The organism is Vibrio sp. CDRSL-10 TSBA (assembly GCA_039696685.1).
Taxonomy (GTDB): Bacteria; Pseudomonadota; Gammaproteobacteria; order Enterobacterales; family Vibrionaceae; genus Vibrio.
Map to the genome: position 1 here is coordinate 288,358 of CP155566.1, position 115,343 is coordinate 403,700.

Genomic DNA, 115,343 nt, shown 5'->3' on the forward strand with positions numbered 1-115,343 from the left:
CCTCAGTCTGAAACTGTATGGCGTCAAGCAGATAAATATCATGTTCCACGTATGGTGTTTGTCAACAAGATGGACCGTGCGGGTGCAGATTTCTTACGCGTTGTAGACCAAATTAAAAACCGTCTTGGTGCGAACCCGGTTCCTATCCAACTGAACATTGGTGCGGAAGACGAGTTCAAAGGTGTCATCGACCTTATCAAGATGAAAGCCATCAACTGGAATGAAGCCGATCAAGGCATGACCTTCACTTACGAAGACATTCCAGCCGACATGTTAGAGCTTGCTGAAGAGTGGCGTACTCACCTGGTTGAGGCTGCGGCAGAAGCGAACGATGAGTTGATGGATAAATACCTTGAAGAAGGTGAGCTGAGCGAAGCTGAAATCAAGCAAGGCCTGCGCCTGCGTACACTAAATAACGAAATTGTACTGGCCACTTGTGGTAGTGCATTTAAGAACAAAGGTGTACAAGCCGTACTGGATGCTGTGGTTGAGTATTTGCCATCACCGACTGAAGTTCCTTCAATCAAAGGTATTGATGATGACGAGAAAGAAGTTGAGCGTCACGCTGACGACAGCGAACCTTTCTCGGCTCTGGCGTTTAAGATCGCAACTGACCCATTTGTGGGCACGCTGACCTTTATTCGTGTTTACTCTGGTGTTGTTAACTCAGGTGATGCTGTTTACAACTCAGTGAAACAGAAGAAAGAGCGTTTCGGTCGTATCGTTCAGATGCACTCCAACAAACGTGAAGAAATCAAAGAAGTTCGCGCTGGTGATATTGCTGCGGCAATCGGTCTGAAAGACGTAACGACAGGTGATACCCTGTGTGATCCTAATCATAAAGTGATTCTGGAGCGCATGGAATTCCCTCAACCTGTTATTCAGATCGCGGTAGAACCTCGTTCTAAAGCCGATCAGGAAAAAATGGGTGTTGCGCTGGGTAAACTGGCTGCAGAAGACCCGTCATTCCGCGTGGAAACCGATGATGAAACCGGTCAGACTCTGATCTCGGGTATGGGTGAACTTCACCTCGACATCATCGTTGACCGCATGAAGCGTGAATTCAACGTAGACTGTAACGTGGGTAAACCTCAGGTTGCATACCGCGAAACCATTCTTGGTAAAGCGGAAGTGGAAGGTAAGTTTGTTCGTCAGTCAGGTGGTCGTGGTCAATATGGTCATGTCTGGCTGAAAATCGAACCTTCCGAACCTGGCGAAGGCTTTGTCTTCGTCGACGAAATCGTGGGTGGTGCGATTCCTAAGGAATTCATCGGCCCGGTAGCGAAAGGTATCGAGGAACAAATGAACAACGGTGTGTTGGCCGGTTATCCTGTACTGGATGTTAAGGCAACACTTTTCGATGGTTCATTCCACGATGTCGACTCTAGCGAGATGGCGTTTAAGATCGCCGGCTCCATGGCATTCAAGAAAGGTGCGCTTGCAGCAAATCCGGTTATTCTTGAGCCGATGATGAAAGTCGAAGTAACCACTCCGGAAGACTGGATGGGTGATGTAGTTGGTGACCTTAACCGTCGCCGCGGCATCATCGAAGGTATGGATGATGGCCCAGCGGGTCTGAAAATTATCCGTGCCCGTGTCCCACTGTCTGCGATGTTTGGTTACGCGACTGATTTGCGTTCTGCAACCCAAGGTCGTGCTTCTTACTCTATGGAGTTTAAAGAGTACGCCGAGGTGCCAAAAAACATTGCTGATGCAATTGTGGCAGAACGCGGTTAGTTGTTATTTGATTAATGACGTATCTATTGCGCTGACGGACGTTGGCGCATAAAATAGCAATTTCTGGCGCGCCCTGAGTGTACGTTACTCAAGGTGAATCATAACTAGGAAGGAACACGATCGTGTCTAAAGAAAAATTTGAACGTACGAAACCGCACGTAAACGTTGGTACTATCGGCCACGTTGACCACGGTAAAACAACTCTAACAGCAGCTATCTGTACTACACTGGCTAAAGTGTACGGTGGTGCAGCTCGTGACTTCGCGTCAATCGACAACGCTCCAGAAGAGCGTGAGCGTGGTATCACAATCTCTACTTCACACGTAGAGTACGACACTCCAACTCGTCACTACGCACACGTAGACTGCCCAGGACACGCTGACTATGTTAAAAACATGATCACCGGTGCTGCACAGATGGACGGTGGTATCCTAGTTGTTGCTGCGACAGATGGTCCAATGCCACAAACTCGTGAGCACATCCTGCTAGGCCGTCAGGTTGGTATCCCTTACATCATCGTATTCATGAACAAATGTGACATGGTTGATGATGAAGAGCTGCTAGAACTAGTAGAAATGGAAGTTCGTGAACTTCTTTCTGAATACGATTTCCCAGGTGATGACCTACCAGTTATCCAAGGTTCTGCACTAGGCGCACTAAACGGCGAAGAGCAGTGGGAAGCGAAAATCGTTGAACTGGCAGAAGCACTGGACAGCTACATCCCAGAGCCAGAGCGTGCAGTAGACATGCCGTTCCTGATGCCAATCGAAGACGTATTCTCAATCCAAGGTCGTGGTACAGTAGTAACTGGCCGTATCGAGCGCGGTATCCTGAAAGTAGGTGATGAAGTTGCAATCGTTGGTATCCACGACACAACAACTACTACTTGTACAGGTGTTGAAATGTTCCGTAAACTGCTAGACGAAGGTCGTGCAGGTGAGAACGTTGGTGCACTTCTACGTGGTACTAAGCGTGATGAAGTAGAACGTGGTCAAGTACTAGCTAAACCAGGTTCAATCACTCCACACACTAAGTTCGAATCAGAAGTATACGTACTGTCTAAAGATGAAGGTGGTCGTCACACTCCATTCTTCAAAGGCTACCGTCCACAGTTCTACTTCCGTACAACTGACGTAACTGGTAACATCGAGCTGCCAGAAGGCGTAGAAATGGTAATGCCAGGCGACAACATCCAGATGACTGTTGATCTGATCGCTCCAATCGCGATGGACGAAGGTCTGCGTTTCGCGATTCGTGAAGGCGGCCGTACAGTAGGTGCTGGTGTTGTAGCTAAGATCTTCGCTTAATCGCGAAACTTAGTGCGCATATCGCATTAGAAAAGGGAAGCTTCGGCTTCCCTTTTTGCATTTTAGCGATCCTGTTTGAGCTTTATAGCCATTCGGTTATAAAAAAATTCCTGCCTTAGTTTTCAATTTCAGATAACTTCTTTTCTAAAACAGAGTGTTACTAAGCTAACTGTCATTATTGCGGTAGCTAACTATTTTTGCCCTCAAATTTCACCGGTTTTTTATAACTAATCGATCTTAACCCGCGCCTGAAAATGACTAGTAATAAGAATGATTCTCTTTTATATTGCGATTAATGATGAATGAGAGGTGAAGTATGTACGTTTGTTTGTGCCATGGTGTCTCTGACAAAAAGATTAAGAAGTTAGCCCTTGAACAGGGCGTCACGGATATTCGTGGAATCAAACGCTGTACTGCTCTTGGCTCTCAATGCGGAAAATGTGTGAGGCAGGCAAAAGAGATTCTCGGCGAAATTATTCCGGTTCAATACCAACAGGCCAGTTAGTTAGCACTTAACCCTCTGACCTTTTTGACACTCTCTCATTTGGTTCTACATTTAAAGGAGCCAAAGAGGAGGGCTTTGTCATGAAAGGTGATCCAATCATCATCCAACATCTGAATAAAATTCTCGGCAATGAACTGGTTGCCATTAATCAATATTTTCTCCACGCCCGCATGTATAAAGACTGGGGCCTGAAACACCTCGCTGATAAGGAGTATCACGAGTCGATCGACGAGATGAAACACGCGGATCATCTGATTGAACGTATCTTATTTCTGGAGGGCATCCCGAACTTGCAGGATCTGGGTAAACTCATGATCGGCGAGGATACAAAAGAGATGCTCGAGTGCGACCTGAAACTGGAAATGGCCGCTATTCCAGACTTACGTGATGCGATTGCTTATGCAGAAGATATTCGTGATTACGTCTCCCGTGACCTGTTCCAGGATATCCTGGAAGATGAAGAAGAACATGTCGACTGGCTGGAAACCCAGCTCGGTCTGATTGAAATGACCGGTGTTGAAAACTATCTGCAAGCCCAGTTTGTGGATGAAGACTAACGGTTTATCTTTACAGGGTTTGGGCGCTGTCCCGGACCCTGATTCCCACACTGTGAGCCCCACACATTTCCCTTGCTAAAGCTGCTGTCTTTCTGTACTATCTCCGCTCCTAAATTCTCGGTCAATTTTCATTAGTTCCTTGCTTCCTCTGGACGACCGGGCCAACTCTGGAAGCTGAATAATCCGTAAGGAGCAAATCGATGCGTCATTACGAAATCGTATTCATGGTGCACCCTGATCAAAGCGAGCAAGTTGCTGGCATGATCGAGCGTTACACTGGTCTTATCACTGAAGCTAACGGTACTGTACACCGTCTAGAAGACTGGGGCCGCCGTCAACTGGCTTACCCAATCAACAAGCTTCACAAAGCTCACTACGTTCTGATGAACGTTGAAGCTGACCAAGCTGTTATCGATGAACTGGAAACTGCTTTCCGTTTCAACGACGCAGTTCTGCGTAACATGATCATGCGTACTAAAGCGCCTGTAACTGAAGCGTCAATCATGCTGAAAGCGAAAGAAGAGCGTGCTCCTCGTCGCGAAGAGCGTGAAGAAGCTAAATCAGAAGCAGCTGAGTAATTCACCTTATGACCAATCGAATGGAGTTGAGTGGCTCAGTCGCGAAACCTCCGATTCGAAGCAAAAGCCCGTCGGGTGTTGAACATTGCCGTTTCTGGCTTGAACATCGCTCAACAGTGCTGGAAGCTGACCTGCCGAGACAAGTTTATTGTCGCATGCCGGTGGTCGTCAGCGGGCAAAGGTCAAAGGCATTAACTCAACATTTAGTACAAGGCAGCACCATTCAGGTGAGCGGATTTGTCGCTTACCAGACCGGCCGGAATGGCGTCGGTAAAGTGGTGCTTCATGCCGACAACATTATCCAAATTTAGATCAGGAGATAGCCCATGGCTCGTTTCTTCCGTCGTCGTAAATTCTGCCGTTTTACTGCAGAAGGCGTACAAGAGATTGATTACAAAGACGTAGCAACTCTTAAGAACTACATCACTGAAGCTGGTAAAATCGTACCTAGCCGTATCACTGGTACAAGTGCTAAGTACCAGCGTCAGCTAGCTCGTGCAATCAAACGTGCTCGCTACCTAGCTCTACTGCCATACACTGACAAACATCAGTAATTGGCACCGTTTATTAAGAAAGAGGATTAAGCAATGCAAGTTATTCTACTTGATAAAATCGGTAACCTAGGTGGTCTTGGCGATACAGTTAGCGTTAAATCTGGTTACGCTCGTAACTTCCTTATCCCACAAGGTAAGGCAGTAATGGCAACTAAAGCTAACGTTGAAATGTTTGAAGGCCGTCGTGCTGAACTTGAAGCGAAAGTTGCTGAGCAACTGGCTGCTGCACAAGCTCGTGCTGACCAAGTTGAAGCTCTGGAAGCGGTAGTAATCGCATCTAAAGCTGGTGACGAAGGTAAACTGTTCGGTTCTATCGGTACTCGTGACATCGCTGATGCAATCACTGCAGCAGGCGTTGCAGTTTCTAAGAGCGAAGTTCGCCTACCTGAAGGCGCTCTGCGCAACACTGGTGAATTCGAAGTTAGCGTTCAACTTCACTCTGAAGTTTTCGCAACTGTGAATCTGCAGGTTGTTGCTGAGTAATTTCAGCTGACAGACGAATTTAAAACACCAGCCTCGGCTGGTGTTTTTTTATGTCTGTAATCTGGTGTCCTGGCTCAGAAACAGGAAGATCAGGTTGACCGATAACACGCTGTCGGCTTTGCTCAGGCCTTCCGGCACCTTGGTGTGATACTGGCGCGACTGGTTGATCTTCAGCGCGATGTCTTCGGTGATGTTATTAATCACACTCAGCTCGGAATCAAGTCGGGTATTGCTTTCACCGTTGATAAGGTTGAGGTCTGCCGCCAGCTTAAGTGACTTGAATACCTGCCATTCTGCTTTGACATTGGTACGGAAAATTGGCTCTTTGACCTTGTTAGGGAACACCACATCGTCGCTGTCGATCTCATCCAGGTTCGGCTTCTGATAGCGATAACCAGGGCCGGCTTCGAGCTCAATCAGTAACTCTTCGGTATTGGTCAACTGGTAACCCATACCGGCCGACCAGGTGTAATCGGTAAAATAAGCACTGTAGCGTGAATCAATCCCTTTGAAGCTGCCGTACAGGTAGGATTTAGGGCCTAACTTGTAGTCGGTCTGCAGAGCATAGTTAGACTGGCGCTTGTCCTCTTTACCATTTTTATTCAGCCGGTAAAAACGCCACTCACCATTGGTCCGGTGTCGCCCCTCGATATATTCACCTTTGATACGGGTATTGAGAGACTCCGAATCGGTATTGCCGGTGTGGGACTGGTAGCCAAATTCTACCTGGCTGGTCCAGTGAGAAGGCACCTGAATCTCGCTGTCACTCTCAGGTTCTTCCTGTGCGCACGCACAGTAACTGGTCATCAGGCCAAGACTAAGAAGCCAAATTCTGGACACGCAGTACCTCAAAAAACGGGTGGATAAATTGCATAATAAGTTTGTCTCGCCGGGCGTGGGTCATGTGACCGTTAATTCTGTTTTCGCAGCCCATAAACTTTCTCTTGGGTGATTATAAATTGTGTATAATGGTCGGTCATTAAAGAGTTACCGAGTGAAGTCATGGCTGATCCCCGAACAGATAACCGAAACCGCAAATCTTCCGATGCCCAGGTGGAAGCGATCAAAGCACCGCCGCATTCCTTAGAAGCCGAGCAGTCCGTGATCGGCGGCTTGTTGCTGGACAACGAACGCTGGGACACCGTCTCAGAGCGGGTTGTTACTCACGACTTTTACAGCCGGCCCCATCGCCTGATTTTCGATGGCGTGAAATCTATTCTGGAAGCGAGCAAACCTCTCGATCTGATCACTCTGTCCGAATTCCTTGAACAGCGTGAACAGCTGGAAGATGTCGGTGGCTTTGCCTATTTGGCTGACTTGGCCAAGAATACGCCGAGTGCGGCCAACATTAACGCTTACGCCGAAATTGTCGCTGAACGCGCGCTGGTTCGCAACCTTATTGGTGTGGCGAATGAAATTGCCGATGCCGGTTATGATCCGCAGGGGCGCAGCTCGGAAGATCTGCTCGACCTGGCTGAGAGTAAAGTGTTTGCTATCGCTGAAGCGCGTACCAGTGAGAATGAAGGGCCACAGAATGTCGACAACATTCTGGAAAAGACGTTGGAGCGGATTGAGCTGCTGTACAAAACGCCGCAGGATGGTGTGACCGGGGTCGATACCGGTTTTACCGATCTCAACAAGAAAACCGCTGGTCTGCAGGGCTCGGATCTCATCATTGTGGCGGCTCGTCCGTCGATGGGTAAAACGACGTTCGCGATGAACCTGTGTGAAAACGCGGCCATGGAGCAGGAAAAACCAGTCCTGATCTTCTCGCTGGAGATGCCCGCTGAACAGATCATGATGCGTATGCTGGCCTCATTGTCACGGGTTGACCAAACCAAGATTCGTACCGGTCAGCTTGATGATGAGGATTGGGCACGCATTTCTTCTACCATGGGTATCCTGATGGAGAAGAAAAACATGTACATCGATGACAGCTCGGGTCTGACCCCAACTGAAGTCCGTTCCCGTGCGCGTCGTATTGCGCGTGAACACGGCGGCCTGTCGCTTATCATGGTCGACTACCTGCAGCTGATGCGTGTACCTGCGCTGTCTGATAACCGGACACTGGAAATTGCCGAGATTTCACGCTCGCTCAAAGCGCTGGCCAAAGAGCTCAATGTGCCTGTGGTCGCGCTGTCGCAGCTCAACCGCTCGCTTGAGCAACGGGCCGATAAACGTCCGGTCAACTCGGACTTGCGTGAATCCGGCTCTATCGAGCAGGATGCCGACTTGATCATGTTCATCTACCGCGATGAAGTGTATCACCCGGACAGCGCGCTTAAAGGCACCGCTGAAATCATCATAGGTAAGCAGCGTAACGGTCCTATCGGTTCGGTCCGTCTGACCTTCCAGGGCCAGTACTCGCGCTTTGATAACTATGCGGGCCCGGCCTTTGACGACGATGAGTAATACCATGAGCTATACGCAGGCGGCAACTGCCCATATTAATCTGGCTGCGCTGCGCCATAACCTGCAGCGTATCCGCCAGCAGGCGCCGCACAGTCGCCTGATGGCCGTGGTGAAAGCCAACGGTTATGGTCACGGTTTGGGGCAGGTGGCGCAACATGCGCAAGGTGCCGACGCATTCGGCGTTGCGCGCATGGAAGAGGCGCTGCAATTGCGTGCCAGTGGTGTCAGCAAACCTATTTTGCTGCTGGAAGGGTTTTATCTGCCCGCCGACCTGCCATTACTGGTCGAACATAATATTCAGACAGCGCTGCACTGCGAAGAGCAGTTGCAGGCGCTGGAAAATGTCCGCCTGGAGCGACCGGTTGTGGTATGGCTCAAAGTGGACACCGGGATGCATCGCCTCGGCGTTCGTCCTGAACAGTGCGCCGGATTTATTGAGCGTCTGCAACGCTGTGCCAATGTAGCGCAGCCGGTGCGTTTTATGAGTCACTTTGGCTGCGCTGATGAAGCAGACAGTCCGGTCACGTCACAGCAAATTGAACAGTTTCAGGCGCTGACGCTGGGTTTAGCGGGAGAGCGTTCCATGGCAGCCTCGGCGGGCTTACTGGCCTGGCCACACAGCCAGATGGACTGGGTTCGCCCGGGTATCATTATGTATGGTGTCTCGCCGTTTGCCGAGCAGACCGGCGCAGAGCTGGGTTACCAGCCGGTGATGACGATGAAATCACGTCTGATCGCCGTGCGTGAAGTCAAAGAGGGCGAAAGTGTCGGCTATGGCGGACACTGGACCGCGCTGCGTGATACCCGGATTGGCGTGATTGCGATGGGGTATGGCGACGGTTATCCGCGTATGGCGCCAAACGGCACGCCGGTGCTGGTTAATGGCCGTATCGTGCCGCTGGCGGGGCGGGTGTCTATGGATATGTTGTGTGTGGACCTTGGTCCGCATGGCAGCGAGCATGTCGGCGATGAAGCCATCTTATGGGGCGACGGTTTGCCGGTTGAGCATGTCGCTCGCCACGTCGGTACTCTGGGCTATGAGCTGGTCACTAAGCTGACCGCCCGGGTCGTGATGTCTTATAGCGAAGCAGGTCTCTAGGCCTGCTTTTTTATTGGCTCCGACGGGGCTTATTCGCAGATACCCTTTTTTCGCAGATCTCCTTCTCTGCAGATATCATTTGGGACTCTGATCCGCTTTTCTCTGCACAGCGAGGCGATGCCTGCCAAGCCTTTATTCTCCCTGCAGTGTCGCAATCAGACGGCGTGGCCCACCATGATCCCTATGCTCCCCGAGGTAAATACCCTGCCATGTTCCTAAAGCTAACCGGCCATTGCTGACCGGCAGTGTGATACTGGATCCGAGCAGGGACGCTTTGATGTGGGCGGGCATGTCGTCATCCCCTTCATAGGTATGGACATAATAGGGCGCCCGCTCCGGAACAAAGTGGTTAAAATGCTGCTCCATATCGGAACGTACGGTCGGGTCCGCATTTTCATTGATGGTCAGGCTGGCTGAGGTATGCTGGATAAACAGATGTAGTAAACCGACAGACAGCGAGCGTAATTGCGGTAATTGTTGTTCAATTTCATCAGTGATCAGATGAAAGCCACGCGGGTATGCGCGCAGTTGTATTTTCTGTTGTGCCCACATTCTGCTCTCTCCATAATCTATTTGGCAAACGGTGCTAGAAACGCTATGGTGGCGCCACTTGATTGCAATACAATATTTAAACACCAGGCAATAGTTAAACACTAGGTAATAGTTAAACACTAGGTGTTTACGTGACTTAACTCAATGCGGGTAGCGTACAGCTGAGTCATAATTGTGCATTGAAAATTTATTACATTTTTAAGCGGCAATCCGCACCCAATTTTATCATTTTCTTTTTGCTCAATCGGGGATTCTGCATTCTTAGCGCCAGTGGCTAAGATTAGTGGAATAAAACCAAAGTAACATCGGGATAGATACCATGTTGAAAAATATCAATCCAACGCAAACACAAGCTTGGAAAGCACTGACTGCACATTTTGAATCTGCACAGGATATGGACCTCAAAACACTGTTCGCACAGGACAGTGAGCGTTTCGCTAACTACTCTACACGTTTTGGCGCTGACATTCTGGTTGACTACTCTAAGAACCTGGTCAACGCAGAAACCATGAAGCACCTGCTGGCTCTGGCCGAAGAGACTGACGTGAAAGGCGCGATTGAAGCCATGTTCAGCGGCGAAGCCATCAACCAGACTGAAGGTCGTTCAGTGCTGCATACGGCGCTGCGTAATCGCAGCAACAACCCTGTGATGTCTGGCGGTCAGGATGTCATGCCGGCAGTTAACGCTGTACTGGAGAAAATGAAAGGTTTCTCTGAGCGCATCATCGGTGGTGAGTGGAAAGGCTTCACTGGCAAAGCCATCACTGACGTTGTAAACATCGGTATCGGTGGTTCGGATCTGGGTCCTTACATGGTGACAGAAGCTCTGACGCCATACAAAAACCATCTGACCATGCACTTTGTGTCGAACGTTGATGGTACTCACATCGCGGAAACACTGAAGAAAGTGGACCCGGAAACCACGCTGTTCCTGGTTGCATCGAAAACCTTCACCACTCAGGAAACCATGACGAACGCGCATTCAGCACGTGACTGGTTCCTGGCGACTGCCGGTGATGAAGCGCATGTTGCAAAACACTTTGCGGCGCTGTCAACCAACGCTCAGGCTGTGGCTGAGTTCGGTATCGATACGGACAACATGTTTGAATTCTGGGACTGGGTTGGCGGCCGTTACTCACTATGGTCAGCGATTGGTCTGTCGATCATCTTGTCTGTCGGTTACGACAACTTTGTTGAGCTGCTGAGCGGTGCGCATGAAATGGACCAACACTTTGTTGAGACTCCGTTTGAAAGCAACATTCCGGTTATCCTGGCGCTGATTGGTCTGTGGTACAACAACTTCCACGGCGCGGAGTCAGAAGCGATTCTGCCATACGATCAGTACATGCACCGTTTCGCGGCTTATTTCCAGCAAGGTAACATGGAATCGAACGGTAAGTACGTTGACCGTAACGGCAACCCGGTGACTTACCAGACGGGTCCTATCATCTGGGGTGAACCTGGTACCAACGGCCAGCACGCGTTCTATCAGCTGATTCACCAGGGCACCAAACTGATCCCTTGTGACTTTATCGCGCCAGCGCAGACTCACAATGCCGTCAGCGATCACCATCAGAAACTGATGTCGAACTTCTTCGCTCAGACTGAAGCACTGGCATTTGGTAAATCAGCTGAGACAGTGAAAGCTGAACTGCTGAAAGCGGGCAAATCAGAGCAGGAAGCGGCGGAGCTGGTCCCATTCAAAGTGTTTGAAGGTAACCGTCCGACCAACTCGATTCTGGTAAAACAGATCAACCCGCGCACGCTGGGTAACCTGATTGCGATGTACGAGCACAAGATCTTCGTACAAGGCGTGATCTGGAATATCTTCACTTTCGACCAATGGGGTGTAGAACTGGGTAAACAGCTGGCTAACCAAATCCTGCCTGAACTGGCCGACGATGCGGCAATCAGCTCACACGACAGCTCAACCAATGGTCTGATTAACGCGTTTAAAGCGTTTCGCGCTTAAAGGTTAATGCTTCGGGCCAGGTGCCCGAAGCTACGCACATCCCGAAGTGATGGTGAGACTGATGCGATGCAGATTCTGCAATGACTTAGGATCTTAAGCAACAGACACAAAAAAGCGGATGCTGGTGCATCCGCTTTTCTATCAGTTATCTTTACTGCCCGGATTATTCGAAACAGATTTCGATAAAGGCATTCCCCCATTGGGAAGCAAATGGCATGATGATGATGGAGCCTTCGCACTTGTGGCGAATGGTGTGACCACGGCCCGATACCACCACAGGCGTCGCCATATCAAAATCAAAGCCGCTTTCTGCCAGGATGCGTTTTGCACCACCGGTAACCATGTTAGTGATTTCACCCACCATATCGGTCACTTCTTCGTTTAACCCGTTTGGCCTTTCGCCCAGCATATTCTGCATGATCTCCAGTGCCAGACTCTCATCGAAGGTGATCGACATTGAGCCACGAGTCTGCTGCCCGACCATGCCAATCAAACCGGACACATCACCGCGGGCGATCTCATCTTTTTTCAGACGAGGTTTCTGGGGCTTCAGCTCTAGTGAAGCCATCGTTTTTAAAACGTTCAACAAAGACGCTAAAAACGGGTTTACAAATTCAGCGCGCATAACCTTCTTCTATTGTTTCATTCTTATTTTGAGGAACACGATTGACACACGCCATGTGACTCAATCACATGATTATCAATCTTAAAGCCGTGTTTCTCCGCGTTGTCTGCCAGTAAGGCTATCAGACTATCATCTTGCAGTTCAATGACGTTGCCACACTGGTCACAAATCAACAGTTGCGAGAAATGCTTATGGGCATTGCAGGAACAGCAGGAAATAAAACTGTTAGTGGATTCCACCCGATGAATGAAACCTTGCTCCATCAGAAAGTCCAGTGCCCGGTACACCGTTGGTGGTTTGGCTTGTGGTTCACTCTGTTTGAGGTCTTCCAGTAACTCATAGGCACTGGATGCCTTTTTGCTGGCACAAATCAGTTCAAAGACCCGTTTGCGCTGCGTTGTGAGCCTGACACCTCGTGCGGCACATATTTCTTCAATCTGTTTGGTAAGCTTAGTATCCAAATTTATCACCATAATCGCCGGACTGTAGTAATCATATACTATTTCCGAATGAAGATCGTTTCCTCATCAATAAAACCGGCTTTTTCAACCACTAACAAGGATATCTCGTCAGATAAGCGCTAACTTACCTTATTTGTTCACAAAACGATACCTCGAACAACGGTTGGCGAGATAAACAGAAGCGATTACAATGCCAAGCTTTGTTTTGGTCACCCGGTGACCGAATGCTTTAGACCGAAAACGGGGATGTTAGACCAATGACTCACTCATGCCGGCTGTCTGTGGCGCCAATGCTCGATTGGACCGATCGCCACTGCCGTTATTTCCATCGTTTGCTCTCATCGCAAACCTTACTTTATACCGAAATGGTAACCACAGGTGCGATCATCCATGGAAAGGGTGACTTTTTGGCCTACAACCAGGAAGAGCATCCGCTGGCCCTGCAGTTGGGCGGCTCTAACCCGGCGGATCTGGCGCGCTGTGCCAAACTGGCCGAAGAGCGTGGCTACGATGAGGTTAACCTCAATGTCGGTTGTCCGTCTGATCGGGTGCAGAACGGCCGCTTTGGTGCCTGCCTGATGGCAGAACCTGAGCTGGTTGCCGAATGTGTCGCAGCCATGAAAGCTGAGGTCAATATTCCGGTCACGGTGAAAACTCGTATTGGTATCGACGATCTCGACTCTTATGAATTCCTGACCCGCTTTGTGACTCTGGTTTCAGAGCAGGGCGGTTGTGAGCAGTTCACTATTCACGCCCGTAAAGCGTGGCTGAGTGGCCTGAGTCCGAAAGAGAACCGTGAGATCCCGCCGCTCGATTACCCGCGCGCCTACCAGCTCAAGCAGGATTTTCCGCACCTGACTATCGCTATCAATGGTGGTGTTAAGTCACTGCAGGAAGCGCAGCTGCACCTTGAGCACCTGGACGGGGTGATGATTGGCCGCGAAGCGTATCAGAGCCCTTATATTCTGGCGGAAGTTGATCAGCAGATTTTTGGCCTCGATCAGCCAGTCAAGAAGCGTTCTGAGATTGTGCACGAGATGTATCCGTACATTGAGCAGCAGTTGTCGCAGGGCGCGTACCTGGGCCACATCACCCGCCATATGCTGGGTCTGTTTCAGAGTATGCCGGGCGCACGTCAGTGGCGTCGCCACATCAGTGAAAATGCGCATAAGCCGGGAGCGGGAATTGAAGTGGTCGAGCAGGCGCTGGCCAAAATTCCATATCAGGATCTCGGTGTGTAAAATTCACCGCTAACTGGTATTTTTGACCAAATGACCAAGCCATGTGAGGAAACTCATGTGGCTTTTTTATTGCCTGACGTTTGGATATCAGTGGTTTACGGCGCTTGAATTTGTGGCCTGGAATCTGCAACCTGAAATATACAACGTTGTGCTATGGAAACAGGAACCCATAACAGAGCCAGTATGGAATGGATAAAAGCGCAGCCAGGCAATCGAGCTAGGTTTCAGCTTCGCACTGTAACAGGTCTGTTTCCGGCAGTAATGAGTAACGAGAGAGAAGCATTATGATGGAATTGATTGTACTGACCGTGTTTGTGGTCGGCTTACTGGTCAGCGGGCTGACCATGATGGGCGTGCTGGTTGCCGCTGGTGCGGCGGTAGTTACTCTGCTGCTGCTCAGTGTGCTCGGTATCGCGCTCAAGTTATTACCCTGGATCATTGTGATTGGTCTGGCGGTGCTGGCGTACCGTTATTACTGCGGTGACAGCGGCCGTAATTCGCAATACAGGAACTGGCGCCGCTGAGCAGAGCGTGGTGGTCATCAATCTTCTGTATCGGTCGATTCGCATTCTGATGGAAATCGTCCATGCTTAATAACGAAGGATCGGCAATATAGTGAGAATGGCGATGACTATCACGGAACTGAGAAACCTATACCGCGCAAAGATGTTGGTAGAAGCGATCATCGAGCCTTATTCAGATGAAGGAGAATGGATAGTGGAGTTCCGCCATCAGGAAGGCGGATTCTTATTACTGACCGGCCCCAACGGCGAGGAGTGCCACTACGGCGACCTGGATCAAGCCTCCAAATCAGCCATGGCGGTCGGCTTTAAACAGGTAAGGGTGGAAGCCAGATAAGGGCACTTAAGCGCTAAGGGTGAAATTTTACCCGCCTTACTTCCAAAAAGTTATAAAACATGCTCATCTATTCTTTCTTGTTATTAAGAGGAGTGGTTAATCTATCGTCACGCAATGAATAAGGAAGTCGTGACAATGTCTTCAGGAAACACCATACCAAAAGAACTAGCTGGGTTGGCAAGCCCACTAAACGACTCGCAGCTAAACCAGCTGCAACAAACGATTTCACAACTCTCACCTCAGCAGATGGCTTGGGTGAGTGGTTATTTTTGGGGATTAAGCCAGACTCAGGGTGCTGCGGCTCCTCTGACTCAGGCCGCCGCACTGACGGCAGCAAAACCAGCCGGTAAGCTGAGCATCATCTATGCTTCGCAGACCGGTAACGCCAAAGGCGTCGCGGAACTGTTAGAACAGGAAGCGCAGGCAGCCGGTGTTGCGGTACAGCTGTTTGATTCCAGCGACTACAAAGGCAAAGATCTGGCGAAAGAAACGCACGTGATCTTTGTTGCCTCAACCAACGGCGAAGGCGAAGCACCAGACAACGCTCTGGAGCTGCACGAGTTCCTGCAATCGAAGAAAGCGCCAAAACTGCCAAACCTGCAGTACGGTGTGATTGGCCTGGGCGACTCCAGCTACGAATTCTTCTGCCAAACCGGTAAAGACTTTGATGCCTTCCTGGAAAAATTGGGTGCACAACGTTTCATCGACCGTGTTGACTGCGATGTGGATTACGATGCACCGGCAGCGGAATGGCGTGCTAAAGCACTGGAAGTGGTCAAAGAAGCACTCGCAAACAGCCAGGCCGAAGTGGTTCAGCTTCCGGTTGGTCAGGCTGCGGGTCACCATTCTCAGTACAACAAACAGAACCCATACACAGCGACTCTGCTGACCAGCCAGAAAATCACGGGCCGTGATTCAGGCAAAGATGTTCGTCACATCGAAATTGATCTGGCCGAATCTGGCATGTCATATCAGCCGGGTGATGCACTGGGCGTGTGGTATGAAAACTGCCCAGAGCTGGCGAATGCCGTACTGGCAGCTGCTGGTCTGTCTGGTGTCGAAAGTGTTGAAGTCGACGGCGAAAGCTTGTCGGTACACAGTGCTCTGGTCAGCAAATTTGAAATCACCACTTCTAACCCACAGTTTGTCACTAAATTTGCTGAACTGTCTGGCAGTGAAAAACTGCAGCAGCTGGTGGAAGACAAAGACAAGTTACGTGAGTACTCAGCCAACACCCAAATTCTGGATGTGCTGCTGGAGAAGAAAACCAAACTGTCTGCTGAGCAGCTGATCTCTCTGCTGCGTCGTCTGACTCCGCGTCTGTACTCAATCGCATCCAGCCAGACTGAAGTGGATGAAGAAGTCCACCTGACGGTTGGTATCGTTGAGTACGATGTCGATGGTCAGCCTCGTCAGGGTGGCGCTTCAGGCTTCCTTGGTCAGCGTCTGGAAGAAGGCGAAGAAGTGAAAGTGTTCATTGAACACAACAATAACTTCAAACTGCCTCAGGATGACGCAACCCCGGTGATCATGATTGGTCCGGGTACCGGTATCGCGCCGTTCCGCAGTTTCGTGCAGGAACGTGATAACCGTGGCGCATCAGGTAAAAACTGGCTGTTCTTTGGCGATCGCACCTTTACTCAGGACTTCCTGTATCAGGTGGAATGGCAGAAATATCTCAAGTCTGGCGCTCTGCACCGTCTGGATGTGGCATTCAGCCGTGATCAGAATGAAAAAGTGTATGTACAGCATCGTGTCCTGGAACAGGCCGAGCAAGTATGGCAATGGCTGCAAGATGGCGCTTATGTCTACATCTGTGGTGATGCAACCCGTATGGCAAAAGATGTACACGAAGCTTTAGTCACAGTCGCTGAGCAACAAGGCGGTCTGTCACGTGAGAAAGCAGAAGAGTATTTCAACGACCTACGCAAAGCCAAACGTTACCAGAGAGATGTGTACTAATGAGCTACAAAATTGAAAACAACACTCAGGAAGTGCTGGGCGAAGTACTGGGCCAACTTTCTGACAACGAGCGTCTGAAACGCGAAAGTAATTTCCTGCGTGGCACCATTGAAGCGGACCTGCAGGATCGCATCACCGGTGGTTTCACTGCAGATAATTTCCAGCTGATCCGTTTCCACGGTATGTACCAGCAGGATGACCGTGATATTCGTAACGAACGTACCAAACAGAAACTGGAACCGCTGCATAACGTGATGCTGCGTGCCCGTATGCCGGGCGGCATCATCCAGCCGAAGCAATGGCTGGCGATCGACAAGTTTGCCACTGAGCACACTATGTACGGCAGCATCCGTCTGACCACCCGTCAGACATTCCAGTTCCACGGTGTACTGAAGCCAAACATTAAGCTGATGCACCAGACGCTGAACAGCATTGGTATCGATTCAATCGCAACCGCGGGTGACGTAAACCGTAACGTACTGTGTACTTCAAACCCGGTAGAGTCTGAACTGCACCAGGAAGCGTACGAGTGGGCGAAGAAGATCAGTGAACATCTGCTGCCGAAAACCCGCGCTTACGCGGAAATCTGGCTGGATGGCGAGAAAGTTGAAACCACAGATGAAGAACCAATCCTGGGTAGCAACTACTTACCACGTAAATTCAAAACCACAGTGGTTATCCCGCCGCACAACGATATCGACGTGCATGCCAACGATCTGAACTTCGTTGCGATTGCGGACAACGGCAAACTGGTTGGTTTTAACGTGCTGGTGGGCGGTGGCCTGGCCATGACCCATGGCGATACTTCGACTTACCCGCGTCGTGCCGATGACTTTGGCTTTATCCCGCTGGATAAAACGCTGGATGTCGCCGCAGCAGTTGTTACAACTCAGCGTGATTGGGGTAACCGTTCTAACCGTAAGAACGCGAAAACCAAATACACTCTCGACCGCGTTGGTGTGGATGTATTTAAAGCTGAAGTGGAAAAACGTGCTGGCGTAACCTTCGCTGACAGCCGCCCATATGAGTTCACCGACCGTGGTGACCGTATTGGTTGGGTTGAAGGTATTGATGGTAAACATCACCTGGCACTCTTTATCGAGAACGGCCGTCTGCTCGATTACCCGGGTAAGCCGCTTAAAACCGGTGTCGCTGAAATCGCTAAGATTCACCAGGGTGATTTCCGTATGACGGCAAACCAGAACCTGATTATTGCGGGCGTTCCGGCAGAGCAGAAAGCAGAAATCGAAGCCATTGCGGTAGCGCATGGTCTGATGGACAGCACTGTCAGCGAACAACGCAAGAACTCAATGGCGTGTGTGGCATTCCCGACGTGTCCGCTGGCGATGGCAGAAGCAGAACGTTTCCTGCCTGGCTTCGTGACCGACGTGGAAGGCATTCTGGAAAAACACCAACTGCCGAAAGAAGACAACATTATTCTGCGAGTGACGGGTTGTCCGAACGGTTGTGGTCGAGCCATGCTGGCTGAAATTGGTCTGGTAGGTAAAGCTCCAGGTCGTTACAACCTGCACCTTGGTGGCAACCGCGCGGGTACCCGTGTTCCTAAAATGTATAAAGAGAACATCACTGATAAACAAATCCTGGAAGAGATCGATCAACTGGTAGGACGCTGGGCAACTGAGCGTCAGGATGGCGAAGCCTTCGGTGACTTCACTATTCGTACCGGTATTATTCAGGAAGTGGTGGTCTCCAAGAGGGATTTTTATGCCTGAGACCGTAACTACTCCGAATCTGACGGAGTTGTTAACCCTGACTAAGGTGCAGCAAACGCTGCACCTGGCAGAGATTAACGCTTATCTGGAAACATTAACTGCTCAGGAGCGCGTTGCGTGGGCACTGGATAACCTGCAGGGAACCCATGCGGTTTCTTCCAGCTTTGGTATCCAGGCTGCTGTGATGCTGCACCTGGTCACATCAGTGAAGAAAGATGTCCCGGTTGTTCTGACCGATACCGGTTATCTGTTTCCTGAGACGTATCAGTTTATTGACCAGTTGACTGAGCGCCTGGACCTGAATCTGAAAATTTACTCGGCCGAGCTGTCGCCTGCCTGGCAGGAAGCGCGTTTCGGTAAATTGTGGGAACAAGGGGTGACCGGCATTGAGCAGTACAACAAACTGAACAAAGTCGAGCCTATGCGCCGAGCTCTGAATGAGTTGGAAGTGGGGACCTGGTTCTCTGGTCTGCGTCGTGAACAATCTAAGTCACGTGCAACCTTACCTATTCTTGGTATCCAAAATGGTGTGTTTAAATTTTTACCGGTCATCGACTGGACTAACAAAGACGTGCACTACTATTTAGAAGAACACAACCTGCCATACCATCCGTTATGGGAGCAGGGGTACCTTTCAGTTGGTGATACCCATACCACACGTAAGTGGGAACCGGGTATGAGTGAAGAAGAAACCCGTTTCTTTGGTTTGAAACGAGAGTGTGGTCTTCACGAAGATACACCACCTGAACAGGATGGTTCGGGTATTTAATCCGAAACAGATAAAAAAAGCCGCGTCAGCGGCTTTTTTTATCTTAGTTGTTTTGTCTTTTCTGCCTGGCTTACCACCCCTAAAGGTATAACTCTGTGGATAAGTTGTTGCCAAGTTTGGGGTAAAAATGGATAAATAAGGCTTTGAGTGTTAAATCGCCACTTAAGCGTTATTTTTGCATTTTTTTGAAATATCGCTTGCCAACGGGAAGCAACTCTCTATAATGCCGCCTCACTGACACGGCAGACGCCACAAGGCTTCAGCGCTGGTCAGTGAGGTGAAAAGCTTCTGAGAAATAAATTTGAAAAAGTGTTTGACTCTTCAAATTAACTCGCTAGAATGCACCTCCGCTTTGAGAGAAAAGCTTCTCGAAAAGCAAGCTCTTTAACAATATAAACCTATCAATCTGTGTGGGCACTCGTTGATGATAATCAAAGATGATTCTAAAGAATCAACTTAGGTATCAATGAACTGAGTGACCAAATTTGAATGAGCAATCATTCGAGCACAGTCAATTCATTATCGTTCTCCTTTTTTATAAAGGAACAACGATAATAGCTTTGAATTACTAAGGTAATTTGAAGTCAGTATTCATTGAGCCGAACAAAATCTTAAATTGAAGAGTTTGATCATGGCTCAGATTGAACGCTGGCGGCAGGCCTAACACATGCAAGTCGAGCGGCAGCGACTTAACTGAACCTTCGGGGAACGTTAAGGGCGGCGAGCGGCGGACGGGTGAGTAATGCCTGGGAAATTGCCCTGATGTGGGGGATAACCATTGGAAACGATGGCTAATACCGCATAATAGCTTCGGCTCAAAGAGGGGGACCTTCGGGCCTCTCGCGTCAGGATATGCCCAGGTGGGATTAGCTAGTTGGTGAGGTAAGGGCTCACCAAGGCGACGATCCCTAGCTGGTCTGAGAGGATGATCAGCCACACTGGAACTGAGACACGGTCCAGACTCCTACGGGAGGCAGCAGTGGGGAATATTGCACAATGGGCGCAAGCCTGATGCAGCCATGCCGCGTGTATGAAGAAGGCCTTCGGGTTGTAAAGTACTTTCAGCAGTGAGGAAGGCGGGTGTGTTAATAGCACATTCGTTTGACGTTAGCTGCAGAAGAAGCACCGGCTAACTCCGTGCCAGCAGCCGCGGTAATACGGAGGGTGCGAGCGTTAATCGGAATTACTGGGCGTAAAGCGCATGCAGGTGGTTTGTTAAGTCAGATGTGAAAGCCCGGGGCTCAACCTCGGAATTGCATTTGAAACTGGCAGGCTAGAGTACTGTAGAGGGGGGTAGAATTTCAGGTGTAGCGGTGAAATGCGTAGAGATCTGAAGGAATACCGGTGGCGAAGGCGGCCCCCTGGACAGATACTGACACTCAGATGCGAAAGCGTGGGGAGCAAACAGGATTAGATACCCTGGTAGTCCACGCCGTCAACGATGTCTACTTGGAGGTTGTGGCCTTGAGCCGTGGCTTTCGGAGCTAACGCGTTAAGTAGACCGCCTGGGGAGTACGGTCGCAAGATTAAAACTCAAATGAATTGACGGGGGCCCGCACAAGCGGTGGAGCATGTGGTTTAATTCGATGCAACGCGAAGAACCTTACCTACTCTTGACATCCTCAGAAGAGACTGGAGACAGTCTTGTGCCTTCGGGAACTGAGAGACAGGTGCTGCATGGCTGTCGTCAGCTCGTGTTGTGAAATGTTGGGTTAAGTCCCGCAACGAGCGCAACCCTTATCCTTGTTTGCCAGCGAGTAATGTCGGGAACTCCAGGGAGACTGCCGGTGATAAACCGGAGGAAGGTGGGGACGACGTCAAGTCATCATGGCCCTTACGAGTAGGGCTACACACGTGCTACAATGGCGCATACAGAGGGCGGCCAACTTGCGAAAGTGAGCGAATCCCAAAAAGTGCGTCGTAGTCCGGATTGGAGTCTGCAACTCGACTCCATGAAGTCGGAATCGCTAGTAATCGTGGATCAGAATGCCACGGTGAATACGTTCCCGGGCCTTGTACACACCGCCCGTCACACCATGGGAGTGGGCTGCAAAAGAAGCAGGTAGTTTAACCTTCGGGAGGACGCTTGCCACTTTGTGGTTCATGACTGGGGTGAAGTCGTAACAAGGTAGCGCTAGGGGAACCTGGCGCTGGATCACCTCCTTATACGAATGATTATTGCGATGAGTGTTCACACAGATTGATGGTTTTGAAGCGTAATGCTTCGAGCTGTTATTGCTCTTTAACAATTTGGAAAGCTGACAAAACAAACTTTATTCCTTGTGAATAAGATTTGTTTGTAAAGTTCTCAATGTATTCCTAATTGGAATACACCAACAACACATTCAAGTGTGCTTGGTAGAAACTTGTTTTCAAGTTTCAAAATTGAGTCCGGCAAAATCAAGTCTGCATCATGTTTAAATAATTGCAGACAAACTTGGTGACTTGTTCATCAACTCGAAACTCCTTCGGGTTGTATGGTTAAGTGACTAAGCGTACACGGTGGATGCCTTGGCAGTCAGAGGCGATGAAGGACGTACTAACTTGCGATAAGCCCAGATGAGACAGTAAGAGTCATTTGAGTCTGGGATTTCCGAATGGGGAAACCCACATGCATAAGCATGTATCATTAACTGAATACATAGGTTAATGAAGCGAACCGGGGGAACTGAAACATCTAAGTACCCCGAGGAAAAGAAATCAATTGAGATTCCGAAAGTAGCGGCGAGCGAAATTGGATTAGCCCTTAAGCTTTATATGCGTCAGGTGAAGGTTCTGGAAAGGACCGCGAAACAGGGTGATAGCCCCGTAACCGACAGCGTATGTTCAGTGAAATCGAGTAGGGCGGGACACGTGTTATCCTGTCTGAATATGGGGGGACCATCCTCCAAGGCTAAATACTCCTGACTGACCGATAGTGAACCAGTACCGTGAGGGAAAGGCGAAAAGAACCCCTGTGAGGGGAGTGAAATAGAACCTGAAACCGTGTACGTACAAGCAGTAGGAGCACCTTCGTGGTGTGACTGCGTACCTTTTGTATAATGGGTCAGCGACTTATATTCAGTGGCAAGGTTAACCAATTAGGGGAGCCGTAGGGAAACCGAGTCTTAACTGGGCGTTCAGTCTCTGGATATAGACCCGAAACCGGGTGATCTAGCCATGGGCAGGTTGAAGATTGAGTAACATCAATTGGAGGACCGAACCGACTAATGTTGAAAAATTAGCGGATGACTTGTGGCTAGGGGTGAAAGGCCAATCAAACTCGGAGATAGCTGGTTCTCCCCGAAAGCTATTTAGGTAGCGCCTCGGACGAATACTACTGGGGGTAGAGCACTGTTAAGGCTAGGGGGTCATCCCGACTTACCAACCCTTTGCAAACTCCGAATACCAGTAAGTACTATCCGGGAGACACACGGCGGGTGCTAACGTCCGTCGTGGAGAGGGAAACAACCCAGACCGCCAGCTAAGGTCCCAAATTACAGCTAAGTGGGAAACGATGTGGGAAGGCTCAGACAGCTAGGATGTTGGCTTAGAAGCAGCCATCATTTAAAGAAAGCGTAATAGCTCACTAGTCGAGTCGGCCTGCGCGGAAGATGTAACGGGGCTAAGCTGTAAACCGAAGCTGCGGCAATGCGATTTATCGTATTGGGTAGGGGAGCGTTCTGTAAGCCGTTGAAGGTGAACTGTAAGGTTTGCTGGAGGTATCAGAAGTGCGAATGCTGACATGAGTAACGATAAAGGGGGTGAAAAACCTCCTCGCCGGAAGACCAAGGGTTCCTGTCCAACGTTAATCGGGGCAGGGTAAGTCGACCCCTAAGGCGAGGCCGAAAGGCGTAGTCGATGGGAAACGGGTTAATATTCCCGTACTTCTTACAATTGCGATGGGGGGACGGAGAAGGCTAGGTGGGCCTGGCGACGGTTGTCCAGGTTCAAGTGCGTAGGCTTGAGAGTTAGGTAAATCCGGCTCTCTTTAAGGCTGAGACACGATGTCGAGCCGCTACGGCGGTGAAGTCATTGATGCCATGCTTCCAGGAAAAGCCTCTAAGCTTCAGATTGTAAGGAATCGTACCCCAAACCGACACAGGTGGTCGGGTAGAGAATACCAAGGCGCTTGAGAGAACTCGGGTGAAGGAACTAGGCAAAATGGTACCGTAACTTCGGGAGAAGGTACGCTCTTGACGGTGAAGTCCCTCGCGGATGGAGCTATTGAGAGTCGCAGATACCAGGTGGCTGCAACTGTTTATTAAAAACACAGCACTGTGCAAAATCGTAAGATGACGTATACGGTGTGACGCCTGCCCGGTGCCGGAAGGTTAATTGATGGGGTTAGACTTCGGTCGAAGCTCTTGATCGAAGCCCCGGTAAACGGCGGCCGTAACTATAACGGTCCTAAGGTAGCGAAATTCCTTGTCGGGTAAGTTCCGACCTGCACGAATGGCGTAATGATGGCCACGCTGTCTCCACCCGAGACTCAGTGAAATTGAAATCGCTGTGAAGATGCAGTGTACCCGCGGCTAGACGGAAAGACCCCGTGAACCTTTACTACAGCTTGGCACTGAACATTGAACCTACATGTGTAGGATAGGTGGGAGGCTTTGAAGACGTGACGCCAGTTGCGTTGGAGCCGTCCTTGAAATACCACCCTTGTATGTTTGATGTTCTAACTCTGGACCGTTATCCGGTTCGAGGACAGTGCCTGGTGGGTAGTTTGACTGGGGCGGTCTCCTCCCAAAGAGTAACGGAGGAGCACGAAGGTGGGCTAATCACGGTTGGACATCGTGAGGTTAGTGCAATGGCATAAGCCCGCTTGACTGCGAGAATGACAATTCGAGCAGGTGCGAAAGCAGGTCATAGTGATCCGGTGGTTCTGAATGGAAGGGCCATCGCTCAACGGATAAAAGGTACTCCGGGGATAACAGGCTGATACCGCCCAAGAGTTCATATCGACGGCGGTGTTTGGCACCTCGATGTCGGCTCATCACATCCTGGGGCTGAAGTCGGTCCCAAGGGTATGGCTGTTCGCCATTTAAAGTGGTACGCGAGCTGGGTTTAGAACGTCGTGAGACAGTTCGGTCCCTATCTGCCGTGGGCGTTGGAAGATTGAAGGGGGCTGCTCCTAGTACGAGAGGACCGGAGTGGACGAACCTCTGGTGTTCGGGTTGTGTCGCCAGACGCATTGCCCGGTAGCTAAGTTCGGAATCGATAACCGCTGAAAGCATCTAAGCGGGAAGCGAGCCCTGAGATGAGTCTTCCCTGATACTTTAAGTATCCTAAAGGGTTGTTCGAGACTAGAACGTTGATAGGCAGGGTGTGTAAGCGTTGTGAGGCGTTGAGCTAACCTGTACTAATTGCCCGTGAGGCTTAACCATACAACACCCAAGGGGTTTTGATGGACTCAATGCAAGTACATGAATGTGTGAGAACTTAAACAGCTTTCCAATCTTTTGTTTTCACTTTTTAAAAAAGTGAAAATAAAAGGTAATTATCGCTTAAGGCGGTAGTTAAAAAGAATTTGCTTGGCGACCATAGCGTTTTGGACCCACCTGATTCCATTCCGAACTCAGAAGTGAAACGAAACAGCGTCGATGGTAGTGTGGGGCTTCCCCATGTGAGAGTAGAACATCGCCAGGCTCTTATTCTTGTCTTCAGATTTTAGAAAATCTGAAAGCAAAAAGGCGCACTTGTCTACTAAGCAGACAAGTCACCATAAAGCTTTTAAAAAACTTAAAGTTTTATGTTGACTTTCACGGTGCACAGCGTAATATACGCGTCCTGCCCAAGTGCCAAGGCACTGAAAGCAAAGCTCTTTAACAATATAAACCTATCAATCTGTGTGGGCACTCGTTGATGATAATCAAAGATGATTCTAAAGAATCAACTTAGGTATCAATGAACTGAGTGACCAAATTTGAATGAGCAATCATTCGAGCACAGTCAATTCATTATCGTTCTCCTTTTTTATAAAGGAACAACGATAATAGCTTTGAATTACTAAGGTAATTTGAAGTCAGTATTCATTGAGCCGACAAAATCTTAAATTGAAGAGTTTGATCATGGCTCAGATTGAACGCTGGCGGCAGGCCTAACACATGCAAGTCGAGCGGCAGCGACTTAACTGAACCTTCGGGGAACGTTAAGGGCGGCGAGCGGCGGACGGGTGAGTAATGCCTGGGAAATTGCCCTGATGTGGGGGATAACCATTGGAAACGATGGCTAATACCGCATGATAGCTTCGGCTCAAAGAGGGGGACCTTTTAGGCCTCTCGCGTCAGGATATGCCCAGGTGGGATTAGCTAGTTGGTGAGGTAAGGGCTCACCAAGGCGACGATCCCTAGCTGGTCTGAGAGGATGATCAGCCACACTGGAACTGAGACACGGTCCAGACTCCTACGGGAGGCAGCAGTGGGGAATATTGCACAATGGGCGCAAGCCTGATGCAGCCATGCCGCGTGTATGAAGAAGGCCTTCGGGTTGTAAAGTACTTTCAGCAGTGAGGAAGGCGGGTGTGTTAATAGCGCATTCGTTTGACGTTAGCTGCAGAAGAAGCACCGGCTAACTCCGTGCCAGCAGCCGCGGTAATACGGAGGGTGCGAGCGTTAATCGGAATTACTGGGCGTAAAGCGCATGCAGGTGGTTTGTTAAGTCAGATGTGAAAGCCCGGGGCTCAACCTCGGAATTGCATTTGAAACTGGCAGGCTAGAGTACTGTAGAGGGGGGTAGAATTTCAGGTGTAGCGGTGAAATGCGTAGAGATCTGAAGGAATACCGGTGGCGAAGGCGGCCCCCTGGACAGATACTGACACTCAGATGCGAAAGCGTGGGGAGCAAACAGGATTAGATACCCTGGTAGTCCACGCCGTCAACGATGTCTACTTGGAGGTTGTGGCCTTGAGCCGTGGCTTTCGGAGCTAACGCGTTAAGTAGACCGCCTGGGGAGTACGGTCGCAAGATTAAAACTCAAATGAATTGACGGGGGCCCGCACAAGCGGTGGAGCATGTGGTTTAATTCGATGCAACGCGAAGAACCTTACCTACTCTTGACATCCTCAGAAGAGACTGGAGACAGTCTTGTGCCTTCGGGAACTGAGAGACAGGTGCTGCATGGCTGTCGTCAGCTCGTGTTGTGAAATGTTGGGTTAAGTCCCGCAACGAGCGCAACCCTTATCCTTGTTTGCCAGCGAGTAATGTCGGGAACTCCAGGGAGACTGCCGGTGATAAACCGGAGGAAGGTGGGGACGACGTCAAGTCATCATGGCCCTTACGAGTAGGGCTACACACGTGCTACAATGGCGCATACAGAGGGCGGCCAACTTGCGAAAGTGAGCGAATCCCAAAAAGTGCGTCGTAGTCCGGATTGGAGTCTGCAACTCGACTCCATGAAGTCGGAATCGCTAGTAATCGTGGATCAGAATGCCACGGTGAATACGTTCCCGGGCCTTGTACACACCGCCCGTCACACCATGGGAGTGGGCTGCAAAAGAAGCAGGTAGTTTAACCTTCGGGAGGACGCTTGCCACTTTGTGGTTCATGACTGGGGTGAAGTCGTAACAAGGTAGCGCTAGGGGAACCTGGCGCTGGATCACCTCCTTATACGAATGATTATTACGATGAGTGTCCACACAGATTGATACGGTTTAATTAAAGTGAAGAGATTCGTGCCTCTGCTCTTTGAAGCGGAGCACTTTGCTGTGTCCCGTTCGTCTAGAGGCCTAGGACACCGCCCTTTCACGGCGGTAACAGGGGTTCGACTCCCCTACGGGATACCACTTTCGCTTGATACTGGGTTAAATTATTCGTCGTGTATGATTATACACGTCCTCTCAATTTGCCTTGTCTAAAACGAAAGTCATCATCAAAGCGTTTTTATTAAGAACTCTTGAATGATGTTTATTCAACATCTGCTCTTTAACAATTTGGAAAGCTGACAAAACAAACTTTATTCCTTGTGAATAAGATTTGTTTGTAAAGTTCTCAATGTATTCCTAATTGGAATACACCAACAACACATTCAAGTGTGCTTGGTAGAAACTTGTTTAACGAGTTTCAAAATTGAGTCCGGCAAAATCGAAATGTCTCTCGCTCATTCAAATAATGAGAGACAACTAAACCTTGGTTGTTTGCCATACGTAAAGACCCCTTCGGGTTGTATGGTTAAGTGACTAAGCGTACACGGTGGATGCCTTGGCAGTCAGAGGCGATGAAGGACGTACTAACTTGCGATAAGCCCAGATGAGACAGTAAGAGTCATTTGAGTCTGGGATTTCCGAATGGGGAAACCCACATGCACAAGCATGTATCATTAACTGAATACATAGGTTAATGAAGCGAACCGGGGGAACTGAAACATCTAAGTACCCCGAGGAAAAGAAATCAATTGAGATTCCGAAAGTAGCGGCGAGCGAAATTGGATTAGCCCTTAAGCTTTATATGCGTCAGGTGAAGGTTCTGGAAAGGACCGCGAAACAGGGTGATAGCCCCGTAACCGGCAGCGTATGTTCAGTGAAATCGAGTAGGGCGGGACACGTGTTATCCTGTCTGAACATGGGGGGACCATCCTCCAAGGCTAAATACTCCTGACTGACCGATAGTGAACCAGTACCGTGAGGGAAAGGCGAAAAGAACCCCTGTGAGGGGAGTGAAATAGAACCTGAAACCGTGTACGTACAAGCAGTAGGAGCACCTTCGTGGTGTGACTGCGTACCTTTTGTATAATGGGTCAGCGACTTATATTCAGTGGCAAGGTTAACCAATTAGGGGAGCCGTAGGGAAACCGAGTCTTAACTGGGCGTTCAGTCTCTGGATATAGACCCGAAACCGGGTGATCTAGCCATGGGCAGGTTGAAGATTGAGTAACATCAATTGGAGGACCGAACCGACTAATGTTGAAAAATTAGCGGATGACTTGTGGCTAGGGGTGAAAGGCCAATCAAACTCGGAGATAGCTGGTTCTCCCCGAAAGCTATTTAGGTAGCGCCTCGGACGAATACTACTGGGGGTAGAGCACTGTTAAGGCTAGGGGGTCATCCCGACTTACCAACCCTTTGCAAACTCCGAATACCAGTAAGTACTATCCGGGAGACACACGGCGGGTGCTAACGTCCGTCGTGGAGAGGGAAACAACCCAGACCGCCAGCTAAGGTCCCAAATTACAGCTAAGTGGGAAACGATGTGGGAAGGCTCAGACAGCTAGGATGTTGGCTTAGAAGCAGCCATCATTTAAAGAAAGCGTAATAGCTCACTAGTCGAGTCGGCCTGCGCGGAAGATGTAACGGGGCTAAGCTGTAAACCGAAGCTGCGGCAATGCGATTTATCGTATTGGGTAGGGGAGCGTTCTGTAAGCCGTTGAAGGTGAACTGTAAGGTTTGCTGGAGGTATCAGAAGTGCGAATGCTGACATGAGTAACGATAAAGGGGGTGAAAAACCTCCTCGCCGGAAGACCAAGGGTTCCTGTCCAACGTTAATCGGGGCAGGGTAAGTCGACCCCTAAGGCGAGGCCGAAAGGCGTAGTCGATGGGAAACGGGTTAATATTCCCGTACTTCTTACAATTGCGATGGGGGGACGGAGAAGGCTAGGTGGGCCTGGCGACGGTTGTCCAGGTTCAAGTGCGTAGGCTTGAGAGTTAGGTAAATCCGGCTCTCTTTAAGGCTGAGACACGACGTCGAGTCACTACGGTGATGAAGTCATTGATGCCATGCTTCCAGGAAAAGCCTCTAAGCTTCAGATTGTAAGGAATCGTACCCCAAACCGACACAGGTGGTCGGGTAGAGAATACCAAGGCGCTTGAGAGAACTCGGGTGAAGGAACTAGGCAAAATGGTACCGTAACTTCGGGAGAAGGTACGCTCTTGACGGTGAAGTCCCTTGCGGATGGAGCTATTGAGAGTCGCAGATACCAGGTGGCTGCAACTGTTTATTAAAAACACAGCACTGTGCAAAATCGTAAGATGACGTATACGGTGTGACGCCTGCCCGGTGCCGGAAGGTTAATTGATGGGGTTAGACTTCGGTCGAAGCTCTTGATCGAAGCCCCGGTAAACGGCGGCCGTAACTATAACGGTCCTAAGGTAGCGAAATTCCTTGTCGGGTAAGTTCCGACCTGCACGAATGGCGTAATGATGGCCACGCTGTCTCCACCCGAGACTCAGTGAAATTGAAATCGCTGTGAAGATGCAGTGTACCCGCGGCTAGACGGAAAGACCCCGTGAACCTTTACTACAGCTTGGCACTGAACATTGAACCTACATGTGTAGGATAGGTGGGAGGCTTTGAAGACGTGACGCCAGTTGCGTTGGAGCCGTCCTTGAAATACCACCCTTGTATGTTTGATGTTCTAACTCTGGACCGTTATCCGGTTCGAGGACAGTGCCTGGTGGGTAGTTTGACTGGGGCGGTCTCCTCCCAAAGAGTAACGGAGGAGCACGAAGGTGGGCTAATCACGGTTGGACATCGTGAGGTTAGTGCAATGGCATAAGCCCGCTTGACTGCGAGAATGACAATTCGAGCAGGTGCGAAAGCAGGTCATAGTGATCCGGTGGTTCTGAATGGAAGGGCCATCGCTCAACGGATAAAAGGTACTCCGGGGATAACAGGCTGATACCGCCCAAGAGTTCATATCGACGGCGGTGTTTGGCACCTCGATGTCGGCTCATCACATCCTGGGGCTGAAGTCGGTCCCAAGGGTATGGCTGTTCGCCATTTAAAGTGGTACGCGAGCTGGGTTTAGAACGTCGTGAGACAGTTCGGTCCCTATCTGCCGTGGGCGTTGGAAGATTGAAGGGGGCTGCTCCTAGTACGAGAGGACCGGAGTGGACGAACCTCTGGTGTTCGGGTTGTATCGCCAGACGCATTGCCCGGTAGCTAAGTTCGGAATCGATAACCGCTGAAAGCATCTAAGCGGGAAGCGAGCCCTGAGATGAGTCTTCCCTGATACTTTAAGTATCCTAAAGGGTTGTTCGAGACTAGAACGTTGATAGGCAGGGTGTGTAAGCGTTGTGAGGCGTTGAGCTAACCTGTACTAATTGCCCGTGAGGCTTAACCATACAACACCCAAGGGGTTTTGATTGGACTCAATGCAAGTACATTGAATGTGTGTGAGAACTTAAACAGCTTTCCAATCTTTTGTCTTCACTTTTTAAAAAAGTGAAAATAAAAGGTAATTGCCGCTAATGCGGTAGTTAAAAAGAATTTGCTTGGCGACCATAGCGTTTTGGACCCACCTGACTCCATTCCGAACTCAGAAGTGAAACGAAACAGCGTCGATGGTAGTGTGGGGCTTCCCCATGTGAGAGTAGAACATCGCCAGGCTCTTATTCTTGTCTTCAGATTTTAGAAAATCTGAAAGCAAAAAGGCGCACTTGTCTACTAAGCAGACAAGTCACCATAAAGCTTTTAAAAAACTTAAAGTTTTATGTTGACTTTCACGGTGCACAGCGTAATATACGCGTCCTGCCTAAGTGCCAAGGCACTGAAAGCAAAGCTCTTTAACAATATAAACCTATCAATCTGTGTGGGCACTCGTTGATGATAATCGAAGATGATTCTAAAGAATCAACTTAGGTATCAATGAACTGAGTGACCAATCGATACTTCGGTATCGGCACAGTCAATTCATTATCGTTCTGTTGGAACGATAATAGCTTTGAATTACTAAGGTAATTTGAAGTCAGTATTCATTGAGCCGAACAAAATCTTAAATTGAAGAGTTTGATCATGGCTCAGATTGAACGCTGGCGGCAGGCCTAACACATGCAAGTCGAGCGGCAGCGACTTAACTGAACCTTCGGGGAACGTTAAGGGCGGCGAGCGGCGGACGGGTGAGTAATGCCTGGGAAATTGCCCTGATGTGGGGGATAACCATTGGAAACGATGGCTAATACCGCATAATAGCTTCGGCTCAAAGAGGGGGACCTTCGGGCCTCTCGCGTCAGGATATGCCCAGGTGGGATTAGCTAGTTGGTGAGGTAAGGGCTCACCAAGGCGACGATCCCTAGCTGGTCTGAGAGGATGATCAGCCACACTGGAACTGAGACACGGTCCAGACTCCTACGGGAGGCAGCAGTGGGGAATATTGCACAATGGGCGCAAGCCTGATGCAGCCATGCCGCGTGTATGAAGAAGGCCTTCGGGTTGTAAAGTACTTTCAGCAGTGAGGAAGGCGGGTGTGTTAATAGCGCATTCGTTTGACGTTAGCTGCAGAAGAAGCACCGGCTAACTCCGTGCCAGCAGCCGCGGTAATACGGAGGGTGCGAGCGTTAATCGGAATTACTGGGCGTAAAGCGCATGCAGGTGGTTTGTTAAGTCAGATGTGAAAGCCCGGGGCTCAACCTCGGAATTGCATTTGAAACTGGCAGGCTAGAGTACTGTAGAGGGGGGTAGAATTTCAGGTGTAGCGGTGAAATGCGTAGAGATCTGAAGGAATACCGGTGGCGAAGGCGGCCCCCTGGACAGATACTGACACTCAGATGCGAAAGCGTGGGGAGCAAACAGGATTAGATACCCTGGTAGTCCACGCCGTCAACGATGTCTACTTGGAGGTTGTGGCCTTGAGCCGTGGCTTTCGGAGCTAACGCGTTAAGTAGACCGCCTGGGGAGTACGGTCGCAAGATTAAAACTCAAATGAATTGACGGGGGCCCGCACAAGCGGTGGAGCATGTGGTTTAATTCGATGCAACGCGAAGAACCTTACCTACTCTTGACATCCAGAGAATTTAGCAGAGATGCTTTAGTGCCTTCGGGAACTCTGAGACAGGTGCTGCATGGCTGTCGTCAGCTCGTGTTGTGAAATGTTGGGTTAAGTCCCGCAACGAGCGCAACCCTTATCCTTGTTTGCCAGCGAGTAATGTCGGGAACTCCAGGGAGACTGCCGGTGATAAACCGGAGGAAGGTGGGGACGACGTCAAGTCATCATGGCCCTTACGAGTAGGGCTACACACGTGCTACAATGGCGCATACAGAGGGCGGCCAACTTGCGAAAGTGAGCGAATCCCAAAAAGTGCGTCGTAGTCCGGATTGGAGTCTGCAACTCGACTCCATGAAGTCGGAATCGCTAGTAATCGTGGATCAGAATGCCACGGTGAATACGTTCCCGGGCCTTGTACACACCGCCCGTCACACCATGGGAGTGGGCTGCAAAAGAAGCAGGTAGTTTAACCTTCGGGAGGACGCTTGCCACTTTGTGGTTCATGACTGGGGTGAAGTCGTAACAAGGTAGCGCTAGGGGAACCTGGCGCTGGATCACCTCCTTATACGAATGATTATTGCGATGAGTGTTCACACAGATTGATGGTTTATAACGTTTAAGAGACGATACTGGGTCTGTAGCTCAGGTGGTTAGAGCGTTCGCCTGATAAGCGAGAGGTCGGTGGTTCGAGTCCACTCAGACCCACCAATCTTCCTCCCAGGAGATTGGCACACAGTATCAACACCTGATGGGGCTATAGCTCAGCTGGGAGAGCGCCTGCCTTGCACGCAGGAGGTCAGCAGTTCGATCCTGCTTAGCTCCACCATCTTTAAGCGCATTTGCGATTTCTTTGTTATGAAGAAAAGTGTTCTTAAAAATGGTTTTCATTAGAAAATCTTGCTCTTTAACAATTTGGAAAGCTGACAAAATAATCTTTTAGATTATTTGTAAAGTTCTCAATGTATTCCTTAGCGGAATACACCAACAACACATTCAAGTGTGCTTGGTAGAAACTTGTTTTCAAGTTTCAAAATTGAGTCCGGCAAAATCAAGTCTGCATCATGTTTAAATAATTGCAGACAAACTTGGTGACTTGTTCATCAACTCGAAACTCCTTCGGGTTGTATGGTTAAGTGACTAAGCGTACACGGTGGATGCCTTGGCAGTCAGAGGCGATGAAGGACGTACTAACTTGCGATAAGCCCAGATGAGACAGTAAGAGTCATTTGAGTCTGGGATTTCCGAATGGGGAAACCCACATGCATAAGCATGTATCATTAACTGAATACATAGGTTAATGAAGCGAACCGGGGGAACTGAAACATCTAAGTACCCCGAGGAAAAGAAATCAATTGAGATTCCGAAAGTAGCGGCGAGCGAAATTGGATTAGCCCTTAAGCTTTATATGCGTCAGGTGAAGGTTCTGGAAAGGACCGCGAAACAGGGTGATAGCCCCGTAACCGGCAGCGTATGTTCAGTGAAATCGAGTAGGGCGGGACACGTGTTATCCTGTCTGAATATGGGGGGACCATCCTCCAAGGCTAAATACTCCTGACTGACCGATAGTGAACCAGTACCGTGAGGGAAAGGCGAAAAGAACCCCTGTGAGGGGAGTGAAATAGAACCTGAAACCGTGTACGTACAAGCAGTAGGAGCACCTTCGTGGTGTGACTGCGTACCTTTTGTATAATGGGTCAGCGACTTATATTCAGTGGCAAGGTTAACCAATTAGGGGAGCCGTAGGGAAACCGAGTCTTAACTGGGCGTTCAGTCTCTGGATATAGACCCGAAACCGGGTGATCTAGCCATGGGCAGGTTGAAGATTGAGTAACATCAATTGGAGGACCGAACCGACTAATGTTGAAAAATTAGCGGATGACTTGTGGCTAGGGGTGAAAGGCCAATCAAACTCGGAGATAGCTGGTTCTCCCCGAAAGCTATTTAGGTAGCGCCTCGGACGAATACTACTGGGGGTAGAGCACTGTTAAGGCTAGGGGGTCATCCCGACTTACCAACCCTTTGCAAACTCCGAATACCAGTAAGTACTATCCGGGAGACACACGGCGGGTGCTAACGTCCGTCGTGGAGAGGGAAACAACCCAGACCGCCAGCTAAGGTCCCAAATTACAGCTAAGTGGGAAACGATGTGGGAAGGCTCAGACAGCTAGGATGTTGGCTTAGAAGCAGCCATCATTTAAAGAAAGCGTAATAGCTCACTAGTCGAGTCGGCCTGCGCGGAAGATGTAACGGGGCTAAGCTGTAAACCGAAGCTGCGGCAATGCGATTTATCGCATTGGGTAGGGGAGCGTTCTGTAAGCCGTTGAAGGTGAACTGTAAGGTTTGCTGGAGGTATCAGAAGTGCGAATGCTGACATGAGTAACGATAAAGGGGGTGAAAAACCTCCTCGCCGGAAGACCAAGGGTTCCTGTCCAACGTTAATCGGGGCAGGGTAAGTCGACCCCTAAGGCGAGGCCGAAAGGCGTAGTCGATGGGAAACGGGTTAATATTCCCGTACTTCTTACAATTGCGATGGGGGGACGGAGAAGGCTAGGTGGGCCTGGCGACGGTTGTCCAGGTTCAAGTGCGTAGGCTTGAGAGTTAGGTAAATCCGGCTCTCTTTAAGGCTGAGACACGACGTCGAGTCACTACGGTGATGAAGTCATTGATGCCATGCTTCCAGGAAAAGCCTCTAAGCTTCAGATTGTAAGGAATCGTACCCCAAACCGACACAGGTGGTCGGGTAGAGAATACCAAGGCGCTTGAGAGAACTCGGGTGAAGGAACTAGGCAAAATGGTACCGTAACTTCGGGAGAAGGTACGCTCTTGACGGTGAAGTCCCTTGCGGATGGAGCTATTGAGAGTCGCAGATACCAGGTGGCTGCAACTGTTTATTAAAAACACAGCACTGTGCAAAATCGTAAGATGACGTATACGGTGTGACGCCTGCCCGGTGCCGGAAGGTTAATTGATGGGGTTAGACTTCGGTCGAAGCTCTTGATCGAAGCCCCGGTAAACGGCGGCCGTAACTATAACGGTCCTAAGGTAGCGAAATTCCTTGTCGGGTAAGTTCCGACCTGCACGAATGGCGTAATGATGGCCACGCTGTCTCCACCCGAGACTCAGTGAAATTGAAATCGCTGTGAAGATGCAGTGTACCCGCGGCTAGACGGAAAGACCCCGTGAACCTTTACTACAGCTTGGCACTGAACATTGAACCTACATGTGTAGGATAGGTGGGAGGCTTTGAAGACGTGACGCCAGTTGCGTTGGAGCCGTCCTTGAAATACCACCCTTGTATGTTTGATGTTCTAACTCTGGACCGTTATCCGGTTCGAGGACAGTGCCTGGTGGGTAGTTTGACTGGGGCGGTCTCCTCCCAAAGAGTAACGGAGGAGCACGAAGGTGGGCTAATCACGGTTGGACATCGTGAGGTTAGTGCAATGGCATAAGCCCGCTTGACTGCGAGAATGACAATTCGAGCAGGTGCGAAAGCAGGTCATAGTGATCCGGTGGTTCTGAATGGAAGGGCCATCGCTCAACGGATAAAAGGTACTCCGGGGATAACAGGCTGATACCGCCCAAGAGTTCATATCGACGGCGGTGTTTGGCACCTCGATGTCGGCTCATCACATCCTGGGGCTGAAGTCGGTCCCAAGGGTATGGCTGTTCGCCATTTAAAGTGGTACGCGAGCTGGGTTTAGAACGTCGTGAGACAGTTCGGTCCCTATCTGCCGTGGGCGTTGGAAGATTGAAGGGGGCTGCTCCTAGTACGAGAGGACCGGAGTGGACGAACCTCTGGTGTTCGGGTTGTGTCGCCAGACGCATTGCCCGGTAGCTAAGTTCGGAATCGATAACCGCTGAAAGCATCTAAGCGGGAAGCGAGCCCTGAGATGAGTCTTCCCTGATACTTTAAGTATCCTAAAGGGTTGTTCGAGACTAGAACGTTGATAGGCAGGGTGTGTAAGCGTTGTGAGGCGTTGAGCTAACCTGTACTAATTGCCCGTGAGGCTTAACCATACAACACCCAAGGGGTTTTGATGGACTCAATGCAAGTACATGAATGTGTGAGAACTTAAACAGCTTTCCAATCTTTTGTTTTCACTTTTTAAAAAAGTGAAAATAAAAGGTAATTATCGCTTAAGGCGGTAGTTAAAAAGAATTTGCTTGGCGACCATAGCGTTTTGGACCCACCTGATTCCATTCCGAACTCAGAAGTGAAACGAAACAGCGTCGATGGTAGTGTGGGGCTTCCCCATGTGAGAGTAGAACATCGCCAGGCTTTAATTTCTTGCTTCAGATGGCTCCTTTTTAAGGAATAGCCTGAAAGCAAAAACGAGAAAAGACTTGATAGTCTGACCAATGCGGAGCGGTAGTTCAGTTGGTTAGAATACCGGCCTGTCACGCCGGGGGTCGCGGGTTCGAGTCCCGTCCGCTCCGCCACTTATTTACAGAAACCCAGTCTTACGACTGGGTTTTTTGTTTTCTGGGGTAGGCAGTTTTTCGCCCTTCGGCCGAACGAGTCCCGGACGTGCGCGTCTCCGATGGGTCGCCAGCCCGGCCGTCCGCCATTTATACCAATCGCACTAATACCAATCGCACTAATACCAATCGCACTAATTTTATGATCTAATATCAGCTTCAATAGGAGCTGATATGACGACCCCTGACTTCCCAAAACTTATTCGTGAAACATCCGATGCTAGGATGCGTACGAGACTTCTTGCTATATCTCATTTCGTGGATGGAAAAAGCCGCACTCAGATCGCCAAATATTTAAAAGCCAGCCGTACCAGTATCAATAACTGGGTCGCGGCTTATTTAAAGAATGGTGTTGAAGGCTTGGTAGAAAAGCAGCATACAGGCCGTCCTCCACGACTGACTGAAGACCAGCTATCTCAGTTAAAGCTGTACATCACTTCCAATGCGATTAAGCCTGAAGGTGGCAGACTACAGGGGACAGATATTATTGAATTCATCCATGAAGAATTTGGCCTATCGTACAGCTTATCAGGCATCTATAAGATATTGAGAAAGCTTGATTTAGTTTGGATAACAACGCGTTCAAAGCACCCAAAGCAATCTGTAGAAGCACAAGAAGCTTTTAAAAAAATTCCCAATAGAAACGATCCTTAAGATCCCAGGACATGTTGCTTTAAAAGATGTTCAAATCTGGTTTCAAGATGAAGCCAGATTTGGCCAGCGCAACACAACAACCCGAATATGGGCAGAAAAAGGGACTCGTCCCAGAGCGGTACAACAACAGCAATTTGAGTATGCGTACCTATTTGGAGCGGTGTGCGTTAATACCGGAGAAACTGAAGCTATTGTTGTTCCGATGAGCAACATGGAAGCAATGAAAGAGCAACTCAGGCTCATTTCTCAATCCACACCCGCAGACAAACATGCTGTCGTCATCATGGATCAAGCCAGTTGGCATCAAAGTTATCTTGCTGATTCATTCAAGAACCTGACTGTCATTCATATACCGCCCTATTCACCGGAACTCAACCCAATAGAGCAGGTATGGAGTTGGTTGCGTCAGAACGAAATAGCCAATAGGTGTTTTGAATGTTACGACGATATTGTCGACAAGCTGTGTAGTGCTTGGAATCGTTTTTGTGCAGACAAAAGCAGAGTCATTTCGCTCTGCTTTAGAGATTGGACTATATTGACCAGTTAATTAGTGTGATTGGTATAATTTTATGATCTAATATCAGCTTCAATAGGAGCTGATATGACGACCCCTGACTTCCCAAAACTTATTCGTGAAACATCCGATGCTAGGATGCGTACGAGACTTCTTGCGATATCTCATTTCGTGGATGGAAAAAGCCGCACTCAGATCGCCAAATATTTAAAAGCCAGCCGTACCAGTATCAATAACTGGGTCGCGGCTTATTTAAAGAATGGTGTTGAAGGCTTGGTAGAAAAGCAGCATACAGGCCGTCCTCCACGACTGACTGAAGACCAGCTATCTCAGTTAAAGCTGTACATCACTTCCAATGCGATTAAGCCTGAAGGTGGCAGACTACAGGGGACAGATATTATTGAATTCATCCATGAAGAATTTGGCCTATCGTACAGCTTATCAGGCATCTATAAGATATTGAGAAAACTTGATTTAGTTTGGATAACAACGCGTTCAAAGCACCCAAAGCAATCTGCAGAAGCGCAAGAAGCTTTTAAAAAAATTCCCAATAGAAACGATCCTTAAGATCCCAGGACATGTTGCTTTAAAAGATGTTCAAATCTGGTTTCAAGATGAAGCCAGATTTGGCCAGCGCAACACAACAACCCGAATATGGGCAGAAAAAGGGACTCGTCCCAGAGCGGTACAACAACAGCAATTTGAGTATGCGTACCTATTTGGAGCGGTGTGCGTTAATACCGGAGAAACTGAAGCTATTGTTGTTCCGATGAGCAACATGGAAGCAATGAAAGAGCAACTCAGGCTCATTTCTCAATCCACACCCGCAGACAAACATGCTGTCGTCATCATGGATCAAGCCAGTTGGCATCAAAGTTATCTTGCTGATTCATTCAAGAAACCTGACTGTCATTCATATACCGCCCTATTCACCGGAACTCAACCCAATAGAGCAGGTATGGAGTTGGTTGCGTCAGAACGAAATAGCCAATAGGTGTTTTGAATGTTACGACGATATTGTCGACAAGCTGTGTAGTGCTTGGAATCGCTTTTGTGCAGACAAAAGCAGAGTCATTTCGCTCTGCTTTAGAGATTGGACTATATTGACCAGTTAATTAGTGTGATTGGTATTATTCACAGAAACCCAGTCTTACGACTGGTTTTTTGTTTTCTGTGGTAGGCAGTTTTTCGCCCGTCGGTCGAACGAGTCCCGGCCGTACGCGTCTCCGATAGAGATCGAGCCCGGTCATCCGCACTTATTGGAAACCCTAGACTAGGCGTCCCCGCAGTAATGCTGGATTTTTTCGTTTAGGCTGAACCAAATTCATCGCACTATGATGATGAGTCCTGCAGGGAGACATGCCAGTCGTATGCAATGCTGGCCGCTATTCCAACCCCCTCCATCCATCTCCTAAAGGAGAGACTTCACTCCAGGTAATTACGGCATATATTGTTATCTGAGTCGTTACAGCTCCAGAGCATTGGCACTTAGGTTAATTGAACGACGGATAGAGTCCACAGAGCGGATAATGAACTAGGTGTTCACCTGGGAAGAAGATGGTATTTAGGCTCTATGACCTTGGTCCCTGTTTATGAGAGAGCAGAGGCCACAGTTGTGTTTATGTCGGGTAGATAGTCGTGTCGTTGTTGTTACCTACGGAGTTACGATGCAAGAACCTAGACTCTTTAGGGCTTGATAACACCTACAAAAAAGCCCCGCGATAATCTGCGGGGCTCTCATATGCACTTGTTGAACCGCTGGGTTTAAGACTGTTGGTCTTTAACCAGACTTTCTTGTGTAGCGCTTTGCTGCTCCATCGCTTTCTCTTCCTTCTTGGCTTTTTCAATCATTGGGGTAATGGTTGAGCCCTGGATTAGGATTGAGAACACCACGACCGCGTAGGTCATAACCAGAATCAGCTCTTTTACATCAATCAGTTTATCAGGAATGATCATCACGCCAGACGGGATGGACAGAGCCATTGCCAGCGCCAGGCCACCACGCAGGCCACCCCAGGTAAGGATTTTAATCGACCACGGGTTGTAGCTGCGGTAGCGTTTGAAACCAATGTATGAAGTAAACACGCTCAGGTAACGGGCAGCCAGTACCAGAGGTACCGAAAATGCCATCAGAATCCAGTCTTCTTCGTGGAATTCAAACAGCAGCATTGACATACCGATCAGCAGGAACAGTACGCCGTTAAGGAATTCATCGACCAGCTCCCAGAAGTGATCCAGGTGTTCTTCACTCTCTTTGGAGAAACCGATAAAGCGGGTCCAGTTACCGATCATAATGCCGGATACCACCATCGCCAGCGGGCCGGATACATGGATCACATCCGCGAACGCGTAACCTGCGGTTGGTACACCAATGGTCAGCAGCAGCTCCATGGAGTGGTCATCAGTGGCACTAATCAGATAATGGAACAGCAGGCCAAGCAGGAAACCGTAGACGATACCGCCAATCGCTTCCTGAACAAACAGGCCAGTCACGCTCATTACCGTAGGGGTTTCAGTGCCGAAGGCGATGGTAAAGATGGTGACAAAGATAACCAGTCCGAAACCGTCGTTGAACAGGGATTCACCTTCGATTTGAGTAGAGATACGCTTAGGCGCGTTGAGTTTTTTAACAATGGCCAGAACGGCAATAGGGTCGGTCGGAGAAATGAGTGCGCCAAACAGTAAACAATAAACTAAATCAAACTGGATCCCGATAAGTTGGCAGAAGCCGTAAAGAACGAAACCGATAAAAAAGGTGGAGAATAAAGTCGCCCCGAGAGCTAAGACGGTGATTTCCCATTTTTGGTCTTTTAGGTTGGGAAGCTTGATACCCAGGCCACCGGCGAAAAGAAGGAAACCAAGAATACCTTTAAGGAGGAAGTTTTCGAAGTTGATACTAGTGACGGTTTCGGTGGCGATTTGTGTCAGATGGAACCAATTATTCTGACCAGCAATTAAGATAAGTAATGAGAGGAGCATGGAACCTGCTGTTATGGCAATGGTGGTTTGCATCTTCCCTATTTTACTGTTTAAAAAGGCGATCATCATCGCCGCGGCAGATAGAAAGCACAGAGTGTAATAGACCGACATTTTTTTCTCATTGTGTAACAAAATATGAGCGAAATTGTCGTTGGATGTTGAGCAAATAGCAAACGTTTTTTTAGTGCTGCATGAACCATTGATAATAGGAATAATAAGTGCCAATTTGGTATTTTAGACGTCTAGATTTCTAATCAATGTGTGATAGGATGTCAAAAAGCATAAGGAATGAGGCTGTACTGTGGGAAGTAATGTGAGACACCAAATCGAAACGCAACTGAATAAGCGTATCTTACTCATTGACGGTGGTATGGGTACGATGATTCAGGGCTACAAACTTGAAGAGCAGGATTATCGCGGCGAGCGCTTTGCTGACTGGCATTGCGATCTCAAAGGCAACAATGACTTATTGGTACTGACGCAGCCTCAGCTGATTAAAGAAATTCACTCTGCTTATCTGGAAGCCGGCGCGGATATTCTGGAAACCAACACATTTAACGCCACTACGATTGCGATGGCCGATTACGACATGCAATCGCTGAGTGAAGAGATTAACTTCGCGGCGGCAAAGTTAGCCCGTGCCGCCGCCGATGAATGGACCGCTAAGACACCGGATAAGCCACGTTTTGTCGCCGGTGTGCTCGGTCCGACCAACCGGACCTGTTCCATCTCTCCGGATGTGAATGATCCTGGCTATCGCAACGTTACTTTTGATCAGTTGGTTACGGCTTATTCAGAGTCGACCCGCGCACTGATTAACGGTGGTAGTGACCTGATTCTTATCGAAACCATATTTGACACTCTGAATGCCAAAGCATGTGCTTTCGCGGTGGCGTCGGTATTTGAAGAAATGGGGATTGAGCTGCCGGTGATGATCTCCGGTACCATTACCGATGCTTCCGGCCGGACGCTGTCTGGCCAGACAACAGAAGCATTCTATAATGCGCTGCGTCACGTTCGTCCGATTTCATTTGGCTTGAACTGTGCGTTGGGCCCGGATGAGCTGCGTCAGTACGTCGAAGAGCTGTCACGTATTTCTGAGTGTTATGTCTCTGCCCACCCGAATGCCGGTCTGCCAAACGCATTTGGTGAATACGATCTGTCACCGGAAGATATGGCTGAGCACATCTCTGAATGGGCCCAGACCGGTTTCCTTAACCTGGTCGGGGGCTGTTGTGGTACCACACCCGAACATATTGCGGCGATGGCGCAAGCTGTTGAGGGCGTGACGCCCCGCGCGCTGCCAGAGCTGAATGTGGAATGTCGCCTGTCAGGCCTTGAGCCGCTCAACATTGCTAAAGAGACACTGTTTGTGAACGTCGGTGAGCGGACCAACGTTACCGGCTCAGCCCGTTTTAAACGCCTGATCAAAGAAGAGCTGTACGATGAAGCGCTGGATGTTGCGCGTGAGCAGGTGGAAAACGGTGCCCAAATCATCGATATCAACATGGATGAAGGCATGCTGGATGCAGAAGCCTGTATGGTGCGTTTCCTTAACCTGTGTGCCTCCGAGCCGGAAATTTCTAAGGTTCCGGTCATGGTCGACTCGTCGAAATGGGAGGTTATTGAGGCCGGCCTGAAATGTATTCAGGGCAAAGGTATCGTGAACTCGATTTCCCTTAAAGAGGGTAAAGAGAAATTCGTTCAGCAGGCTAAGCTGGTTCGTCGCTACGGCGCGGCGGTGATCGTTATGGCCTTCGACGAAGTCGGTCAGGCTGACACACGAGAGCGCAAGCTGGAAATCTGTACCCGTGCTTACCATATCCTGGTCGATGAAGTCGGTTTCCCGCCGGAAGATGTGATTTTTGACCCGAACATCTTTGCGGTCGCGACCGGTATCGATGAACACAATAACTACGCCCTCGACTTTATCAATGCCGTGGCTGACATCAAACGCGATCTGCCGCACGCGATGATCTCCGGTGGTGTCTCTAACGTGTCGTTTCTCGTTCCGTGGTAACAACTATGTACGTGAAGCGATCCACGCCGTGTTCCTGTATCACTGTTTCAAAAACGGTATGGACATGGGCATAGTGAATGCCGGACAGCTTGAGATTTACGATAACGTGCCGGACAAACTGCGTGAAGCGGTGGAAGACGTGGTGCTCAACCGTCGTGACGATGGTACCGAGCGTTTGCTGGAAATCGCCGAACAGTACCGCGAAAATGCGGTCGGCAAGCAGGAAGATGCGTCTGCACAAGAGTGGCGTACCTGGCCGGTCGCCAAGCGCCTTGAGCACGCGTTGGTGAAAGGTATCACTGAATTTATCGTTGAAGATACTGAAGAAGCTCGCGTCAATGCCAGCAAACCACTGGAAGTGATTGAAGGTCCGCTGATGGACGGCATGAACGTGGTCGGCGATCTGTTTGGTGAAGGTAAGATGTTCCTGCCGCAGGTGGTAAAATCGGCGCGGGTAATGAAACAGGCGGTGGCGCACCTTGAGCCGTTCATCAATGCTGAAAAACAATCCGGTTCTTCCAACGGTAAGATTCTGCTCGCCACGGTAAAAGGCGATGTGCATGACATCGGTAAGAATATCGTTGGCGTGGTGCTGCAGTGTAATAACTACGAAATCATCGACCTTGGCGTGATGGTACCGTGTGAGACCATCCTCAAAGTCGCCAAAGAAGAGAAGGTGGATATTATCGGCCTGTCCGGTCTGATTACTCCGTCACTGGATGAGATGGTGCACGTTGCCAAAGAGATGGAGCGCCAGGGCTTTGATCTGCCGCTGCTGATCGGTGGTGCAACCACCTCGAAAGCGCACACTGCGGTGAAGATTGAGCAGAACTATCATCAGCCGGTGGTGTACGTGAACAACGCGTCCCGCGCGGTAGGTGTGTGTTCGGCGCTGCTGTCGGAAACGCAGAAGCCGGCCTTTATCGAAAAGCTGAACCTGGATTACGAGCGTACTCGTGATCAGCACGCGCGTAAGACGCCGAAAAGCCGTCCGGTCACGCTGGAAGAAGCACGCGCCAATAAAGCGCCGATCGACTGGGACAGCTACACGCCGCCGGTTCCGGCTAAACCGGGTGTGCATGTCTTTGAAGATTTTGATATTGCTACGCTGCGTCAGTACATCGACTGGACTCCGTTCTTTATGACCTGGTCTCTGATGGGCAAATACCCGGCGATTCTCGAGCACGACGAGGTGGGGGAAGAAGCCAAGCGTCTGTTTAAAGATGCCAACGATCTGCTCGATCGGGTTGAACGCGAAGACCTGCTCAAAGCGAGTGGTATGTGTGCCTTGTTTCCCGGCAGCCAGCATTGGTGATGATATTGAAGTCTATACCGATGAGTCGCGCAGCGAGGTGGCTCATGTGCTGTATAACCTGCGTCAGCAGACCCTGAAACCGAAAGGTGCTAACTACTGTCTGGCCGATTACATTGCGCCGAAAGAGAGTGGTAAGCAGGACTGGATTGGTGCGTTTGCGGTGACCGGTGGTATCGGTGAGCGTGAGCTGGCGGATCAGTACAAGGCGCAGGGCGACGATTATAACGCGATCATGATTCAGGCTGTGGCCGATCGTCTGGCGGAAGCCTTTGCGGAATGCCTGCACGAGAAAGTACGTAAGGAGATCTGGGGTTATGCGGCCGATGAAAACCTGTCTAACGACGAGCTGATTCGTGAGAAATACCAGGGCATTCGTCCGGCACCGGGTTATCCGGCCTGTCCTGAGCACACCGAGAAAGGGACGCTGTGGGAAATGCTGAATGTAGAGCAGACGATTGGTATGTCGCTGACCACCAGTTATGCGATGTGGCCGGGCGCTTCAGTATCTGGCTGGTACTTCTCTCATCCGGACTCGCGTTACTTTGCTATCGCGCAGATTCAGGATGATCAGGTTCAGAGTTACGCTGAGCGTAAGGGCTGGGATAGTCTGGAAGCTGAAAAATGGCTCGGCCCGAATATTAACGGCTGATAAACAGCGATTCCCGGACGGGACAAGCAGCTAACAAAAAGGTCACCCTCGGGTGACCTTTTTAATGCCTGAAACTCTTGGGAGAGCATTAACCCTCGAACAGCTCCTGGTGCAGAGTCTGGATGACGTTCTTCGCTACCGGTGAGTCAACCAGGAAGCACAGGTTGTGATCGCTCGCGCCGTAACAGATCATACGCAGGTTGAAGTCACCCAGGGTGCTGAATACTTGCTTAGCGTAACCTTTGGTTTCCATCTGGTTACCGATCAGAGCAACCAGACACAGGTTGTGTTCGACTTCTACCGTACACAGTTGTTCCAGCTCTTCACGAGCGGCCTGATGCAGTTCCGGTGCACCGCCTGAAGTATCGGTTTTATCCAGAGTCAGGGAAACACTGATTTCTGACGTGGTGATCAGGTCAACCGAGATCTTGTATTTCGCCAGCACTTCAAACACTTTCGCCAGGAAGCCGTAAGCATGGAACATCTTGTCGCTGCGCAGGGTCACCATGGTTTGGTTGCAACGCAGTGCCAGAGCACGGAACTGTGGTGATTCTTCCACTTGCTGACGAATCCAGGTCCCGCCTTTTTCCGGCTCTTTCGATGAACCGACGAACACAGGAATACCGTGACGAATCGCCGGCACCAGAGTCGAAGGGTGGAGAATTTTGGCACCGAAGTTGGCCATCTCGGACGCTTCGCTGAAGGTGATTTCCGGAATCGGTGATGCTTTAGGTGCGATACGCGGGTCAGTGGTGTAAATGCCCGGTACGTCGGTCCAGATCTCAAGGCCGGATGCCTGAACCGCTTCGGCGATCAGCGCCGCTGAGTAGTCACTGCCGCCACGGCCAAGGGTGGTGGTATTGCCTTGCTCATCGGAACCGATGAAGCCTTGCGTGACGACAACCTGCTTCTCACACAGAGGAACCAGTTTTTCCTGCGCCAGGCGTTTCACTTCTTCAACTTGTGCTTCCGCTTTACCGTAGTTGTCGTCGGTACGCAGCACTTCACGGATATCAAAACGCACCGCGTCAACTCCGCGTTCACGCATCAGCTGAGCCAGGATATGAGTCGACATCAGTTCACCGCATGCCACCAGATGGTCGGTCAGTTTTTTGCTCGACTGGAACGATGCCGCTTCTGCTGCGCTCGCGACGCTGTCGAGAATAGCGTGTACTTCTTTCTCAACCTTAACCGGCTCCGCCAGTTGGTCGATAATTGCGTTGTGAATGTCCGCCAGCTCTTTGACCACGGCCAGGCGACGCTCCGCGTCCTGAACACCGTTCGCCAGTTCAACCAGCAGGTTTGTCACGCCCGAGCATGCACTGCTCACCACAAGTTTGGTTTGTGGATTCTTCTCGATAATGGCAGAGCAACGGCTCATGGCTTCAAAATTTGCAACGCTTGTTCCGCCAAACTTGGCGACATTGAATGCTCTCACGGCATTTCTCCCAGAATTCCAGAAATAAAAATGGTTGGTATTCCAACATCCGATGTTTGAAGAGAGTGTTCTTTAGAGCAAAAAAGAGGTGAGACTATGAAAAGATGACCTCAGAAGCTCTTCATCAGCTCGGGGCCGATGACAGTTGAAGGGATTCAGCCCAGTCAACCGACAAATCAAAACCACAATTAAGATTTGTCTCGGCACTACTCCCCCTGAATATTTTGTTTTGGAGTTGAGGCTCCACAAAATATCTGCCTGGGCAGTGCTCCTCTTCTGCTAAATAGCTCACACATTGAACGGGTTTATGCCGTTAATGTCAATTGTAAATTCTGCATCCGGGCAAAATAATTATTCACTGCGGATGTGACAGGTTCGACCTCCCGACTTATGGCCAATTGTGATAGGGAATAATTTGCATTAGTCTTGATATTTCATCCCCCAACGCATGGAGCCAACATGACTATTCGCAGTTTTATTCCACCCCATCGTATCCTGATGGGCCCCGGACCTTCTGATATCTCGCCTCAGGTACTGCAGGCGCTGAGTCGTCCGACCGTCGGTCACCTTGACCCGCTGTTTATCACCATGATGGACGAACTCAAACAACTGCTTAAATATGCGTTTCAGACCGAGAACGAATTTACCATTGCCGTCTCTGCGCCGGGTAGTGCCGGTATGGAAGCCTGCTTCGTCAACCTGGTCGAGCCGGGCGATAAAGTGATTGTGTGCCGCAATGGTGTGTTTGGTGAGCGGATGCGTGAAAACGTGCAGCGCTGCGGTGGTGAAGTGGTACTGGTTGATGATGAATGGGGGACGCCAGTCTCGGTGGATAAAGTCGCCGCCGCTATCGAACAGAATCCGGATGCGAAAATTGTCGCGTTTGTGCATGCCGAAACTTCGACCGGTGCCTGCAGTGATGCCAAAGCGATCGGCCAGCTTGCCAAGCAACACGGTATGCTGACTATTGTTGATGCCGTCACCTCATTGGGTGGTGTACCGCTGCTGGTGGATGAATGGCAGCTGGATGCGGTCTATTCCGGCAGTCAGAAATGTCTGTCGTGCGTACCGGGTCTCTCGCCGCTGACCTTTTCTCCGCTGGCGATTGAAAAAATTCAGACCCGCACGGCACCGATTCAGAGCTGGTTCCTGGATCAAAGCCTGGTGTTGGGTTACTGGAGCGGGCAGGGTAAGCGCAGCTACCACCACACGGCTCCGGTCAACAGCCTGTACGCGTTACATGAATCTCTGCTGATACTGAAAAATGAAGGGCTGGAGAATGCCTGGGCGCGACACAGCAAAATGCACCAGAAATTAAAAGCAGGCTTAGAGCAGCTCGGGCTGAGTTTTGTGGTCGATGAAGCGAGTCGTCTGCCGCAGCTGAATGCGGTCTATATTCCTGAGGGCGTTGATGATGCCGCGGTACGCAGCTATCTGCTGCAAGAGTACAATCTGGAAATTGGTGCAGGCCTGGGTGCACTGGCGGGTAAAGCATGGCGTATCGGCGTGATGGGCTATGGCGCCCGCTCTGAGAATATCGCCTTGTGCCTGAAAGCACTCGAAGAAGCTCTGCAACGCTAGTTGGCGTCAGTGTGGCGACAATGAAAAAGGTGGCTTAAGCCACCTTTTTTGATCCAGGTCTTATCCGCTGTGCGCATCCGACGAGGTTGTGCTCCCTGAGGATGCGCCTTGACTGAGCGGAGCGGCCGCGGATGGTATCGCCGGAGTCTGATACTGGATGTGGCTGAAATCATGGCCCGGGAACAGGAAGCTGGCTTCGGCGCGGATCTGTTCAGCACGGCTGTTATCTCCCAGTCCCTGATAGGCCAGGATCAGATTACTGTAAAACGCCGGGCGAGGCTTATGCCTGATAATGTCCAGTGACCAGTCGATGTAAGGCTGGATATACTCCGACTTATGTTGTGCCAGACCTATATTGAGGTAAGTGCTGTACACATCCCAGTCGAAGCGGTCACGCCACACCACAGGGTTGGTGACTTTATCCAGCAGGGCCGGATTACGTGGCTTGGAGTGCTCAAACTGCATCAGAACGTAGTTAGTGTGCAGCGCACTGAGCATGTAAAACCCGGTCAGTAACGGCAGGATCAGGCTCAGTACGCGCAGCACCGAACGGCTGATCTTACTAAAACGCACCACATGGAATTTGGCGACACGCAGATCGATCCAGAACAGCAGAATCACGAAGGTGATCCAGTGAATCGCGGAGTGATAAAACGGATACTCGAGCTGAGTGTGCAGCAGGATCGGCAGTAACAGGGCAAACATCGCCATCCGGGTGCCTTGTTTGGCGGAGCGGATGCGCAGCAGGAAAAAAGCCGCGGCAATAGCCATACCCAGAACCGGCAGCAGGCCACCTTCGACCCCCCAGTACAGGATTTCGTTGTGCGGATGGTCCATTGCCGGAAGACCGGCCGGGTATTGCTCATTGAGCTGGTGCTGGCGTGCGGTGTAGAGAATGTAACTGGACTCAAAATCGCCGTAGCCGTAACCGGTAAACGGCTTTTCGATCAGCATGTCCAGGGTTTGCGGGAAGGTGTAGCGGCGCGGGCTGTCCAGGTCCGCTTTATCCGCAACCTGACTATCGCCGCCCTGAGAGTACATAGCGCCGATACCAATCAGTATGCCGCCCAGCGTTGCCAGCAGCCAGTTGATAAAGCGCTGGCGTGGTGAGAAACGGTACAGGTAGCGCAGAATAAGTGCCACACCCAGAATGGCCGACAGCCAGCCGGTGCGTGAGGCAAGAACGATCAGCAGCGGCACTGTCATCAACGGGGTGAGATAAAGCAGGCTCACTTCACTGAGGTGTTTGTTGTATTTCTTCGGCTGGCGGGCGAGCAGGTACCCCGACAGCACTAAGCCGGTGGCGAGAAAGCTCGCCATGACGTTAGGCTGCTGGAAAATGCCATACGGACGATTATCGACTGCATTGTAGCCAAACGGATTGCCTGGCTGCAGCACAAAGTATTGTACCAGGCCGAAGGCGGCCTCAATCAAACAGCCGAAGATGATGAACCACAGCAGACGCTGTTTGTGTTTATTACTGAAGTAGAACTGCTGCAGCACAATAAACAGCAGCAAACCGGCCCATAATCCGGTCATGCGGCTGATGGCTCCTGACCAGTAGGCATTGGTGTATAACATCGGCAGCGACATAATCACGCTGCAGATCAGCAGGACAATACTCAGCTTGGAGTAACGCAGCTTACGATAGGAGGCCAGCTGATAAAGGCCAATGGCCAGTGCCACGCTCAGGGTCAGCCAGGTCGCCGGATTAAAAGCCAGCGCCAGCCCGGAGCCGCCGGGATTGGGCATGAAAAAATGCATGGCGATCAGATAAACAGCGCCCAGCACCATGAGAAAAGGTTTATTCAACGGAGCACGAGGGGCCTGCGGTTCGAGCTGAGTGCCACTGAGTAACAAGGTTGCCATAACGTCTCACTAGTAAACGAAAAAAGAAACCAGCGGATGGCGCTGGTTTCTTCACTTTAGCGCTTTTTTCTATTTCAACATAGGTTTAAGGAAGCGCGCGGTATGTGAACCTTCGACCTGGGCCACATCTTCCGGGGTACCTTCGGCAATAATTTCGCCGCCGCCCTGACCACCTTCCGGACCGAGATCGACGATCCAGTCGGCAGTCTTAATCACATCAAGGTTGTGTTCGATCACCACCACGGTGTTGCCGTTATCGCGCAGGCGGTGCAGGACATCGAGCAGTTGCTGGATATCGTGGAAGTGCAGACCTGTGGTTGGTTCATCGAGAATATATAAGGTTTTGCCGGTATCGCGTTTCGACAGCTCACGCGCCAGTTTGACCCGTTGCGCTTCACCGCCGGACAAGGTCGTCGCAGCCTGGCCAAGACGAATGTAAGACAAGCCGACATCGATCAGAGTCTGCAGTTTACGCGCAATGACTGGCACAGGTTCGAAGAAAGCTCGCGCGTCTTCAACCGTCATCTCCAGCACTTCATCAATGGTTTTACCTTTGTAGCGCACTTCCAGGGTTTCGCGGTTGTAGCGTTTACCTTTACAGATATCACACGGTACATACACGTCCGGCAGGAAGTGCATTTCAACCTTGATCACGCCATCGCCCTGACACGCTTCACAGCGTCCGCCCCGGACGTTAAAGCTGAAACGGCCCGGTTTATAGCCGCGGGAGCGCGACTCCTGAGTACCGGCAAACAGCTCACGAATCGGGGTGAAGATACCGGTGTAGGTCGCCGGGTTAGAGCGTGGCGTACGGCCAATCGGGCTCTGATCGATATCGATCACCTTATCAAAGTGCTCCAGACCCTGAATCGATTTGTACGGTGCCGGTTTGGAGGTGGTGGCGCCGTTCAGGGCGATGTGGGCGATATTAAAAAAGGTGTCATTGATCAGGGTCGACTTGCCGGATCCGGATACACCCGTAATACAGCTGAACAGACCCACCGGCAGCGACAGGTTAACGTCTTTGAGGTTGTTACCGGAGGCGCCGATCAGCTCAACGGTCTTTTTCGGATCACGTGCAACCCGCTTGGCCGGCACTTGAATCGCTTTGCTGCCACTCAGATACTGACCGGTCAGAGAGTCCGGGTTGGCAATGATTTCATGCACTGTGCCTTCGGCAACCACAGCGCCGCCATGGACACCGGCGCCCGGGCCGATATCAATCACATGGTCGGCAAGACGGATGGCATCTTCATCGTGTTCGACCACCAGGACAGTATTGCCCAGATCGCGCAGATGAGTCAGGGTGCTGAGCAGGCGTTCATTATCACGCTGGTGGAGGCCGATAGACGGTTCATCCAGCACGTACATCACGCCGACTAGTCCGGCACCAATCTGGCTGGCCAGACGGATGCGTTGTGCTTCACCGCCGGACAAGGTTTCGGCGCTGCGCGATAAATTGAGGTAGTTGAGGCCGACGTTGACCAAAAAATGCAGCCGGTCATTGATCTCTTTCATCACTTTCTCGGCGATTTGGGCGCGCTGGCCTTCCAGCTGCAGCGACTGGAAAAACTGCAGCGCGTCAGCAATGCTCAGTTCAACAATCTGCGGCAGGGTGGTGTCGTTGACGAACACATTACGTGCTTCCAGCCGCAGCCGGGTACCGTCACAACTGGCACAGGATTTGGTGGAAATATATTTCACCAGCTCTTCGCGTACTGAGTTGGATTCGGTATCGCGGTAACGACGTTCCAGCGTATTGAGAATGCCCTCAAACGGATGACGTTTGACCCGGATATCTCCGCGGTCATTGATGTAGTTGAATTCGATTTCGGTGCGGCCGGAGCCATTCAGGAGCACGTCCTGGATCTTTTTCGGCAATTGTTTAAACGGTGCCTGCAGGTCGAAATCATAATGCTTGGCCAGTGAGGTCAGCATCTGGAAGTAGTAGAAATTCTTCTGATCCCAGCCGCGAATCGCGCCCTGGGCCAGACTCAGAGTGTCATCCTGGATCACGCGCTGCGGATCGAAATACTGCTGTACGCCAAGACCGTCACAGGTCGGACAGGCACCGGCCGGGTTGTTGAATGAGAACAGGCGCGGCTCCAGTTCACGCATGCTGTAGCCACAGTGCGGACAGGCAAAGTTGGCGGAGAAGACGTGCTCCTCCCCGTCACCGTCCATCGGCGCGACCACCACAATACCGCCGGACAGCTCGAGCGCGGTTTCAAACGATTCTGCCAGACGCTGCTGCAGATCGCTGCGAACTTTGAAACGATCCACCACTACTTCAATGGTGTGCTTTTTATGCAGTTCCAGCGGCGGCGGATCGGACAGATCACAGGTTTCGCCATCGATACGGGCGCGGATAAAGCCCTGAGCAGCCAGATTTTCCAGCGTTTTAACGTGCTCACCTTTCCGCTCTTTGATGATCGGTGCCAGCAGCATCATCTTGGCGCCTTCCGGCATCTCCAGCACTTTATCGACCATCTGACTGATGGTCTGAGCGGCCAGCGGTACATGGTGATCCGGACAACGCGGCTCACCGACGCGGGCATAGAGCAGACGCAGGTAGTCATAGACTTCGGTAATGGTGCCCACGGTTGAACGCGGGTTGTGAGAAGTCGATTTTTGTTCGATAGAAATGGCCGGAGACAGACCTTCAATGTGGTCGACGTCGGGTTTTTCCATCAAAGAGAGAAACTGACGGGCATAGGCCGACAGGGATTCAACGTAACGACGCTGCCCCTCAGCATACAAGGTGTCAAAGGCCAGCGATGATTTACCCGAACCGGACAGGCCGGTGATGACAATCAGTTTGTCACGCGGAATGGTCAGGTTGATATTCTTCAGATTGTGGGTACGGGCACCACGAACTTCGATTTTATCCATCAGTTTTCTCTATGTCATACCAAGTCGGACAAGTATTACATAGAGTGACAAGTGTGCAAATGATTACTGGATAAAAAAACAGTTAAAAAAGCCATCCCGGAGGATGGCTTGCAGAATCAGTACTGGTGCAGAAATTACGATTTCTGGGTTGAGTGCTTGTCGAGCTCAACCTTTTGCTGATCTTTCTGGTACAGGTTTTCGAAACAGTAGTTGGTGGCTTCAATGTAGCCTTCAACGCTGCCGCAGTCGAAACGCTTGCCTTTGAATTTGTAAGCCAGGACACAGCCCGCTTTGGCTTGTTTCAGCAGTGCGTCGGTGATTTGGATTTCACCGCCTTTGCCCGGTTCGGTATTTTCGATCAGTTCAAAAATATCCGGAGTCAGAATGTAGCGGCCGATGATCGCCAGGTTGCTTGGTGCAGTGCCAGGTTCTGGTTTTTCCACCATGTCGTCAACGCGGAACAGATCGTCTTTGATCATCTCGCCTGAGATCACACCGTATTTGTGGGTCTCATCCTGCGGTACTTCCTGTACGGCGACGATAGAGCAGCGGAACTGTTTATACAGTGCGACCATCTGGGCCAGAACACCTTGCTGTTCATTGACACACAGGTCATCAGCCAGCACAACGGCAAACGGTTCATCACCCACCAGTTCACGGCCGGTCAGAATCGCGTGACCCAGACCTTTCATCTCGCGTTGACGGATGTAAGTGAACTGCGCGGTATCGATGATCGAACGGATATCAACCAGCAGTTTTTCCTTGTTGGTGCCGCTGATCTGATGTTCCAGCTCGTAGTTCATATCAAAGTGGTCCATGATCGAGTGCTTGCCTCGTCCGGTCACAATGCACATACCAGTCATACCCGCCTGGATGGCCTCTTCAACACCGTATTCAATCAGAGGTTTGTTAACCACTGGCATCATCTCTTTTGGCATTGATTTTGTTGCCGGTAAGAAGCGGGTGCCGTAGCCAGCTGCCGGGAAAAGGCATTTGTTGATCATAAGTTTAAAGCCCTATTTTTCTTTGATTCTGTATAGTTGGAAGCCAATTTGGCCACGACTTTACCATGTTCTGGGGCGTGACTTCAGCACATTCTCTGTCCCGGACCAGAAAATGTGCTGCTCACCTCAGTTATGAGAACAGATTCTGGTTGGCCCAGGCGACTGCCTGAGTACGGTTTTTGACCGCAATCTTTTTAAAGATCTGATACAGATGCGATTTGACCGTGAATTCACTGATGAACAGGCTTTCCGCCATTCTGAGGTTGGACTCGCCGGTCTGCAGGCAACGCAGTATTTCCAGTTCGCGCGTGGTCAGGTTGAGGCTGGCCTGGGTGTTGTGATGCTGACAGACGTGACGAAAATGGTGCAGCAACTGACTGCTGACATGGCGCGGCAGGCGATTATAGCCATTAATGATTTCCGCCAGATTGTCGGCAATCAGTTCAGGCGTGTCATGCCGATAAAACAACCCCTTAAGATGGCCGAATGAGAGCAAATCTTCAGTGCGCAGCCGGCGGTTGACATTAAACAGTATGGTTTCCAGATTGATATTGGTCAGCCGCAACGGGCTCAGGCGCTGGCGAAGTTCCTGGTGTTGGTCATAATTAAATAACAGAATTTTATGTTTGTCGGTTTTGTATTCGTGCAGGAGCTGTTCAGGTTCGATATTGGGTACGTCTACTGGCAGACGTAATAATGCCTCTTGCAGCGAGGGGGCTGGTGGCTGGTTTTGATCCGGACACAGCAGGTAAATCGTGCGGGTGTAATTGGTGCGTGACATGACAGTTCTCCTTTCCATCTGTGGGGTTGAAAGCTGTAACATGCCGAAATTAACCGACAGAGGCGAATGCAAAATCAGGCTTTGCGTGAGAATTCAATTCTTCAGGTAAATGAGTAGCTTATCAGGGTTAAAAAGCTCGAAGTGCGCCGAAGAAATTGTGCTTGAAGGATGGATTTTTACGACGGGAGAGAGAACTATCCGGTGGATGATTGGTAGTCGATGCAAAGCATGTTATCCTTGCCGACTATTTCAGAAATACACCGAATTTAAATACGGAGCAGAACATGGCAAGCCGTGGCGTGAATAAAGTAATTTTGGTTGGTAACCTGGGTGGCGATCCTGAAGTTCGCTACATGCCTAGTGGTGGTGCAGTAGCAAACATCACAGTTGCTACGTCAGAAACATGGCGTGACAAAGCGACTGGTGAACAGCGCGAGAAAACCGAATGGCACCGTGTTGCTCTGTTCGGCAAACTGGCAGAAGTGGCTGGTGAATACCTGCGTAAAGGTTCACAGGTTTATATTGAAGGCCAGCTGCAGACTCGTAAATGGCAGGATCAGTCAGGTCAGGACCGTTACACCACTGAAATCGTTGTTCAGGGTTATAATGGTATCATGCAGATGCTGGGTGGCCGTCAGCAAGGCGGTATGCAGCAACAAGGTGGTGGCATGAACCCGTCATCACAGCAACAGGGCGGTTGGGGACAGCCTCAGCAACCAGCAATGCAGCAGCGCCAGCCACAACAACAGCAGCAGGCACCGCAGCAGTCGCAGCCACAGTACAATGAGCCACCAATGGATTTTGATGACGACATCCCATTCTAAGAGCTTCGAGATATAAAAAAGCCGCGAATTTCGCGGCTTTTTTATATAGTTAACTCATCGATACTCAAATTGTGGCTTAAGGAACAGCATCCTGCCCAACTGAGTGCTCCGCTGATATCGCGCAACCCGGTATTGAGGCGGGGGCAGAACATCGATTATCAGGCAGTAAACCCGTCCGCGTATTGACGGCGAGCATCGGATTGACAGAGTCCACCGCCAGACGGGACACCAGAATAAGCATGCCTTATCGGCTCACAAAGCTTTATTGATCAGCTCCGCTGGTCGCTTTGAGTCAATAAGGTCACCGGGATCCTGAGTGACAAAATGCTTAAATGCCCGTTGAGTTTGTTGCCTCAACCGATGAATAGGAAGGGAATTCAGTTTCATGCGGTATACACCGACGCTTAAATTGAGTACGCGTTTAGTTGCGTTCGTTACGTTAATTGTTATCAGTGCGATGTTCATTCTGTTCATCGGCGGCACTTTATCGTTTCAACGTATGGGGCAGGAGTACCTTAATCACTACCTGCACGGCATCGTTGAGGTGGTGGACAAAGAATTAGAAGATCCGGACGCGGCATACTCCATGCAGCGCTGGATGCCCAAAATGCTGCAGGCCTCCAACATCGTGGAGATGCAGCTCTCGTCGCCGGTCGGCACTATCTACCGTTTTAAAGACACCTCATCAAAGACCGATCCCGCTCGCCTGTACGATACAGATATCGCTTTAGCGCGTAATCAGGGCTATTCGATTCATTTCAAAATAGTCCCGCCATATCTCGGTTATGGTTATTCCATGGGCGCCATGGGTTCGATCACCCTGGCGGTGATGTTAATCGTGTTCTGCCTGGTGCGCGGAGTGAAGTGGCTCAAAGAGCAGTTGCACGGCTCAGAGCTGCTTGAAGAGCGCGGGCGGATGATTCTGGCCGGCCGGGTTGAGCAATATGCCAAGGGTGATGAGCGTGAGTGGCCGTATACCGCCAGCGAAGCGCTGGATGTCCTGATTGAAGAGCTGCAGGATGCGCGTCAGGAAACGCAGCCGTTTTGATACCTTTATCCGCAGCCAGACGTTTCTGGATCAGCTGACCGGCGCGGCCAACCGGATTCTGTTCGACAGTAAGCTGGAATCCACCATGCTGGAAAGCGGCGCTCATGGCGGCGTGATTATGATTCGTATGGAAGAGCTCGATGCCGCGCGGGAAGAGCAGGATAAACGCACCATTGATGATTTTGTGGTTGAGGTCGGAGAGTGTATCTCCAACGTCATTGCCCGTTATCCGGAAGTGATTCTTTCCCGCTATTACGATGCGGTGTTTGCCATTTTCATGCCGAATCAGAGCTCGAAGGATGTCGCACATGTGGCGACCCAATGTCTCAAATTAATTGAACGCATCACACCGCCAAGACCGATGGATCACGATAACTGGTTCCATATCGGGGTCAGTATGTATCAGGAAGGTGAGCGACGTGGGCGGATTATTGATGAAGCGGAAACGGCACTGCGCAGCGCCCAGTTGCAGGGCAGTAATGCCTGGAGCCGGTTTAAAAAAGTGGCCAAAGCAGATGATGAACGTGGTAGCGTGCGCTGGAGAACTCTGTTTGACCAATGCTTAACTCCCGAAAAAATCAGGCTTTTCCGTCAACCATGTTATTTATCTGCTGCGGCTAATGGACTAACATTAGTTCATAATGAGTTATTTGTACGGATTGATGATCCTGAGCAGGGGCTGCTGAAGGCCTCCCGCTTCAGCGCCGCACTGGAAACGGTTGGCTATGAAATGGTACTGGATCGCGCCGTATTCAGCCGCGTGCTGCAATTACTCAAGCAAGCCGAGTGGGAGGATGAGACCTTCTCACTCAATATGCATGTGGTGCCGTTTGCCGATAAGCGCTATCTGCGCTGGTTCCGCAATGAGCTGATGCAGTTGCCACACAGCCTGCGCTCGCGTCTGTCGTTCGAATTTGCTGAAGGCCATCTGGTGCAGCATCTCGATTACATGCGTCCGGTGATGCGGATGATGGCCGGAATGGGGTGTGAGCTGGTGGTTGGTCAGGCCGGGCGGACTATTGTCGCCACTCATTACATTAAAGATTTAAAAATTAAGTATTTGAAACTACATCGCAGCCTGATTAAGAACATCGATCAGCGCCATGAAAATCAGCTGTTTGTGCGCAGTATGATCGGGGTGTGCAGCGGCACGGAAACCAAAGTGATTGCGGTCGGGGTTGAGAGTGAATCCGAATGGCAGATGTTGTTGTCGCTTGGTGTTGATGGCGGGCAGGGGCGCCTGTTTGCCGAAGAGCAGGATTTGATTCCTGCGCCAGCACCGCCTGTCACCGCACTGAAAAGTTTGGTCAAACCCGGACGCCGTAACCGCTGGCGAACAAAGTGAAATAATCTATGACATTGGATGATGTGATCAAGAAACTGACCTGCAAGACCAGCCAGAAGCGCACCATCAGCGCTGTGGTGCAGCCGGATGCAATTTATTTTGCCTCTGCGGCTGTGTCTGCCTTGCCGGAACGCAGCACACTTGACGGTCATAGCTGGCAACAAGCGCTGTGCGCTGCGGTGCGCAAAGCCGGCCTCAAAGGGGTCACCCTGGATGTGGTGCTGCACTCCCAGCTTTATCAGAGCTATCAGATTGATCAGCCGGCCGTACCGCGTGAAGAGTGGTCTGCGGCTCTGCCTTTCCTGCTCAAAGATTTGATCAGTGAGAAAGTGACCGAGGTGGTTGCTGATGCTCACCCGCTGACCGGCAGTAACAAGGTCCAGACTTATGTCATGGCGAAAGCGCCGATCCTCGAGTTGGCGGACAGCCTGGAAAAGCTCGATTGCCATCTGGGGCGCATGGTTCCCGAGCAGGAAGTCTGGGCGCATTGTCTGCCCGAACAGCCGCATTTTTTGTTGTTGCAGCGCAGTCAGGGCGGTCACTTTAAGCTGGATGCATTCGTTGACAGGCAGTGTAATTTCCAGCGGACGTTGCGCGGTATTGTCGCGCCGATAACCGGTATGGCCAGCTCGATGCTGCAACTGGACGGACTGGCTCTGGAGCTGCAACGTTCGATTGATTATCTCTCTTCCCAGCTAAAAGGCATTCCCCTGCATCAGCTGCATATCTGCTGTGATGGCGAAGATCATGCAGAGTTGATTAGTGGCTTGAACGAGCGTTTGAACGTTAAGGTATTCACTCTCTCCGATAATGAACCCCAGGAGTTATCCGGTCAGTTGCTGGCGCGCTATTGTCGCTATCTGCCTGATTCAGCGGTGAATTTCTATCAGCAGCAGCTCAAGCCGAAAAAAGAACATTTCACTCTGGCTAATGTTTGCCTCGCCTGGAGCGGGGTTGCGGTGATCATGCTGGCTGTGGCCGTTATGTATCACTTCCGTTTGTCTGCTCTGGATCAGCAGGTTGCGCAGGCCAAAACGCTTGCAGCGCAGCGGGACCAACAGATCAGCACCTTGAAACAGCAGGTCGCCCGGCATCAGCCCTCGGCAGAGAAGCTGGCTGCTGTCGCCCGGCTCAAAAAAGAGATTGACGCTAAACAGATGTCACTGGCTGCGATCAATCAGTTTGACCACTCCCAGCAGGTGGGGTATTCCGGGGTGATGAATGCCCTGGCCAAACTGGCCCGCAGAGACATTTCATTGCGTCAGATTGATATGACGCCGCAGCGCTTCGATATTGAAGGACTGGCCCGTGATGCCGAAGTGGTACCGAGCTGGATTGCCGAGTTTCAGAGTGAATTGCATCTGACCGGACGCAGTTTTGACCGCTTGGTGATTGGCCGCAATGACGATGATGTGATTACCTTTGAACTGAAAACGCAGCAGGGAGCTAAGTGATGAAGCAACGCTGGATTGCCTGGAACGATGCTTTTGCTGTCCGCTCGGCGCGCGAAAAATGGCTGATTGCCGTGTGTGGTTTAGTCGCGGTTGCCTTACTGCTGCAGACCTGGCTGCTGGATCCTGTCCTGGCACGCTATCAGCAGCAAAGCAGCCAACTGGCTAGCCTGAATGCTGCAAATGGCAGCAAAGTGATGACGATTAAGCAGTTTGAAGTCGCGCTCAGCAAAAATCCCGATGCGGATGTCGATAAGCAGCTCGCCAGCTTGCAAGCGCAGAGTCAGGAGCTGTCGATGACGTTGGCCGAACTGACGTCGACTCTGGTTTCGCCGACTCAAATGGCACAATTGCTGCAAAGCGTTTTAGATCGCAGCAGCAAGCTCAAATTGATTAGCCTGACGTCACTGCCGGCTGAGCCGATGAAAACCGGTCAAGCGCAGCAGGAGCAGGAAAGTACCACCTATTATGTCCATCCGGTACGCCTTGAGCTGACGGGGAGCTATTTTGCTATCCGTGATTATCTGCTGGCGCTGGAGAGTCTGCCGGTCAAATACTATTGGCGCAGTTTTCACTACGCGGTGGAAGAATATCCGCAGGCACGCCTGATTGTGCAGGTTTATACCCTGGGTTCACGTCAGGAGTTTATTGGTGGCTAATATGGTAATTCGCGGGCTGACAACAATCGTCAGACAAACTTGTATGCTGCTGGGTGGCAGTCTTCTGGCCAGTACGTTGGCATTCGCCAGCACAGATCCGACCGCGCCGCTTGGCTTTAGCCCGGCGGCTAAAGCCAGTGCGCCGGCCAAAACGGTGTTACCTGAACTGCACAGCATTTTGTGCAGCCAGACCTGCAACGCCATCGTGAACGATCAGGTGGTGCAGCGCGGCGATAAAGTTGATGGTTATCTGGTCGCGGCTGTGACTGAATCTATGGTCAGGCTCACGCGTGGCGGACAGCATTGGGAACTCACGCTGTTTTCCCTTGATATCAAACAATAAGGTAGAAGATTACTTATGCGTAAAGTGGTTATCGGTGTCATGATCGCGGCCTTAATGGGGTGTTCGATGGGACATCGGGATCCGGTCGAGGTAAAGAAGTCACTTGACCAGTCGATCCAGGACTCAAACAGCCGTAATCTGGAGCAGTTGCCCGCTTCGGTTGAAGCCGATCTGATGCCTGATTTGCATGAGACGGAAACCGGTGCTGCGCGTAATCTCAAACGCTTTCGCATTCAGGCCAAAGATGTGGATGCCAAGGCCTTTTTTGCCAGCTTGGTACAAAATACCGGCTACAGTGTGGCTATCCACCCTGCGGTTGAAGGCCAAATCACGGTCAATCTGAGCGACGTTACTCTGGATGAAGCCCTGGATGTGGTACGCAACCTGTACGGTTATGACATCGAAACCGAGGGGAAAGTGGTTCAGGTTTATCCGGCGGGTCTGCGCACCGTGACCATTCCGGTCGACTATCTGCAGTTTAAGCGCAGCGGCCGTTCGTTAACCTCCATTACCACCGGTACCATTACTAACACAGATACTGATTCAAACAGCAGTAGCAGCAGTTCGTCGACCAGCAGTACGTCGAACTCATCTAACCGCAACAACAATAGCAGCAACAGTACTTCTGCGCGTGGCGGGACAGAAATCGAAACCACCAGTGAAAGTGATTTCTGGCCGCAGCTGGAAACCGCCGTTGGCCGCCTGATTGGCAGCGGGCGTGGTCAGAGTGTGGTGGTGACGCCACAAGCGGGTGTGATCACTCTGCGCGCCTATCCGGATGAAATCCGTGAAGTGCGCCGTTTTCTTGATGTGTCGCAGCAGCGTATGCAGCGCCAGGTAGTGCTGGAAGCTAAGATCCTGGAAGTGACCCTGACCGACAGTTATCAGCAGGGCATCAACTGGTCAAATATGTCGCTTGGTAACGGCGATGTGGTGATTAACCGGGTGGGTACGGGCAGTTCTACCCTGCCGGGGCTGGATGCGATTGGCACCTTGCTCGGCGGCCAGACCAATATCACCATTTCAGATGGCAGTTTCAGCTCCGTGCTTAACTTTATGGCCACTCAGGGCGATCTGAATGTGCTGTCCAGCCCGCGCGTGACGGCAGCCAATAACCAGAAAGCGGTGATCAAGGTCGGCAGTGATGAATACTATGTGACCGATCTGACCAGCGTGGTCGGCTCGGGCGACGATACGGTCGCGGCACCGAATGTTGAACTGACGCCGTTCTTCTCCGGTATCTCACTCGATGTGACGCCGCAGATTGACGATAAAGGCAATGTACTGTTGCACGTGCACCCGTCCGTGATTGAGGTTGAGCAGCAGGATAAAGAGATCACTTACAACAACAGCTCCTTTACCCTGCCACTGGCGCGCAGTTCGATTCGTGAATCGGATTCGGTGATTCGTGCTCAGGATGGTGATGTGGTGGTGATTGGCGGTCTGATGAAAACCGATACCAGTAACAGCGTGTCGAAAGTGCCGTTTTTGGGCGATATTCCTGCTCTGGGCCACCTGTTCCGCAGCACCACTCAGACCAAGGAAAAGACCGAGCTGGTCATCCTGCTGAAGCCGACTGTCGTCGGGGTGAACACCTGGCATAAAGAGCTGGAACGTTCGCGCGATCTGCTGCAGGAATGGTTCCCGGACGCTGAGTAACGGTTATGTATCTGGCCCATTTCGGATTGGATCAGCTGCCGTTTCACCTCACCCCGGATACGCGATTGTTTCTGGGCTTAGCGCCGCATTATGAAGCGATTCAAAGTGTAGGCGCTGCACTGGAAATGGGTGAAGGCGTGATAAAAATCACCGGCGAAGTCGGTACCGGTAAAACCATGGTGTGCCGGATGCTGCTGACCCATTTGTCCTCTGATGTTGAGTTGCTCTATTTACCCAATCCGGCGCTGAGTGCGATGGAGTTGCGTCGCGCGGTCGCGCATGAACTGCAGCTCGGAGAAACTGAGTGACAGTCAGTTGGTGGAGAGCATCCAGGCCCGTTTGATGACGCTGCATGATGAAGGTAAACGTGTCGTCGCCATGGTGGATGAAGCGCAGGCGTTATCCGATGAAGCGCTGGAAGTGCTGCGTCTGTTCGGCAACCTGGAAACCGAGCAGACCAAATTACTGCAGATGGTATTGATAGGCCAGCCGGAACTGGATGTGCGGCTGAGCGAGCATCATCTGCGTCAATTTCGGCAGCGAATCACTTTCAGTGCCACTCTGCGTCCGCTCAATCTGGCAGAGAGCGTTGCTTATATCGATAACCGTTTACAAAAGTCCGGTGTGGCTCAGGAGCTGTTCAGCCTCGGGCAAAAGAAAGCCTTGTGGCGCGCGTGTCATGGTATCCCGCGTCTTATCAACCAGGTGTGCCATAAAGCGCTGTTACTAGCGTTTTATGACGCTGTGCCTGAGGTGAGCAATCAGCATGTTTATGCGGCAATTCATGACACCTTTGATACCTGTAAACCCAAATTCAAAACCCCGCTGCTGTGGGGATGGAGTCAGTAATGAGTGAGATCAACAAAGCGCTGTCCCAGTTGGCGGCCAAGCGCGGAGCCTCACTGGATCAGATTGAAGCGGCCCGGGTGGCGCCGGTGAAAACCCGTCCCGGCTGGGTCTGGGCGCTGGGCGGTTGTGCGCTCAGCCTGGCTTTAGGTGGCTGGGCGGTGTCCTGGCAGGCGCCGCAAAGTCTGCCAGCGGACGAAGGGCAAGGTAAACCTGTCTTGATCGCAGCGCAGCAAACTGATTTGGCCCCGACGGTTTCGCCGACCCGCAATACCAGCCCGACGGCGATTGAAGTCTACCGGCCGTCACGTACTATTAGTGATGCGCCGCGCGAAAAAAATACAGTTCAAGCCGCTCCATCTCAGCCTCAGGCTCCATCTGTCACAGCACCGCGGTCTGCGCCGCAGCACGAGCTTGCTGCACCTCAGCACCAGCCTGCTGCGCAGGGGGCAGGTCGTCAATCGACTGCCGATACACCGGCACAGAGCGTGGAGAGCGGTAACCGTGACGCGCACATGATGGTTGAGCAGGTGGAACTGACCCCGCAGCAACTGGCGCAAAAAGCGCTCAGCCGCGCCGATAAAGCGCTCGACAGCAATGACTTTCAGGATGCGGTCGATGCCTACAGTGAAGCATTGCGTTATACCCCGCAGGATGAAACTGTGCGTCAGAAACTAGCGGCGCTTTACTACGGTAAAGGGGATGTACGGCGTGCGTTTGACCTGCTGCAAAACGGGATTGAACTTAATCGCCAGGGCGAGCGGCTGCGCATCGCTCTGGCGAAATTACTGATTAAAGAACAGCAGCCCGAAGCGGCTTTGTCGCCACTGGCCTTTCTGCCTGCCGCGCCATCGCAGGAGTATTTATCGCTGCGCGCCGCTCTGGCGCAAAAGAGTAAACACAACGAGCTGGCTCTGGAGAGCTACCAGTTGCTGACACAAAAAGAGCCAGGCAATGGCCGCTGGTGGCTGGGTCTGGCCATTCAGCAGGAGCGGGCGTTCACCCTGCCTGAGGCGAGAGCGTCGTATCAGCAGGCGCTGAGCAAAGTGGGGCTCTCCTCGCAATCACAAACCTTTATCCGCGATCGTCTGGCCGTGATTGCTGCTGTGGAGGAAGACAAACGTGCAAATTAAACTTCGTAAACGCCTCGGTGACCTGCTGGTTGAAGAGGGCATTGTCAGCGAAACTGCAGCTTGATCAGGCCCTGGTAGCCCAGCGAGAGAGCGGGCGTAAGCTGGGTAGCACCCTGATTGAACTCGGCTTTCTGACCGAGCAGCAGATGCTGACCTTCTTGTCTCAGCAGCTCTCCCTGCCACTGATTGATCTCAATCGTGCCCACATCGACATTGATGCGGTACAACTGCTGCCGGAAGTTCACGCACGCCGCTTACGGGCGCTGGTGATTGGCCGTGAAGGCGATATCCTGCGTGTTGCCATGAGTGATCCGGCGGATCTGTTTGCGCAGGAATCCCTGCTGAACCAATTGCCGATGTACGGCTTTGAGTTCGTGATTGCCTCGGAAAAGCAGCTGGTGGAAGGGTTTGACCGTTACTACCGCCGCACTAAAGAGATTGCCTCGTTTGCGGAGCAGTTGCACGCCGAGCACCAGGGCAACGACGCTTTTGACTACACCATAGGTGGTGAAGACAGCGAAGATGTCACCGTGGTGAAGTTGATCAACTCCTTGTTTGAAGATGCGATTCAGGTCGGTGCGTCGGATATTCATATTGAGCCGGAAGCGAACATGCTGCGTCTGCGCCAGCGCATCGACGGGGTATTGCATGAAACCCTGCTGAATGAAGTTAACATCGCACCGGCGCTGGTACTGCGCCTCAAACTGATGGCCAATCTGGATATTTCGGAGAAACGTTTGCCACAGGACGGCCGGTTTAATATCCGTAGTAAAGGTCAGTCGGTGGATATCCGGATGTCGACCATGCCGGTTCAGCATGGTGAGTCGGTGGTGATGCGTCTGCTTAACCAGACTTCCGGGGTTCGTAAGCTAGAAGAATCCGGTATTCCGGAAGATCTGTTGCTGCGGTTACGTCGTCAGCTTAAGCGCCCGCATGGCATGATCCTGGTGACCGGGCCGACCGGTTCCGGTAAAACCACCACCTTGTATGGCGCGTTGTCCGAGCTGAATGTGGCTGGTAAAAAAATCATTACCGCGGAAGATCCGGTTGAATACCGCATTGAGCGGGTCAACCAGGTTCAGGTCAATCCGAAAATTAACCTCGATTTCTCAACTCTGCTGCGGACTTTTCTGCGTCAGGACCCGGACATTATACTGGTCGGGGAGATGCGCGATCAGGAGACGGTGGAAATTGGCCTGCGTGCTGCACTGACCGGTCACCTGGTATTGTCGACGCTGCATACCAACGATGCGGTCGACAGTGCGCTGCGTCTGATTGACATGGGCGCACCCGGTTATCTGGTCGCCAGTGCGGTGCGTGCAGTGATTGCGCAGCGTCTGATCCGTAAAGTGTGTCCTGACTGTAAAAGCGAAGATGTGGTGGATGATGCGCGTCAGCAGTGGCTGGCGCAGCGTTTTCCCAATCAGGTGACGGCGCCGTTTATGCGTGGGCGCGGTTGCCAGAGCTGCAATCTGACCGGATATCGCGGCCGGATCGGGGTATTTGAAATGCTGGAGCTGGAACATCATATGATGGATGCGCTGCGTGCCAATGACGCGGTCGGTTTTGGCCGTGCGGCGCGCGCTGATAAACAGTACAAGCCTCTGCTGGTCTCGGCGATGGAGCTGGCGCTGCAAGGCGTGGTCAGCCTGGATGAAGTGATGGCGCTCGGAGAGGGCGACTCATCCGGTATGGCCCAGGCGTTCGAGTTGTAGGGTCACGTATGCCAACTTATCGTTACTCAGGCCGCAATCTTGACGGCAGTAAAGCCTCCGGTTCGGTTGAAGCTCCGAACGAAGAGATAGCCGCCGATACGCTGATCAGCAAAGGCGTGATCCCGACCTCGATTGCGCGCGGTAAAAACGCGGCTAAGACCAGTTTTGACTGGCGCGCGCTGCTGGTACCGGCGGTGCCGCTTGAAGTGATGGTGATTTTCTGCCGCCAGATGTACAGCCTGACTAAAGCTGGTGTGCCGCTGCTGCGCTCAATTAAAGGCCTGACTCAAAACTGCTCCAATAAACAGTTGCAGCATGCTCTGGAAGAGGTCACGAACGAACTCACCAACGGGCGTGGTTTGTCCTCAGCGATGCAGATGCATGCCGGTGTGTTCAGCCCGTTGTTTGTGTCGATGATCAATGTCGGCGAAAATACCGGTCGTCTTGATCAGGCATTATTACAACTGGCCAACTATTATGAGCAAGAGGTTGAAACCCGCAAACGGATCAAAACCGCGTTGCGCTATCCGACCTTTGTGATCAGTTTTATCTTACTGGCGCTGTTTATTCTTAACATCAAAGTGATTCCGCAATTTGCCAACATGTTCAATCGCTTCGGGGTTGATCTGCCGTTGCCGACCCGGATTCTGATCGGTATGTCGGACTTTTTTGTCCACTACTGGCTGGCGATGGTGGCGGCGATGGTGGCGTTGCTGTTTGCGTTTCGCGCCTGGCTCAATACCGCATCCGGGCGCGAGAAGTGGGATAAGTTCCGTCTACGTATGCCGATTGTCGGCACCATAGTTAACCGGGCGCAGTTATCGCGTTTTTCCCGCACGTTTTCTTTAATGTTGCGCGCCGGTGTGCCGCTTAATCAGTCGTTAGCGCTGGCAGCAGAGGCGCTCGACAACAAGTTTCTTGAAGCGCGCCTGCTGGAGATGAAAGCCGCGATTGAAGCCGGCAGCAGTGTATCATCCACGGCGATCAACAGCGGGGTGTTTACCCCCTTGGTGATCCAGATGATCGCGGTTGGTGAAGAGACCGGCCGGATTGATGAGCTGCTGCTCGAAGTGTCTGATTTTTATGATCGGGAAGTGGATTACGATCTGAAAACCCTGACCGCCAGGATCGAACCGATCCTGCTGGTCATCGTGGCCGCAATGGTGCTGGTGCTGGCGCTGGGTATCTTCCTGCCGATGTGGGGCATGATGGATGCCATCAAAGGGCGTTAGCAGTGCTCACACTGCGTTCCGGCCCGTTTTTGTGGGCTTTGGTGGTATTAAGTCTGATCGCGGTCATGTTTTCGGCCTGGCAGCCGATAAACAGAGAATTACAGCGTACCGCGTTTGAGGTTGCCAGCGGCCGTATGATTGAGCGGGCTAACTTTTACAAGCAGGAGTGGCTGCTGCGCGGTAAACCGCAGCGCAGTCAGATTGACGGTGAGTGGATTGAATTTTCCCCGCACGGCTGGCTCTATCCGCGTTTGGGCGCCAAGACAGAGCATGGCAAGGGGGATAATGGCGCGCTGCATGCAGAGATAAGCGGCGAGGTGGATTGCTCGGCTCTGTTAGCGCTGCTTTATCCGGATGTCAGGATTCTCAATCAGCCGCCGCGGGTGACCGGCACAACGCTGAGTAACGGCTATGATTGTGTGTTTGATTATCACGGCTACAATACGATAGAAATACGGTTACAGAACAACAAGTTTTCAGCGCATATCCAGCCAGAGCCTTAAGCTGGATTCTAACTGATGTATCACGAAGTTGAGCGAAAACGGGTTGCCAGTATATGCAACAATAATGAGTGTGTTAGGATTAGAGATATGAATAAGCAGTCGGGTTTTACCCTGGTTGAATTGGTCATTGTGATCGTGGTGGTCGGTTTGCTGGCGGTCGCGGCATTACCGCGTTTTCTTGACGTCACCGATGAAGCGAAAAAAGCCAGCATAGAAGGTGTGGCCGGTGGTTATGCCACCGGTGTGCTCTCTGCCCGCGCGCAGTGGGAAGCTGGATCGCGTCCGAGCACCACCATTGGCAATGAGCGTTACAACACGGTCAACTATGACGGTATGGATTTCTGGCTGACCCGCGCTCAGGACAGCAGCGGTACCAGCACAGATTTTCGTGACGGTTATCCGTTTGCTATTAATCAGGACAGCACCACGGTTTCCGGGCAGTCTGGATGACCAGAACTGCGTCGACCTGATGGAAAACCTGCTGCAGAACCCGCCGCAAGTCGATACGGTGGCCAATGCCAGCAGTAATGATGATATCCGATACAGCGCACAGGCTGACAGCAGTAACTGGACCTGCACTTATGTGCAGCAGGAAGGGAACAGCGAACATCAGTTTGTGTATGAGATCCGAACCGGCCGGGTAACGGTCACCTTACAATAAGCGATTTATTTTTCTGAAAGAGAGAGAGTTACAATGAAAAGACAAGGCGGTTTTACCCTTATCGAACTGGTGGTGGTGATCGTAATTCTGGGTATCCTGGCGGTTACAGCAGCACCCCGTTTCCTGAATTTGCAATCTGATGCTAGAGCGTCAGCACTTCAAGGTCTGAAAGGCGCCATGCAAGGTGCTGCGGGTATTGTTTATGGTAAGGCTGCGATTAACGGGGTTGAAACTAGCGATGAGTTAGTTGTTGTTTCTTCTGAAGAAAGCAATATAAATACTATTTTTGGGTATCCTACTGCTAGCAGTGCAGGCATTATTGCTGCTATGAAAGGTTTTGATAGTGACGGTGATTGGCAAGTTTCAGGCGGTGCTGACACTGCTGGAGCTGAAATACAAGTCACGACTGCGGGAAGTAACCCAAACTGGACTTGTAGTGTTAGATATAAAGCAGCAACCTCTGGAGCTGAACCTGTCATTACAGCGCCAGATGCAGATAATTGTTAATTAGATATATCCAAAGGCCAGCCTCGCTGGCCTTTATTGCTTTAGCCGGCCCGAAATCACAACCTGATCGTTGACCGGCTTGCTACACTTACCGTTTATCTTTCCTTAACCTGAGAATCGATGCGCACACCTGCTCGCACTAACGCCGGGTTTACCCTGGTGGAATTGATCGTGGTGATCATACTGATCGGCATTGTGTCTGTGTATGCAGCCAGCCGCTTTATTGGTGTGGCGAGCTTTTCTGCCTTTACCGCGCAGGAGCAGGCGATCTCGATTATCCGCCAGATTCAGCTCAGCCGCATGCAATCCAACCTCAGCGCCGAGCAACTGCAAAGTAACGGTTATTACACGCTGGCGGTGACGCCGGACTGTTTAGGCTCGGTAGCGTCCTGCCAGGCCAACCTTGATGATGCACGCAGCGATGTGCTGCGCGGTGACCAACTCTCTTTCGTCTCTTCTGCTGCTCTGGATAACCAGAGCTTGTCGTTTGACCTGCTCGGTAATCCGGTCGGTATTACTCAGCCCGGCCTGACGATACTGATCAGCGCGCCGGACAGCTCAACCCAGATTTGTATTAACTCGCAAGGTTATGTGTCGCGCGGAGGCTGCGTATGATGCGCCAGCGCGGTTTCACCCTGATTGAAAGCATTGTGGTGATGGTGATTATTGGCCTGGCGATGGTGACTCTGGTCAGTTTTCTCTATCCGCAGGTCGAGCGCTCGGCCGCGCCGCATTACCAGACCCGCGCCGCTAACCTTGGCCAGAGCATGATGAGCCAGATCCTGGCGCTTGGTTTTGATGCCAACAGTGATTTTGACGGCGGTTTTTTGCGTTGTGGTGAAGAGGGCGCCGAGCCTTGCACTCCTCCTGAATCACTGGGGCGGGACGATGAAGCAACGCCGGATGAGTTTAACGACGTCGATGACTATATTGGCTGCTGGTACAGCGACAGTGCGAACGATTGCGGTTCGAATCCCGATGTTTATCCGCTGGCCAATGTTCTCGGTCAGGATGTCAGTGCTAACTATCGCCATTTTACCGTGACCGTGGCCGTCAGTTATGCAGGCAGTAGCTATCAGCCGGTGGCTGCGGTCACTGAGCTTAAGCAGATTCGCCTGACGGTGGATACCGGCGGTTATGGCCAGTACCAGTTTGTTGCCTACCGGGGGAATTATTGATGCGCACGCGCGGGTTTACGCTGGTCGAAATGATCCTGACCATGATTGTCGGTTCGATTCTGGTACTCGGGATTGCCGGATTTGTCGAACTGGGCAGTCGCGGCTACGCTGATAGCGTGGCCCGGCAACGCATTCAGACCCAGGCCCAGTTTGTGCTGGAAAAAATGATGCGTGAGATTCGTCATGCCATTCCGAACAGTCTGGCGATATCGTCTGACAGTACGCAGCAGTGCCTGTCGTTTTATCCGATTGTCTATTCTGGTTTCTATGCCTTGGGCGATACGGATAACAGCCGCTTAAGCTTTATTGTCGGTAATGTTGCCCAGGCGAGCAGTTTCGCTCAGCTTTGATGGCCTGACCATGATTATCAATCCGAGTCATCAGGAGGAGTTTAGCTCCGGCAGCGGCATTGCGATGAGCGGCAGTGACACCAGTGTGACTTTATCGCAGCCGCTGAGCAGCCAGTCCGTGGCACAAAGATTTTATATGTATCGCTCGGCGGTGGAGTATTGCCTTAATTTTGCTGCTAATACCATCAGCCGGAATGGTGTCATCGTTGGTGACAGCATCAGCAGCGGCAGTTTTGATTATGAGTCGGCCAGTTTGCAACGCAGCGGTGTGGTGCATTTGTCGCTGCGTTTCAGCCAGAATGGTGAAGCGAGTGATTTTGAACAGGATGTGCAGGTACTCAATGTTCCCTGAAAGCGCGCAATCACGCCCATCTGCCCGTCAGCCATTGGCCGGGCGGCGCAAACAGGGCGGTAATTTATATATGGTCGCCCTGTTTGTCATAGTGGTGATGGGCTTTCTCGCTTCGGCGCTGAGCCGGATGGAATGGTCCAATCAGGACGGCCTGGCGCGCGAACTGCTTGGTACCCAGGCCTGGTTTGCCGCCCATTCACTGAATGAAATGGCGCTGACCCATCTTTATCCGCTCGGCCAGTCGGCCGCGGTCAGCAGCGTGTGTAATGATGACTGGACAGCAATCTCGGCTGAGGCAAACAGCATGATAACGCAGTATCCGGGCTGTTCGGCACAAACTCAGTGTATCTCGTTAGGACCGCTGCAGGATGATCAAATATTTAAGCTGGAGAGCAGTGTGACCTGTGGCAGTGGCCGTTATCAGGTCGAACGGGTCCAGGATGTGTTGGTGAAGGAGTGATATGATGCAAGTGAGGTTGATGTGGCTGCTACTGCTATTGATGAGCCAGTCCGTGTTTGCAGCCAATCAGTGTTATGAGAAAGGTAATGAGGTGTTCTCAGTGCAGTTCGAGGTTGTAGGGCATTCAAACCACCACCCAGAGGTATATATCACTAATAATGGTGGTCGGCGGACCGAAACCTTATGGTACACCGGTACGGAGAAGAGTGACAATAAAGTGCCGTATTTGTTTAATGAGCAGAGCTTACAGGATGGCGTCAAATACCAGATTCGAATTATCAATGATAGTGTGAATGATGTACTGCAATATTACCGGCGCGTAGATTCGGAGGTCAATAGCGACTGGGTTTTGGTGCAAGAGATAGGTCAGAAAATCCATCAGGGTGTGATTCACATTCTATCGAACGATCCTGAGATTACAATGATTTGTGCTCAGGAGATTGTAGAACCGGAAGAACCTGTTTTATTTAACCAGTGTGACTATTTTCCTCAACCGATACAAAGTTGGATCGCGGCTAACAATAGTGATTATAACAACTTTCCCAGCAGCGAACTGGACCTTCAGATAGAGAATGTAAATATCCGTGGGTGGTCAGACGGTTATCTCGATGATCCTGATAATTTTTACCATTTTGAAGACTGGACTGGGGATCGGACGGTGTTGCGGGTTGGGTATGAGCGAGTCAGTAATTCATGGCTGGCGTATGAGAACCCAAATGCAAAAGTGTGTAACGGCAATACCGGCTGTTATCCTGGCAATGAAGATGGCCAGCTGCACCTTCGCCAGACTGAAGCTCCGGTGCCAATTGCAGTGGAATTTACTGCGCAGGAGGAGTTAACCATAAGCAATGATCCGCTTGGTAATGATAGAAATAGTTACACTCGAGTATGTGCAGATAGCAAGTCGTCTTGTCAGTACAGTGAAGAGGGCGATACGGTTACGATTACCATTGTACGTGATTTAAAACTCTTACATGTTGATACTAATTCAAGCAAAAAATTCAAGTTGGAGTTTTTTGGTAACCGTAAGATAGAGAACTTCGAGTATATGTCCAAGCCTGGCTTTCTGGAGGTGATATTTGAGCGTTTTGCCACGCACTATTTCTCCAGAATTATCGGTGATGGAGATCAAGCGAGGTTTCATTTTGCCAGTCATGTGCGGTTAAATATTACTGATAGTTTTACCCCGAATAATACCCTTATCTTCAATTACCCTCCTGATACCGGCGTGTTGAGCGATTTTGTCGCTCCGGTGATTTATGGTCCTCATGCGACGTTTACGTTTATTCAGCTACAAAGTGACACAACTGCCAATGCGGAAGTTTTTCTACTCGCTAGACATATTAAATTTACTAAATTCGTACAGTTGAGTGGCTCGATTACGGCTAACAAGCTCACAGTACAGGAAGGGTTAAACCTAAATGCGCTAGATGGCTCCCCGGATTGCTGGAAAGGGGGGGAGTCTCAAGACAGCTATGATCTAACACTTTCACCGACAGAGTCTTACTCTCTTATCTGCGAACGTGAGCAGGTTGAATTTCAGGTGCTGGATGATACCAATCAGGCTACCGGTACATTTAATGGTACCATTGATGTTGAGGCCGTTGGCGGGACACTGAACCTGATCAAAGGCAGCGGCAGTAACGGAAGTTATCGCGCAGACGAGAATGGGCAGCTCTGGTTTGAGCTTTCCGAAACGGGTAGTGAAATTATTACTGTGTCTGGGACGTTAATGTCGAATGGTAACAGCAGCCAGGCTGCAGGCACTTATCATTTTGTGCCTTACAAACTCGCGGCGGACGATCAGTTTGTGATTGCCAATAAGGAGCAGAGCGTACAGGTCAAAGCATTAGCATGTGACGATAGTGGTAATGTTGTCGATACTAAATACTCGGGCTCGCCTGATGTGAGTTCAGCCTGGGTCGCACCAACCGATGGTGCAGGGCGCCTTGATTTTAAACCTGTATTCCCTGAAGAGAGTAAGGGGGAGAGCATTAGCCCCCTAACTATGCAAGACTCTGGAATTAAAACGGTCACCATGACGGACACTAACTTTGATTGTACGGGTTTTTCTGATTGTCCGATCAAAGGCAAGGGTACGCTGCAGGGCAGTTTTACTGTCTACTCACGCCCTTGGACACTGGCCATCTGTTCGCCCAACGACAGCAGTAGCATGGATGGCAATATCACGGCTCGCAGCAGCACGGCGTTTACCGCGGCCGGCAGCAACTTTGCGCTTAATGTGCGTCCTCTACGCTGGATCAGTAACGGTGCAGAACAAGGTGAGATTGAAACTTCAGGCCTGTGCGCAGAGGCGGTAACACAAAACTTTTTTGCTGATGCCGCCCAGCTGACCGCCATGACTGAACTGAGTTACCAGGTGGCTCAGCCTGAGGAAGGTGACAGCGGCACACTGAACGGGATTTTGGCGCTGTCCAATGATGCCGGAGAGAACAATAGTTATCTGCCATTCAGTGATTTGTCCTGGAGTGAAGTGGGCGTATTGCGGGTTCAGGCTGCGATCAGCGGCCAATACCTGGGCATGACCGTCAATCCGGGCTATCGCGATATCGGCCGCTTTTATCCGGCCTGGCTCAGCCTCAGCGCGAACGACTGGGATTACCCCGATGATCACTCGGGGTTCGCTTATATGAATCAGCCGTTCGGTTATGGGTTTAGCGTTGCAGCGCAGAACCGCCAGGGTCAGATTACTAAAAACTATTCATCATTTGATGCGGCTCTGATCGCCGATATTAAGCTGCTGGCGGTGGACAGCAGTGGCGCTGAACTTGGCGCGCGGATTTCCGATTACGATCTGCAGTTCTGGGATGGATCCGGCTCCTGGTCTGACGGCGTGTTGTCTGGTGATCACTCACTGACATTCAGCAAACTTGTCAGTAATAGCTCGCCATATACCACCAGTGCGGACGGGCCGTTTAACAGCGGGTTTGGCTTGCGGGTAACCGATAAAGTCGATGGCGTGGACTTTGCTGCCCCGCAACTGGCGTTAACGCAGGATGGTGCGTCAGTGGATAACGGACAAGTATTCGCTCTCCAGCCAGATATCCGTTATGGGCGTATGGTACTGGACGATGTCGGTGGCGCGGTGACCAGTGTGATTAATGTGCCGCTGCGGGTTGAGTACTGGCAGGGCAGCCGTTTTGTCACTAACAGGGATGACAACGGCAGCTGGTTCCGATCCAGCTCGAACTCGATTTGCCGCCAGAGTATCTGGACGTCAGATGCCGGTAAGTTCAATTCATCACTCGAACCGCGTCAGGAGTCATTGCAAATCCCGACCGTATCGGCAGGTGAAAGCGATCAGCTGATGGCGGAGCCGCATTCTAAGCATGAGCAGAACAGTGTGCGTGAACAGGTACGTTTCTGGCTGCGGCTCGATGACAGCAGCACCAGCTCGCCGCAGCTGGCTGACAGCAGTGTCACTTGTGGTCCGCAGGGGGCCGATAATCCCTGGTTGCAATACAATTGGCGCGGTGTCGGTGATGAGGATCCGTCTGCGGTGGTGACCTTCGGTGTGCATCGCGGTAACGATCGGGTGATTTTCCGTGGTGAAGCACGCCTGACCGGTCAATGATCCCGTCATTTTCACACCCCAGGTTAGGAATCTGTTAGAAATTGCGTGTTTCAACCCATGTTTAGACCTCAATGCCTTGCTGTGATCGCAAGGCATTGGTACATTTAGTGCAATTTTTCTCTTCATTTCTTGCAGGACGAACGAAGATTATGTTTAAAAAACTTCGTGGCATGTTTTCAAATGACCTATCTATCGATTTAGGTACAGCCAACACACTTATTTATGTTAAAGGACAGGGCATCGTTCTCGACGAGCCTTCAGTCGTTGCCATTCGCCAAGATAAAGGCCGTGGTGGCAAAACCGTTGCTGCTGTGGGTCACGCAGCTAAGCAGATGCTAGGCCGTACGCCGGGAAATATTTCCGCCATTCGTCCGATGAAAGACGGTGTGATTGCTGACTTCTACGTGACTGAGAAAATGCTGCAGCATTTCATCCGCAGCGTGCACGACAACAGCATTCTGAAACCTAGCCCACGCGTATTGGTTTGTGTTCCATGTGGTTCAACTCAGGTTGAGCGTCGTGCTATCCGTGAATCTGCGCTGGGCGCCGGTGCACGTGAGGTGTATCTGATCGATGAGCCGATGGCGGCCGCGATCGGTGCGGGCCTGCGCGTATCTGAACCAACCGGTTTCTATGGTGATTGATATCGGTGGCGGTACCACTGAAGTGGCGGTTATTTCTCTGAACGGCGTGGTGTACTCATCATCAGTGCGTATCGGTGGTGACCGTTTTGATGAAGCGATCATCAATTACGTACGTCGTAACTACGGCAGCCTGATTGGTGAAGCGACGGCTGAGAAGATCAAACACGAGATCGGTTCTGCTTATCCGGGTGATGAAGTTAAAGAAGTGGAAGTACGCGGCCGTAACCTGGCCGAAGGTGTGCCACGCAGCTTTACCCTGAACTCGAATGAAATCCTGGAAGCGCTGCAAGAGCCGCTGACCGGCATCGTCTCGGCGGTTATGGTGGCACTGGAACAGTGTCCGCCAGAGCTGGCGTCTGATATTTCCGAGAACGGTATGGTTCTGACCGGCGGTGGTGCACTGCTGAAAGATCTGGATCGTCTGCTGACTGAAGAAACCGGCATCCCAGTCGTGATCGCGGAAGATCCGCTGACTTGTGTGGCGCGTGGTGGCGGTAAAGCTCTTGAAATGATCGATATGCATGGTGGCGATCTGTTCAGCGATGAGTAATGGCTTATCTGGCACTCTGCGGAGTGCCCGAATTCAACTTTAGGACGGTTTAAGATGAAGCCAATATTTGGTCGTGGACCTTCCCTTCAGTTGCGTCTGTTTTTCGCGGTTATTATATCAGCCAGCCTTATGCTGGCTGATAGTCGTTTAGGTACATTCACTCATGTACGATTTTTGCTCAACAGTTTAGTTGCACCGATTCAGTATGCTGCCGACCTGCCGCGCAGCATGTTTGATGGATTCTACGAGCGTTTTAACACCCGTCAGCAACTGATGGAATCGAACCGCACGCTGAAACAGGACGTGTTGACGCTGAAAAGCGATCTGATCCTGCTTGACCAATACCGCGAAGAAAACCAGCGCCTGCGTAAACTGCTTGGCTCTACTTTTGTGCGTGATGAGAAAAAAGTAGTGACGGAAGTGATGGCGGTCGATACCTCGCCGTACCGTCACCAGGTGGTGATTGATAAAGGCCGTGTGGACGGCGTTTACGAAGGCCAGCCGGTCATCAATGAAAAAGGTATTGTTGGTCAGGTGACCTTTGTTGCCGCGCATAACAGCCGCGTATTGCTGCTGATTGACCCCAACAATGCCATTCCGGTGCAGAATATCCGTAACGATATCCGTGTCATCGCGTCCGGCAACGGCCAGAGCGATGAGATTCAGCTTGAGCATATTGCCACCAGTACCGATATTGAAGTCGGCGATATGCTGGTGACATCGGGTTTGGGCGGGGTTTATCCGGAAGGTTATCCGGTCGCTTACGTTTCACAGGTTGATAAAGATACCCGACGTGAATTTGCGGCGATTAAAGCAACACCGGTGGTTGATTTTGACCGCTTACGCTATCTGCTGTTGATCTGGCCGAATGAAGATCGCCAGCAGCAAGTGATCAACGCTGACACGCAACCGATGGCAGAAGGCAATAACGCAGAGGACAATAATAATGGCCAGTAATGATTGGGCAGGCCGTGTTGTTATCTGGGCCTCATTCTTTTTTGCTCTGGTTTTGCAAACCATTCCCTGGCCGGGTGCGCTTGATTTACTGCGCCCGTCCTGGCTGTTGCTGGTGACCTGTTACTGGGTGCTGGCGCTGCCGCACCGGGTCAACGTCGGTACCGCACTGATACTGGGTTTACTGTGGGATTTGCTGCTCGGCTCGACGCTGGGTATTCGCGGCATGATGATGTCGATCGTGGTTTATCTGGTCGCACTCAACTTCCTGGTGCTGCGCAATATGGCACTGTGGCAGCAGGCAATTGTGATTGCCGGGCTTTCTATGGTGCTGGAAATCCTGATTTTCTTTGGTGAATATTTGATCCAGGACGTGACATTTAATCCATTGTCACTCTGGAGCGGCTTAATTAGCTGTATACTCTGGCCGTGGATGTTCTTATTACTGCGTCGGGTTCGACGTCATTGGCATATTAAGTGATAACGCGATGAGCGAAAAAAAACTGATCTTAGCTTCCGGCTCGCCAAGACGGCGCGAATTGTTAGCCCAGCTGGGTTATCAGTTTGATATTTTGGTCCCCAATGTCGAAGAAGCGCAGCAAGCGGATGAGAGTGCGCTGCAGTATGTAGAACGTTTATCCCGTGACAAAGCGCTGGCTGGCTTAGCCATGACAGCAGCCGACAATGATACGGTAGCGAGTAATGATGCGGTCGTGATTGGCTCTGACACCATAGTGGTGCAGGACGGTCTGGTGCTGGAAAAACCGCACGATTTTGCGGATTCACGCCGCATGCTGCTCCATCTTCAGGCTAATCGTCATCAGGTGATGACCGCGGTGACGGTCGCCACAGCGCAGCACTATCGCTCTGTCGTGGTGACCACAGACGTCTGGTTTAAAGCTCTGACCGAACAAGAAATCGAACAGTACTGGCAAAGCGGTGAACCTTGCGATAAAGCTGGCAGTTATGGCATTCAGGGATTGGGTGGACGATTTGTAACAAGATTAGAAGGTAGCTACTACGCCGTCGTCGGGCTACCACTCTACGAAACTGACCAGCTCTTGCGCGAATTCTTATAATTTAAAATATTGAGGTGCGCTCATGAGTGCAGAGTTGATCTTAAACGTCACACCGAGTGAAACCCGGGTGGCGATGATTGAAGGCGGTGTCCTTCAGGAAATCCACATTGAACGTGAAGCAAAGCGGGGCATTGTCGGCAATATCTACAAAGGCAAAGTGAGCCGGGTTCTGCCGGGCATGCAGGCTGCATTTGTTGATATCGGCCTAGATAAAGCGGCGTTTTTGCATGCTTCTGATATCGTCCCGCACACCGAATGTGTGGCCGAGAACGAGAAACAGCAATTCCAGGTGCGTGATATCTCGGAACTGGTTCGCCAGGGCCAGGATATTGTGGTGCAGGTGGTTAAAGATCCGCTTGGCACTAAGGGCGCACGCCTGACCACAGATATTACCCTTCCTTCCCGTTACCTGGTTTATATGCCGGGTGCCAGCCATGTCGGTGTATCACAGCGGATTGAAAGCGAGTCCGAACGTGAACGCCTCAAAAACGTTGTCTCACAATATTGCGATGAGCACGGCGGTTTTATTATCCGTACCGCTGCCGAAGCGGCTAAAGAGAAAGAGCTGTCCCAGGATGCTGCTTTCCTCAAGCGTTTGTGGGGCAAGGTGATGGAGCGCCGGGTTAAATACAAAAACCGTTCGACTCTGTATGGTGAACTCGGTCTGGCGCAGCGCATTCTGCGTGATTTCGTCGGTACAGACCTGACCAAGATTCTGGTCGACTCGCGACAGGAATATGAAAACCTGGTCGAATTCACTTCGGAGTTTGTGCCAGAGCTGACCGATAAGCTCGAGTTGTACGAAGGTAATCAGCCCATTTTCGATATGTACGACACTGAGAACGAGATTCAGCGTTCCCTGGAGCGCAAAGTCGAACTGAAATCCGGCGGCTACCTGATCATCGACCAGACCGAAGCTATGACCACCATCGATATCAACACCGGTGCGTTTGTCGGGCGTCGTAATCTGGAAGAGACGATTTTCAACACCAATATTGAAGCCACTCAGGCGATTGCGCGCCAACTGCGCCTGCGTAACCTGGGCGGTATTATCATTATTGATTTTATCGACATGTTATCCGAAGAACACCGTAAGCGGGTACTTACTTCACTTGATGCGGCGTTGAGCAAAGACCGGGTGAAAACTAACATTAACGGCTTTACCCACCTTGGTCTGGTGGAAATGACCCGTAAGCGAAACGCGCGAAAGTATTGAACATGTGCTGTGTTCCACTTGTCCAACTTGTGAAGGACGTGGCAGCGTGAAAACCGTTGATACCGTGTGTTTCGAGATCCTGCGTGAAATTACCCGGGTGAACCGGGCCTACGATGCGGATCAGTTTGTGGTGTATGCGTCACCGGCGGTGGCCGAAGCGCTGCACGGCGACGAATCACACTCTCTGGCGGAGCTGGAAGTCTTCATCGGTAAGGAAGTACGTATTCAGGCTGAACCTTTGTATGTGCAAGAGCAATTTGATGTTGTAATGATGTAATAGGACAGCGAGTGATCTCAATGTTAACTCGCCTTGGGCGGATCGTAACCTGGCTGCTGGTCAGTTTGTTGGTGCTGCTGGCAATTGCCATCACGGCACTGCGTGTTCTGTTGCCGGAAATGAACCGCTTTAAGGATGAGATCCAGGGCTGGGTCAGCGAGCAGAGCCACATTCAGTTTGAAATCTCTGATGTGCGTGGCTTCTGGCGCAATACCCACCCGTCGCTGGCTTTGCAGGGCGTTCAGGCCCGTTTTCCTGATGGCAGTGAGATTCAGTTCAACACCGACCGGATTGATGTCGAGTTTGATCTGTTTGACTCGCTGCTACAGCAAGAGCCGGTGGTCGCTAATCTGGTTATCCATCAGCTTAAGCTTGATATCCGCTCGGTTGATCTCAACCAACTCAACCAGCCTTCCGGTGAAGAGACTCTGCCCGGAGCTCAGGGACGGGTATTACGCCGCCTTGATGATCTCTTCCTACGTCAGTTAGATGACTTCTCTTTGCAGAATTCCACCATTCAGTATCAAAGTCTGGCCGGGGATATGCGCCAGCTCGATATTGATAAGCTGCACTGGAAAAACCAAGGCCGGCGCCATCTGGCCGAAGGGGTAGTCAGCCTGGCCGATGCGGAAATCAACTCGCTCAAAGTGAGTGCTGACTTTCGCGATCACGGCTCTCTGAGTGACATTTCCGGTGATTTCTATGTCAGTGCCGATAAGCTGCGTGTTTTGCCTTGGCTGACCCGTTATCTGAAAGATGCGACCGGTATTCAGCGCGGTGTGGTCAGCTTCGACGGCTGGATGACACTGGAAAACAGTCAGCCGGTCGATGGCTATGTGGCATTAAAGCCATCCGAGCTTATCTGGCAGCAGGCCCCTGCCGAGCCAGAAGCTGAGCAGGATGCTGAGTCGTCATCAGACAGTGAACAAGCCACAGATTCGCAGCGTCATGAGCTGCTGCTTGAATCGGGCATTCTGGTCCTTTCTCCGCATAAAGATGGCTGGCAAGTAAGTGCGCACTCACTAAATGCACGTACTGACGATACGCCGTGGCCGGAGATCGACTTCGGCCTTGACTGGCAGCCGCAGCAGTGGCGCCTCAACGTCTCCCAACTGGATATTGCGGCCCTGCTGCCCTTGGCCCGTCTGGTGCCGGAATCCCATCAAACCAATCAGTTACTCGATGAGCTCAGCCCGAGCGGGCTGGTGGAAAATCTGCGAGTACAGCAAGGCGTGACACCTGAATCACTGCGTTATTCGGCCACGTTGAAAGATATCGGTATCAAGCAGTGGGAACTGCTGCCGGAAGTGCATAATCTGCAGGCCAAAGTGAGCGGAACGCCGGATAAGGCAGTCATTCACGCCAGTCTGATTGATGATGTGCTGCCGTATGGTGACGTGTTCCAGGCGCCGCTCAATATTCGCCAGGGTCAGGTCGATATGGTGTGGCAGCGCGATGACAGCGGCTGGTCGCTGTGGGCGGATAAAGTCACTGCGGCGACCCCTGATCTGCAGGTGCTGGGCGCGTTCCGGCTCGATTTTCCTGAGGATAAAAGTCCGTTTCTGTCATTTTATGCTGAAGCTGATCTGCATAATGCCGGTCAGACCTGGCGTTATCTGCCGACACTGGCGCTCGGCCATGAGCTGACCGACTATCTCTCAACCGCGATTCAGGGCGGTAAAGTCAATACTGCCAAGCTGCTGTGGTACGGCGAGCTGGGCGATTTCCCTTATCCGAATCACAACGGTATGTTCCAGGCCTGGGTTGGCCTCAAGCAGGCGACCTTTAGTTTTGATACCGCCTGGCCGGCGATTACTGATATGCAGCTTGATCTGCTGTTTGAAAATGATGCCATGTACCTCGACTCTCATGCGGCGACGCTGAAAGAGGTCAAAGCACAGCGGATTACCGGCCGTATTCCGCATCTTGAATCCGACGGACATATTGAGATTGAAGCCAGTGCGGTGGCGCAGGGTAATACGGTGCGTGATTACATGACCGCGACACCGCTGGTGGACTCGGTGGGGGCGGCACTGACTACGATTCAGGTCAGCGGTGATGTGACCTCTGAATTCCAGCTCAATATCCCGTTTAGCTCAGAGCAGGAGCCGCGTGCCTGGGGCTGGGTTGATCTGGACAAGAACCATGTTGAGATTGATGTGCCGCCGATGACCCTGGAAGCGGTCAGCGGCCGGATTGAGTTTGACAATGATGTGGTGACCGCGGCCGGTTTGTCGGCTTCGCTGCTGGAGCAGTCGATTTCGTTTGATTTCCGTGGCGAAAGTGCCGCGCAGGGCTATGCGGTCAATATCGATCTGGTCGGTGACTGGGAACTGAAACCGCTGACGCCATATGTTGGCGCCCGCTGGCTCAATCCGCTCCAGGGCCATGCGCCGTGGCAGATGGGAGTCGATATTCAGCTTAACGATGTCGGCTTTACCTATCAGATTGACGCGCGGGCCAATCTGAACCAGGTTGCGAGCCGTTATCCGTATCCGCTTAATAAGCCGGTCAACAGCAAGGGGACGGCATTGCTGCAGGCCTCAGGTAACCAGCAGTCCATCAGCGCCCGGGTTCAGGTGCCGAATGCCAAGTACCAGGCTGAAATCGATATTACCAAATCCGTACCGGTACTGACCGCCACCAATCTGGTGGTCGGACAGGGCAGTTTCCGCATCAGCCCGGTGGTCGGGCATGATGCGCAAATTCGTACCGACAAGTTAGATCTCGACCAGTGGATTCCATTGCTGCAGCCTGAGTCGCAGGGCAAGTCAACGTCGGCTTTGGCGACGATGAATACCCCGCAGATCCCGACCCCGCAACGGGTCGATCTGCGGGTCAAAGAGCTGCATGTCGCGGATCTGGACTGGCATGATGTGGTGTTTAATGCGCGTCAGAAAGATAAGCTGTGGCAGATGACCATCGACAGCCAGGAAGCGCAGGGTGTGGCCGACTATCAGCTGCCGGACAAGCTCAGTGTCAACCTACAGCGTCTGCATCTCTACATTCCGCAGCTTGATGAGCAGGATGGTAAAGCGCCATTGATTGACATCGAAAAACAAGATCAGCCGTTGATTTCTGATTTTGATCGTCAGTTCCACGCGCTGATGCCGGATCTCAAGCTGGATATCAGCGACTTCTGGCTGCAGGGCTATAAAGTCGGTAAGCTGGTGATGGACATGGAACGCCAGAACAATACCCTGAACTGGAAACAGATTGATTTGACCAGCGGTACCAATGAAGTGCACATCAACGGTGGCTGGACACTGCACAATGACAGTAGCCATACCACGATGAATCTGGCTATGAAGGGTGACAATAACAGCGATCTGATGGAGCGTTTTGGTATCAGCTCTGGTATTCAGAAAGCGCCGTTTGATATGACCAGTCAGCTGCAGTGGGATGGGGCTCCATGGTCAATGAAGGTCAACACCCTGCAGGGCAAACTGGATACTGAACTCGGCAAAGGTGTGATCTCGAATGTCAGTGGCGCGGCCCGTTTGCTTGGTTTGTTCAGCCTGGATTCGATCATTCGTAAAATGCAGCTTGATTTCAGCGACGTGTTTGATGACGGCATGGCATTTAACTCGATTACAGGTAACGGTGAAATTTCTCAGGGTGTGTTTGTCACCAATAACATCAAAATGGATGCCGTCGCCGGTGAGATGACCATCAAAGGTCTGGCGGACCTCAACACCCGAAACCGTCGATGCGGAAGTGAATTTTGTGCCGGATCTGACCTCTGGTATTCCGGTGCTGAGTGCGTTTGCGGTCACGCCGGCCACAGCTCTGTACGTGCTGGCGGTGAATACGCTGATTTCACCTGTGGTGGAGATTTTTACCCAGGTCAACTATGAAGTGAAAGGGCCATTGGATGCGCCGACGGTAAAAGAACTCTCCCGCACCCGCGGTGAGTTCAAGTTACCGGAAAAGCTGAGAAAGTTAGCAGAATAGGGAGTGAGAACATGCAACGTGTCGGATTAATTCAGATGACCTCAGGTCCGGATGTAGAGCAGAATCTGGCCTACATCGCCAGGCAGGCACAAGTGCTGGCCGGTCAGGGCGCCAAGTGGGTGGTGACACCGGAAAACGCGGTGGTACTGGGCAATCGCGAAGACTACCACAGCAATGCTGAAGCGTTCGGCCAGGGGCCGATTCAGGCCGAGTTATCCCGCATTGCGCGCGACAATCAGCTATGGTTACTGGTAGGCAGTATGCCGATCGCCAGAGCGGAGGGCGTGACAACCACATCGATTTTATTTAATCCGCAGGGCGCAGCAGTGGCACATTATGATAAGCTGCATATGTTTGATGTGGATGTCGCCGATGGCCATCAGCGTTATCGGGAGTCGGAAATCTTTACCCCTGGCAATGAAGTGGTGGTCACACCGACACCGTTCGGACAGCTTGGGCTGTCTGTCTGTTACGACGTTCGTTTTCCTAATTTATACGCAGAGCTGCGCCGCCTCGGGGCTCAGATTCTGCTGGTACCTGCTGCGTTTACCGCGGTAACCGGACGCGCGCACTGGGAAGTGTTGCTGCGTGCCCGCGCGATCGAGACCCAGTGCTGGGTGGTCGCGGTCGGTCAGGGCGGTCACCATCCGTGCGGACGTGAAACCTGGGGCCACTCCATGATCATCAACCCTTGGGGTGAAGTAGTGGCTTCGCTGGGACAAAGCCCGGCCAATCTGGTGGCTGATATTGAACTGGACCAGCTGGACACGGTAAGACGTACCATGCCTGTCATTGAGCACACGCGCTTTGATAATCAATTTAAAGAGATAAAGAGTTAGCTATGAGTATTACCCGTATTGAAGAAGCACTATTAACCCCCGCCGGGCTGACAGAGCAGGATATCGCTGACACTTTGGCGACCATCGCCACTCGTGAAATTGATTATGCTGACATCTATTTTCAGTCCAGCTGGCATGAGTCTCTGGTGCTGGAAGACAGCATCATCAAGGATGGCTCGTTCAACATTGACTGTGGTGTCGGTGTGCGTGCGATCACCGGTGAGAAGACCGGTTTTGCCTATTCTGACCAAATTCAGCTCGACGGGTTAAAGCAGAGCGCCATTGCTGCGCGCGGCATTGCTCAGCAAGGCCAGAATGGCAAAGTTCAGGCGTTCAAACGCAGCAGTAATCAAAGCTACTATGCGGCGGTTAACCCGCTGGAATGCTGGGAGAAGCAGCAGAAAACCGAACTACTGAAACAGCTGGACGCGTACATCCGCACCAAAGAGCCGCTGATTCAGGAAGTCTCTATCAGCCTGAGTGGTGTGCATGAGCAGATCCTGGTCGCCGCGACCGATGGCACTTATGCCGGTGATATCCGTCCGCTGGTACGCCTGTCGATCAGCGTTCTGGCACAAAAAGGCGATCGCCGTGAACGCGGCAGCTCAGGCGGCGGCGGCCGCTTCAATTACGACTTTTTCCTCTCGGAAGAGAATGGTCAGCAGATGGCGTACTCTTTTGCTGATGAAGCGATTCGCCAGGCGCTGGTCAACCTGGAAGCGGTTGCGGCACCAGCCGGTACCATGCCGGTGGTTCTGGGTTTCTGGCTGGCCGGGTGTGCTGCTGCACGAAGCGGTAGGTCACGGTCTGGAAGGCGACTTCAACCGCAAAGAATCGTCAGTTTTCTCCGGCAAGATTGGCCAGAAAGTGACGTCGGATCTGTGTACTATTGTCGATGACGGCACGCTGAAAGATCTGCGTGGCTCACTCAACGTCGATGATGAAGGCGTGAACGGTCAGTACAATGTGCTGATCGAAAAAGGTGTCCTGAAAGGCTACATGCAGGACAAGCACAATGCGCGTCTGATGGGTGTGGCACCAACCGGTAACGGCCGTCGTGAGTCTTATGCTCATCTGCCGATGCCGCGTATGACCAATACTTATATGCTGCCTGGTCAGCACAGCCCGGAAGAGATCATCTCGACGGTGAAGAAAGGTATTTACGCACCAAACTTTGGCGGTGGTCAGGTGGATATCACCTCAGGTAAGTTTGTGTTCTCAGCCTCTGAAGCGTACATGATTGAAAACGGTAAAGTGACTCATCCGATCAAAGGCGCGACCTTAATCGGTTCCGGTATTGAAGCCATGCAGCAGGTCTCTATGGTCGGAAACGATCTGAGTATCGACCGTGGTGTCGGCGTGTGCGGTAAAGCGGGCCAGAGTGTGCCGGTCGGTGTTGGTCAGCCAACACTGAAGCTGGATGCGTTGACCGTGGGTGGTACCGAGTAACGGATCCGTGAGGGCAGATGAGTTAATCGCTTAGTCGGTTTATAAGTCAGTCTGTTGATAAGCCACTCTATTGATAAGTCAGTCCCTTAATAATCGAGCCGCAGTGATGCGGCTTGTGTGTTTACGGCCCGGCTGTCGGGATTGGGCTTTCGGCATATTTCTCGACCAACAGCAGCAGAAAGATCGGATCCGGATCGTTTTGTGGGTGGTAATTACTGGCGATCCATGCCATATTTCGTCGCACTGAAATTTGACCTAATTTAACCATTCTGGAGCACACTTATGTCTAATGAAGATGAATATCTGTCAGTTGAAGAGTTACTCGAGATCCAAAAGGAAGAGACTCGCGATATCATTCAGGCACTCCTTGAGGACGGCAGTGATCCAGAAGCTCTGTATGAGATCGAACACCACTTCTTTGCTGAAGACTTTGCTACGTTAGAAAAAGCGGCGGTTGAAGCATTTAAGATGGGTTTTGAAGTGCTTGAAGCGGAAGAGACCGAAGACGAAGACGGCAACAAACTGCTGTGCTTTGATGCAACTATGCAATCGGCGCTGGACGCAGAAGCCATTGATGCTCAGGTCGAGAAGCTGGTTAACCTGGCTGAGAAATACGACGTGATCTACGACGGCTGGGGCACCTACTACGAAGGTGAAGATGCGTTGTACGGCGACGACGAAGAAGATGAAGACGACGACGCTTAATTAATGCGGCGCACAACGCCTACGACGCATTAATAATACATTGCTACAAATACCAGCCAGCCGGCTGGTATTTTTTTACCCTGCATGTTTGAATGGCGCAAATTGTGCCTGATACCAATCGGATAAGTCACTGACCAGCTCTGCCGGCAAGTGAACATTGCAATAACCGGCCTGGCGCAGATTGGTATTTGCCCTAACTGATTACTCAATAAAGACGGATCTCATGCAGCTTTCTCTTGCCGGACTCTGGCAGCTTTCCCCCCTGACCGATTTATCCATTCCCCAGGATGACATTACCTTTCCGGCCCCGCTCAGCACGGTGTTGCCTGATGAGCTTTCTGAACAGAGTATTGCTGAGCAGGAATGGCATCTGATGCATGACATCGAGGTTGACGACACTCTGCTCAGCTTTGCGGCGATTGATCTGGTGCTGGAAGGCATCGACTATCATGCGGAAGTGCGTCTTAACGGTGTGGCGCTGTTTGACTGTGACGGTTCACAAACCGTATATCGCAAAGATATCCGCCCGTTACTTAATCCCGGCCGTAACCGGTTTGAAATTCTGTTCCTTGAACAGGAGGAAGAGTGGCTGATTGATGAAGAGCCGGCACAGTTGTGTGCATTACCTGCTGAGCAGCCTGAACCTTATGACAGCCGGATAGGTATCTGGCGCGCGCCGTTTTTGCAGTGTATTCGCCATGTGCGCCTTGAGCATGTTGCGACCGAACAGATCTGGCATCATGGCGGCGGTTGTGAAGTGCTGGTTGAGCTGTTTTTTCACACCTACGCACCTGGCCTTATCTCTGCCACAGTGAAATTTGGCAGTATGACTTATCAGCTGCCTATCGATGTGCGCAGCAGCCGTGCCAGCGCTTTGTTCCAGGTGGAAGCACCGCGGTATTTTGACCCGCAGCAGCCGCAAAACCAGGCTCGCTACGATGTCCGGGTCGAACTCGACGGTCAGGTACTGGCCTTCCAGCTTGGTCTCAATCAGGATATGTGTGTCAGTCACTTTCCCCTGTAACCTTTTGCATTAATAAAAAATCCCGCTCAGTCAGGCGGGATTTTTTGTTAGCAACAGGGCACGACAGGTCAGAGTTTAGTGGGCACAGTGCCACTTGGCCGGATGTTTGTGCTGCCAGTTTCTCTCATGCAGGTAGTAAGCACAGGTATTGATACTGGGTTCAATCAGGGCCATGACACCGCCGACTAACCAGCTGCCGGTCAGCAGGTAGGCGACATTAAACGCAACCGTGAAGTGAATTACCGCAAAAGTGGCGGTTTTGATGCGCGCATTGGCGACCTTATTTTGCTTTTGGCTGTAACGGTTCCAGGCCTGTTCGTGAAAGTAGAACGCGACGGTATTAACCATAGGTTCCAGCATGGCGATCAGGCTGCCGATGATCACATCACCGGTCAGCACATAGGCGACGCTGAAGGCAACGCAAAAGTGAATGGCGGCAAAACTTAGTGTCTTTTTCATGCTGTGTCCAACCCTGTTTCTGTTTGATATGAGTATTATTGATAATTATTCTCAAAACGGGAAATGGGTTTGAACGATTTGTTTGATAGGTTTTAACGAATAAAAAAGACGCATTAAGCGTCTTTTTCTATCAGAAAGTGTTATTAACGCTAGCTGTGTTAACCGTAAAGTATATGGTTAACGATAAAGCCTGCTTAACTGTACAGAGCGTTAAGCCTGAGGTTTTACCACCAGGACATGTACCGGCGAAAGCTCTACCACTTTACTGGCCACCGAGCCAAGCATCACCTTATCGAGTTTTGAGCGTTTATGGCTTGGTATGACGATTAAGTCAGCACGCAGCTGTTTGGCGTAGTCGAGGATGGTCGAGTAAGGTTTACCTTCCGCGACATGCAGTTGATATGGCACAGCATCACCGATGTGCTGCTCGGCAAATGCAGTCAGCTGTGCACGCACATCTTGTTTCATTTTCGCGGCGGCATCTTTGGGAAAGTAGGTCGCGACCATCGACATATGAATGCCGGGTAACACGTTGAGCAGATGCAGGGTGGCATTGGCTTGCTTAGCATGCCAGATAGCTTGTTGCAGCGCTTTGTCACCAAAACCTTTCTCGTTTAAATCAACCGGTACAAGGATATGTTTATACATTATGCGTTATCTCTGTGTAGGATAAGATGTGGACAGTATTCAGTATATCCGAGACAGCAGTGGCTGCCGGGGGACTGATCACAGATGCCCTGACCAGCAGGGCATCTGGTTCATCGCATCAGGCCGCGTTTCTGCTCGCGCGCTGCACGGCGTCGCTGGTTCCAGCCCAGTAACAATGTCAGCAGCAGAGCTGGCACGAAGACCCATTCTTTCATCGGACGGTCACTGTCGACTACGATGGAGCGAATCTCCCAGTCAAAGTCGATACCCGCCGCTTCGGCCGGGCTGCCAAATTCCACCATATCAATCAGCATGCGATTGTTTTCGTGTTTCAGCATCAGACCCATTGAAGCAATGCGTTCATCCGCACCCTGGGCACGATCATCAAATGGCAGCAGCACAGTTTTCGAGACATGATCGCCATCGAGAGTGTCACCGGCCACGATCATCGCCACCGACTGGCCGACCGGGGTCTGCTCCACCACCTGCTCCAGCTGAGTACCCGGATAGAGTTTCTGCGCCGGATAAACCATATCCCACCAGAAGCCCGGGCGGAAGAAGGTGAAAGTCAGCACCAGCAAGGCAACGATTTCCCACCATTTGGTCTTGGTAAACCACCAACCCTGGGTAGCCGCCGAGAACAGCAACATGGCGATAATCGACGATATCACCGTCAGGGCCAGATGCCACCAGGTATCAATCCCCATCAACAGCAACTGGGTGTTGAACACAAACATAAACGGCAGAATGGCGGTACGGATATCGTAGGTAAAGCCCTGGATACCGGTCCGGATCGGGTCTGACTTGGCAATCGCTGCCGCAGCAAACGCGGCCAGGCCGACCGGCGGTGTATCATCAGCCAGAATACCGAAGTAGAACACGAACAGGTGCACAGCAATCAGCGGAATGATCAGACCGTGCTGCGCGCCCAGAGTCACAATGACCGGTGCCATCAGGGTGGATACCACGATGTAGTTAGCTGTAGTTGGCAAGCCCATGCCTAATACCAGACTGATCACTGCGGTAAATATCAGCATCATGATCACGCTGCCGCCGGAGATGAATTCGACAAAGTCAGTCATCACCAGGCCGATACCGGTCAGGGTCACTACGCCAACAACTGTACCTGCTGCTGCAGTCGCTACCCCGATCCCGATCATGTTGCGCGCACCGGCAACCAGGCTTTCCAGCAGATCCGTTACGCCTTCTTTCAGATTGCCGGACAGATCACCGGTCTGATTGAAGATGGCCATCAGCGGGCGTTGAGTCAGCAGAATGAACACCATAAACACGGTGGCCCAGAATGCAGACAGACCCGGCGAGAAACGTTCAACGGTCAGACACCAGACCAGAACCACAATCGGCAGCAGGAAGTGCAGGCCGGATTTGACCGTCGGGCCGGTGTCCGGGATCTCAGTCAGTTCATCGTCGAGATCCATACCCGCCTGATCAGCGTATTTAGCCGATACGCGTACCAGTAGCACATACACAATCAGCAATGCGACCGTCACGATAGGTGTTGCGGCAGCGCCAAACACATCCTTGGTCCAGCCAACACCGTAGTACACCACGGCACTGATGACGCACAGAGCGAGAATGGTGCCGGTGAATGACATCAGGCTTTGCAACAGCGTCGGGTTATGGCGACGTGGCAGGCCTTGCATACCGGCCTTACACGCTTCAAGGTGTACGATATAAATCAGTGCGATGTAAGAAATCAGCGCTGGCAGCAGTGCCGCACGAATCACTTCCACATAGGAGATACCGACGTATTCCACCATCAGGAACGCGGCCGCGCCCATAATCGGAGGGGTCAGCTGGCCGTTGGTGGATGCAGCAACTTCTACCGCGCCCGCTTTGGTGCCCGGGAAGCCGACCCGTTTCATCAGCGGAATGGTAAAAGTACCTGTGGTCACCACGTTGGCAATCGAGGAGCCGGAGACCAGGCCGGACAGACCTGAAGCGACGACCGCGGCCTTGGCCGGACCACCGCGCATGTGACCCAGCATCGAGAAGGCGACTTTAATAAAGTACGCACCAGCACCTGCGCGTTCCAGCATGGCGCCGAACAGGACAAACAGGAAGACAAACGAGGTTGATACACCAAGCGCAACCCCGAACACACCTTCTGTGGTCAGCCACAGGTGAGACATGGCTTTATTCAGGCTGGCACCTTTGTGAGCAATCACGTCCGGCATGTAAGGGCCGGCAAAGGTATACAGCAGGAAAACCCCGGCTACCGCCATCAGCGGCGGACCGAGCGCGCGACGCGTTGCTTCCAGCAGCAACAGCATACCAGTGACAGCGACCACCACATCGAGCGTGGTCGGTGCGCCTGAACGTCCGGCCAGCTCTTCATAGAACAGATAAATGTAGGCCGCGGAAAAGCTGCCCGCCAGAGCCAGAATCCAGTCGACAGCCGGAATGTGCTCACGGGAAGAGTTCTTCAGCGCCGGATAGGCGGTGAAGGCTAAGAAAATGGCGAAACTTAAATGGATGGCGCGAGCCTGAGTATCATTGAGTACGCCAAAATCAAAAATGAATGGCAGCGGGGAGGCGTACCACAGCTGGAACAGTGACCAGCACAGTGGCACAAACCACAGAATTCGGCCCGGGATCCCTTTTGGATTCCTTGCTCCGGTATCAGCCTGTGCAACCATCTCTTGCACATCTTGCGACGGCGTATTGGTCTGCGTCATGGATGTTATCCTTATTATTTGATGGTCTTGGTAAACATGGAAAGGCAGCCTTTCAAAGCAAACGAAAAGCTAAACACACGATTGTTACTAAACACACGGTTGTTATTAAAAATCGATCGTTACTAAAAACACGACTGTTAGTAAAAACCCTACTGTTAGTAAAAAACTACTACTAAAAGCCCGATAGAGATCGGGCTTGATATTGTCATCATCGGCAGACGCATGCCTGCCGATGTTAGCGGGGCATCAGTAAGCCAGCTTCATTACTTAAGCAGGCCGACTTCTTTGTAGTATTTCACTGCACCTGGGTGAAGTGGGATAGAGATACCCGCTTTAACCATGTCTTCTTTCTTCAGGTTAGCGAAAGCAGGGTGCAGACGAGTAAAGGTGTCGAAGTTCTCGAACACAGCTTTGGCCACGTTGTAAGCCACGTCGTCTGATACATCAGCACTGGTCACCAGTGTTGCTGCTACACCGAAGCTTTTCACGTCGGTATCCGTGCCACGGTACATGCCAGCCGGCACTGTGCTGTAGGCGTAGTATGGGTTGTCAGCAACGATTTTCTCGATTTCAGGACCGGTCGCAGGAACCAGTTTCGCATCACAAGAGGTGGTTGCTTCTTTGATTGAACCGTTCGGGTGACCAACCATGTAGATGAAAGCATCAATCTTGTTGTCACACAGTGCTTGTGAACGCTCTGAACCTTTCAGTTCTGAAGCCAGTTTGAATGAATCATTGGTCCAGCCAAATGCATCCATCACAACCTGCATGGTGGCACGGTCACCAGAACCCGGGTTACCGATGTTGACGCGCTTACCGGCCAGATCTTTCACGTTGTTGATGCCTGAATCTGAGCGAGCGATGATGTTGAAAGGTTCGGTATGCAGAGAGAACACTGCGCGCAGCTTCTTGTACGGGCCTTGGTCTTTAAACTCGCTGGTACCGTTGTAACCGTGGTACTGCCAGTCAGACTGAACGATACCGAAATCCAGTTCGCCGGAACGAATGGTGTTGACGTTGTAAATAGAACCGCCAGTCGATTCTACAGAGCAGCGGATATTGTGGTCCTTGCGGTCTTTGTTAACCAGTTTACAGATAGCACCACCGGTAGGATAGTAAACACCTGTTACTGAACCTGTACCAATCGTGATGAATTCCTGTGCGTTAACAGCGCCTGCGCCCAATACTGCAGCAGCAATTGCACCGACCTTAATTATTTTATTCAATGCCATGAATTTCCCTTCCTTCTTTTACTATTTTGCCCCAAACCAAGTGTAGTTGCTTTGGGCGTTTCTTCATCGAGAAACGATAGCTTTTTCAACTAACAAGTTAAAAAAGTCGCTGAATAATAGCAAAAAATTGAAAGATAATTATAGGATTGTCTCAATATGTAGGAAAACAGGCTGGTTTAATCGACGCTTTATAGCGTGATTTACAGGCATGAATGGGATGGAAATCAATCAGTTAATTAGATTTTGTTCTGGGTGTTAACCCTTGGTTAACTTGAGAGTGGAGTCACACAAAAGCTAGGCTGAGTGACTCCATCTGGCTGTTTTTAATACGCTTTGTTGGTAATTTGCTCAGTAAAACCAGGTTACTGCCGCCGATGGCAAAGCTTAGTTCGTGCACTGCTTATTAGTCCGTGCACTCAAAGCTTAATCCTTGCACTCAATACTGAGTCTGTGAACTCAAAGATTAGCCCGCGTACTCAAAAAGTTCACATACGGAAGTGAACAGTTGCTTGGTGCTGACGCTTAAGGTCGGGGTAATGAAAATAGTATCGTCACCGGCCACCACACCGAGGATGCCTTCCGATTTGCCCAGTGAATCGAGCAGACGCGCGATCAGCTGTGCCGCGCCCGGACCGGTATGAATGACGACCAGGGCATTATTGTGGTCGATATCGAGTACCAGTTCACGCAGCGAGCTGGATACGGTCGGCACACCCAGTTCGGCTGGCAGACAGTAAACCATTTCCATTTTCGCATTGCGGGTACGAACCGCGCCGAAACTTAGTCAGCATGCGTGATACTTTCGACTGGTTAATGTTGTCGAAGCCTTCATTTTTGAGAGCGTCGACAATATCACCCTGAGATCCAAAGCGTTCTTCTTTCAACAACGCTTTGAAAGCACGGACGAGATTGTCTTGTTTGTTATCTGTATGGCGCATTGTTCTTCTACTGTTTGCGAAATGATTACGAAGAGCGGTATCTCTTGCGCGGTTTTCCTGGCGCGAAAGAGATACGGCCCCTCATGGTATTTTCCCATAGGTCGGGGAGTCCTGCCAAATTATCACCTAAAACTGTCTAAAAGGTCACTGTAAAATAGATAAGGTTAGTTCAGTTAAGCACTTAAATCTTTGTCATCCCACACAAATCATTTCATAATCGCGCCCCTTGCCAAAGGCCGCTACGAGCGGAGTTGCGCAAGGTCGCAAAGCTGACGTTAATTGATTGTAATCACTTTGTGATTGCTATAGCTTTTTTAGGGTTGGATAAAAGATAGACAACACCACCCTACATAATATTTAAAAACTTATAAGAAGATTCACTCTCAAGGAGAACTACGATGAAAGTCGCTGTTATTGGTGCCGCAGGCGGCATCGGTCAAGCCCTCGCTCTGTTACTGAAAAACCGTCTTCCAGCCGGTTCTGATCTGGCTCTTTACGACATTGCACCGGTAACTCCTGGCGTAGCGGCTGATTTGAGCCATATTCCAACTCCGGTTTCGATCAAAGGTTACTCTGGTGAGGACCCGACCCCAGCACTGGATGGTGCAGACGTGGTACTGATCTCTGCGGGTGTTGCGCGCAAACCTGGTATGGATCGTGCGGATCTTTTCAATGTTAATGCGGGTATCGTCAAGTCTCTGGCTGAGCGTATCGCTGTAGTTTGTCCGAATGCGTGTATCGGTATCATCACTAACCCGGTTAACACCACTGTGCCAATCGCGGCCGAAGTGCTGAAAAAAGCCGGCGTTTACAACAAACGCAAACTGTTTGGTATCACCACGCTGGACGTGATCCGTGCGGAAACTTTCGTTGCGGAACTGAAAGACAAAGATCCAGGTCAGATCCGAGTGCCTGTGATTGGTGGTCACTCAGGCGTAACTATCCTGCCTCTGTTGTCACAGGTTGAAGGTGTTGAATTCAGCGATGAAGAAGTCGCAGCTCTGACCAAGCGTATTCAGAATGCGGGCACTGAAGTAGTAGAAGCGAAAGCGGGTGGTGGTTCGGCAACTCTGTCGATGGGCCAGGCTGCATGTCGTTTTGGTTTGTCACTGGTCAAAGCTCTGCAGGGTGATGAAGCGGTTATCGAGTACGCTTATGTTGAAGGTGATGGCGAACACACCTCTTTCTTTGCTCAACCGGTTAAACTGGGTAAAGATGGTATCGAAGAAGTGCTGAGCTACGGCGCGCTGAGCGCGTTTCGAGCAGGATGCACTGGAAGGTATGCTGGATACTCTGAAAGGTGATATCCAAATCGGTGTTGATTTCGTTAAGTAAATCGCCTGACTGGCCGGTGTATCAACCGAGTCAGCGCTGAACTGGCAGAAACCGCTCGTTTATCGGGCGGTTTTTTTATCGGCCGCGATCCGGGGGCAGAGTTATCTGTTTTAGCAAGTTAGCAAGTAAAGTCAGTGGCTCAGATAGCATTGAGTTGCTCAGATAACGTCTGGTCGCTTAGATAACGTCAGGCGCAAAAAAGCCTCGCATTGTGCGAGGCTGATTTATATCTCGGAGCGCCGTTTACCGTGAGCAGGTAATCTACAGCACACAGCTTATTTACTGCGGTGTACCGCCATATGAGCCAGGGTAATCAGCGCCTGCTTGTAATCGCTGTCCGGAATCGCATCCAGCTCGGCAATCGCCTTATCGGCTTCCTGCTGCGCTTTCTCAACGGTGTATGCCAGCGAGCCGGCCTGATCCATTGCCGCGAGAATATCATCTAAACGATCCATGCCGTTGGCCTGTTCGATCGCTTCACGGATCATCGCTTCCTGCTGCGGGTTGCCGTTACGCATCGCATGCAGCAGTGGCAGGGTTGGCTTACCTTCTGCCAGATCGTCACCGACGTTTTTGCCCATCTCTTTACCGTCTGCAGTGTAATCCATCACATCGTCGATGAGCTGGAACGCGGTGCCAAGATATTTACCGTAATTTTGCAGAGCTATTTCAATCGGTGCCGGAGCATCGTTTAAAATGGCACCAATCTGAGTCGCGGCTTCAAACAAGCGGGCAGTCTTAGAGTAGATGACCTGCATGTAGCTCTCTTCGCTGGTATCCGGATCATTACAATTCATTAATTGCTGAACTTCACCTTCCGCGATCACGTTAACCGCTTCACTCATCAGTTGCAGGATCTTCATCGATCCAAGCTCAACCATCATCTGGAACGAGCGGGTATAAATGTAATCGCCGACCAGTACACTGGCTGCATTACCAAACGCAGCGTTTGCTGTCGCTTTACCGCGGCGCATGTCCGATTCATCGACCACGTCATCATGCAGCAGTGTGGCGGTATGGGTAAATTCAATAAACGCAGCAGCGAGGGTATGACCCTGGCCCTGATAACCGAGCGCTCTGGCCGATAAAATCGCCAGCAGCGGACGCAGACGCTTGCCCCCGCTATTGACGATATAAAAGCCAAGTTGGTTGATCAAAGAAACGTCAGAGTTGAGCTGCGCTTGAATTGTTTCATTCACTTTTGCCATGTCATCGGCAGTAAGCGTTTGGATAGCTTTAAAATCCATTGTACATCCGGCTGAAGTTAGAACTTGTAAGGCATTTGGTTCTTCAAGAATGCGGCAATAATACACTAAAAAACGTTGATTAATACATGGCTTAAGGGCATGATTGCGGCACTTTTATTTGGCGATTAGCTTTTCGCCAATTTTTTTCAAATATGGCTTGTCATAGGGTCGTCATTCACGTAGAATCTGCGCCCTATTGATGATTAGTTTAGCGCACACCCTTATTGCTCAAAATATAAGCATTGGCTGTGCGGAAAGAGCGGAGTAAAATATGTACGCTGTTTTCCAATCTGGTGGTAAACAACACCGTGTAAGCGAAGGTCAAACTCTTCGTTTAGAGAAATTAGACGTTGAAACTGGCGCAACTGTAGAATTTGATAAAGTTCTGCTGGTTGCTAACGGTGAAGAAATCCAAGTTGGCGCTCCTCTGGTAGAGGGCGGTAAAGTGACTGCTGAAGTTGTACAGCACGGTCGTGGCGATAAAGTTAAAATCGTTAAGTTCCGTCGTCGTAAGCACTCTCGTAAGCAACAAGGTCACCGTCAGTGGTTCACAGAAGTGAAAATCACTGGTATCAACGCTTAAGTTATTAGGAGAGTTTAACAATGGCACACAAAAAAGCTGGTGGTTCTACTCGTAACGGCCGCGATTCTGAAAGTAAACGCCTTGGTGTAAAACGTTTCGGCGGTGAATCTGTACTTGCAGGTAACATCATCGTTCGTCAACGTGGCACTAAGTTCCACGCTGGTACTAACGTAGGTATCGGTAAAGACCACACTCTGTTCGCTCTATCTGACGGTAAAGTGAAATTCGAAGTGAAAGGTCCTAAAAACCGTAAATTCGTTAGCATCGACGCTGAATAAGTTTAGTTTCTCGATGAATTTAAAAGCCCTGCCGTTAGGTGGGGTTTTTTATTTATCTGGAGAGAAGAGCCAATAACAAGAGGCCCTGCTGAGCGTTATGTGAGGTAGCGTTATTGCAGAGCGGCTTGTTATCTGTTCCCAAGCAGAGGGGGCGCGATCCTGGGTCACGCAAACTTCTGCTAAAATTTATATCATTGGCATAGCGCAGGCTTAAGTGGCGACGATGAGTTGTCGCTGCAGGTTTGGATGGCAACGCGGTGATATTGCAACGCAAGTAATGCGGAGTAAGTAATGAAATTCGTTGATGAAGCGGTAATTAAAGTCGAAGCAGGCGATGGCGGTAACGGTGTCGTTAGTTTTTGGCGTGAAAAATTCGTAACGAAAGGTGGCCCTGACGGCGGCGACGGCGGCGACGGCGGCGATGTCTACATTCAGGCTGATGAGAACTTAAATACCTTGGTTGACTATCGTTTTCAGCGTTTCTACGCAGCAGAAACGCGGTCAAAATGGTAGCGGCGGTAACTGTACCGGTAAACGCGGTAAAGATATTACGCTGAAAGTACCGGTGGGTACTCGTGCGGTGGATATTCACACCAATGAAATTGTTGGTGAAGTGGCTGAGCACGGCAAGAAAGTCATGATTGCCAAAGGCGGCTGGCACGGTTTGGGTAACACCCGTTTTAAATCGTCGGTAAACCGCGCGCCACGTCAAAAGACAATGGGTACCAAAGGTGAGGTTCGTGAACTTCGTCTTGAACTGCTGTTGCTGGCTGACGTCGGTATGCTGGGTTTACCTAACGCGGGTAAATCAACCTTCATTCGTTCTGTTTCAGCAGCGAAACCAAAGGTCGCGGATTATCCGTTTACAACCCTGATCCCAAGTCTGGGTGTTGTCAGTGTTGTCCCTGAGAAAAGCTTTGTTGTTGCTGACATTCCCGGATTGATCGAAGGCGCCGCTGAAGGTGCTGGTCTGGGGATCCGCTTCCTGAAGCACCTTGAGCGTTGTCGCGTGCTGTTGCACATGATCGATATTTTACCTATCGACGGAAGTGAACCGGCACAAAACGCGCTGACCATTATGGATGAGCTGGAGCAGTACAGCGAAAAGCTTGCCAAGAAGCCTGTGTGGTTGGTGTTCAATAAAGCGGATCTGATGCTGGAAGAAGAAGCGGATGAAAAGATCCAGGAGATCTTAGAAGCGCTTGCGTGGGAAGGCCCTTACTTCAAGGTTTCAGCGGTCAACAAACAAGGTACTGCTGAACTTTGTCGTGAACTGGCTGACTTCATGGAAACGCTGCCGCGTGGTGAAGAAGAGCTGAGCGAAGAGCAGAAAGTCGAGTTTATGTGGGATGATTACCACAAAGACGCGATGGCCGGCCGTAACGTGATCACCGAAGATGACGACGACGACTGGGACGACTGGGATGACGAAGAAGACGATGGTCACGTCATCTATGTGCGTGAATAATCGCAGTAAATTCTGAGAGTTTGCGCTTAACAGGCACAAAGTTCTCAATTCAGAGCCGCAATGAAAATTGCGGCTTTTTTGTATCTAAATCATATTTCCGAGTGCATTTTTCATGCACACTGTAGCCTTCCCGCCCGGGGCTCCGTATTTGCAGGTTTTACGTTTGCAGCGTTTGCTGATTTCACATGGCAACAAGAAAGCCCCCGGCGTGGTTTGTTATCTGTTGCCGCCATCGGTTTGGCGGGTATTATTTTAAGTAAGTTGACGTTTAGGAAAGGGATCATGACCTCGCAACAGAGAAGTATTTCTCGTTTGATTGCTCAGGCCGGACAAATGCTGCTGGCTCATGGAGCGGAAAGTACCCTGGTCGGGGATATTATGCGCCGCATCGGGCTGGCGTGTGGCATGAGCGAGGTTGAAGTCTCGTTATCAGCCAGCTCACTGGTGGTCACCACCGTACAGCAGGGCCACTGCATTACCACGACCCGCCGCTGCGCGGATCGTGGAATTAACATGCGGGCAGTGACGGAGATCCAGCGCATCTGCATTATGATCGAGCGCGGCTTGCTGGATCATACCATGGCACAAAAGAAGCTGAATCAGATCAGTGCCGAGCGTTATAACCGCTGGGTGGTGGTGGTGATGATCGGTTTGTCCTGTGCGGCATTCAGTCGCCTGGCCGGTGGTGACTGGACCGTGTTTGCTATCACCTTTATTGCGTCTGCGGTTGGTATGACTGTACGTCAGGAGATCGGTCACCGTCATTTCAACCCGCTGCTTAACTTTGCCGCGACCGCTTTTGTCACTTCAGTGATTTCCGCTCAGGCGGTGAACTTTCAGCTCGGCAATAACCCGACTCTGGTGATGGCCTCTTCGGTGCTGATGCTGGTGCCGGGTTTCCCGCTGATCAATTCGGTGGCAGATATGCTGAAGGGTTACATCGATATCGGTATTGCCCGCTTTGTGATGGCCAGTCTGCTGACGCTGTCGACCTGTCTTGGCATTATTGCTGCGATGAGTGTTACCGGAATTTGGGGGTGGTAAGATGAACTGGCAACTGTTACTCGGACTTATCAACGACATGTTTTTTGCCGCCATTCCGGCGGTCGGCTTTGCGCTGGTATTTAACGTACCGGTGCGGGCACTTAAATATTGCGCGCTGGGCGGAGCGATAGGACATGGCTCGCGCTTTATCATGATGCATTTTGGCATTCCGATTGAGTGGGCGACATTTTTCGCCGCCACCATTGTCGGCATGATTGGCGTACACTGGTCGCACAAGTTTCTTGCTCATCCGAAAGTGTTTACTGTTGCGGCCCTGATCCCTATGGTGCCGGGTGTATTTGCGTACCGGGCGATGATCGCCATGGTTGAGATCAACCACCTTGGCTTTAATCCTGAACTGCTGGAAACCCTGCTTGAAAACTTTCTGAAAGCGATGTTCATCATTGCCGGCCTTGCGGTTGGTCTTGCTGTGCCTGGGCTGTTGTTCTATCGCCGTAAACCGATTGTATAGGAGCTAATGAGCGAAGATTGTCCTATTCTTCTAATTAGGTATAATCCCACCCTCATTCTTGAGCAAAGGTATTTTATTGTGGTTATTAGTATGATTGCTGCTTTGGCACGCAACGGGAATATCGAACGAGATAATCCACATGTTATCGGGAATGATAATGAAATGCCTTGGCACCTGCCTGCGGATTTCACGTGGTTCAAGCAACACACTCTTGGAAAACCAGTAATTATGGGTCGTAAGACTTATGAATCGATTGGTAAACCTTTGCCTGGCCGTAGAAATATAGTTATTACACGTAATCCTGAGTATTCCGCTGAGGGTGTTACTATCGTGCCATCTTTAGAAGTCGCTTTGGCTGAAGCTGGAGATGCAGACGAAGCTATGATTATCGGTGGAGGTAGCATCTACAATGAAGCTTTGCCAAAAGCGAGTAAACTTTATCTGACTTTTATCGATGCGGAAATTTCTGGTGATACCTACTTCCCTGAATGGGATAATAGCTGGACAGAAACTCATCGTGAGCACTACAGTGCTGATGAAAAAAACCAGTATGATATGGATTTTGTTGTGCTTGAGAAGAGCTAGAAACCTGAATCCTGCTGCCCCGAAAACCGGGCGCAAGCACTGATGTAAAAAACTCGTCATATGACGAGTTTTTTATTTTGCAGCGAAAGATTAGCGCGAGTCAGTACTGTAACGCCTCAACTGCAAAATAACGCTTATCTTCCCAGCGCAACATGGTCAGAGTCCCACCCCAGACACAGCCCGTATCCAGGCCGATGATTTGGTGGCTGCGATAGCCTTCCAGCGCGGCCCAGTGACCGAATAATACCGTTTTATCCAGTGCGAGCCGCTGTTTGAGCTCAAACCATGGCAACAGCTTTTTACGGTTGACCTGATCGGGCGGTAATTTGCATTTCATATCCAGTTTGCCGTCGGGATGGCAGAAACGCATCCGGGTGTAGCTGTTGATGATATAGCGATAACGATCGATACCTTTTAAATCCGCGCTCCACTGATCCGGCATATTGCTGTACATGTTTTCAATCAGCCACAACCAGCGCTCACCACTGAGCAGGGCGCTGATTTCATCCGCTGCGGCTCTGGCGGTCGCCAAATCCCACATTGGCGAAATGCCGGCATGGGCAACGACAAACTCATCATGCTCCTGCAGCAGCGGCTGGCGACGCAGCCATTGCAGAAGATCCGGACCATCTTCGGCCGCGAAAATCGGTTCGGTCTTATCTTTCTTTTTGACCGGGTGAATACCGTTGGCGACTGCCAGCAGGTGTAAATCGTGATTACCCAGTACGACTTTAGCGGCGGTGCCGAGATCGCGGATAAAACGTAATGTCTCGAGCGATTTTGGCCCGCGGGCAACCAGATCACCGGCGACCCATAAGGTATCCTGCTCTGCAGAGAATTGAGCCTGTTGCAGCAGCAGCTGTAATTCATCCAGGCAGCCCTGGATATCACCGACAATATAATTTGCCACGCCGTATCCTTTAATTCAGTACATGAGGGACGGCAAGCCGGAATGGCTCAATATCCGCGATAAACTGTTTACCCTCTTCATCGTGCATGATGTAGTGGCCCTGCATCACGCCGACCGGAGTCTCCAGTGCCGTACCGCTGCTGTAGGTATACTCATCATTACCGGCGATAAACGGCTGTTCACCGACCACGCCATCGCCTTCGACTGTCATCTGTTTGCCGTTGGCATCGGTAATCAACCAGCGGCGGCTGATCAGTTGTACGGTTTGGTTACTGAGATTCTTTATCGTGATCAGGTAGGCGAAAACATAGCGCTGTTGTTCCGGGGTGGATTGCTCAGGTATGTATTTGGTATGAACCTGTACCTTAATACAGGGCGTGGCAGTATCCATAAAAACTCCTTTTCCGAATCGCTGTGTCGACATTACCGTATGATGTGAAAGATGACCACCGTTACCTAAACATAACCTGACAGGGATGCGCAGATGAAGGTGCAGCGGAAGGACACGAAACAACGAAAGGGAACAAAATACTCAATTGGCACGAATGCAAAAAAGGATGACCGCCAGGGTCATCCTTTCTGCTTATGCCTGTTGGCCGTGGTTGGCGTCAAGCCAGTTGGCCATGGCAACGAATTGTTGCAGGGTCAGGTTTTCCGGACGCATGGCCGGGTTAACGCCCAGCTCTTCCAGTACTTCCTGTTCCAGCAGACCTTTGTAGCAGTTACGTACCGTTTTACGGCGCTGGTTAAAGCCTTCACGTACCACACGGTCCAGCCACTTCAGGCTGGTCGTCGGGTGCGGCAGAACCTCGTAAGGCACCAGGCGCACGACCGCTGAGTCTACTTTTGGTGGCGGCACAAAGGCCGTCGGCGGTACTTCCAGCACAGGAACCACTTTACAGTAGTACTGCGCCATCACGGTCAGACGGCCGTAAGCCTTGCTGCCCGGGCCCGCTGCCAGGCGGTTAACCACCTCTTTTTGCAGCATAAAGTGCATGTCCTGCACATCTTTATGATATTCAAACAGGTGGAACATCAACGGAGTAGAGATGTTGTACGGCAGGTTACCGAAAATGCGCAGCTTGTTACCCGGCTTCACCAGCTGGGTAAAATCAAAGCGCATTGCATCGCCTTCATGGATGGTCAGCTTGTCAGCCAGATCCGGATGGTTACGCAGGCGCTCAGCCAGGTCACGGTCAAGTTCGATGACAGTGAACTTATCCACTTCACGGCCGACGGGCTCGGTGATTGCACCCAGACCAGGACCGATCTCAACCAGGTTTTGTCCTGGACGAGGGTTAATGGCTGATACGATGCCATCAATGATGTATGGATCGTTCAGAAAGTTCTGACCAAAACGTTTACGCGCTTTGTGTCCTAAATGGACATCGTTTCTCATAGTGTTCTCAATATTCTTCTACTGTCGTCAAGAAGCGTTCTTCTTGTCTACTAATTCAATCGCTTGCGCAAGGGCTGTCCTGAAGCTGCCGACGTCTGCGCTGCCTGTACCTGCCAGGTCAAGCGCCGTACCGTGGTCAACCGAAGTCCGAATAAACGGCAGGCCGAGGGTAATATTCACCGAGCGGCCAAAGCCTTTGTATTTCAGTACCGGCAGCACCTGATCGTGGTACATGCCGAGAACAGCATCTGCATGCTGCAAATATTTTTCGCTGAAGATGGTATCGGCCGGTAACGGACCGATCAGGTTGATACCATCCTGCTGACGCAATTTTTCCAGGGTTGGTGTGATGGTGTCGATCTCTTCATGACCCAGTACACCATCTTCCCCGGCATGCGGATTAAGGCCGCAAACATAAATGTTCGGCTGCTCAATCGCAAATTTCTCGACTAAATCCTTGTGGAGAATATGAATGATCTTTTCCAGACGCTCACTGGTTACCGCTTTCGACACATAGGCCAACGGAATATGGGTCGTGACCAGTGCAACCCGCAGTCCTTCAGTTGCCAGCATCATGACCACCAGAGGGGTATTTGACTGCTCCGCAAAGAACTCGGTGTGGCCGCTGAATGCGACGCCAGCCCGGTTGATCACCCCTTTATGCACGGGGCCGGTGACAATAGCATCAAATTCATCATTCATACAGCCTGCAGCGGCTCTTTCTAGCGTATTTAATACGTAGCGGCCGTTTGCCTCATTGAGCTGACCGGCCGTGACCGGTTCACTGACTGCAATGTGATCCACCACCAGGGTGCCGGCACGCTGCGGAGAGGCGGGTGCTGCAGCATCGTAGTCCAGTAAGGTGACATCAAGGCCGAGCAGTTTAGCACGTTCGGCCAGCACTGATTTGTCGGCACACACCACCAGTTGATGTGACCAGTCTTCCTGCGACAGAGCCAGCACCAGATCCGGGCCAATGCCCGCCGGTTCACCGGCGGTCACTACGATGCGTTTAATTGTCATCTTCGTTGTCCTTGAGTACTTCAACGAAAGCACCGGCACGCAGCTCCTGCAGCCATGCACTGGCTTCTTCATTGAATTTACGGTTGAACAGAATCCGGTACGCTTTGTTTTTCACCGCCGAATCAGTACGGTCAACTTCGCGACGATCTAAGACCTCAACAATATGCCAGCCGTGTACCGTTTTAAACGGCTTGCTGATTTGACCGACCGGCAGGGTTTCAACCTGGTGCTTAAACTCCGGTACATACAAGTCAGGTGTCTGGTAACCCAGTTCACCATTTTGTGCGGCTGAACCCGGATCCTGGCTGTACTGACGTGCCAGTTCAGCAAAGGTCGCTTCACCGTTATTGATACGGCGAATGAAGTCATTGAGCTGCTTCTGAGCGCCTTCATCACTGAGGATAATGGTCGGCTTAATCAGGATATGGCGAGCATTCACTTCGGTGACGGCTACGGTCTCCAGACCTTTTACATCATCAATTTTGAGGATGTGGAAGCCGACGCCGCTGCGGAAACGGACCAATAATGGTGCCTTTGTTCTGCATTTTAATCTGGTCAGCGAAGATGGTTGGCATCTCTTCTTTACGCATCCAGCCCCAGTCACCACCTTCGAGCGCTTTCGGGCCCTTCGAGTAGGTGCTGGCCATTTTACTGAAGTCAGCGCCGTCGTTCAGCTCCTTGACCAGTTTCTTGGCCTGAGCTTCTACGTCAGCTTTATCCTGTCCTTCATTGAAGCGTAGCTGGATATGGCTGATTTTGTACTGCACAGTAGCATTGGTTTCCTGAGCCAGGATCTCCGCCAGGGTGTCCACTTCGGCCGGCAGGATGTTGATGCGGCGGCGAACCAGGGCATTACGTGCTTCACTGGCGGACATCTCTTTACGGATCTGTTCTCGGAATTCGGCGTAGGTCAGGCCTTGTTCTGCCACAGCTGCGCGCAGCTGCTCAGGAGTCTGTTTGTTATCCCGTGCGATATCGTTGATGGCCTGATTAAGGCGTTCATCATCAATACGTACGCCGATCCGCTCCGCTTCCTGCTGTTGCAGGGTATCAATGATCAGTTTTTCCACCACCTGTTCACGCAGAACATCCTGCGCCGGCAGTGCACGACCATTTTGTTTGGCATTGGCCTGCACGGTCAGTACGGCAGCATCCACATCACTTTGTAAAATAACGCCGTCATTGACGACGACAGCAACGCGGTCCATTTCAACCGGCTGTGCCTGCGCAGTACCGATAGTAAGTAGCCCGACAAGCGTCAGTAGGGTGTGTTTCCACAATTTCATTACATGTCCTATCTATTGCAAAGGCCTGCCTCGGGCAGGCCTGTCTGTTCGTGACTCAGAGACTCAGTTATTCAGGAAGAACGGACGACCGTATCCCAGAGAGTTATCACTGCTGCTCAGCAGATCAGAGTCGGAACCAACACTGGTGCCAAAGCCGATAATGCCGATATTGAAGCTGAAGTTGTTCTCATAATCAGGATCGCCAAAGTTGTCATAACCGTCGCTGAGGGTCTGGTTCCAGCCCTTGAGCTGGTTACTGTAGTTGAAACCCATGTACCAGCAATCGGAGGTGTAGCGGAAGCCCGCCAGCCACTCCAGTGCCTGGTCTGTGGTCAGGTCATAAAAATACTGGCCGCTGAAGCTCCATTTACGTGACAGTTGGTAGCTGGCCAGCAGACCGGCCTGAGAAATACCGTCTTCAGTAATGTTGGAGACATCAAAGTCCACGGTTTCCTGAATGTACTCTTTTGGTACGTAGCGGTAGTTAGTCTGGATGAAACCACCATCAAAACGGTATTCCAGCGTACTGTTGGCGAGCTGCATGGAGCTGGTATCGACGTCATACTGTACGCCGCCGTGGTAGAACAGGAAGTCATCGTAGTTGAAATCCATTTCTACTGCCCAGGCCGAGTAGTTCGATTCCGTCTCTTCATCCGATGTTGTGGAGCGGACTTTCAAATCTTTATCGATATAGAAAATCTGACCAAACGAGATGTTGAGGCGCTCTTTATACGCATCGTCGAAGAAACGGGTAGAAGCGCCGTAGCTCAGCTGGTTCGCTGCTGCTACGCGGTCAATGTTGCTGTATTTGCGGCTGCGGAACAGACCGTAGTAGTCGGTTTGCAGCAACGTGGTGTCATACAGGGCGATATTGCTCTGGTCTTTCTTAGGTACATACAGGTACTGGATCTGTGGTTCCAGAGTCTGAGTGTAGCTGTCAAAGATCTTGGTATTACGTTCCAGCACGATACCAGCGTGAGTGCGGAACTCAGGAATGACGCGGGTCACGCTCTCTTCCAGATCGCGGTTATCAGAGTCGGTCATATCGACGTCGTCCAGATCTTGCTGGTAATAGGTACCCAGTACGCGCGCTTCGGTGGTCCAGGTGCCCCAGGTGGTGGCGATCGGAATTTTCATACCCGGTTCGATATGTACCCGGGTCGCAGAAGGACGGCCGTTGGCATCGGTCTCAAAACGCGAAATATGCGATTTAAAGTCCAGATCCATATAACGCAGGGCCTGAGGTGAGTAGTAGTTAAACGCCAGTTGCGGCATCAGACGATAAGGTTGCTGGGTGCTGTTGTCATCATCCAGCAGCAGCTGGAATTGACGTACGCGGATTGCGCTGTCCCAGTTCTGGCTGCGGTAAGCGATTTCACCTTCCTGGATCAGCTGGCCGTCTTCACGGTTACCAATTGAAGAACTCAGATCAGAGAAATAGTTAATATCGCTGACTTTGGAATAATCGAAATCGAATTTCCATGACTGATCATAAATGCCGCTGTGCTGATACTGGAATGCCCAGCGCTTACCCAGATCCGGGTTCAGATCATCATCCGGCAAAAACTCAGATTTGAGGCTGCCCTGACCAAAATCAGTCAGGTAGCGGAAGATACTGTTGAGCTGAGTACCGCGCTTGTCCATATAGTGCAGCGTGGTTTCCAGATCGTACTGCGGCGCCAGGTTCCAGTAGAATGGTACTTCCAGTTCGAAACCATCGCGTGAGCCGTAAGAAACGGTCGGATAAAGAAAACCGGTTTTACGGGTATCACCAATCGGCACGGTCAGGTACGGGAAGTAGAACACCGGGACGTCGAGTACTTCCAGACGCGGATTATAGAAAGTGGCCTGTTCCTCATCCTGGTCAACATGAATCCCCGAAGCTCTCAGGCGCCAGGCATTGTCATCTTCGGGACAGGAGGTAATCGAGCCATCTTCAATCTCGTACACCGCTTTACCGGTCTTGGAGATGTAGGCAGCGTTACCACGGCCTGGCTCACACAGGAATTTGTATTCCGTGTTCTCCAGTGTCATCTGATCATTGGTCAGATCATTGGTGGCTTTATCAGAGCGCGCCTTGACCTGACCGTCACTGAAATTCACATTACCTTCAGCCACCACCAGGTTCTCTTTCTGGTGCAGGGTCACATTGTCAGCCTGAATCTGCTTATTACCCTGAATGACAACAACATTACCAGAGTAGGTGGCGCGGTCGCCATTAATTGCTTCTAGCTTATCCGCTTCGACATTGATAGGCTGTTGGGCGGAATTCTCTGCTGCTGGTTGATCCACCAGGCATTGATCGATAGTGGGCAGTTCCTGCACACTGTCATCCACCGTAGCGTCTGCTTGAGTCTGAGGCGCAAATAGCGCGGCGCTAATCGAAGCGGCTAAAAACGTGCGGGAAAAACGTGACATCGAATTGTACTATCCTGTTGAAATTGTTTAAGTCCGATATTGGGAGATGATACACCCAAGCACCTGTATGTAAATTCATCCTGAACCTGGCTGTGACACAGCCTATGAGATGACTTGGGTATAATAAAAATCGTTCCTTATCATAAAGGAATTTCACGCTCCCGGCACTATCAGACCACTGCACACCTAAAAAATTCATAGATTGAGAGCACATAATGCATATTTTTGGCAAAATTCTTGGCGCTTTCTTCGGCCTCCTGTTTGGCGGTCCGCTTGGCGCAATCTTTGGCCTGTTTATTGGGCATCAGTTTGATAAAGCCCGTCGTATGAGCCGTGCCGGCTTCAGTTCCGGCGGGTTTGGTTCCGGCCCGAGCCAGGCTGAACGGCAGGAAGAATTCTTTAAAGCGGCTTTTGCTGTGATGGGCCATGTGGCCAAAGCGAAAGGCCAGGTCACCAAAGAAGAAATTCAACTGGCCAGCGTCATGATGGATCGCATGAACCTGCATGGCGACCAGCGCCGTGCGGCGCAGGATGCGTTTCGTGACGGTAAAGAGGTGGACTTTCCGCTCGACCGGGTGCTGGAAAAAGTGCGCATTTCTTCCGGCGGCCGATTTGACCTGCTGCAATTTTTCCTCGAGCTGCAAATCTCAGCGGCGTTTGCCGATGGCGATCTGCATCCGAGTGAACGCGATGTGCTGCATCGCGTGGCGCAGATCCTGGGCTTTTCAGCCGAGCAGCTGGAGCGTCGCCTGCGCATGCAGGAAGCGGCGTTTCGTTTCCAGCAAGGTGGCGGTGCTGGTGGCCAGGGACAGCAGCACTACTCAGGCGGCCAGTGGCAACAAACGTCAAGCCGCGACCGTCTGGCCGATGCGTATTCGGTACTCGGGGTGGATGAAAACTCCGACGCGAAAGAGATCAAGCGCGCTTACCGTAAACTGATGAATGAGCATCACCCGGATAAACTGATGGCCAAAGGCCTGCCGCCGGAGATGATGAACGTCGCCAAAGAGAAATCGCAGGAAATCCAGCATGCCTATGACCTGATCAAAAAGGAAAAAGGCATCAAGTAACCTGAGCGTGACCAAGCACAAGGCAAGCTGCGGCTTGCCTTTTTTACATCTGCAGTTTATCACCGGTAAGTCTGTCAGGCAGAGTAGCTTGAATGGTGCAGGGAAGGGGATGGCCAGAAAAGCAAAAGCCGAGTCCGGAGACTGGGTTTTCTAAAGTGGCTTACGCTGTCAGGACTTGTACGGGCTGACCTTCGGTTGTGACATATCTACCGTTCACAAAGAAATGGAATATTCGCACAGTTTTTTTGGAGCAGAAAAGCAAAAACCCAGTCCGAAGACTGGATTTTCTAAAGTGGCTTACGCTGTCAGGACTTGTACGGGCCGGCCGTCCGGTTGCGACATATTCACCGTTCACAAAGAAATGGAATATTCGTACAGTTTTTTGGATCAGAAAAGCAAAAACCCAGTCCGAAGACTGGGTTTTCTAAAGTGGCTCCCCCTGCAAGACTTGAACTTGCGACATACGGATTAACAGTCCGCCGTTCTACCGACTGAACTAAGGGGGAATTATTTGTTTTTCACTATTTTGCTATTCTAAAAACAGTGGTGCCGACTACCGGAATCGAACTGGTGACCTACTGATTACAAGTCAGTTGCTCTACCTACTGAGCTAAGTCGGCCTTTTCAATCAGCTTAATAAGCTCACTGAGAAATAGTGGCTCCCCCTGCAAGACTTGAACTTGCGACATACGGATTAACAGTCCGCCGTTCTACCGACTGAACTAAGGGGGAACAGATTTTTAAGACTCAAGGTCTTGTAAAGAATGGTGCCGACTACCGGAATCGAACTGGTGACCTACTGATTACAAGTCAGTTGCTCTACCTACTGAGCTAAGTCGGCACACCGAATCTTTATGTTTTGTTGCATGCTCGTGATGTACACCAACATTCTAAAATATGGTGCCTCGAGGCGGAATCGAACCACCGACACGAGGATTTTCAATCCTCTGCTCTACCGACTGAGCTATCGAGGCAACGGGGTGTATTAAACGAGTTTTCCGATTTCTCGTCAACAGTAAAATGCAAAAAAAATATCGTTTGTTGTTTTTCTATACTTAATGGCCTGTTTTTATCCATTTGGAGCTACTATTTGCCCAGATACCACGGCCTAAAACCTGTTACGACAGGCGTAAAGTGTTTGCTGCCGGCTTGTTAGCTGCCAGATAGTTACTCCGCAGCGGACGTTTTTTCTGCAAACAGGATCAGCCTAAACGGCTATTTCACGATGCAATACCATCTTTTGCTATGAATAACCTAGCTGTGGTAGGCCGACTGGCTGATGCAAGCCGCAGTTTTGCCAGCTTTACCTGGTGGAGTTAGCGTTTATTTTTGGCAAGGTAACCCCCAAAGCGCAATTGTGCCGGTGGAAGGAAAAATAAATGAAGCGGCGCGCAGGACGCCGAAAAGCAAAAACCCAGTCCGAAGACTAGGTTTTGTAAAGAGGTTCACACTGTCAGGACTTGTACGGGCCAACCTATTGGTTGCGACATATTCATCGTTCACAAAGAAATGGAATATTCGCACAGTTTTTTTGGATCAGAAAAGCAAAAACCCAGTCCGAAGACTGGGTTTTGTAAAGAGGTTCACACTGTCAGGACTTGTACGGGCCGACCTTCGGTTGCGACATATCTACCGTTCACAAAGGCGTTTAATTTCCCATATGCTAGAAAAGCAAAAACCCAGTCCGAAGACTGGGTTTTATAAAGTGGCTCCCCCTGCAAGACTTGAACTTGCGACATACGGATTAACAGTCCGCCGTTCTACCGACTGAACTAAGGGGGAATTATTTGTGCACTCTTTGCAGAGTGAAGCACCAAATAATGGTGCCTCGAGGCGGAATAACGGGCCCGCCCAGGGCACTGACCGATGATTTTCAACTTAACCTTATAAGGTTAGTGAGCACCGGAAATAATATGGTGCCTCGAGGCGGAATCGAACCACCGACACGAGGATTTTCAATCCTCTGCTCTACCGACTGAGCTATCGAGGCAAAAGAATGGTGCCGACTACCGGAATCGAACTGGTGACCTACTGATTACAAGTCAGTTGCTCTACCTACTGAGCTAAGTCGGCGCACTGTATTCTTTTAACTTGTTGCTGATGACCTGCACCAACAACGTTTAAATTGTGGTGCCCGGAGGCGGAATCGAACCACCGACACGAGGATTTTCAATCCTCTGCTCTACCGACTGAGCTATCCGGGCAACGGAGCGCTATTAAACGGATTTTCCCTCCAGTCGTCAACCTGTTTTTATAAAAAAATTCAAAAAATCGTTTAAGCGCCGCTATTTTAAGCAAGGTGATGGTTTTTGATACAAAAACAATACTTTTTTATTGGCCCGAGTTAATTTTTGCTTAGCCTCGTTAAGTTTTCTTAGCTTGCGTTAAGTTTTCTCAGCCTGCGTTGAATTGTTTTTTAAATTGGGTCACTTTCTCCAGATAGCGGCGCGACTCCGCATTGGGGTGTTTTTTGGTCAAAGCCCAGTAAACCTGATTCGGTTTGAGTGAATTGAGGTCATTCATCGCCTGCTGACGATTTCTGTCGAAGGTGTTGAGTACCCCGCCGGTGCCACCGTTATAGGCGGAAATCATACTGTATTCGAGTGAGACCGGGTTGCGCACATCGCGCAGATAGCGGGTTTTGAGAATGTGAAAGTAGGCCGTTTCCGGTGTCAATATTGTTCTCCGGATTAAACAGATACTCGGGGGACGGCTGGCCGGAGCGGTTCTTGACCAGCTTAAATACGTCGCGCCCGGCGGTTTTCGGTACCACCTGCATCAGGCCGTAGGCGTTGGCCCAGCTGACCGCATAAGGGTTGAAACTGCTCTCGGTTTTGATGATGGCGTAAATCAGATCTTCCGGAATGTCATATTTGCGCGCCGCACGCTGGACAATACTGGCGTACTGGTAACTGCGGATCTCGACCTGATCTTCGACCATAGGGATCTCGACGTAATAGGCTTGTTTAAAGTCGACCTGTTTAACTTTAAGGTGATGAGCGATCAGGTAATCCGCGTAGCGGTTGGCGCGCCAGCTCCACTGAATTGGCTTGTGTTCCTGATCGACAACCTGACGATAGAGAAAAGGTTGTCCTTTTAATTCAATATTTTGTGATGAGAATAAGTCGACATGGGCCGGATCATCCGGGGTGAGCAGGGTCGTGACGATCGCCTTTTTGAGATGTCCTTTAGGATCGGTCGGAGAGATGGTTTCGACCAGGATCTGGCCGTCATTGAAGTTGACTTCAGCCCGGCTCAGATAGTCATCGATGTATTTGACGTAGTTACGTTTACCGGCAATTTTGACTTCGCGGCTGCCCCAGCGTTTTTCGATATTGCCGGAGAAACTGTTGATCAGAGCATCAAGCGCGGCGGTGTCTTTGACGAACTGGCCCGGCAGCTGCGCCAGGTTGGTGGCAAAGCGGTTAGTCGGCTCGTAATCGACATCGTACAAGCTCTCGACAAACTCTCGGCTGCAGCCTGCCAACAGCATGGCCGTCAGGCAATAAACTAGCTTTCTCATTGGCTCCCCGAACGTGATTGAGACGGTTAAAAACAAAAATGACATCAGAGCTGAAGGCTGTGATGTCATTGTTTTTCATCGAAAATGGTCTCAAATTACTCGCTTGGTGGCGTGTAACCTTCGATATGAACTTCCTGACCTTCAAACAGGAAGTTCACCATTTCCTGCTCGAGCAGTTTGCGGTGCTCAGGATCCATCATGTTGAGTTTCTTTTCGTTGATCAACATGGTTTGCTTAGATTGCCATTGTGCCCAGGCTTCTTTCGAAATGTTATCGAAAATACGTTTGCCCAGTTCACCCGGATACAGCTGAAAATCCAGACCATCCGCTTCTTTTTGTAGTCGAGCACAAAATACAGTGCGGCTCATAACGACTTCCTCTTTAATTTTTTATGCATGAATTTCAAATGGAAGACTTTGCAGCAGCTGCTTTACAGGGGCAGCTAAGCCGATTTCTTCAGGTTGGCTTAAGTTATACCAAAGACCTTTGTCCGCTTCCATGATGATGTCGGGTTTGGCGGATAATTCCAGCAAAACCGGAGTAATATCGAGGTGATAATGGCTGAATGTGTGGCGAAAAGCGATTAAAGTCTTTTTCGATAGCACCAGCTTGTCACCAATACTGCGTTTATCCAGCGCGTGCTCAATTGCGGCATCGGCCGTCTCCGGAAAGCAGAACAAGCCGCCCCAGATACCGCTTTGCGGGCGCTGCTCAAGCCACACATCTTCACCGTGATGCAGCATGACAAACCAGGTCTCTTTGACCGGTTTGTCTTTTTTCGGCTTTTTGCCCGGATAGTCGAGCGGGTTGCCTTGCTGGTAAGCGCTGCAGAATTCCACTACCGGACACAGGCTGCATTTGGGTTTGGAGCGGGTGCAGATCATCGCGCCCATATCCATCATCGCCTGATTGTATTTATCTACGTCGGTAGCCGGAGTGTGCTGCTCGGCATGTTGCCACAACTGATTCTCAACCTTCTTTTGCCCCGGCCAGCCTTCGACGGAAAAACTGCGCGCCAGGGTGCGCTTGACGTTGCCATCTAAGATAGCGTGCGGCTGTTTGTAGACCGAGGATAAAATCGCTGCAGCCGTTGAGCGGCCGATACCTGGCAGCGCGTTAAGCTGCTCAATGTCGGTCGGAAACTCACCGCCGTACTCAGTGGCAACCATTTTGGCGGCTTTATGCAGATTACGCGCGCGCGCGTAATAGCCAAGGCCGGTCCAGTGGTGCAGCACTTCATCCTGCTCGGCTTCGGCCAGCGCGGTCACGGTCGGGAAGCGCTCCATAAAGCGCTGGTAATAAGGGATCACGGTAGCAACCTGGGTCTGTTGCAGCATAATTTCCGACAGCCAGACGCTGTATGCGGTTTTGTTGTGCTGCCACGGCAGGTTTTTACGCCCGTAAGCGTCATACCAGGTAAGAATAGCCTTAGCGAAAGGAGTCACGACTTGCTCTGTTTTGAGAATAATAATGGGGCAAAATTGCAGCACATATTTTACCAGAAGTAAAACAGACAATATTTACGGTTATTTTGCTATCTTTTTCTCTATCTTTGCGCTTGTTTGGTTAGCAATAACACTTGCACCCAAAGCAATTCTTTGGATAATCACAAGCCCTTTGAGTGAGAGTAAAAATTAAGCAGGCAATATCCATGACTGAAGTAACCAAAAATGAGTTCACTGAAGACGGCAAAATTGTGCGTAAAATTCGCAGTTTCGTTCGTCGTGAAGGCCGTCTGACCAAAGGTCAGGAAGCCGCGATGAAAGAGTGCTGGCCAACCATGGGTATTGATTATCAGGATGCCCTGTTGGACTGGACCGAGGTATTTGGTAACAGCAACCCTGTGGTACTGGAAATCGGCTTTGGCATGGGCGCGTCTCTGGTTGAGATGGCTAAGAATGCACCGGAGAAAAACTTCTTCGGTATCGAAGTACACAGTCCGGGTGTGGGCGCGTGTCTCTCTTCTGCGCGTGAAGCGGGTGTCACTAACCTGCGCGTGATGTGTCACGATGCGGTGGAAGTGTTTGCCAACATGATTCCTGACGGCAGCCTGACTACGCTGCAACTGTTTCTTCCCGGACCCATGGCACAAAAAGCGTCACCACAAGCGCCGTATCGTGCAGCTGGAGTTCGCTGAGATGGTGCGTCAGAAGCTGATCCCGGGTGAAGGTATCTTCCACATGGCGACCGACTGGGAAAACTACGCCGAGCACATGATTGAAGTGATGAATCAGGCGCCGGGTTACCAGAACATCGCTCAGGACGGCGATTTTGTGCCGCGTCCTGAAGAGCGTCCGCTGACTAAATTTGAACAGCGCGGCCACCGTCTGGGTCACGGTGTGTGGGACATCAAGTTTCAGCGCATCAGTTAATCCGGGCCGCCAGCTAACGCTGGACAAGCCAGTCCGGGCAACTGATACTGACCGGGCATAACGTGAAAGCAAGCCAACATTACTGCAATGTTGGCTTTTTTGACTGCGCAGCCTGAGCAGGCTGCACCTCATATCCTATCAACAACAATAACAACCAAGACAGTTGAAGACATGAAACCGACCTCAGACATACTGGCGGACATCCTGGATGAAGTTCGCCCACTGATCGGACAAGGAAAAGTCGCAGACTACATACCGGCACTGGCACAGGTGCCGAATGACAAGCTGGGTATCGCGGTCTACACCAATCAGGGTGAAGTGATCACCGCCGGCGACGCGCACGAGGGCTTCTCGATTCAGTCGATCTCGAAGGCGCTCAGCCTGACTCTGGCGATGAATCTCTATCAGCCGGATGAGTTATGGCGCCGGGTCGGTAAAGAGCCGTCCGGACAGGCGTTTAACTCGCTGATCCAGCTGGAGATGGAGCAGGGCATCCCGCGTAACCCGTTTATTAACGCCGGGGCAATTGTGATTGCCGATCTGCTGCAAAGCCGCTTGTCGGCACCGCGCCAGCGTCTGCTGGAATTTGCCCGCCAGCTGAGCGGAGAAGAGCTGCTGGTGTATGACAAAGTGGTCGCCGCCTCGGAGATGATGCACAGCGACCGCAACGCGGCCATTGCTTACCTGATGCGCGCGTTTGGTAACTTTGATAACGAAGTGCTGCCGGTACTCAATAACTATTTTCACGCCTGTGCGCTGAAAATGAACTGTGTCGAACTGGCGAAAATGTTCAGTTATCTGGCGAATAAAGGCGTGTCGGTGCATACCGGCGAGCAGGTGATTACTGCCACACAAAGCAAGCAGATCAACGCGCTGCTCGCGACCTGTGGCCTGTATGACGGGGCCGGGGAGTTCGCCTACCGGGTCGGTATGCCGGGTAAATCCGGTGTCGGCGGCGGCATTATTGCCGTGGTGCCGGGGGAAATGACCATTGCAGTCTGGTCACCGGAGCTGGACCCGAGCGGTAACTCGCTGGCCGGTACCAAAGCACTGGAACTGCTGGCGCAGCGGATCGGCCGCTCTATCTTCTGAGTGCGCCGGAGCGTGATCATCCCTCTGCAAAGACAAAAAGTCAGCCCATCGGCTGACTTTTTGCTATTTCCCATTCACAAGCAGCACCTGAGAGAACCTCGGTGAGGTGACCAAGCTACGCAAGTTACTCGTCCTCTTCTTCCGCCATAAAGGCTTCGAGCAGATCGTTTAAGAACAGCTTACCTTTTTCGGTGATCTGCCAGTGGGTGGCATCTTCACTCAGATAGCCCTGTTGCAGCGCCCAGTTGAGGGTCGGCTCAATCACGCTGACCGGCAGGCCGGTGGTGGCGGTGAAGTCGGCCTTCGGACATGGTTCCATCAAACGGAAGCGGTTCATAAAGAAACTCGAACGGACGGTCGATGTCAGCCACCAGCTGCTCGTTATCCAGATAAGGCTTGGTCAGGTTCTGATACGCCGCCAGATAGCCGCGCGGATGCTTAACCTTAGTGGT

At 51.1% G+C, this 115,343-nt stretch carries 67 protein-coding genes, 13 tRNA genes, 9 rRNA genes, 18 pseudogenes and 1 riboswitch (2 of these 108 only partly in view); of the genes and pseudogenes, 72 read left to right on the top strand and 35 right to left on the bottom strand.

What is annotated here, in order from left to right:
• The 8 genes from fusA to rplI all read left to right on the top strand — a co-directional run.
• Positions 1-1,737: the 3' portion of an elongation factor G gene (gene fusA, locus ABDK09_08745; protein XAW89726.1), read on the top strand. 360 nt of this gene lie to the left of the window's left edge; only the last 1,737 of its 2,097 coding nucleotides appear in the window; its start codon lies beyond the left edge, outside the window; its stop codon occupies positions 1,735-1,737.
• A 122-nt stretch (positions 1,738-1,859) separates the two neighbouring features.
• Positions 1,860-3,044, top strand: a complete 1,185-nt coding sequence (tuf, locus tag ABDK09_08750) for an elongation factor Tu (protein XAW89727.1) — start codon at positions 1,860-1,862, stop codon at positions 3,042-3,044.
• A 316-nt stretch (positions 3,045-3,360) separates the two neighbouring features.
• Positions 3,361-3,549, top strand: coding sequence for a (2Fe-2S)-binding protein (locus tag ABDK09_08755; GenBank protein XAW89728.1), 189 nt, complete (start codon positions 3,361-3,363; stop codon positions 3,547-3,549).
• A gap of 80 nt (positions 3,550-3,629) precedes the next feature.
• Positions 3,630-4,106, top strand: a complete 477-nt coding sequence (gene bfr, locus ABDK09_08760; protein XAW89729.1) for a bacterioferritin — start codon at positions 3,630-3,632, stop codon at positions 4,104-4,106.
• A 200-nt stretch (positions 4,107-4,306) separates the two neighbouring features.
• Positions 4,307-4,684 carry a 30S ribosomal protein S6 gene (rpsF, locus tag ABDK09_08765; GenBank protein ID XAW89730.1) on the top strand — a complete coding sequence of 126 codons (378 nt, stop codon included), beginning with the start codon at positions 4,307-4,309 and terminating at the stop codon, positions 4,682-4,684.
• 8 nt (positions 4,685-4,692) lie between these two features.
• Positions 4,693-4,995, top strand: a complete 303-nt coding sequence (gene priB / locus ABDK09_08770; GenBank protein ID XAW89731.1) for a primosomal replication protein N — start codon at positions 4,693-4,695, stop codon at positions 4,993-4,995.
• A 15-nt stretch (positions 4,996-5,010) separates the two neighbouring features.
• Positions 5,011-5,238: a 30S ribosomal protein S18 gene (rpsR, locus tag ABDK09_08775; GenBank protein XAW89732.1), complete on the top strand. Its 228-nt coding sequence runs from the start codon at positions 5,011-5,013 to the stop codon at positions 5,236-5,238.
• Positions 5,239-5,271: 33 nt separating this feature from the next.
• On the top strand, positions 5,272-5,721 hold the full coding sequence (gene rplI / locus ABDK09_08780; GenBank protein ID XAW89733.1) for a 50S ribosomal protein L9: 450 nt from the start codon (positions 5,272-5,274) through the stop codon (positions 5,719-5,721).
• Between the two features lie 48 nt (positions 5,722-5,769).
• Here rplI and ABDK09_08785 read toward each other — a convergent pair whose 3' ends face one another.
• Positions 5,770-6,561, bottom strand: a complete 792-nt coding sequence (locus ABDK09_08785; GenBank protein ID XAW89734.1) for a DUF481 domain-containing protein — start codon at positions 6,559-6,561, stop codon at positions 5,770-5,772.
• Between the two features lie 162 nt (positions 6,562-6,723).
• Between ABDK09_08785 and ABDK09_08790 the strand changes: the two genes are divergently transcribed.
• Together ABDK09_08790 and alr are read left to right on the top strand one after the other, a co-directional pair.
• Positions 6,724-8,133, top strand: a complete 1,410-nt coding sequence (locus ABDK09_08790; protein XAW89735.1) for a replicative DNA helicase — start codon at positions 6,724-6,726, stop codon at positions 8,131-8,133.
• Complete coding sequence (gene alr / locus ABDK09_08795; GenBank protein ID XAW89736.1) at positions 8,102-9,232, top strand: alanine racemase; 1,131 nt, start codon at positions 8,102-8,104, stop codon at positions 9,230-9,232. Before ABDK09_08790 ends, alr begins: the two co-directional genes overlap by 32 nt.
• 132 nt (positions 9,233-9,364) lie before the next feature.
• On the opposite strand, the gene ABDK09_08800 is transcribed toward alr, so the two are convergent.
• The gene (locus ABDK09_08800; protein ID XAW89737.1) at positions 9,365-9,784 is read right to left on the bottom strand and encodes a secondary thiamine-phosphate synthase enzyme YjbQ; all 420 of its coding nucleotides are present in this window, start codon (positions 9,782-9,784) and stop codon (positions 9,365-9,367) included.
• Between the two features lie 319 nt (positions 9,785-10,103).
• Between ABDK09_08800 and pgi the strand changes: the two genes are divergently transcribed.
• Positions 10,104-11,756 (top strand): glucose-6-phosphate isomerase, encoded by a 1,653-nt coding sequence (pgi, locus tag ABDK09_08805; GenBank protein XAW89738.1) that lies wholly within the window; start codon positions 10,104-10,106, stop codon positions 11,754-11,756.
• A gap of 163 nt (positions 11,757-11,919) precedes the next feature.
• On the opposite strand, the gene ABDK09_08810 is transcribed toward pgi, so the two are convergent.
• Together ABDK09_08810 and zur are read right to left on the bottom strand one after the other, a co-directional pair.
• Positions 11,920-12,381: a chemotaxis protein CheX gene (locus ABDK09_08810; GenBank protein ID XAW89739.1), complete on the bottom strand. Its 462-nt coding sequence runs from the start codon at positions 12,379-12,381 to the stop codon at positions 11,920-11,922.
• A gap of 23 nt (positions 12,382-12,404) precedes the next feature.
• Entirely contained in the window at positions 12,405-12,854 is a 450-nt protein-coding gene (zur, locus tag ABDK09_08815; GenBank protein ID XAW89740.1) for a zinc uptake transcriptional repressor Zur, read from the bottom strand.
• A gap of 245 nt (positions 12,855-13,099) precedes the next feature.
• On the opposite strand from zur, the gene dusA reads away from it, so the two are divergent.
• The 21 genes and pseudogenes from dusA to ABDK09_08920 all read left to right on the top strand — a co-directional run bounded on the left by dusA (position 13,100) and on the right by ABDK09_08920 (position 38,845).
• Entirely contained in the window at positions 13,100-14,083 is a 984-nt protein-coding gene (dusA, locus tag ABDK09_08820) for a tRNA dihydrouridine(20/20a) synthase DusA (GenBank protein ID XAW89741.1), read from the top strand.
• A 284-nt stretch (positions 14,084-14,367) separates the two neighbouring features.
• A complete protein-coding gene (locus ABDK09_08825; GenBank protein XAW89742.1) occupies positions 14,368-14,607 on the top strand; it encodes an envelope stress response protein PspG in 240 nt (79 codons plus the stop codon).
• 103 nt (positions 14,608-14,710) lie between these two features.
• Positions 14,711-14,941, top strand: coding sequence for a hypothetical protein (locus tag ABDK09_08830; protein XAW89743.1), 231 nt, complete (start codon positions 14,711-14,713; stop codon positions 14,939-14,941).
• Positions 14,942-15,055: 114 nt separating this feature from the next.
• Positions 15,056-16,903 carry an assimilatory sulfite reductase (NADPH) flavoprotein subunit gene (locus tag ABDK09_08835; GenBank protein ID XAW89744.1) on the top strand — a complete coding sequence of 616 codons (1,848 nt, stop codon included), beginning with the start codon at positions 15,056-15,058 and terminating at the stop codon, positions 16,901-16,903.
• Positions 16,903-18,636, top strand: coding sequence for an assimilatory sulfite reductase (NADPH) hemoprotein subunit (cysI, locus tag ABDK09_08840; protein XAW89745.1), 1,734 nt, complete (start codon positions 16,903-16,905; stop codon positions 18,634-18,636). Before ABDK09_08835 ends, cysI begins: the two co-directional genes overlap by 1 nt.
• A complete protein-coding gene (locus ABDK09_08845) occupies positions 18,629-19,405 on the top strand; it encodes a phosphoadenylyl-sulfate reductase (protein ID XAW89746.1) in 777 nt (258 codons plus the stop codon). Before cysI ends, ABDK09_08845 begins: the two co-directional genes overlap by 8 nt.
• A 613-nt stretch (positions 19,406-20,018) precedes the next feature.
• Positions 20,019-21,571, top strand: a 16S ribosomal RNA gene (locus tag ABDK09_08850).
• Between the two features lie 313 nt (positions 21,572-21,884).
• Positions 21,885-24,774, top strand: a 23S ribosomal RNA gene (locus tag ABDK09_08855).
• Between the two features lie 146 nt (positions 24,775-24,920).
• Positions 24,921-25,036 (top strand): 5S ribosomal RNA (rrf, locus tag ABDK09_08860).
• A gap of 404 nt (positions 25,037-25,440) precedes the next feature.
• Positions 25,441-26,994 (top strand): 16S ribosomal RNA (locus ABDK09_08865).
• 100 nt (positions 26,995-27,094) lie between these two features.
• A tRNA-Glu gene (locus tag ABDK09_08870) sits at positions 27,095-27,170 on the top strand.
• Between the two features lie 383 nt (positions 27,171-27,553).
• Positions 27,554-30,443: ribosomal RNA gene (locus tag ABDK09_08875) — 23S ribosomal RNA — on the top strand.
• Between the two features lie 149 nt (positions 30,444-30,592).
• Positions 30,593-30,708 (top strand): 5S ribosomal RNA (gene rrf / locus ABDK09_08880).
• A gap of 387 nt (positions 30,709-31,095) precedes the next feature.
• Positions 31,096-32,648: ribosomal RNA gene (locus tag ABDK09_08885) — 16S ribosomal RNA — on the top strand.
• A 66-nt stretch (positions 32,649-32,714) separates the two neighbouring features.
• Positions 32,715-32,791: transfer RNA gene (locus ABDK09_08890), tRNA-Ile, on the top strand.
• Between the two features lie 42 nt (positions 32,792-32,833).
• Positions 32,834-32,909, top strand: a tRNA-Ala gene (locus ABDK09_08895).
• Between the two features lie 301 nt (positions 32,910-33,210).
• A 23S ribosomal RNA gene (locus ABDK09_08900) occupies positions 33,211-36,100 on the top strand.
• A gap of 146 nt (positions 36,101-36,246) precedes the next feature.
• Positions 36,247-36,362 (top strand): 5S ribosomal RNA (gene rrf / locus ABDK09_08905).
• Together the 16S, 23S and 5S rRNA genes with 4 tRNA genes alongside form the textbook arrangement of a ribosomal RNA operon.
• Positions 36,363-36,446: 84 nt before the next feature.
• Positions 36,447-36,523, top strand: a tRNA-Asp gene (locus ABDK09_08910).
• A 213-nt stretch (positions 36,524-36,736) separates the two neighbouring features.
• Positions 36,737-37,763, top strand: a protein-coding gene (locus ABDK09_08915) for an IS630 family transposase (GenBank protein XAW89747.1) whose coding sequence is annotated in 2 segments (ribosomal slippage) — positions 36,737-37,186 and positions 37,188-37,763 — 1,026 coding nt in all. Because the reading frame shifts where the segments join, the coding sequence is not laid out codon by codon here.
• Between the two features lie 54 nt (positions 37,764-37,817).
• A pseudogene (locus tag ABDK09_08920) lies at positions 37,818-38,845 on the top strand (IS630 family transposase).
• Between the two features lie 649 nt (positions 38,846-39,494).
• Here ABDK09_08920 and ABDK09_08925 read toward each other — a convergent pair.
• Positions 39,495-40,820, bottom strand: coding sequence for a sodium:proton antiporter (locus ABDK09_08925; GenBank protein XAW89748.1), 1,326 nt, complete (start codon positions 40,818-40,820; stop codon positions 39,495-39,497).
• Between the two features lie 190 nt (positions 40,821-41,010).
• On the opposite strand from ABDK09_08925, the pseudogene metH reads away from it, so the two are divergent.
• A pseudogene (gene metH / locus ABDK09_08930) lies at positions 41,011-44,693 on the top strand (methionine synthase).
• An 88-nt stretch (positions 44,694-44,781) separates the two neighbouring features.
• Here the strand turns inward: metH and lysC are convergent.
• A complete protein-coding gene (lysC, locus tag ABDK09_08935; GenBank protein XAW89749.1) occupies positions 44,782-46,131 on the bottom strand; it encodes a lysine-sensitive aspartokinase 3 in 1,350 nt (449 codons plus the stop codon).
• 106 nt (positions 46,132-46,237) lie between these two features.
• Positions 46,238-46,415: riboswitch (Lysine riboswitch) on the bottom strand.
• Positions 46,416-46,590: 175 nt separating this feature from the next.
• Between lysC and ABDK09_08940 the strand changes: the two genes are divergently transcribed.
• Positions 46,591-47,712, top strand: coding sequence for an alanine--glyoxylate aminotransferase family protein (locus ABDK09_08940; protein XAW89750.1), 1,122 nt, complete (start codon positions 46,591-46,593; stop codon positions 47,710-47,712).
• A 60-nt stretch (positions 47,713-47,772) separates the two neighbouring features.
• Here ABDK09_08940 and ABDK09_08945 read toward each other — a convergent pair whose 3' ends face one another.
• From ABDK09_08945 to ABDK09_08960, 4 genes are all read right to left on the bottom strand, one after another.
• Positions 47,773-49,581, bottom strand: a complete 1,809-nt coding sequence (locus ABDK09_08945; GenBank protein XAW89751.1) for a PglL family O-oligosaccharyltransferase — start codon at positions 49,579-49,581, stop codon at positions 47,773-47,775.
• Positions 49,582-49,650: 69 nt separating this feature from the next.
• The gene (uvrA, locus tag ABDK09_08950) at positions 49,651-52,473 is read right to left on the bottom strand and encodes an excinuclease ABC subunit UvrA (GenBank protein XAW89752.1); all 2,823 of its coding nucleotides are present in this window, start codon (positions 52,471-52,473) and stop codon (positions 49,651-49,653) included.
• Positions 52,474-52,607: 134 nt separating this feature from the next.
• Positions 52,608-53,477, bottom strand: a complete 870-nt coding sequence (galU, locus tag ABDK09_08955) for a UTP--glucose-1-phosphate uridylyltransferase GalU (protein XAW89753.1) — start codon at positions 53,475-53,477, stop codon at positions 52,608-52,610.
• A 130-nt stretch (positions 53,478-53,607) separates the two neighbouring features.
• Positions 53,608-54,258 (bottom strand): LuxR C-terminal-related transcriptional regulator, encoded by a 651-nt coding sequence (locus ABDK09_08960; GenBank protein ID XAW89754.1) that lies wholly within the window; start codon positions 54,256-54,258, stop codon positions 53,608-53,610.
• Between the two features lie 284 nt (positions 54,259-54,542).
• On the opposite strand from ABDK09_08960, the gene ABDK09_08965 reads away from it, so the two are divergent.
• From ABDK09_08965 to ABDK09_09100, 28 genes and pseudogenes are all read left to right on the top strand, one after another.
• A complete protein-coding gene (locus tag ABDK09_08965; protein XAW89755.1) occupies positions 54,543-55,082 on the top strand; it encodes a single-stranded DNA-binding protein in 540 nt (179 codons plus the stop codon).
• Between the two features lie 385 nt (positions 55,083-55,467).
• A pseudogene (gene csrD / locus ABDK09_08970) lies at positions 55,468-57,475 on the top strand (RNase E specificity factor CsrD).
• An 8-nt stretch (positions 57,476-57,483) separates the two neighbouring features.
• On the top strand, positions 57,484-58,929 hold the full coding sequence (locus tag ABDK09_08975) for an MSHA biogenesis protein MshI (GenBank protein ID XAW89756.1): 1,446 nt from the start codon (positions 57,484-57,486) through the stop codon (positions 58,927-58,929).
• The gene (gene pilO, locus ABDK09_08980) at positions 58,929-59,585 is read left to right on the top strand and encodes a type 4a pilus biogenesis protein PilO (GenBank protein XAW89757.1); all 657 of its coding nucleotides are present in this window, start codon (positions 58,929-58,931) and stop codon (positions 59,583-59,585) included. Before ABDK09_08975 ends, pilO begins: the two co-directional genes overlap by 1 nt.
• A 1-nt stretch (position 59,586) precedes the next feature.
• Positions 59,587-59,928, top strand: a complete 342-nt coding sequence (locus tag ABDK09_08985; protein XAW90705.1) for an MSHA biogenesis protein MshK — start codon at positions 59,587-59,589, stop codon at positions 59,926-59,928.
• A gap of 15 nt (positions 59,929-59,943) precedes the next feature.
• Positions 59,944-61,587 carry a pilus (MSHA type) biogenesis protein MshL gene (gene mshL / locus ABDK09_08990; GenBank protein ID XAW89758.1) on the top strand — a complete coding sequence of 548 codons (1,644 nt, stop codon included), beginning with the start codon at positions 59,944-59,946 and terminating at the stop codon, positions 61,585-61,587.
• A gap of 5 nt (positions 61,588-61,592) precedes the next feature.
• Positions 61,593-62,436 (top strand): annotated as a pseudogene (locus tag ABDK09_08995) (AAA family ATPase).
• A complete protein-coding gene (locus ABDK09_09000; GenBank protein ID XAW89759.1) occupies positions 62,436-63,566 on the top strand; it encodes an MSHA biogenesis protein MshN in 1,131 nt (376 codons plus the stop codon). The pseudogene ABDK09_08995 and the gene ABDK09_09000 overlap by 1 nt, the downstream one beginning before the upstream one ends.
• Positions 63,556-65,281 (top strand): annotated as a pseudogene (locus ABDK09_09005) (ATPase, T2SS/T4P/T4SS family). The gene ABDK09_09000 and the pseudogene ABDK09_09005 overlap by 11 nt, the downstream one beginning before the upstream one ends.
• An 8-nt stretch (positions 65,282-65,289) precedes the next feature.
• Positions 65,290-66,513: a type II secretion system F family protein gene (locus tag ABDK09_09010; GenBank protein ID XAW89760.1), complete on the top strand. Its 1,224-nt coding sequence runs from the start codon at positions 65,290-65,292 to the stop codon at positions 66,511-66,513.
• Between the two features lie 2 nt (positions 66,514-66,515).
• Positions 66,516-67,016, top strand: a complete 501-nt coding sequence (locus ABDK09_09015; GenBank protein XAW89761.1) for an MSHA biogenesis protein MshF — start codon at positions 66,516-66,518, stop codon at positions 67,014-67,016.
• A gap of 87 nt (positions 67,017-67,103) precedes the next feature.
• A pseudogene (locus ABDK09_09020) lies at positions 67,104-67,677 on the top strand (prepilin-type N-terminal cleavage/methylation domain-containing protein).
• Between the two features lie 33 nt (positions 67,678-67,710).
• The gene (locus ABDK09_09025; GenBank protein ID XAW89762.1) at positions 67,711-68,184 is read left to right on the top strand and encodes a type II secretion system protein; all 474 of its coding nucleotides are present in this window, start codon (positions 67,711-67,713) and stop codon (positions 68,182-68,184) included.
• Between the two features lie 120 nt (positions 68,185-68,304).
• On the top strand, positions 68,305-68,799 hold the full coding sequence (locus tag ABDK09_09030) for a prepilin-type N-terminal cleavage/methylation domain-containing protein (protein XAW89763.1): 495 nt from the start codon (positions 68,305-68,307) through the stop codon (positions 68,797-68,799).
• The gene (locus ABDK09_09035) at positions 68,796-69,362 is read left to right on the top strand and encodes a type II secretion system protein (GenBank protein ID XAW89764.1); all 567 of its coding nucleotides are present in this window, start codon (positions 68,796-68,798) and stop codon (positions 69,360-69,362) included. The genes ABDK09_09030 and ABDK09_09035 overlap by 4 nt, the downstream gene beginning before the upstream one ends.
• Positions 69,362-70,064, top strand: a pseudogene (locus ABDK09_09040) (prepilin-type N-terminal cleavage/methylation domain-containing protein). The gene ABDK09_09035 and the pseudogene ABDK09_09040 overlap by 1 nt, the downstream one beginning before the upstream one ends.
• Positions 70,054-70,524, top strand: coding sequence for an MSHA biogenesis protein MshP (locus ABDK09_09045; GenBank protein XAW89765.1), 471 nt, complete (start codon positions 70,054-70,056; stop codon positions 70,522-70,524). Before ABDK09_09040 ends, ABDK09_09045 begins: the two are co-directional and overlap by 11 nt.
• A 1-nt stretch (position 70,525) precedes the next feature.
• Positions 70,526-74,119 (top strand): DUF6701 domain-containing protein, encoded by a 3,594-nt coding sequence (locus ABDK09_09050; protein XAW89766.1) that lies wholly within the window; start codon positions 70,526-70,528, stop codon positions 74,117-74,119.
• A gap of 149 nt (positions 74,120-74,268) precedes the next feature.
• Positions 74,269-75,313, top strand: a pseudogene (locus ABDK09_09055) (rod shape-determining protein).
• A 54-nt stretch (positions 75,314-75,367) separates the two neighbouring features.
• The gene (gene mreC / locus ABDK09_09060) at positions 75,368-76,270 is read left to right on the top strand and encodes a rod shape-determining protein MreC (GenBank protein ID XAW89767.1); all 903 of its coding nucleotides are present in this window, start codon (positions 75,368-75,370) and stop codon (positions 76,268-76,270) included.
• The gene (gene mreD, locus ABDK09_09065) at positions 76,260-76,748 is read left to right on the top strand and encodes a rod shape-determining protein MreD (GenBank protein XAW89768.1); all 489 of its coding nucleotides are present in this window, start codon (positions 76,260-76,262) and stop codon (positions 76,746-76,748) included. The genes mreC and mreD overlap by 11 nt, the downstream gene beginning before the upstream one ends.
• Positions 76,749-76,755: 7 nt before the next feature.
• Positions 76,756-77,346, top strand: a complete 591-nt coding sequence (locus ABDK09_09070) for a Maf family protein (protein ID XAW89769.1) — start codon at positions 76,756-76,758, stop codon at positions 77,344-77,346.
• Between the two features lie 22 nt (positions 77,347-77,368).
• Positions 77,369-78,839: pseudogene (gene rng / locus ABDK09_09075) on the top strand (ribonuclease G).
• An 11-nt stretch (positions 78,840-78,850) separates the two neighbouring features.
• Positions 78,851-82,793, top strand: a pseudogene (locus ABDK09_09080) (YhdP family protein).
• A gap of 11 nt (positions 82,794-82,804) precedes the next feature.
• Entirely contained in the window at positions 82,805-83,632 is an 828-nt protein-coding gene (locus ABDK09_09085) for a carbon-nitrogen hydrolase family protein (protein XAW89770.1), read from the top strand.
• Positions 83,633-83,634: 2 nt separating this feature from the next.
• Positions 83,635-85,081: pseudogene (tldD, locus tag ABDK09_09090) on the top strand (metalloprotease TldD).
• Between the two features lie 282 nt (positions 85,082-85,363).
• Complete coding sequence (gene rraB, locus ABDK09_09095) at positions 85,364-85,786, top strand: ribonuclease E inhibitor RraB (protein XAW89771.1); 423 nt, start codon at positions 85,364-85,366, stop codon at positions 85,784-85,786.
• Between the two features lie 223 nt (positions 85,787-86,009).
• On the top strand, positions 86,010-86,810 hold the full coding sequence (locus ABDK09_09100) for a hypothetical protein (GenBank protein XAW89772.1): 801 nt from the start codon (positions 86,010-86,012) through the stop codon (positions 86,808-86,810).
• A gap of 75 nt (positions 86,811-86,885) precedes the next feature.
• On the opposite strand, the gene ABDK09_09105 is transcribed toward ABDK09_09100, so the two are convergent.
• The 5 genes and pseudogenes from ABDK09_09105 to argR form a co-directional block, all read right to left on the bottom strand.
• Entirely contained in the window at positions 86,886-87,269 is a 384-nt protein-coding gene (locus ABDK09_09105; GenBank protein XAW89773.1) for a DUF2061 domain-containing protein, read from the bottom strand.
• A gap of 210 nt (positions 87,270-87,479) precedes the next feature.
• Entirely contained in the window at positions 87,480-87,917 is a 438-nt protein-coding gene (locus ABDK09_09110; protein ID XAW89774.1) for a universal stress protein, read from the bottom strand.
• Positions 87,918-88,027: 110 nt separating this feature from the next.
• Positions 88,028-90,616, bottom strand: a complete 2,589-nt coding sequence (locus tag ABDK09_09115; protein ID XAW89775.1) for a TRAP transporter permease — start codon at positions 90,614-90,616, stop codon at positions 88,028-88,030.
• Positions 90,617-90,879: 263 nt separating this feature from the next.
• Positions 90,880-91,848 carry a TAXI family TRAP transporter solute-binding subunit gene (locus tag ABDK09_09120; protein XAW89776.1) on the bottom strand — a complete coding sequence of 323 codons (969 nt, stop codon included), beginning with the start codon at positions 91,846-91,848 and terminating at the stop codon, positions 90,880-90,882.
• A 463-nt stretch (positions 91,849-92,311) separates the two neighbouring features.
• Positions 92,312-92,786 (bottom strand): annotated as a pseudogene (gene argR, locus ABDK09_09125) (transcriptional regulator ArgR).
• Between the two features lie 398 nt (positions 92,787-93,184).
• Here argR and mdh point away from each other — a divergent pair.
• Positions 93,185-94,121: pseudogene (gene mdh, locus ABDK09_09130) on the top strand (malate dehydrogenase).
• Between the two features lie 275 nt (positions 94,122-94,396).
• On the opposite strand, the gene ispB reads toward mdh, so the two are convergent.
• Entirely contained in the window at positions 94,397-95,368 is a 972-nt protein-coding gene (gene ispB / locus ABDK09_09135; protein XAW89777.1) for an octaprenyl diphosphate synthase, read from the bottom strand.
• 271 nt (positions 95,369-95,639) lie between these two features.
• On the opposite strand from ispB, the gene rplU reads away from it, so the two are divergent.
• The 6 genes and pseudogenes from rplU to folA all read left to right on the top strand — a co-directional run bounded on the left by rplU (position 95,640) and on the right by folA (position 99,798).
• Complete coding sequence (gene rplU, locus ABDK09_09140; GenBank protein ID XAW89778.1) at positions 95,640-95,951, top strand: 50S ribosomal protein L21; 312 nt, start codon at positions 95,640-95,642, stop codon at positions 95,949-95,951.
• 20 nt (positions 95,952-95,971) lie between these two features.
• Positions 95,972-96,229 carry a 50S ribosomal protein L27 gene (gene rpmA, locus ABDK09_09145; protein XAW89779.1) on the top strand — a complete coding sequence of 86 codons (258 nt, stop codon included), beginning with the start codon at positions 95,972-95,974 and terminating at the stop codon, positions 96,227-96,229.
• A 291-nt stretch (positions 96,230-96,520) separates the two neighbouring features.
• Positions 96,521-97,697: pseudogene (cgtA, locus tag ABDK09_09150) on the top strand (Obg family GTPase CgtA).
• Between the two features lie 282 nt (positions 97,698-97,979).
• Positions 97,980-98,741 (top strand): threonine/serine exporter family protein, encoded by a 762-nt coding sequence (locus ABDK09_09155; GenBank protein XAW89780.1) that lies wholly within the window; start codon positions 97,980-97,982, stop codon positions 98,739-98,741.
• Between the two features lies 1 nt (position 98,742).
• On the top strand, positions 98,743-99,213 hold the full coding sequence (locus ABDK09_09160; protein ID XAW89781.1) for a threonine/serine exporter family protein: 471 nt from the start codon (positions 98,743-98,745) through the stop codon (positions 99,211-99,213).
• A gap of 78 nt (positions 99,214-99,291) precedes the next feature.
• Entirely contained in the window at positions 99,292-99,798 is a 507-nt protein-coding gene (gene folA, locus ABDK09_09165; protein ID XAW90706.1) for a type 3 dihydrofolate reductase, read from the top strand.
• A gap of 100 nt (positions 99,799-99,898) precedes the next feature.
• Here the strand turns inward: folA and apaH are convergent, their stop codons facing one another.
• From apaH to lptD, 6 genes and pseudogenes are all read right to left on the bottom strand, one after another.
• Positions 99,899-100,708, bottom strand: coding sequence for a bis(5'-nucleosyl)-tetraphosphatase (symmetrical) ApaH (apaH, locus tag ABDK09_09170; protein XAW89782.1), 810 nt, complete (start codon positions 100,706-100,708; stop codon positions 99,899-99,901).
• Between the two features lie 10 nt (positions 100,709-100,718).
• Positions 100,719-101,099: a Co2+/Mg2+ efflux protein ApaG gene (gene apaG, locus ABDK09_09175; GenBank protein ID XAW89783.1), complete on the bottom strand. Its 381-nt coding sequence runs from the start codon at positions 101,097-101,099 to the stop codon at positions 100,719-100,721.
• A 192-nt stretch (positions 101,100-101,291) separates the two neighbouring features.
• Positions 101,292-102,107, bottom strand: a complete 816-nt coding sequence (gene rsmA, locus ABDK09_09180; GenBank protein XAW89784.1) for a 16S rRNA (adenine(1518)-N(6)/adenine(1519)-N(6))-dimethyltransferase RsmA — start codon at positions 102,105-102,107, stop codon at positions 101,292-101,294.
• A 27-nt stretch (positions 102,108-102,134) separates the two neighbouring features.
• Entirely contained in the window at positions 102,135-103,130 is a 996-nt protein-coding gene (pdxA, locus tag ABDK09_09185) for a 4-hydroxythreonine-4-phosphate dehydrogenase PdxA (GenBank protein ID XAW89785.1), read from the bottom strand.
• Positions 103,120-104,416: pseudogene (gene surA / locus ABDK09_09190) on the bottom strand (peptidylprolyl isomerase SurA). The gene pdxA and the pseudogene surA overlap by 11 nt, the downstream one beginning before the upstream one ends.
• A 63-nt stretch (positions 104,417-104,479) precedes the next feature.
• Positions 104,480-106,834, bottom strand: coding sequence for an LPS assembly protein LptD (gene lptD / locus ABDK09_09195; protein ID XAW89786.1), 2,355 nt, complete (start codon positions 106,832-106,834; stop codon positions 104,480-104,482).
• Positions 106,835-107,049: 215 nt separating this feature from the next.
• On the opposite strand from lptD, the gene djlA reads away from it, so the two are divergent.
• On the top strand, positions 107,050-107,904 hold the full coding sequence (gene djlA / locus ABDK09_09200) for a co-chaperone DjlA (protein XAW89787.1): 855 nt from the start codon (positions 107,050-107,052) through the stop codon (positions 107,902-107,904).
• Between the two features lie 430 nt (positions 107,905-108,334).
• Here the strand turns inward: djlA and ABDK09_09205 are convergent.
• The 12 genes and pseudogenes from ABDK09_09205 to mutY form a co-directional block, all read right to left on the bottom strand.
• A tRNA-Asn gene (locus tag ABDK09_09205) sits at positions 108,335-108,410 on the bottom strand.
• Between the two features lie 38 nt (positions 108,411-108,448).
• A tRNA-Thr gene (locus tag ABDK09_09210) sits at positions 108,449-108,524 on the bottom strand.
• 36 nt (positions 108,525-108,560) lie between these two features.
• A tRNA-Asn gene (locus ABDK09_09215) sits at positions 108,561-108,636 on the bottom strand.
• A gap of 33 nt (positions 108,637-108,669) precedes the next feature.
• Positions 108,670-108,745: transfer RNA gene (locus tag ABDK09_09220), tRNA-Thr, on the bottom strand.
• Between the two features lie 57 nt (positions 108,746-108,802).
• Positions 108,803-108,878 (bottom strand) — tRNA-Phe (locus ABDK09_09225).
• A 732-nt stretch (positions 108,879-109,610) separates the two neighbouring features.
• Positions 109,611-109,686 (bottom strand) — tRNA-Asn (locus tag ABDK09_09230).
• A gap of 132 nt (positions 109,687-109,818) precedes the next feature.
• Positions 109,819-109,894 (bottom strand) — tRNA-Phe (locus tag ABDK09_09235).
• Positions 109,895-109,901: 7 nt separating this feature from the next.
• Positions 109,902-109,977: transfer RNA gene (locus ABDK09_09240), tRNA-Thr, on the bottom strand.
• A gap of 55 nt (positions 109,978-110,032) precedes the next feature.
• Positions 110,033-110,108, bottom strand: a tRNA-Phe gene (locus ABDK09_09245).
• 190 nt (positions 110,109-110,298) lie between these two features.
• Positions 110,299-111,427 (bottom strand): annotated as a pseudogene (mltC, locus tag ABDK09_09250) (membrane-bound lytic murein transglycosylase MltC).
• Between the two features lie 95 nt (positions 111,428-111,522).
• Positions 111,523-111,795: an oxidative damage protection protein gene (locus tag ABDK09_09255; protein XAW89788.1), complete on the bottom strand. Its 273-nt coding sequence runs from the start codon at positions 111,793-111,795 to the stop codon at positions 111,523-111,525.
• 21 nt (positions 111,796-111,816) lie between these two features.
• On the bottom strand, positions 111,817-112,872 hold the full coding sequence (gene mutY / locus ABDK09_09260; GenBank protein ID XAW89789.1) for an A/G-specific adenine glycosylase: 1,056 nt from the start codon (positions 112,870-112,872) through the stop codon (positions 111,817-111,819).
• 206 nt (positions 112,873-113,078) lie between these two features.
• Here mutY and trmB point away from each other — a divergent pair.
• Positions 113,079-113,799: pseudogene (gene trmB, locus ABDK09_09265) on the top strand (tRNA (guanosine(46)-N7)-methyltransferase TrmB).
• Positions 113,800-113,970: 171 nt separating this feature from the next.
• The gene (gene glsB / locus ABDK09_09270; GenBank protein ID XAW89790.1) at positions 113,971-114,891 is read left to right on the top strand and encodes a glutaminase B; all 921 of its coding nucleotides are present in this window, start codon (positions 113,971-113,973) and stop codon (positions 114,889-114,891) included.
• 124 nt (positions 114,892-115,015) lie between these two features.
• On the opposite strand, the pseudogene hemW reads toward glsB, so the two are convergent.
• Positions 115,016-115,343, bottom strand: a pseudogene (gene hemW / locus ABDK09_09275) (radical SAM family heme chaperone HemW) (it continues 852 nt past the right edge of the window).

Excerpts from the sequence above, each read along its gene's own strand:
- rraB (XAW89771.1), top strand. The coding sequence starts at position 85,364 with ATGTCTAATGAAGATGAATATCTGTCAGTTGAAGAGTTACTCGAGATC.
- ABDK09_08755 (XAW89728.1), top strand. The coding sequence starts at position 3,361 with ATGTACGTTTGTTTGTGCCATGGTGTCTCTGACAAAAAGATTAAGAAG.
- rpmA (XAW89779.1), top strand. The coding sequence starts at position 95,972 with ATGGCACACAAAAAAGCTGGTGGTTCTACTCGTAACGGCCGCGATTCT.
- galU (XAW89753.1), bottom strand. The coding sequence starts at position 53,477 with ATGATCAACAAATGCCTTTTCCCGGCAGCTGGCTACGGCACCCGCTTC.
- pdxA (XAW89785.1), bottom strand. The coding sequence starts at position 103,130 with ATGACAATTAAACGCATCGTAGTGACCGCCGGTGAACCGGCGGGCATT.
- ABDK09_08830 (XAW89743.1), top strand. The coding sequence starts at position 14,711 with ATGACTATCACGGAACTGAGAAACCTATACCGCGCAAAGATGTTGGTA.
- glsB (XAW89790.1), top strand. The coding sequence starts at position 113,971 with ATGAAACCGACCTCAGACATACTGGCGGACATCCTGGATGAAGTTCGC.
- pilO (XAW89757.1), top strand. The coding sequence starts at position 58,929 with ATGAAGCAACGCTGGATTGCCTGGAACGATGCTTTTGCTGTCCGCTCG.
- rsmA (XAW89784.1), bottom strand. The coding sequence starts at position 102,107 with ATGAGAAACGATGTCCATTTAGGACACAAAGCGCGTAAACGTTTTGGT.
- ABDK09_09100 (XAW89772.1), top strand. The coding sequence starts at position 86,010 with ATGCAGCTTTCTCTTGCCGGACTCTGGCAGCTTTCCCCCCTGACCGAT.
- cysI (XAW89745.1), top strand. The coding sequence starts at position 16,903 with ATGAGCTACAAAATTGAAAACAACACTCAGGAAGTGCTGGGCGAAGTA.
- ABDK09_08825 (XAW89742.1), top strand. The coding sequence starts at position 14,368 with ATGATGGAATTGATTGTACTGACCGTGTTTGTGGTCGGCTTACTGGTC.
- ABDK09_08845 (XAW89746.1), top strand. The coding sequence starts at position 18,629 with ATGCCTGAGACCGTAACTACTCCGAATCTGACGGAGTTGTTAACCCTG.
- ABDK09_09050 (XAW89766.1), top strand. The coding sequence starts at position 70,526 with ATGATGCAAGTGAGGTTGATGTGGCTGCTACTGCTATTGATGAGCCAG.
- ABDK09_09160 (XAW89781.1), top strand. The coding sequence starts at position 98,743 with ATGAACTGGCAACTGTTACTCGGACTTATCAACGACATGTTTTTTGCC.
- ABDK09_08940 (XAW89750.1), top strand. The coding sequence starts at position 46,591 with ATGACTATTCGCAGTTTTATTCCACCCCATCGTATCCTGATGGGCCCC.
- ABDK09_09155 (XAW89780.1), top strand. The coding sequence starts at position 97,980 with ATGACCTCGCAACAGAGAAGTATTTCTCGTTTGATTGCTCAGGCCGGA.
- ABDK09_08985 (XAW90705.1), top strand. The coding sequence starts at position 59,587 with ATGGTAATTCGCGGGCTGACAACAATCGTCAGACAAACTTGTATGCTG.
- ABDK09_08945 (XAW89751.1), bottom strand. The coding sequence starts at position 49,581 with ATGGCAACCTTGTTACTCAGTGGCACTCAGCTCGAACCGCAGGCCCCT.
- rpsR (XAW89732.1), top strand. The coding sequence starts at position 5,011 with ATGGCTCGTTTCTTCCGTCGTCGTAAATTCTGCCGTTTTACTGCAGAA.
- mreC (XAW89767.1), top strand. The coding sequence starts at position 75,368 with ATGAAGCCAATATTTGGTCGTGGACCTTCCCTTCAGTTGCGTCTGTTT.
- ABDK09_08835 (XAW89744.1), top strand. The coding sequence starts at position 15,056 with ATGAATAAGGAAGTCGTGACAATGTCTTCAGGAAACACCATACCAAAA.
- ABDK09_09120 (XAW89776.1), bottom strand. The coding sequence starts at position 91,848 with ATGGCATTGAATAAAATAATTAAGGTCGGTGCAATTGCTGCTGCAGTA.
- ABDK09_09255 (XAW89788.1), bottom strand. The coding sequence starts at position 111,795 with ATGAGCCGCACTGTATTTTGTGCTCGACTACAAAAAGAAGCGGATGGT.
- ABDK09_08810 (XAW89739.1), bottom strand. The coding sequence starts at position 12,381 with ATGCGCGCTGAATTTGTAAACCCGTTTTTAGCGTCTTTGTTGAACGTT.
- priB (XAW89731.1), top strand. The coding sequence starts at position 4,693 with ATGACCAATCGAATGGAGTTGAGTGGCTCAGTCGCGAAACCTCCGATT.
- ABDK09_09110 (XAW89774.1), bottom strand. The coding sequence starts at position 87,917 with ATGTATAAACATATCCTTGTACCGGTTGATTTAAACGAGAAAGGTTTT.
- rplU (XAW89778.1), top strand. The coding sequence starts at position 95,640 with ATGTACGCTGTTTTCCAATCTGGTGGTAAACAACACCGTGTAAGCGAA.
- ABDK09_09115 (XAW89775.1), bottom strand. The coding sequence starts at position 90,616 with ATGACGCAGACCAATACGCCGTCGCAAGATGTGCAAGAGATGGTTGCA.
- ABDK09_09070 (XAW89769.1), top strand. The coding sequence starts at position 76,756 with ATGAGCGAAAAAAAACTGATCTTAGCTTCCGGCTCGCCAAGACGGCGC.
- ABDK09_09000 (XAW89759.1), top strand. The coding sequence starts at position 62,436 with ATGAGTGAGATCAACAAAGCGCTGTCCCAGTTGGCGGCCAAGCGCGGA.
- uvrA (XAW89752.1), bottom strand. The coding sequence starts at position 52,473 with ATGGATAAAATCGAAGTTCGTGGTGCCCGTACCCACAATCTGAAGAAT.
- zur (XAW89740.1), bottom strand. The coding sequence starts at position 12,854 with ATGGTGATAAATTTGGATACTAAGCTTACCAAACAGATTGAAGAAATA.
- ABDK09_08960 (XAW89754.1), bottom strand. The coding sequence starts at position 54,258 with ATGTCACGCACCAATTACACCCGCACGATTTACCTGCTGTGTCCGGAT.
- ABDK09_08965 (XAW89755.1), top strand. The coding sequence starts at position 54,543 with ATGGCAAGCCGTGGCGTGAATAAAGTAATTTTGGTTGGTAACCTGGGT.
- pgi (XAW89738.1), top strand. The coding sequence starts at position 10,104 with ATGTTGAAAAATATCAATCCAACGCAAACACAAGCTTGGAAAGCACTG.
- alr (XAW89736.1), top strand. The coding sequence starts at position 8,102 with ATGCGGGCCCGGCCTTTGACGACGATGAGTAATACCATGAGCTATACG.
- dusA (XAW89741.1), top strand. The coding sequence starts at position 13,100 with ATGACTCACTCATGCCGGCTGTCTGTGGCGCCAATGCTCGATTGGACC.
- ABDK09_09105 (XAW89773.1), bottom strand. The coding sequence starts at position 87,269 with ATGAAAAAGACACTAAGTTTTGCCGCCATTCACTTTTGCGTTGCCTTC.
- rplI (XAW89733.1), top strand. The coding sequence starts at position 5,272 with ATGCAAGTTATTCTACTTGATAAAATCGGTAACCTAGGTGGTCTTGGC.
- ABDK09_08800 (XAW89737.1), bottom strand. The coding sequence starts at position 9,784 with ATGTGGGCACAACAGAAAATACAACTGCGCGCATACCCGCGTGGCTTT.
- ABDK09_09010 (XAW89760.1), top strand. The coding sequence starts at position 65,290 with ATGCCAACTTATCGTTACTCAGGCCGCAATCTTGACGGCAGTAAAGCC.
- ABDK09_09045 (XAW89765.1), top strand. The coding sequence starts at position 70,054 with ATGTTCCCTGAAAGCGCGCAATCACGCCCATCTGCCCGTCAGCCATTG.
- djlA (XAW89787.1), top strand. The coding sequence starts at position 107,050 with ATGCATATTTTTGGCAAAATTCTTGGCGCTTTCTTCGGCCTCCTGTTT.
- mshL (XAW89758.1), top strand. The coding sequence starts at position 59,944 with ATGCGTAAAGTGGTTATCGGTGTCATGATCGCGGCCTTAATGGGGTGT.
- mreD (XAW89768.1), top strand. The coding sequence starts at position 76,260 with ATGGCCAGTAATGATTGGGCAGGCCGTGTTGTTATCTGGGCCTCATTC.
- ispB (XAW89777.1), bottom strand. The coding sequence starts at position 95,368 with ATGGATTTTAAAGCTATCCAAACGCTTACTGCCGATGACATGGCAAAA.
- ABDK09_08925 (XAW89748.1), bottom strand. The coding sequence starts at position 40,820 with ATGTCGGTCTATTACACTCTGTGCTTTCTATCTGCCGCGGCGATGATG.
- lptD (XAW89786.1), bottom strand. The coding sequence starts at position 106,834 with ATGTCACGTTTTTCCCGCACGTTTTTAGCCGCTTCGATTAGCGCCGCG.
- apaG (XAW89783.1), bottom strand. The coding sequence starts at position 101,099 with ATGGATACTGCCACGCCCTGTATTAAGGTACAGGTTCATACCAAATAC.
- ABDK09_08975 (XAW89756.1), top strand. The coding sequence starts at position 57,484 with ATGACATTGGATGATGTGATCAAGAAACTGACCTGCAAGACCAGCCAG.
- rpsF (XAW89730.1), top strand. The coding sequence starts at position 4,307 with ATGCGTCATTACGAAATCGTATTCATGGTGCACCCTGATCAAAGCGAG.
- ABDK09_09025 (XAW89762.1), top strand. The coding sequence starts at position 67,711 with ATGAAAAGACAAGGCGGTTTTACCCTTATCGAACTGGTGGTGGTGATC.
- ABDK09_09085 (XAW89770.1), top strand. The coding sequence starts at position 82,805 with ATGCAACGTGTCGGATTAATTCAGATGACCTCAGGTCCGGATGTAGAG.
- ABDK09_09035 (XAW89764.1), top strand. The coding sequence starts at position 68,796 with ATGATGCGCCAGCGCGGTTTCACCCTGATTGAAAGCATTGTGGTGATG.
- ABDK09_08790 (XAW89735.1), top strand. The coding sequence starts at position 6,724 with ATGGCTGATCCCCGAACAGATAACCGAAACCGCAAATCTTCCGATGCC.
- bfr (XAW89729.1), top strand. The coding sequence starts at position 3,630 with ATGAAAGGTGATCCAATCATCATCCAACATCTGAATAAAATTCTCGGC.
- ABDK09_09030 (XAW89763.1), top strand. The coding sequence starts at position 68,305 with ATGCGCACACCTGCTCGCACTAACGCCGGGTTTACCCTGGTGGAATTG.